Source organism: Pseudomonas sp. P7758 (assembly GCF_013386485.1).
GTDB lineage: Bacteria > Pseudomonadota > Gammaproteobacteria > Pseudomonadales > Pseudomonadaceae > Aquipseudomonas.
In genome coordinates, this window is sequence record NZ_JACARS010000027.1 from 1 (window position 1) to 103809 (window position 103809).

Genomic DNA, 103809 nt, shown 5'->3' on the forward strand with positions numbered 1-103809 from the left:
CAAGCCCCCTCGCCACAGGGTTAGTGTTTGGTTCACATAGCACTGTCATGATCCCTTGTTAGCCTGCCATTCAGTCGTCCCTGGCAGGCCAACCCGATGCTCGTGCGCTCACTGCTGTTGTGTGGACTGTTCGCCGTTGTCATGCCGGCGATGTCCATGACCCTCTACAAATCCATCGATGCTGACGGCGCTGTGGTCTTCAGCGACCGGTACACGCCCGGGGCGCAGGCGTTTGTGTATCAGGAGCGGGTGATTCCCAAGCCTGTATATCCGTCGCAACCCGCTTCCTATCGTTATCCCTTGCCCTGGCGTGGCGGCCCGTTCCGTCTCACCCAAGGCCCCAACGGTACCTTCAGCCACTCCGAGCTCAAAAGCCGTTATGCGATGGACATTGCCATGCCTGAAGGCACGCCAATCATCGCGGCACGTGGCGGTGTCGTACTGAAAACCGAGAACGAGCAGAGCGGGCGCGGCAGCGATCCATCGGGCAATTTCGTGCGGGTGCAGCACGATGACGGCACGCAAGGCGTGTACCTGCACCTCAAGCAAGGGTCGGTCAGCGTCAGGGAAGGGCAGCGCGTGGCGGTGGGCAGCCCGCTGGCGCTGTCGGGCAATACCGGTAACAGCAGCGGGCCGCATCTGCATTTTGTGGTGCAGCGCACGACGGCGTCGGGGCTGGTGTCGATTCCCTATGAATTCAACCAGCCGGTGCAGGCGTTGCCCAACTTTGCGCTGGGCACGCGGTAAGGCTTTTGTAGGAGCGAGCTTGCTCGCGAAAAACCTGAGGGCGCTGCCGGGTGTCAGGGTCCCAGCGTTATTGTTAACGTCCTTCGCGAGCAAGCTCGCTCCTACAGGGGGTGTGCCCTAGTCGAGCAATAGCACCTTGGCCAACACGATCTTCGGCCCTTTCATCTTCTTGATGATGATGCGCAGGCCTTCGACTTCCAGCACTTCTTCCTCTTCCGGCACCCGTTTCAGGGTGTCGTAGATCAGCCCGGCCAGGGTTTCGGCCTCGATGTGGTCCAGGTCGACGCCCAGCAGGCGCTCCACCTTGAACAGCGGCGTGTCGCCACGCACCAGCAATTTGCCCGGCTGGTAAGCGAGGATGCCGCGCTCGGCCTTGCGGTGTTCGTCCTGGATGTCGCCTACCAGTACTTCCAGCACGTCTTCCATGGTCAGGTAGCCGATGACCTTGCCGTCGGCCTCTTCCACCAGGGCGAAGTGCGCGCCGCCTTTACGGAACTGCTCGAGCAGTTGCGACAGCGGCATATGGCGCGATACGCGTTCCAGCGGGCGGGTCAGCTCGGCCAGGTTGAACGACTCGGGAATGTGGTCCAGGGCCGCCAGTTCCAGCAGCAGGTCCTTGATGTGCAGCAGGCCGACGAACTCGTTGCGCACGGCGTCGTACACCGGGTAGCGGCTGAACTTGTGGCGACGGAACAGCGCCAGGATTTCCTTGAGCGGTGCGTTGAAGTCCAGGGTCACCAGGTCTTCCCGGGAGTTGGCCCAGTCCACCACTTCCAGCTCGCCCATTTCCACGGCGGAGGCCAGCACGCGCATGCCTTGGTCGCTCGGGTCCTGGCCACGGCTGGAATGCAGGATCAGTTTCAGTTCTTCACGGCTGTAATGGTGCTCGTGGTGCGGGCCAGGCTCGCCTTGGCCGGCGATGCGCAGGATGGCGTTGGCACTGGCGTTGAGCAGGTAGATCGCCGGGTACATGGCCCAGTAGAACAGGTACAGCGGCACGGCGGTCCACAGCGACAGCAACTCGGGCTTGCGAATGGCCCAGGACTTGGGCGCCAGTTCACCGACCACGATGTGCAGGTAAGAGATCACGAAGAAGGCGGCAAAGAACGACACGCCCTTGATCACTTCCGGCGACTGCACACCGATCGCCCCCAGCAACGGCTCGAGGATGTGCGCGAAGGCCGGTTCACCGACCCAGCCCAGGCCCAGGGAGGCGAGGGTGATACCCAACTGGCAGGCCGACAGATAGGCGTCGAGCTGGCTGTGTACGGTGCGCAGGATCTGCCCGCGCCAGCCGTTCTTGTGGGCGATGGCCTCGACCCGGGTCGAGCGCAGTTTGACCATGGCAAATTCCGCCGCAACGAAAAAGCCGTTGAGCAGTACCAGGATCAGTGCAAAAAGAATCATGCCGAAGTCGGCGAAGAGTGTCGCGAGGGTGATGCCAGGGGAAGGGTCCATGATGGGGTTTTGCGGGTTCCGTCTAATCGAAAAGGGTGAGCAGGTGGGCCTGAAAGGCAGGCGCAAGTCCGCCAATGTAGCGGCTGACGGGGCGCTTGCCTAGTGGCGGCTGCCGGGCGGAGGGTCACTCGTCCTGATGAAGGACCCGGGAACGTGTCACTTGGGCCGGCGGGAAATGGCAGGTAAAGGTACTGCCGTGGCCGAGCACGCTACTGATTTCCAGCCGCGCGCGATGGCGCAGCAGCACATGTTTGACGATGGCCAGGCCGAGCCCGGTGCCGCCGGTGTTGGAGTTGCGGCTGGAGTCGACGCGGTAGAAACGCTCGGTAAGGCGCGGCAAATGCTTGGCGTCGATGCCCATCCCGGAGTCCTGCACGCTGAGGTGTGCGCCCTGGTCGTCGGCCCACCAGCGGATGCGGATGTTGCCTTTGTCCTGGGTGTATTTGACGGCGTTGAACACCAGGTTGGAAAACGCGCTGCGCAACTCGCCCTCGCTGCCCTTGAGCAGTATCGATGGGTCGGCTTCAAGGGTGATCTGCTGCTCACGCTGCCCGGACAATGCCTGGGCGTCGCTCTTGATCGTCTGCAACAGGCTTTGCACCGGCACCGGATGGTTGTCCGAGGGGTAATCGGTGGCTTCCAGCTTGGCCAGCAACAGCAGGTCGTTAAGCAGGGTTTGCATGCGCGAGCCTTGCTGCTGCATCTGTTGCAGGGCACGGGTCCAGCGCGGGTTCACGTCTTCGACGTTATCGAGCAGCGTCTCCAGATAACCGCAGATCACCGTCAGCGGTGTGCGCAGTTCGTGGGAGACGTTGGCGACGAAGTCCTTGCGCATCTGTTCCAGCTGATGGATGCGTGTGACATCGCGCACCAGCATCAAATGTTCGTTATTGCCGTAGCGCGTCAGGTACAGCTGGATACGCACGCGGTCGTTGGTCGGTGACGGGATTTCCAGGGCTTCTTCGTAGTTGTCCTGCTCGAAATACTCCTTGAAACGCGGGTGGCGCACCAGGTTGGTCACCGGCTGGCCGCTGTCCTGGGGCGTCTTGAGGCCCAGCAAGGTCTCTGCGGCGCGGTTCCACCATTCCAGGTTGCCGTCGCTGTCGAGCATGATCACCGCGTCTTTCAGTGCGGCGGTGGACTCCTGCACCCGGTCGATCACCGCTTGCAGGCGCCCGCGTACACGCTGGTCGCGGCGTTGCAAGTGGTAGATGCTGTCGAACACCTCGCCCCACAGGCCGTAGCCGTCGGGTGGTGCTTCGTCGGGTTTGTGCTGGCGCAGCCATTCGTGCAGGCGCAGCAGTTGCTTGAGGGTCCAGCCCAGGTAAAGGCCCAGGCCGACGGCCAGGCTCCAGCCGTAATAGCCGCTGACCAGGCCCACCAGCAGGCAGCCGGTGATCAACAGGAGCATGTGGCGGATCAGGGTGCCATGCCAGTTTTGGTTCACTTAAACACGCGTCCTTTCAGCTGTCTGGGCAGTTCGGGCTGGCTCAGCCTTTGGTGGAAAACCGGTAGCCGGTGCCGCGCACGGTTTGTACCAGATTCTCGTAAGCGTCGCCCAAGGCTTTGCGCAGGCGGCGGATATGCACGTCGACGGTGCGCTCCTCCACATACACGTTGCCGCCCCAGACCTGGTCCAGCAGTTGGCCGCGGGTGTAGGCGCGCTCCTGGTGGGTCATGAAGAATTGCAGCAGGCGGTATTCGGTGGGGCCCATCTCGGCGGGTTTGCCGTCGATGGTTACGCGGTGGCTGATCGGGTCAAGGATCAGGCCGTCGACTTCGATAGGCGCTTCACCATCGGTGGGGCCGGCACGGCGCAGAACGGCTTTCAGACGGGCGACCAGTTCCCGTGGGGAAAAGGGCTTGGTGATGTAGTCATCGGCGCCGACTTCCAGGCCCTGGATCTTGTTGTCCTCTTCGCCCTTGGCGGTGAGCATGATGATCGGGATATCCCCGGTCAGCTCGTCACGCTTGAGGCGGCGGGCCAGTTCGATGCCGGAGGTGCCGGGCAGCATCCAGTCCAGCAGGATCAGGTCCGGCTTGCGGTCGACGATAATGGCATGGGCCTGCTGGGAGTTCTCCGCCTCCAGGCAGTCATAGCCGGCCATTTCCAACGCAACGGCGATCATCTCGCGAATGGGCGCTTCGTCGTCAACGATCAGAATGCTCCTGCCAACCATGCTAAATCCTCTTGTCATTTAACTGTCTTGCGCCGCATTAGATAACGGAATTATTGCAGTCGTGTGACAGTAATTTAGTCGCCTGGGCAATCCTTGCCTCTCTGGACTACGCTTTGGGTCCGAATCCTGACAACCACAAAAGGAAGGTTCCCATGACTCACAGTACTTTTTCCTGGAAAGCCCTGCTGGTAACGGCCGCGTTAACGCTGCCGACACTGGCGTTTGCGGCAGACCCGGCGATGACCAAGGACGGGATGCTGGTGGACCACAACGGCATGACCCTCTACACCTTTGCCAAGGACGCTGATGGCAAATCCATGTGCAACGACAAGTGCGCCACCAACTGGCCGCCGTTGATGGCCGAATCCACCGACAAGCCCATGGGCAAGTGGACCGTGATCACCCGTGACGACCAGAAAAGCCAGTGGGCCTACAGCGGCAAGCCGCTCTACACCTTCATCATGGACAAGAAGGCCGGTGACATGACCGGCGAAGGCAAAATGGACGGGGCGTGGAAGGTCGCCAAGCCTTGATGTGAGCCGGATAAGGGTGAGGGGCCTGGCCTCTCACCGAAACCCGTAGTCCGCGACAATCCCGACAAAAATCGCCAACCCGGCCCAGTGGTTGTGCAAAAACGCCTTGAAGCATTTGAGCCGGTCCTTGTCCCGGGTGTACCAGAACTCCCAGGCAAAACACCCGGCCGCCGCCAGCAAGCCCAGGTGGAACCAGCCGCCCAGCTCAAAACGCATCCCCGCCAGCCACAGGCACACCAGTGCCAGGCCCTGCAGGGTCAGGATGATCACCCGGTCGGCATCGCCGAACAGAATCGCGGTGGATTTGACCCCGATTTTCAGGTCATCGTCGCGATCGGTCATCGCGTAGTACGTGTCGTATCCCACCGTCCACAACAGGTTGGCGATGTACAACAGCCATGCCGCGGCGGGCAGGCTGCCCGTCTCGGCGGTGAACGCCATCGGCATGCCCCACGAGAACGCGGCGCCCAATACCACCTGCGGGTAATAGGTGTAGCGCTTCATGAACGGGTAGCTGGCCGCCAGCGCGAGGCCGCCCAGAGACAGCCAGATCGTCATGGAGTTGGTCAGCAACACCAGCAGGAAACTGATGACCATCAGCACCGCGAAGAACACCAGGGCCTCTTTCGAGCTGATCCTGCCGCTGACCAGCGGGCGCTGCTCGGTGCGTTTCACATGGCCGTCGACCTTGCGATCGGCCCAGTCATTGATGACGCAACCGCCGGCCCGGGTGAGTACCACGCCGAGCACGAAGATCAGGATATTGAGCAGCGATGGCGAACCCTTGCCGGCTATCCACAGCGCCCACAGCGTGGGCCATAGCAGCAGGTAAATGCCGATGGGCTTGTCCATGCGCGTCAACTGGATGAAGTCCCAGGCCCTTGGGTTCAGGTGATTCAGGGATTTGAGCAGGCGCTGGTACATCAGAAACGCTCCGGATGGTCGTGCACGGCTTGCCACAGGGTGGGCAGGAAGATCTCGGCCACCAGCACGCTCAGCGGCCCGCGGTCGAAGCGCGAGCGGCGTGCCCACAGGTGATCGGCCTGGTCCGCCGGGGGCAGCCATTCCCGTGGGTAGCGGCGTACCTCGATGGCCTGGCGCGTGAAGGCGTGGTCACAAAACAGCAATTCCCCGAGAGACCGGCTGCCCAACTCATCCATGTGCAAGCCGTCGCCCTGCAAGGCGCTGCGGGCCGCCACGCTGCGGGCAAACACCCACGGCTGGCCATGGCCACGCAAATACACCTCGCGCACCCAGCCGATGCTGGCGGCGGGCAAGTCCAGGGTGGCGCATTCGTCGTCTCGCAGTGGCTGCCAGCCTTCGAACAACGGCGTCACGCTGAAGCCATCGTCGGATAGGCGCGTCAGGCGCCGGGTCAGCGAACCTTCATCGAACAGCCAGTTGAGTGTCAGCGGCGCGGGCAGTGGGCTCAGAAGGCTCTGGGTCAGCCATCGGCAAGCATCGGGAAGGGCGTTTGAATGCGGCACGGAGGGTCATTATTGGCAGTTAATGAGGCGGCGAGCTTACCATGGTGCCCTGGACTTTTGCCGGAGTGCGCCAGGCCCATGCGTCGATCATGCTTGCATCTGCGCCTGCTGATCAGTACAAAACGCCCTGAGCCGCACGGCAAGGTCGCATCTATCGACCGTCGGCCAACGCGCCTGGACCTGAGGAAACAAGTAATGAAGAAGTGGCAATGTGTCGTCTGTGGCCTGATCTACGACGAGAAAGACGGATGGCCGGATGACGGCATCGCGCCGGGCACCCTGTGGCAGGACGTCCCCGAAGACTGGCTGTGCCCGGACTGCGGCGTGGGCAAAATGGATTTCGAAATGATCGAAATCGGCTGATTGCTGATTTAAATCGCAATTCAAGAACCGTACTACAAGGAGAAAGGAATGAACGCACCTGTCGTGATCGTCGGCACGGGGTTGGCCGGTTACAACCTGGCTCGGGAGTTTCGCAAGCTCGATAGCGAAACCCCGCTGTTGCTGATCACCGCAGATGACGGGCGCTCCTACTCCAAGCCCATGCTCTCCACAGGCTTTGGCAAGAACAAGGAAGCCGATGGCCTGAGCATGGCTGAACCGGGCGCCATGGCCGAGCAACTGAAGGCCGAAGTGCGTACCCACACCCGCATCAGTGGCATCGACCCGGGCCACAAGCGCTTGTGGATCGGTGAGGAAGCGGTGGCCTATCGCGACCTGATCCTGGCCTGGGGCGCAGAAACCGTGCGGGTGCCGGTACAGGGCGACGCCGCCGAGCTGATTTTCCCGATCAACGACCTCGAAGACTACGCACGCTTTCGTGCCGCTGCGGCCGGAAAACGCCGGGTGCTGTTGCTGGGGGCCGGGCTGATCGGCTGCGAGTTCGCCAACGACCTGATCCTCGGCGGCTACGAGATCGACCTGGTGGCGCCGTGCGAGCAAGTCATGCCGACCCTGCTGCACCCGGCAGCCGCCGCAGCGGTGCAGGCCGGTCTGGAAGGCCTGGGGGCGCGTTTCCACCTGGGCCCGGTGCTCAATCGCCTGCAGCGCACCGCTGACGGCCTGGAAGCCCACTTGTCTGATGGCGAAGTGATCCAGTGTGACCTGGTGGTGTCTGCCATCGGCCTGCGCCCCCGTGTCGACCTGGCCGCCGCTGCCGGCTTGCAGACCAACCGCGGGATTATGGTGGACCGCCACCTCAAGACCTCCCACGCCAACATCTACGCCCTGGGCGACTGCGCCGAGGTCGATGGCCTGAACCTGCTGTACGTAATGCCCCTGATGAGCTGCGCCCGCGCCCTGGCCCAGACCCTGGCGGGTAACGCGACGGCCGTCAGCTACGGCCCTATGCCCGTCACGGTAAAAACCCCGGTCTGCCCGCTGGTCGTCTCGCCACCGCCACGGGGCACCGAAGGCGTGTGGAGCGTCGAAGGGCAGGGCGGCGACATCAAGGCCCTGTGCCGCGACGCCAGCGGCCGCCTGCTGGGTTATGCCCTGACCGGCACGGCCGTGATGGAAAAACTGGCCCTCAACAAAGAACTTCCGCCGCTGCTGGCGTAAATGCTGGTCGTTCTGTCGGAATAAGCATCATTTTGACCGTAGAAAGGTCGCCGTGAGACTGGCGCAGGCCCCGATGGCATGCCATCCTCACTCCCGTCTGCCGCAGAGTAGAGCCTGCGGCGCCTTGGGCGCTGCTCCGATAGAGAGCAGCACGGACATAACAACAAAAAACCGTCAAAGAGGCTTCACTTATGCGTAAACCAGAACTCGCAGCCGCTATTGCAGAAAAAGCAGACCTGACCAAAGAACAGGCCAACCGCGTACTCAACGCCGTACTTGAAGAAATCACCGGCGCGCTGCATCGCAAGGACAGCGTCACCCTGGTGGGCTTCGGCACCTTCCTGCAGCGCCACCGCGGCGCCCGCACAGGCAAAAACCCGCAAACGGGCGAGCCGGTGAAAATCAAGGCGAGCAACACCGTTGCGTTCAAGCCAGGCAAGTCGCTTAAAGACAGCGTCAATCCGTAAGTCATGTAGAACGCGCTACGCACATGCGAGTGTGAGCGCGGGATAAAAAATGGGCACGCCGACTGGGTCGGGTGCCCATTTTTTGTGGGTGGGCAATCCTTGCTCAATCGTTGAGCTTCAAGCTGTCCACTCGTTCTCAATACACCATTGCTGTACATCCGCAATTAGTTGCGCCGATACCGGTTGCAGATTGGGGAGTTTTTTCTCGTATTTCTTAATACTTTCAACAAAAAATGTAATGAATGCCGCACCTATTAATTTGCGCTGAGCAGCTATGTCTTTTTTCAGTGGAACAAAATCTTCCTCGTCCATGGCGATATCCAGACCGAACATTTTGTCTTTTGCGTAATAACGGCAAAATGTTTTTCGTTCCAGGTTCTTCGGCAGGCATCGCATGCAGACCGCCAGTTCCCAGTCGAGGGTGGGATACTTTTTTTCAAGAATCTCACTCAGGCCATTTAGCTCGTCGGTGATTTCAAAGACCTTTGTCCAACTCGGTGAGTCCGATGTCGTATCGACTCGCATAAAGTATTCCTTATGTCAGTGCCTGCATTTGTTGCCCGGGGGTAGTTTTCCTCGGCGTTTAAAATATTTTCCGATTTTTAATCTTTCCCATACCTGCATATTGCCCTTCGTCGGTGCTGCCATAACCCTTTTGTAGGCAAGATTTTTGGATTTCAGCCACTTTTGGGTATATCGCCGATTCGGATTGACGGTTTCACCGACTTTCCAAACTTCACCTTTTTTCAAATAGACTTGGCCTATTGGCTTTTTATGGCCCCATGCCATCTCGTCATAAAAGCCGTCCTTTTTCGCAATCAGGTAATAAAGCTCGGGGGCCAGTCCCCATGGATCAATCCAGGATATTGGATTGGGGGCGTACTGATAAAAATTGAGCCCGCCGTCAAACTCAATCGGATCCGGTGTCGTAAACCGTCCCACGTCCGGATCATAAAACCTGAAAGTATTGAAATGCAGCCCCGTCTCCCGGTCCAGATACTGCCCCTGAAAGCGCAGGTTCTGTTCTTCGATGTAGTACGGCTCGCGCACTTCCTCAACCGTATTGCCCCACACACGATATGTCGCGCGCCAGACATTATGCCCGTCAGCTTCAGTCAGTTGCTCCGGCAGTCCGTTGAGGTCGTTGTGGTAGTAGCGGATTTTCTGCAGCGGCCCGGTGCCGTCAACGCGAGCCAAGGGTTCGCTGCCTTCATCTTCATAGATGTAAAGACTGGTCTGGCTGTGTTTATGCTCCTGCAATAACCGCAGCCCATCCCAGGTAAACCGGGTTTCCCCCAGGGGATAGCCGTCGTTGCCATGTTCGGTTTTCTCAATGCGTCGGCCCAACGGGTCGTAGATCATCCTGACTACGCTGCCGTTTTCATTGCGCACTTCAATCAGCCGGCTTTCTGCATCGTAGGCGAAGCGTTGCAAGCCACGCGCTGCGCTGCGTTTTTCGATCATCCGACCGAACGCGTCATAGCGATAACGCTTGTCCTGATAGGTCAGCAGTTTGTTATGCACGACCAGCCCAGCGCCTGACTGCGGGCCATCCAGCAGGTTGGCGGCGGCATCGTAGGCAAACGTTTCGCGCTGGCCGTGCAGGCTGTCCTGGCTGGCGATGATGCGGCCAGTGGCATCGTAGTGCAGCAGTTGGCGATGTTGTATGGCAGATTGCTGGTCGAACTTGCCGACCAAGTTGTCGGCAGGGTCATACTCGAACTGCTTTTGCGCTGTCGCTGGCATCAACGATGGCAGGCCTGTAAGGCGGTGTTGGCGTGAGCGTAGACGGCCGCTGCGGTCATACTCACTGCGGGTGCTGAGTCGGCCTTGGGTGCGCAGTACTTCGCGGTGCAGGCGGTCGCGTTCAAAGTCGCTGATGACCTGGCCGTCGAGATTGACCTGATGCAAGTGACCGCTGCCGTAGTACAGGCGATTGAGCCAGCGTCCGTCGGGTATCTGGGTCTGGATAAGATTACCGAGTTCGTCGTAGTGGTGCTGCAGGGTGCCCATAGAACTCTGTTCGGCAAGCATTTGGCCGAGGGCGTCGTAAGCGAAACCAAGGGCTTGGGTATTGCCCAGCAGGTCGGTGAAGGTGACGGCGGTGAGCTGGTCCAGCGGGTCGTAGGCGTAGTCGGTGCGCCCATCGTCGGTGGTTTTGGCGATCAGCCGACCTACTGCGTCACGTTCCATTTGATGGACAATGGGCGCTGGCGGCGTCTCGGGAACCAGGCCTAGCCCGTTGCCGTAGGGGGCCGGAGTGGCGGTCACCGTGGTGATATGGTCCAGTGGATTGTAGGTGTAGCTTTTGGCACTGCCATCGAGGTCTTGCTGCTCAGTCAGCCGATCCCCGGCGTCCCAGGCAAAGAGATAACGTTCGCCGTTCTCGTTGGTCAGTGCTTGCAGGCGCCCATAGCTGTCATAGCCGAACTTCACCTGCCGGCCATGAGCGTCGGAGCGCAGGCTTATCTGGCCACGTCGATTGTGCTGGTAGAGCGTGGTATGTCCGGCAGGGTCGGTGTACCCCACGAGTTGGCCGCTGACATCGCGTTGAAACAGCTCGATGCGACCGTCCGGCAGTTGGTTGCTGAGTAAGCGCCCCTGGAGGTCGTAGCTGAATTGAGTGCGCTCGCCAAGCGCGTCGGTGATCACCTGCAGATAGCCGCGCTCGTCGTAGCTGAAACGCGTGGGATAACCCGAGCAATCAATGTGTTCGACCAATTGCCCGAACGGATTCCAACGCAGTTTTTTGCTTTTACCGGAGGCGTCGATGATTTCCACGACCTGGCCGTGGGCGTCATAGCGATAGCGGGTGATGTGGCCCAACGGGTCGGTTTCGGCAACGCAATTGCCGCGAGGATCATAGCGATACTGCCAACTGTTGCCGGCGGCGTCGGTCTCCACCAGGGGTAACGCCCAGTGTTCAAGCCACAACGTTGAATCGCTGCGGCCCAACGGGTCCGTTTCGCCGATCAGGTTGCCGGCGTCATCATGCTTGTATTCATAGCGTCCACCTTGCGGGTCGGTGGCGCTGAGAAGTTGGCGTTCGTCATTCCACTCGAACAGCCAGGTTTGCCCCAGCTTATCGCTGTATTGAATGATCTGGTGCTGAGTATTCCAATGTCGGGTGCTGACGCGCTGTAAGCCGTCGATGATACGGGTGAGGCCCGCCTTCAAGTCATAGTCGAACTGGTAGGAGTCACCTTCATCGGTCCAGTGTCGGACGACTCGCCACTCTGAGTTTTCAATCAGTGCCCATTCATAGAAGCACCGCAACCCGGTGGGTAACTGATGCTCCACCATCCGGTGCCCGGCATCGTACGTGAAGCGCCGCTGCACCTGGCCAGAGGCATCGCGCACCTCTGCCAGATTGGCCCTGGCGTCATAGCCGTAGCTGACGAGCACTTCGCGACGTTGATCTGGGAATAGGCGTTCGACGCGAGTGACGTGCTCATGTTCGCGTATCAACTCGACCTGCACCAAGTCGAAGGTATCGCGCAGGCGTACCAGGCGTCCGGCCTGGTCGTAGTCGAGATGAATGCGGTTGTCGTTGCGGTCGCCAAGTTGAATCAGGCGCAGCAGCGACGGGTTGGCTGTGGGCTCAAACAAACGATATAGGCCGTCGTCACTTTCAATCAGCAACTGCCCGTTGAGGTGCCGACGCACAGAGAGCCCTTCGCCGGGGCTGAACACCGCCCCCCCCAACGGGATCGAGCCCATGTCGATAGGGCGCCCCTGCTCGTCGGTGTAGACCAGCGCTTCACCGCCTTCTGGATGAGGTTGGATTTCGACGCATACTTCATAAGCCACACTCCAGCCTGTACCGAACAGTGTGCCTGGGCGTTCGTCGCGGCTGTTGTAGAAGCGTTGCCAGTCAATCGGCAGGATGGCGGGCAGTACAAAATCCAGTTCATCGGTGCCGCCCAGCACCTTCGCTCCCGTTGCAGCATGCACCGGATTCGACGAGCCCATGGCAGCGTTGGTCATCGCGTCCATCGCGCTGCTGACGGCCATCGAAGTAGCCCCGCCAATCAGCATGCACGGCAACTTGCTGAAGAACTTGCCCTTGCCGCCCTTGAGCATCAGTAACGCGGTGACCGCCAACCCCACGCCCGGCGTCTTGCCACTGCGTATTTCCCGCACCACCACTGACCCGCCGCCAATGGTCACGTTCGATGAAATCAACCCGGACGACACCACTGTTGCATCGCAGGTACTACGATCACCACTGCGCACCGCAGGCTGGCCATTGATCGTGACCTTATCCGAACCCTCGGCCAGGAACTGCGGAGGCATCGGTGGATGCTTCATGCAGGTGACCAAGTCCAGAGGCTTGGGCACGGCTCCTGGTGTGGGAGTAGCCACCGTGGGGCGCCACATTTGGGAGAAGAAGCTCTCGGCCATATCCAGATAACTGGCTTCTGGTTCGGGTGCGGGTTCTTCCAGTTCGGTTCCGGCTGGCGCGACATGCGAGCTGATCGCCCCCGCGGCACGTGCGGCGGGAAGGTTGTTGGTCAGGGTATCGGTGGCACCGGTGAGAATATTCGCCTGTACCGTGGGCGGAAACAGGGCGTTGCTGAAGCTGTCGCATAAATTGGTGAGGCCTTTGTCCGCCCCGCTCTTGCTCATGAGAAGGCCGACAACTGTGCCCACCACTGCGCCGAGCAGGACGCATCCGAGTCCGCCGGTAGCGACGGTGATACCGGTAGCAGCCACCACGGCAGCAGTCGCTACTGCAGTGATCGCGATATTGGCCGCCACCTCCAACACACCGCCGAGGATGTCGGCCATCATTGAGGTGTGGGAGAGCGCGTCGCCCATGCGAGCGGCCCATAGAGCATCAGACATGCATGGTGCCCATCAGGAAATCGCGTCGAACGACAATGAGTTTTTGATCGTCGCCCAGTGCGCCGCCTCGGCATCGCCCAGCTTGTCTGCCTTCACATAACTCAAGGCGAGCATCTTGCGTGTGCCCGGGATTACCAGAGCCAGTTGGTACTGGAACACCTTGTCACTGCCCTTGCTGAACTGGCTGCGGAGCTCTATGCCTTCTACTTCCTTTGTTGCACCTAGACGGACACCGACGCCCGGTTGATAGCGCAAATCCTGCACCTGTTTTTCCAGGCGTTTGAGCTGTTCGTCGAAGTTGCTGTGCAGGGTTTCGCCATCGGTGAGGAAGCTGCGGCTGATGATCAAGGAAGTGCCCAGCTCGGGGAACTTGAGGATATTGATCGTAGCGTCCTGCAGCTCGCCGGCCGGCAGTTGGAACTGAAATTCGTTAATTCGGTACGTCATGGAAAACAGGTCTCGTCAGGAGCTTTTAGGCGCGGGGAACGCGGCTTTGATATTGGCGTCGATGCTGGCTTTCATGCCCTGACCATCGGGTGTTGCGCCGGGGCCGCCGCCGTTGTTCAGGTGCAGGACGCCGCCGGTATTGAATTCGGCATCGCCGCTGGCGTGGAAGCTGATATTTACGCCACTCAGGTTGATCTGCCCGCTGGCGTTCAACTCCAGGATGCTTTTACCGCAGACCAATCGCAGGTTTTCGCCCACTTCAATCACGTAGCTCTGGCTGATGCTGTCGGTCTTTCTCTGGCCCACCGAGAGGATGTCTTGATGCTTGACGATGCGCACTCGATTGTTCCCAATCGTCACCGTCTCGTTATGCCCAATACTCTTGTTCCGGTCATGCCCCACCGAATGGCTTTCATCCACCTCCACTACGATGTCCTGATTACGCTCGGCATGGATGTACAGCTGCTCCAACCCCTTCTTGTCCTCCATGCGGATTTCATTGAAGTTGGCCGGCGTGCCGCCTTTGCTGGAGCGGCTTTTCATCCCGCTTTGGGTGGCGTTTTCCGGCAGATCGTAAGGCACGGTCTGCTCGGCGTTGTACACGCGGCCGGTGATGATCGGCCGGTCCGGATCGCCTTCCAGGAAGCTCACGATCACTTCCTGGCCGATCCGTGGGATCTGCATCGAGCCCCAGTTTTTTCCGGCCCAGGACTGCGATACGCGAATCCAGCATGAGCTGTTTTCGTTGGACTGGTCGTGGCGGTCCCAATAGAAATGCACCTTGACCCGGCCATATTGGTCGGTCCAGATTTCCTCGTCCTTGGGGCCCACCACCAGCGCGGTCTGCGGGCCTTTGACGATGGGCCGGTAGGTGTTGGCCAGTGGGCGGAAACTCTGTTGTGCGTCGATGCAGGTAAGGGTGCTTTCGAACTGCGCCGAAGGCGCGCCACCGCCGCTTTCGAGGCTTTCCTGGGAGATGTAGTAGCGGGCGCCGACGATCAGGTATTCGCGGTTCTGGTCGCGGCGACTGAAGCCGGTGAGGCTGAACAGGTGGCCGGAACCCAGGCCGCGCGCATTGCCGCTGAACTCCACTTGTTCGTGCAGGGTTTGCAGGGCTTCGATGCGGGTGCGGGCGTAGTGTTCGCCGTCTTCGCTTTTGACGTAGGTGCCGGGGTAGTCGTATAGCGGGTAGTCGCCGGCGGTGTGCGGGCGCGGCATGGCCGAGCGTACGTCGATGCTCGCGCTGGGACGCTGGAAGTCGTAGTCGTTGAGCTCAAGGGAGCCGGGTTGTACTTCCTGTGCCAGGTGCCAGTTGTGCATATGGTCGCGTTCGCGCTGCTGCTCGTCCTTGGGGTAGTAAGGCACCGAGGCGTAGCCGGGCACGTTGGCGTGGGCACCGTAGGCATCGGCCAGCACCAGCACGTGGCGGTCCTGCTCGTGGCGGAAGAAGTAGTAGATGCCTTCCTGTTCCATCAGGCGGCTGACGAAATCGAAGCTGGTCTCGCGGTACTGCACGCAGTATTCCCACTCGCGGTACGGGCGGCTCAAGGCGTCTTCGAAGTCGGAAAAACCCAGGTCGCGAAACACCTGCTTGATGATCTGCGGGATGCTCAGGTTCTGGAAAATCCGGCAGTCGGAGGTGCGGCTCAGCAGCCACAACCACGGGCGCAAAGTCACCTGATAGCTGGCGAACTGGCCCTGGTCGATGTTCTGGCTGCAGCGGGCGACGATGCCGTGGAAGTGCCGCTCGCCACCGTCCGCCAGTTGCAGGTTCAGGCTCATGGGCTTGCCCAGCAACTGGTTGAGGTCGATGTTGGCGTCCAGCGAGGTCAGCTGCAGTTCGAAATTGAACAGCCGACCCAGCTCTTCGCCGCCACCCATTTCATTGAGCAGCAGCACATCCGGCCCCAGGGGGCTGGTGATCTTGGCCAGGCGTGAGGCTTGGTTGAATAACATCGGTTAACCCGTAAATAGCGTAATAACTGTAGGAACCGGCTCCAACTATGGGAGCGGGCTTGCTCGCGAACGCGGTGAATCAGTCACCGGATGCATCAACTGATACGCCGTCTTCGCGAGCAAGCCCGCTCCCACAGTTTTGATCGCATTCCGTCAGGTCAATCGTTGAAGTCGTAGTGCAATTCGTTATCCCGCGTGCTGATCCGCACCCCCGCCAGCGCCTTGCCTTCGAGCATGCGGGTGAGGAATTCGCGGCTCATGTCCGGCAGCAGGCTGTTGGTGAGGATGGTGTCGATCATCCGCCCGCCGCTTTCGGTTTCGGTGCAGCGGGACACGATCAGGTCGACCACGTCGTCGTCGTAATCGAAGGCGACTTTGTGAGTGTTCTCCACGCGCTTCTTGATGCGGTTGAGTTGCAGGCGGGTGATCGCTTTCAGCATCTCGTCGCTCAGCGGGTAGTACGGAATGGTCACCAAGCGGCCGAGCAGCGCCGGCGGGAAAATCTCCAGCAGCGGCTGGCGCAGGGCCTTGGCGATTTCCTCGGGCTCGGGGATGTTCGCCGGGTCTTTGCAGACCTGGGAAATCAGCTCGGTACCGGCGTTGGTGGTCAGCAGGATCAAGGTGTTCTTGAAGTCGATCACCCGGCCTTCGCCGTCTTCCATTACGCCCTTGTCGAACACCTGGAAGAAGATTTCATGCACGTCCGGGTGGGCTTTTTCCACCTCGTCCAGCAGCACCACGCTGTAGGGTTTGCGCCGCACGGCTTCGGTCAGCACGCCACCTTCGCCATAGCCGATGTAGCCCGGTGGCGCACCCTTGAGGGTGGACACGGTGTGGGCTTCCTGGAACTCGCTCATGTTGATGGTGATCACGTTCTGCTCACCGCCGTACATGGCTTCGGCCAGGGCCAGGGCGGTTTCGGTCTTGCCCACGCCGGAGGTGCCGGCGAGCATGAACACGCCAATCGGCTTGCTCGGGTTGTCGAGGCCGGCGCGGGAGGTCTGGATGCGCTTGGCGATCATCTGCAAGGCGTGGTCCTGGCCGATGATGCGTTTCTTCAGGTGCTGGTCGAGGTTGAGCACCGTCTCCAGTTCGTTGCGAGCCATGCGGCCCACCGGGATGCCGGTCCAGTCGGCGACCACCGAGGCCACCGCTTGGTAGTCTACGGTCGGCAGGATCAGTGGGGTTTCGCCTTGCAGGGTGCTGAGGCGTTGTTGCAGGTCTACCAATTGGGCACGCAATTGATCATCGCCGCTGTCCACGACACCGGATTTTTCACGCAACGTCGCACGGGTGGCGAGCAACTCATCCACCAGGGTTTTCTCTTCGGCCCAACGGGCTTCCAGGGTGGCCAGGCGCTCGCGTTCGGCGTTCAGCAGCGCTTCGCTGTTGGTCTGGCGCGCACCGATGGCGATGCCGATCGCATGCTCGCGGGCGATGATTTGCAGCTCGGTTTCCAGCGCCTCGATTCGACGGCGGCTGTCGTCGACTTCCGCCGGCACCGCGTGCAGGCTGATGGCGACGCGGGCGCAGGCGGTGTCCAGCAGGCTCACGGACTTGTCCGGCAACTGGCGCGCCGGAATGTAGCGGTGGGACAGCTTCACCGAAGCTTCCAAGGCTTCATCGAGAATTTGCACCTGATGGTGTTTTTCCATGGTCGAGGCCACGCCGCGCATCATCAGCAACGCCTTGTCTTCCGACGGCTCGGCCACTTGCACCACCTGGAAGCGACGGGTCAGGGCCGGGTCTTTTTCGATGTGCTTCTTGTACTCGGCCCAGGTGGTGGCGGCCACGGTACGCAAGGTGCCGCGGGCGAGGGCGGGTTTAAGCAGGTTGGCCGCGTCACCGGTCCCGGCGGCGCCACCGGCACCTACCAGGGTGTGGGCTTCGTCGATAAACAGGATGATTGGTTTCGGCGAGGCCTGGACGTCTTCGATGACCTGGCGCAGGCGCTGTTCGAACTCGCCTTTCATGCTGGCGCCGGCTTGCAGCAGGCCCACATCCAGGCTGCGCAGTTCCACATCTTTCAGCGCGGGTGGTACGTCGCCGGCGACGATGCGCAGGGCGAAGCCTTCGACCACGGCGGTCTTGCCGACGCCGGCTTCACCGGTAAGGATCGGGTTGTTCTGGCGGCGACGCATGAGGATGTCCACCAGTTGGCGGATCTCTTCGTCACGCCCGACGATCGGGTCGAGCTTGCCGCTGCGGGCCTGTTCGGTCAGGTCGACGGTGAAGCGCTTGAGGGCTTCCTGCTTGCCCATCGCGCTCGGGGCCATGGCGCCGCTGGCTTCGCCCGGTACTGCACCGGCATTGAAACCGTCGCTGGCACTCAATGCATTTTCGGGCGAGTCGCCGACGTATTCATCAAAGCGTTCGCTCAGGGCTTCGGCCTTGATCTTGTCGAACTCACCGGACAAGCCCAGCAGCGCATGGCGCAGGCTCGGCGTCTTGAGAATCCCCAGCACCAGGTAACCGGTGCGCACCTGGCTTTCACCAAACATCAGGCTGCCGTAGACCCAGCCGCGCTCGACCGCTTCTTCCACATGGGACGACAAGTCAGTGATCGACGTCGAGCCACGGGGCAGGCGGTCCAGGGCTTCGGTCAGGTCGCGGGCCAGGCGTGCCGGCTCGACATTGAACTGTCGAATGATGCGGTGCAGGTCAGAGTCCTGCAGTTGCAGCAACTGGTGAAACCAGTGGGCCAGTTCCACGTACGGGTTGCCCCGCAGCTTGCAGAACACGGTGGCGGCTTCGATGGCCTTGTAGGCCACGCTGTTGAGTTTGCCGAACAGTGCGGCGCGACTGATTTCACCCATGCTCTGGATTCCTTGAGGTGTTGGCGTGTTCGGCGTAATGCCGGGCCAGGATTAGGTCGTTGGCGTCATGCTCGGGTTGGCCGAGCCAGGTGTTGAAGCCCAGGCGGAACTGGCCGTTGAGTTGCAGGGCCGGCACTTCCGGTTGTTGCAGAACCAGGTTCAGGTCCCAGTCCAGTTCGTGGCCCAGGTACTCGGCGACCCACGCCACCAGCTCGTTGAACGGCTGGCTGCCGGGCAGCATGCCCATGTAGTCATCGAGCTTCAGCGGGCCCAGGCGAATGCGGAATTTATGCTGGCGGTCCCACACGTGGCTGCCCAGGCAAAAGTCCACGCCCAGCTGGTTGGCGCTGACACTCACGCGGCTGCGTTCGGGCAGCTCGAGCCATTGGCCGACGTACTCTTCGATCTCCACCGGCAGGCCGAAGTACTCGCCGAGAATCGCCTTCAGGCCGTCCGGATAGCGGGTTTGTGCCGACAGGTGGCCGCTGTAATGCAGCTTCGCCGTGTCGGGGATCAGGCCCTGGTTGAGCAGGCTCGGGGTGCCGCGACCGCTCAATGCGGCGAGGCGCGCCGACCAGTAGTCATCGTCCGGGCGATCATGGCTGACGGTAGGCCGCGCCTCGGCCCAGGCGCGATAAAACAGGGTCAACAGGCGGTGGTGGAACACATCCAGGAAGCGCTTGCTGGTGCTGTCGGCGTTGTTGCGTTGGCGCTCCCGCACGTACTCGGTGATGTGCAGCGGCAGCGGGCCGTTGGGGCCGCCGAGGCCGAAGAAGAACTGCTCCAGCCGTGCCGGCTGGCCTTCAGCCCCAGGTTCGACCGAGGCCAGTGTGGCCGGCGCAAAGGTGCAATCGGCCTGTTGCCCGAGACGCAGCGGGTCATCCGCCAGGCGCAGGGAATGCCCCAGGCGTGGCAGGTTCGGCGATTCGCACTCGATGCGCCGCAGCGCCTGGAAGAAGTCATATTCCCAGGGCTCCTGATGCATCGCATCCAGGGTACTCACAGGGTCGGACGGCGTCCGGGCTTGGCTTTCCATCGCATGATCTCGCCGCGTTCGGTGGTACGGATCACCGTCTCGGTAAAACTGTTGATCGACACATAGCGTGCCAGGAACCGTTCAAACACCGCACCGAGCAGGAACACGCCGGTGCCGCGGAACGCGTTTTCATCAAATTCCAGAGTGATCTCAAGGCCGCGGCCAAACACGATCGGGCCGGGCATCGGCAGGCGCCGGGTCACCGCCTTGCTGCTGACTTCCCGCAGGCCTTCGATCTGCAATTGCAGGGCGGCGTCGTTGCTGTCGCCATACAGGCGCAGCAGTTCACGCAGCGCGGCGGCGCCCTGGCCTTGCTCGCTCAGCGACAGGTAGTTCAACGACAACTGGCTGATCAGGCGCCAGGCCTTGGCGTCATGGGCATGGCTGGCGCGCGGGCGGCTTGGCCCGGCGACGCAGCGCACGGCCAAGACCGGCGCACTGTCGGCCAGGGTGAAGTCGGTCTTGCCGTTGCCCACGCTCATGAACAGCGGCAAGTCGCGGTTGGTGCACAGTGCGGTCACGCCCAGTTGGCGCAGGTCATGGCGGTACGGCGCTTGTTGGGTGTCTACCAGGCTGACGAAGGTTTCGCTGCCCACATAGGTGGAGCGCGGCCCGTTGCGGCGCTGGTCGCTGGACAACACGCGGGGTTCGCGACGCACTGTGTAGTAAGCCTGGTCACGGCCATAGCGCGACGGATCGCGTACCGCGTAGAACGGCAGGAACGGCTGCTCCGGTCCGGTGCCGTGGCCCGTGATGCCGCTCAAGGAGTGAATCTCGAAATCCATCGGTCGCGTGCGGTCGGCGATCACATGGTGTTCGTTGACCCGCTCGGACAAGTGAATCCGGTCCACACGCTTGGGAAACAGGTTGATTGCCGGGGTGCAGAACGGCACGAACTGCGCCTTGCCGACGCTGCCTTCCAGGCTTGGATCGTGACGGTCGAACAGCACGATCAGTTCCAGTTCCTGGCCGTCACAGCGTTTGACTGCACGGCTCAGTTCAGCGAATTCGACGAACAGAAAACGGTGGGGCAGGGCGAAGTATTCCTGGAGCAAGCGATAGCCCTGGAACGCCCGCGGCACCACCGGCATCGCCGCATCGGCGTCATCGAAACCCCGGGAGCGCAAGGCATCCGGCGGCAGGCGCTCAACCCAGTCACCACCGGGCTTGCGCGCGAACACCGCGCAGGCATTGCCCAGCAGTTGTTCGTAGAGGCGGAACGGTTGCTCGTCGGCACCGCTGAGGTACAGCGGCAAGTTATCCAGGGCGAGGCTGTTGAACGGCAGCTCGGCGCCGGTACGCAAGGTCAGGCGCAGGCCGGCCTTGGCCTTGGGTTCGCTGGCAGCCAAACGCCCGAGCACGGCGGACGGGTTGCCGAAGTACTCGGCCTGGGCGACCTGCAACGGCCACAGCGTCACCGGGTGCGCGGTGCGGTATTCGCAGCAGGTCTGGGTTTCGCGGCCCAAGGCGGCGCGCAGGACGGTGTCGCGGGGCAGTGGAAAACCACTGGCCAGGGAGCCTTCATCGGGGTCGGCCTGCAACTGCACCACGGTCATCGACGGGGTCGGCGCCAGGTAGTGCGGGTAGGCGATCTCCAGCAGGTTGTTGGTAAAGGTCGGGTACTCGGCGTCGAGCTTGAGCTGGACCCGGGCCGTGAGATACGCAAAGCCTTCGAGCAAGCGTTCGACGTACGGGTCGGCGCAGTCCATGCCGGACAGGGTCAGCCGACTGGCGATCTTCGGGTATTCCTTGGCGAACTCGGCGGCGCTTTCGCGCACGTGGTGCAGTTCCTGGTTGTACAGCTCCAGCAGGCGCGGGTTCATGGGCGTCTCCGCTGGTCGGCATTGACCACACGCACATGGCCGGACTCCAGGTCCAGGTCGGTTTGCAGCAACAGGCGCAACGGCACCGGCTGCGCCCACAGGTCGCCTTCGATCTCGAAACTCAGCGCGTTGTGGTTCATCTCACCGTGGCCGACGCGTGCCTTGACCCGCAAGGTGTGGCGCAGGATGCGCGGCTCGAAGGTGGCGATGGCTTGTCGAATCAAGGCTTCCAGGGCGCTGATGTCGACACTGGAGACACTGTTGCCCGCCAGCGCCGGCAGCCCGTAATTGACCACCGACGTACCGGCAGGCGTGTGCAGCGTGGCATCGGCGTTGAGCAGTGAAGTGGTGTTGAGCAGCCACGTCAGGTCACGCAGCACCGAGGCTTTCAATTGGCTCAGGGACAGCACGCGTTTGTCGGCGCTTTCCTTGGGATTGGTCGGGTCATCGTCGGTCAACCGGTCCAGCAGGGACGGTTGCAGGCGATCGCGGGAAGCAATTTCAGTTACCACCAAAGCAGCTCCACGGACGGGTTGCGAGAGGAACAGGGGGCTTGCAGCCGCCACTTGGGGTGGCGGCTACAGGGGCAATCAGCGTTTGGTGTTGGAGCGAATGTTCCAGCCAAACTTGATCGCGCCGCCGTCTTTGGTGCCGTCGGCTTTCTGTGGCTGGTAGTCCACCATCACCTGGGCAAAGTTCAGGGTCACGTTTTCGGTCAAGCGATCATCGCTGCCCGAACCACCGGTGCTCAGGGAGGTGACCAGCACTTCTTCCAGATTGATGATCATGTACTCGACCTGGCTTTCACCGCCGGCCTTGCGCACGGTCAGCGTGACCTTGTCGATGTGCTTGCCGCTCGCGCAGTGCATCATCAGGTTGGGCGAGGCCTTGTCGACGTACTTGGTCAGCGACAGGTCCTGGATGTTCACCTTGCCCGCACCGCCGCCGCCGCCCACGTGCATGTTGCCGGACTGGGCCATGCCCCAGCTCCAGTTCAACACGTCGATTTCGTCCTTGTGGGCCTTGTCCATGGACTCGCCCTTGATGTCGCCGATCTTGATGAAAATATCAACAGCCATGTTTTCTCCCTGTGTGGTCTCAGCCACAGAATTTGTTAACGCTGATCGTTCCCACGCTCTGCGTGGTAACGCATCTTGTGACGCTCTGCGTCACTGGGACGCGGAGCGTCCCGGGCGGCATTCCCACGCGGAGCGTGGGAACGAGCGACGGTGTTACGCGCCTTTCGCCGAAGGCAGCTTCGATACCAGGCGCAGCGACACGGTCAGCCCTTCGAGCTGGTAGTGCGGGCGCAGGTAGAACCTGGAGTTGTAGTACCCCGGGTTGCCTTCGACGTCTTCCACGATCACTTCGGCGGCAGCCAATGGATGCTGGGCCTTGGTGGTTTCGGTGGAGTGCGCCGGGTCACCGTCGACGTAGTTGAGGATCCAGTCCTGCAACCAGCGTTGCATCTCGTCCTTCTCTTTGAAGGAACCGATCTTGTCGCGCACGATGCATTTCAAGTAGTGGGCGAAACGGCAGGTGGCGAACAGGTACGGCAGGCGCGCGGCCAGGTTGGCGTTGGCGGTGGCATCCGGGTCATCGTATTCGGCCGGTTTCTGCAGCGACTGGGCGCCGATGAAGGCAGCGAAGTCGGTGTTTTTCTTGTGCAGCAGCGGCATGAAACCGTTCTTCGCCAGTTCCGCTTCGCGGCGGTCGCTGATAGCGATTTCGGTCGGGCACTTCATGTCCACGCCACCGTCATCCGTCGGGAAGGTGTGGGCCGGCAGGTTCTCGACTTCACCGCCCGACTCCACGCCACGGATGCGCGAGCACCAGCCGAAGTGTTTGAACGAACGGTTGATGTTCACCGCCATCGCGTAAGCGGCGTTGGCCCAGGTGTACTTGGAGCTGTCGGCACCGTCGGTGTTTTCTTCGAAGGCGAAGGCTTCCACCGGATCGGTCTTGGCACCGTACGGCAGGCGCGCCAGGAAGCGCGGCATGGTCAGGCCGATGTAGCGCGAGTCTTCCGATTCACGCAGCGAGCGCCAGCCGGCGTATTCCGGGGTGGTGAAGATCTTGGTCAGGTCGCGCGGGTTCGACAGTTCCTGCCACGAGCCCATGCCCATCACGGTTGGCGAAGCGGCGGCAATGAACGGTGCGTGCATGGCGGCGCAGACTTTCGACAGCTCGCCCAGCAGCTCCACGTCGGGAGGCGACTGGTCGAAGTAGTAGTCGCCCACCAGGCAACCGTAGGGTTCGCCGCCGAACTGGCCGTATTCTTCTTCGTACATCTTCTTGAAGATCGGGCTCTGGTCCCACGCGGTGCCCTTGAATTTCTTCAGGGTCTTGTGCAGGTCCGGCTTGGAGATGTTGAGCACGCGAATCTTCAGCTGCTCATCGCTCTCGGTGTTGTTCACCAGGTAGTGCAGGCCACGCCAGGCGCTTTCCAGCTGCTGAAAATCCTGGTGATGGATGATCTGGTTGACCTGGGCGGTGAGCTTGGCGTCGATGGCGGCGATGATCGATTCGATCGACTTGATCGCGTCGTTGGACACCAGGTCGGTCTGGGCCAGAGCCTGCTCGGCCAGGGTGCGCACAGCGGTTTCCACGGCTTCGCGGGCACGCTCGGTCTTGGGTTTGAATTCTTGCAGCAGCAGGTTCGCGAACTCGCTGGCTTCTTCGGTGGTACCCAGGATCTGGGTGCCTTCGCGGGCGGTATTGTCAGTCATGATTACTGCTCCCCTGCAGGCTTGGGCGCGCTGGCAAGTGCCTGAAGCAGTGCCGGGTCCTTGATCGCCTTCATGATGATTTCTTCAGCGCCGGTCTTGCCGTCCATGTAGGTCAGCAGGTTGGCCAGTTGGGTGCGGGCTTCGAGCAGTTGCTTGAGCGAATCGACCTTGCGCGCCACAGCGGCGGGGCTGAAGTCGTCCATGCTTTCGAAGGTGATGTCCAGGCTCAGGTTGCCTTCGCCGGTCAGCTCGTTGGGCACGTGGAACGCGACGCGTGGCTGCATGGCCTTGAGGCGCGAGTCGAAGTTGTCGACGTCCACTTCAAGGAACTTGCGGTCGGCCACAGGCGCCAGAGGCTCGGCGGGCTTGCCGGCGAGATCGGCCATCACGCCCATGACGAAGGGCAGCTGGACCTTTTTCTCGGCGCCGTAGAGCTCGACGTCGTACTCGATCTGCACCCGAGGCGCACGGTTGCGCGCGATGAATTTCTGAGAACTTTGCTTCGCCACGTTGCTGCTCCTGGTCGCTTGAGCGACGGTGTTGTAACTGCGCGATCCGTACGCTTATTCGCTGTCCGGCCCGCGCAGATTTTCAAATTGGGACATGCCGTCGGGAATCAGGTTGCGCACGATGGCCGCAAAGTCGGCGTGCACCAGATTCTTCGCTCGGTTCAACAGCACCGGCAGCGGGCTCGAAGGCTCGTGCCGGGTGTAGTACGCAAGGATCTTGTCGAGGCTGCGCAGCACTTCATCGCGGCTTGCGATGTCGCCGGTCGGGCGTGCTGCAACGGGCGCGGCGGCGTATTCAACCGAGGGGGCATTGTCGTCACTGACAACCTCGGGCTCGCTGGCGGCGCCGCTGTGCGGGGCGTATTGGTTAAGTATCTGCACGGCCTGCTTGAGCAGTTGCTTCAAGGGGGCGAGGTCCACGCCCTGGGCGGAACCGACCTGGTCGCTGACGTATTGTTCAATGGCCTCACAGGCGTCGCGGGCGGCGTTCAGCGCGTCGCGGGTGGCTTGCAGTTGCTCGGCATCGCTGTCGAGGAATGCGCCGTTAAGCTGTTCGGCACCGAGGTTTTCGCCGGGGAAACTCTGCAGCCCGCTGGCATTCAGCGCGGCGCGCAGGCTGACGGGCCCGAAGGTGCGCGAACGGGTGAGAATAGCCTCACGCAGCAGACGGATGTTCGCGTCGCTGGCCACGCCGCTGAGGGCGTTGATGCGCACGGTGGGGTCGTTGTCGTCATCGGCATCCAGGCGCGGATGCAGGTCGGCCCAGTATTCGCGCAGCAGCGCGTTGATCAGCGCGAGTGCGTCGGCAAGCCCTGCAATGCCCTGGAGGGCGAGGGCGGCTTGCAACAGGAAATGGGTGATGCGCAGGTCTTTGCTGCGTTGCAGGAGGTCGAGACTTTGCTGCTGGATGCTGCGCCATTCCGGAGGTTCGGCAGGCAGGATCGAGTCGCCCATGCTGCGCTCGGGTTGACCCTGTGCGGCACGCTCAAGATGCAAGTAATCGGCGTCATATTCCAAGTCTTCGCCACAGGGCGAAGTCGCGGAAACGGCGGCGAGCAGCAGAGGCACATCCACTAAATTCGATCTCCCTATCAGCCCGTTAGATGACGGGCAACTCATGCATTAGTTGCGCGAGGAACTTTGCATGTTTTCTTGGTCTTATTTAGCGCTTTGACATCATTATGATTTCAAAGCGCCATCATTGGTGTTCAAGAAGTTGTGCATTTTTGGTGTAGTACTTATGCCTTGTCAAGGTAAGCTATTCGCCCTCTATGACAGATGTGCGGTGCTTAACATCTTGTGCGACTGATCAGTCGAAGCAGGTGCCGAGGCAGGATTTTTGTCATACAGGCCGGTTAAGATCAGCAATTACGCGGGTTGAAGCAGGCTTTCAAGGTTTTGGAAGGATCTGTCGTGGATCTCTCGGAGCATTTCTCCCAGGGAACGGCCGCGCGCGAAGTATCAGCAAGGAGGCAAGATGTCGCTGTGCTTGACTATCACTAGTTATCACAAGATTACCCCTGGCCAGTGTTCTGAAAAGTCCCTGGACCAGGGAGTGATGGCTATTGGCCGCGGTTCCGAAAATGACTGGGTACTGCCTGATCCAGAACGTCTTGTTTCCACGCAACATTGCGTTATTCAGTACAAAGATGGTCGTTACTACTTAACTGATAACAGCACTAATGGAGTTGAGTTAGTGCATGCCGGTATTCGTTTGCGGCGGGGAAGCAGCGAGCCATTGCAGGACGGCGAACTGATCCGCATCGGCGATTACGAGATCCAGGCGCGTATCGATTTCAACCTGAAAGTGACAGATACCCCGTCTTTCACCGGTGACGCTTCCAACAGTTTCGAAGCCCTGATGGGCGCCGCCGTGAAGGCCCCGACGCCACCTCCCGTGATCGCGCCGCAGTTCCAAGGCGCCTCGTCGATGGACACCCTGCCGGACCTGTTCGACTTCCTCGCGCCCACCAGCGTACCGCCGGCCACCGTGCACGATCACGTGCCGGCCGAGCAGCACGACTTCCGCCCGCCGACACCGCTGCCCGTGGCTGAGCCGCCTGCGCCGGTGGTCTCGGGCTCAGTAATCCCCGAAGACTGGGATCTGTTCGGCGATGCCCCGGCACCCAGGCCTGTTGCACAGCCGGCGCCAACACCGCCACAGCCGCCGGTCATCGACCCGCCCAAGGTCGAGCGCCCGCTCCCGGTGGCTGATGCCAGCCAGCCCGACCTGTTGCAAGCCTTCCTGCGTGGTGCGGGCCTCGATCAGTTGCGCCTGGACAAGGCCCAGGCCGAAGCCCAGATGGAAAGCATCGGCCGCAGTTACCGGCTGATGGTCGAAGGCCTGATCGACGTGTTGCGTGCCCGCAGCAGCCTCAAGGGCGAGTTCCGCATGCAGCAGACGGTAATTCAACCGGTGGAAAACAATCCGTTGAAATTCGCCCCGAATGCCGATGAAGCGCTTCTGCTGCTCCTACGCCACAGCAATCAGGCGTTTATGGCGCCGGACTTGGCCGTGCGCGACAGTTTCGACGATCTGCGCGCCCACCAACTGGCCGTCATGGCCGGGGTCGAAGCCGCCATCAAGCACCTGCTGACGCGCTTTGAACCGGCGCAGCTCGAAGAGCGCATGGGCAAGCCCGGCGGGCTGTCGAGCATTTTCAACGGCTCGCGCCAGGCCCAGTACTGGCAGCAGTTCACCGAGCTCTACAGCAATATTTCCCGCGAGGCCCAGGAAGATTTCCAGGACCTGTTCGGGCGTGAATTCAGCCGTGCCTACGAAGCGCACAGCAGCCGACAGCGTCACTAACAACGCAGTACATGGAACAACGGATAGCTAAGTACGTCATTGAGGACGCAGGATGATTCCCAGGTTTTTACTCGCAGTCGCCACCGCGCTTCTGCTGACGGCGTGTGCCAAGGATGCGGCCAAGCCCGAGGCCGCCGAAGCTGAGGCAGACACCGCCGCCGTCGAGCTGCATTTCCATGCCATCGCCGGGCTCAACCCCGGCGCCAATGGCCAGGCAGCCCCGGTACGGGTGCGGATTTTCGAACTGAAAAACGCCGCCACCTTCAGCCGTTCCGACTACTTCGCCCTGGCCGATCGCGCCCAGTCGACCCTCGGCCTCGACCTGCTCGACCAGGACGAAGTGGTGATCCTGCCCGGCCAGCAATTGAGCATCCAGCGCGACCTCGACCCGTCCACCCGCCAGATCGGCCTGCTGGTGGGCTATCGCGAACTGGACCGCGCCGAGTGGCGCACGGTGCTCAACGTGCCGGCACGCCAATACACCGAATACCAGATCAGCCTCGATGTGCACGCCGTGCGTGCCGACGTCGTGGTTCCCCCATCCAGCCCTGCCCAATAAGAATCGGAGCCCCCATGTCCTGGAACAATCGCGTGGTCTGGTCGGAAGGCATGTTCATCGGAACGCAGCACTTCCAGCAGCATGACCGTTACCTGGAAAACCTGATCGATGCGCGCAGCCGCCCGTTGTCGGCGGGGGCCTGGGGCTTTTCCGAACTGTTGATCGACCAGGGCCTGCTGGCCCAGGGCAAGCTGGCGATCGTCTCGGCACGTGGCCTGTTACCGGATGGCACGCCGTTCAATATCCCCCAGGACGACCTGGCGCCGAGCCCGCTGAATATCGACGACAACTTGCGCGATGGCCTGGTGTACCTGGCGTTGCCCCTCAAGCGTGCCGGCGCCCGCGACACCGTCGACGAAGGCGAGGCCCTGGAAGCCGCGCGCTATGTCAGCCAGGTGCGTGAAGTGCGCGACGACAACGCGCCCTTCGAAAACCGTGCGCCGGTGGCGGTCGGCTCCCGCGCCTTGCGCCTGTTGACCGCCCAGGATGGGATCAGCGATTACGCGGCCATCGGCCTGGTGCGCATCAAGGAAAAACGCGCCGACCGCGCCCTGGTGCTGGACGAGAGCTACATCCCGCCGGTCCTCGACGTGACGGCCAGCAAACCGTTGACCGCGTTTCGCAGCGAACTGCTGGGCCTGCTGCACCAGCGCGGCGAAGCGTTGGCCGGGCGCGTGGTGGCTTCGGGCGCCGGTGGTGCTTCGGAGATTGCCGACTTCATGCTGCTGCAACTGGTCAACCGCGCCCAGCCGCTGATCCAGCACCTGAGCCAGTTGAGCCCGCTGCACCCGGAGCGTTTCTTCAGTGAGCTGGTGAGCCTGGCCGGCGAGTTCTCGACCTTCTCCACCACGGGCCGCCGCCCCCACGAATACCCGCAATACCAGCATGACGACTTGGCCTTGAGCTTCACCCCGGTGATGCAGGCCCTGCGCGAGGCGCTGTCGATGCTGATCGACAGCAAGGCCACGCCGATCCCGATTGTCGAGAAGGCCTACGGCGTGCACGTGGCGATGCTGGCCGACAAAACCCTGATCGACAGCGCCAGTTTCATCCTGGTGGTGCGCGCCGATGTGCCGGGCGAAACCCTGCGCGCACGCTTCGGCCAGCAAAGCAAAGTCGGCTCGGTGGAACACATCCGCGACCTGGTCAACCTGCAACTGCCGGGCATCGGCCTGCTGCCGCTGCCGGTGGCGCCACGGCAGATTCCGTACCACGCAGGCTCCACCTACTACGAGCTGGACCGGGGCAGCGAGCACTGGCAGCAACTGGGTAATTCCGGTGGCTTTGCGTTCCACATCGCCGGCCAGTTCCCGGGGTTGAACCTGGCTTTCTGGGCCATCCGAGGGTAATCCGCGATGCATCCGAATGACGATGACCGCACCCAGTTCATGCCGCGTCCCGGTGGCCGCGCGCCGGAGCCTGTTCGCGCAGAGCCGGCACCGCTGTCGATGCCCGCTGCGCCGATCCTGACCGGCAAGGCCCAGGGCCTGAACCCGCTGGAAAGCGCCGCCGGCCCGTTGTTGTCGCTGCTGACGCGCCTGCGCAACACCATCTCGCACCCTGCGCCAGCGAGCCTGCGTGCGCAGTTGCTGGCTTACCTGCGCCAGTTCGAAGAACGTGCCGAGGCGGCCGGCGTGGCCCGCAACGATGTGCTGCTGGCGCGTTACGCGCTGTGCACCGCCCTCGATGAAGCCGTGCTGAGTACGCCGTGGGGCAGTGCCAGTGACTGGGGCAAGCAGAGCCTGCTGATCACCGTGCACAACGAAGCCTGGGGCGGCGAAAAGGTCTTCCAATTGCTGGATCACTGCCTGCAAAGCCCGCGGGAACGCCTGTACCTGCTGGAACTGCTGTACCTGTGCCTGTGCCTGGGTTTCGAAGGTCGTTACCGCGTGATGAACGATGGCCGCAGCCAGCTGGAAGCCTTGCGCGAGCGTACCGCTGCGGCGATTCGCAGTGCCCGTGGCGAGCATGAGCGCGAGCTGTCACCCCATTGGCGCGGCGTGACCGTGGCCCGTGATCGCCTGGCGCAGTTCATGCCGCCGTGGATCGCTGTGGCCATCGGCGTGGCGCTGTTGCTGGCGTTGCTGTTCGGGTTGCGGATGAAACTGGCGTCGGATGCCGAGCCGGTGTTCAAGAATATTCATGCCCTGGGCGAGATCCCGGTGCAGGCCATCGACCGTCCGGTGGCCCAGCCGAAAATCATCGAGCGACCGCGTCTGGCGGGCTTCCTGGTGGAAGACATCAAGGCCGGTCGTGTAGCCGTGGAAGATGCCGTCGACCGCTCCGTGGTGACCATCCGTGGTGATGAACTGTTCGCCTCGGCCAGCTCCAGCATCGTCGATGACTTCCAGCCGCTGATGCTGCGTATTGCCGACGCCATCCGCAAGGTCAAGGGCCAGGTGCGGGTCACCGGCCACAGCGATAACCGTCCGATTGCGACCCTGCGCTTTCCGTCCAACTGGGCGCTGTCCGAGGCGCGGGCCAAGTCGGTGCTGGAGATTCTCGCGGCCAAGACCGGCCAGCCGGAACGCTTCAGCGCCGAAGGCCGCAGCGACACCGAGCCGGTGGCGACCAACGCCACAGCCGAAGGCCGTGCGCGCAATCGCCGGGTAGAAATCACCGTATTGGCGGAGGGCGTCGAGTGAAGGCGTTTTTCAGTTTTGTGATTCGCTGGGTGATCCCGCTGCTGGGCCTGATCGCCTTGAGCCTGATCATCTGGTTTGTGGGCCCGTTGCTCGATGTGCTGGTGCCGGAAGGGCGCCGCTGGGCGCTGATCATCCTGGTGTTCGCGGTGTGGATTGCCTACCGCGTATTCCGGATTATCCAGGCCCGGCGCCAGGCCGCCGAAGTGATGCGCAGCCTCGCGGCGGAAACCCCGCCAGACCCTGCCAGCGTCGCCACCGCCGAAGAGCTGGCGACCCTGCGCCAGCGCATGGACGAAGCCCTGGCCCTGTTGAAAAAGGCCAAGCTGGGCGGTGACGAGCGCCGCAACCTGTATGAGCTGCCGTGGTATGTGATCATCGGCCCACCGGGCTCGGGCAAGACCACCGCGCTGGTCAATTCCGGGCTGCACTTTCCCTTGGCGGCGCAGTTGGGTGCCGGTGCGGTACGGGGCGTGGGCGGTACGCGCAATTGCGATTGGTGGTTTACCGACCAGGCCGTATTGCTCGACACCGCTGGCCGCTACACCACCCAGGACAGCAACTCCACGGTGGATAAAGCCGCCTGGCTGGGCTTTCTCGACCTGCTGAAAAAGCAGCGATCCCGGCGCCCGATTGACGGTGCGTTTATCGCCATCAGCCTCTCGGACCTGCTGCTGGGCAGCGACGCCGAGCGTGCCGCCCATGCCGCCGCGATCCGCCTGCGCATCCAGGAGCTGTACACCCAACTGGGCGTGCGCTTCCCGATCTACCTGATGCTCACCAAGCTCGACCTGGTGCCGGGCTTCATGGAGTTCTTCGACAACCTGAGCAAGGAAGAGCGCGCCCAAGTGTGGGGCATGACCTTCGCCCTGGACGACGGCAAGAACAGCGACAGCCCGCTGGCCCATCTGCAAAGCGAGTTCGCCGGCCTGGAACAGCGCCTCAACGAGCGCCTGGTGGAGCGCCTGCAACAGGAACGCGACCCGGCGCGGCGCGACCTGATCTACGGTTTCCCGCAGCAGTTCGGCGCGTTGAAGGATTGCCTGCAAGGCTTCCTCGAAGGCGTGTTCAAACCCAACGCCTTTGAAGAGCGCGTCTTGCTGCGCGGGGTGTACTTCACCAGTGGCACCCAGGAAGGCAGCCCGATTGACCGCTTGATCGGCGCCATGGCCCAGAGCATGAACCTGGACCGCCAGCACCTGGCGCGCCAGACCGGCACCGGGCGCAGTTACTTCATCGAAAAACTGTTCACCGCCGTGGCGTTTGCCGAGCGTGGCCTGGTGGGCGTCAACCCGAAGGTCGAGCGCCGTCGCAAGTGGATTGCCCGGGGTGTGCTGGCCGCAACCGTGGCGCTGGTACTGGTCGTCAGCACGTTGTGGTGGGTGAGTTATCGCGCCAACCAGGCCTACATCGCCCAGGTTGACCAGAAGGTCGCGCCGTTGGGCCAGACCGTGCAGAACCTGAGCCCGGCGCAGCGCGAAGTACTCGCGGTATTGCCGTTGCTCAATGCGGTGAAGAACCTGGCGGGCGACTCGCCGAGCTGGTCCGAAGGCTTGGGCCTGTATCAGGGCGACATGCTCGAAGCCGAATCCGCCAGCGTCTACCGCAAGCTGTTGATCGCCGTGTTCGCGCCCCGTTTGGTGACGCGCATCGAAGAGCAACTGCACGGCGGCGGCAATTCCGACTTCCTCTACGAAGGTTTGAAGGCCTACCTGATGCTCGCCGACAGCGAGCATTACGACCCGGACTTCATCAAGGCCTGGATCGCCCTCGATTGGGACCGCAACCTGCCGCGCGACCTGCCGGCGGACCAACGCCAGGCATTGATCGGGCACTTGCAGGCCTTGTTCGAGCGGCATCCGCCCAGCGCCCGTCTCGACCCGCGCTTGATCGACGACCTGCGTCGGCAACTGCAGCAACTGCCGGTGGCCCAGCGCGTCTACGACCGCATCAAGCGCCAGAAACTGCCGGAAGGCGTGCCGGACTTTCGCATCAACGAAGCGGCGGGCCGTGATGCCGCGCTGGTGTTCAGTCGCAAGAGCGGCAAGCCGTTGGGCGAACCGTTGAGCGGTTTCTTCACCGCCAAGGGTTATCGCCAGGGCTTCCTGCTGGCCAGCCTGAACCAGACCGGCACCCTTGCTGAAGAGCAGTGGGTACTGGGCCGCGAGCAGGCCGACCAACAAAACGTCGTCAGCCTCGCCGCCGATGTGCGCCGCCTGTACTTCCAGGACTATCAACGCCAGTGGGATGCGTTGCTGGCGGATATCGACTTTGTGCCGATCACCAGCGTGGCCCAGGCGGCCGACGTTTTGCGGGTGATTTCCGGGCCGACCTCGCCGCTGAAGAAGCTGCTGGTGGCGGTCTCCAAGGAGACCGACCTGCAGGCGGAAGAACGCCTGCTGGCTGCCAAGGGCGCGCCGGTGGAAGGTGGTGTGGACAAGCTCAAGGAACGCCTCGGCAGCCTGCTTGGCCAGGACCAACCAACAGCGGATGCACCGGCGGCCAGTGAAGACCCGGTGACGGCGCACTTCGCCGAACTCAACAGCATCGTCAGCAAGAACGAAGGCGAACCGGCGGCCATCGATGGCCTGCTGGCGGACATGAACGCGCTGTATGTGCAGGTCAGCGCCATGGTCGGCGCCAGCGGCGATGCGTTGCTCGGCGAAGCAAAAAACCAGGCGGCGGCTGCGGCCACGCGGGTCAGCCTGAATGCCGAACGCCAGCCGCCGCTGGTGCAGGGCATGGTCAAGTCAGTGGTCAACTCCACCACCAACAGCATGATGGGCGGGGTGCGTAACCAGCTGAATGCGGCGTGGGTCAGCGAAGTGGTGAACGTGTATCGCCAGTCCCTGGCCGGGCGTTATCCGATGTCGCCCGGCAGTGCGCGGGACGCGACCCTGGATGACTTCGGCCAGTTCTTCGGGGTGGGCGGGGTGATGGACAATTACTTCCGCAAGTACCTGCAACCTTACGTCGACACCTCCACGCAAACCTGGCGCTGGCAGCCGGGCGCGGCGCAGAAGCTCGGCATCGCGCCGGGCGTGCTGCAAACCTTCCAGCGTGCGGCGACCATTCGGGATGCGTTTTTCCGTGCCGGTGGCACCCAGCCGATCGTGCGCTTTGAACTCAAACCGGTGGCGATGGACGCGACCATCACCCAGTTCCTGCTGGACCTGGACGGCCAGCAACTGAGCTATGACCACGGCCCGAGCCGGCCGGTCGCGATGCAGTGGCCGAATCCCGGCAGCATTGGCGTGGTGCGCATTTCCATCATGCCGCCGTCAGCCAGCGGGCGCTCCGGCGTGACGCTGGACGGCCCGTGGGCCTGGTTTCGTCTGCTGGAGCAATCGGACCTGACCGCCGGCAATTCGCCGGACCGCTTCAACCTGCGTCTGCGGGTCGACGGCGCGAGCATCTCCTACGAGTTGCGGGCCAACAGTGCCTTCAACCCGTTCAAGAGCCGCGTGCTTAACGGCTTCAGCCTGCCGGAGCGGCTATGACCACGCTGGGTTTCTACGGCAAGTTGGCGTGCCGCGGCGACTTTGTCAGCCGCGCGCTGCCCCAGAGTTTTATCGGCCCTTGGGACAGTTGGCTGGCGTCCGGATTGCTCGCCAGCCAGACCCGCCTCGGGGCTGACTGGCTGAATGCTTACCTGGTCAGCCCATTGTGGCGCTTCGTGTTGGCGCCGGGTGTGTGCGGGCCGGACGCGGCGGTGGGCGTGGTGATGCCGAGCATCGACCGGGTGGGGCGCTATTTCCCGCTGACGGTGGCTGCGCTGTTGGATCACGACACCGACCCGGCCTCCGTCGTTGGCGGCCCGGACACCTGGTTTGAACAGGTGGAAGAGCTGCTGCTGAGCACGCTGGATGCCGGCGCCAGCTTCGAAGGTTTCAGCGGCGGGATCGAATCCCTCGGCGCTCCAGCCTGCCAATCTCGCACCTTGGGTAGTCGCTTTGCGGGCTTGCAGCGTGTCAACGCCACAGACCCGCAGGCGCGGATGAATGCGCTTGCCGAACAGGCCTGCGAAGGCGCGAGCCTGTGGTGGGGCCGTGGTTCGCAACAGATTTCTCCCGGTTTAATGCGGTGTCAGGGCTTGCCTGCTGCCGACGATTTTGCGCAATTTTTGCTCGGCCAAGAAGGTGTTGTGTAGATGCGGTCCACGTTCAAATCCGCCAGCAAAAGCCACGTCGGCATGGTTCGCCAAGTCAATGAAGACGCTTGCCTCGACCTGCCGGAAAACGGCCTGTGGGTGGTGGCCGACGGCATGGGCGGGCACGCGGCGGGGGATTACGTCAGCAGCCTGATTGTCGACAGCCTGCGCAGTATTCCCGTGGGCCGTTCCCTTGAGGAATACACGGCGGCGTTGCGCAGCGACCTGTTGCGAGTCAACGGCGCGGTGCGCGAAGAAACCGCCCACCGTGGCGTGACCATGATGGGCAGCACCGTGGTGTTGCTCGCCACCCGAGGCTTGCGCGGCGTGTGCCTGTGGGCCGGCGACAGCCGCCTGTATCGCCTGCGCGACGGCCTGCTGGAAAGCATTTCCCGCGACCACAGCTACGTGCAGGACTTGCAGGACAGCGGCCTGCTCAGCGAAGCCGATGCGCGGGTGCATCCACGGGCGAATATCGTCACCCGCGCGATTGGCGTGGAAGCACAGTTGGCGTTGTCGTCGGTCGACCTGTTGATCGCCCCCGGCGACAGTTACCTGCTGTGCAGCGACGGCCTGAACAAGACCGTCGAAGACCACGAGATCCGCGAAGTACTGAGCCATGCCGAGCCGGACGAAATCGTCCGCAGCCTGGTGCACCTGGGGCTCAATCGCGGCGCGCCGGACAACATCACCGCCATCGTTGTGAGGGTGTCGACATGAACATCATCATTCCCGGCTACGACATCGAAGGCGAAATCGGCGTTGGCGCCATGGCCAGCGTGTACCTGGCGACCCAGCGTTCCCTGGAGCGCAAGGTGGCGCTGAAGATCATGGCGGCTGCGCTGGCGGCCGACCCGAGCTTCTGCGAGCGCTTCCTGCGCGAAGGCAAGACCCTGGCGCGCCTCTCCCACCCGCACACCGTGACCATCCATGACATCGGCAATGTCGGTGAGCTGTACTACATGGCCATGGAATACCTGCCCAATGGCACGCTCAAGGAGCGCATCGCCGCGGGCCTGACGCCGGAGCAGGGGCTGACGTATATCCGCCAGATCGCCTCGGCGCTGGGTTATGCCCACGCCCAGGGCCTGGTACACCGCGATGTGAAGCCGGCGAACATTCTGTTCCGCGCGGATGGCACGGCGGTGTTGTCGGACTTTGGCATCGCCAAGTCCCTGGATGACCGCACGCAGTTCACCCAGGCCGGATTTGCCGTCGGCACGCCGAGCTACATGAGCCCGGAGCAGGCCCGGGGCCAGGAAATTGACGGGCGCGCCGACCTGTATGCGCTGGGCGTGGTGCTCTATGAAATCCTCGTGGGCAAGTTGCCTTACAACGGCACCGATGCGCTTTCCACAGCACTGGCACACCTGACTGAACCGCTGCCGGAATTGCCGGTGCACCACGGGCGCTATCAGGAGGTGCTGCGCAAGCTGCTGGCCAAGGACCCGGCGGAGCGCTTCCCGGATGCAGCGGCGTTGTTGCGGGCGCTGGATCAGTTGCCGAAGGAGGAGCAGGTAGAGGCGACGTTGATTCGGCCCCTGCCGATTCCGGTTGCGGTCTCCAATGACCTGGCCGGACTCACGCCGGTTTCCATCGAAATCCCGACCGAAAAGCCGCAGCCACAACCCGTGCGGCAACCGGTGGTGACGCCGACGCAACACTCGGCCGTGTCCGGACAAAACCGTGGGCCGGTGTTGGCGTTGGCGGCAGTTGCCGTGGCGGTCGCGCTGGCAATTGCGGGCGCAAGTTACTGGTGGTTGAAAGATGACGCGCCAGCCGCCGCGCAGCCGGTTGCCGAGGCGGCCAAGACCATCGCGCCGCCTGCCGCGCAACCGGTAGCGGCGCAGGTTGACGGCGGTCAACGCCCGTTGCTGATGGCCGGCAAGAAAACCCTGTTCCAGCGGGTACTGAGCAAGCCCGGCGCCAAGCTTTCCCACGAAGCGGGCGGGGCGCCTGGCGAAGGTTTGCCGGCGTTTTCCGTGCTCTATGTCTACCAACGCAAGGACGTCGACGGCAGCCCCTGGCTACGGGTTGGCGCCGCCACCGACGGGCGCAGCGACGGCTGGCTGCCGGCGGCGCAAGCCAGCGACTGGAAGCAGAGCCTGGTGCTCAAGTTCACCGAGCGTTCGGGCCGGGCGCCGGTGATGTTCCTGCGCCAATCTGCGGAAGTGGAAAAGCTGCTGGCCGATCCTGCCGCAGCGAAAAACCTGCTGCTCAAGGTGCAGAAAAACAGCGAGGACAACCAGCAAGTGCTGGCCTTGGAACCGGCCGCCAGTGCTGTGCCGCAGAACCAGTTTTACCTGCTGCCGATCTTCGACTCCAAAGAGAGCTTCGACGAAAACGGCCAGCCGGTGCAGTTGCTCAACGTCGCCTCCATCGACCCGGGCAACACGCCTAATGTCATCGCCAAGGCTGTCGGCCGAACGCCGGCGATCGATGCCAGCGCCGACGGCTTCCGCACCGCCGTGGTGCTGGTGGTCGACACCACGGTGTCGATGCAGCCCTACATCGACCAGGTTCGCGACGTGGTCCACGAGCTGCAAACCCGTATCGCCGAGCGTGGCGAGCTGGACAGCGTGAGCTTTGGGCTGGTGGGTTTTCGCAACAGCATCAAGAAAACCCCGGGCCTGGAGTATGTGGCCAAGACCCTGATCACCCTCGACCAAGGGCGCGACCCGCAGCGCTTCCTCGACATGGCGCGGCAGGTCAAAGCGTCGACGGTGTCCAGCCACTCGTTCAACGAAGACGCGTTCGCCGGTGTCATGCAGGCGGTGGAAGGCATGGACTGGTCCGGCTACGGCGGGCGCTTGATCCTGCTGGTGACCGACGCCGGTGCGTTGCGCAAGAACGACCCGTTCGCCACCACCCAGATGAACGAAGCCGAAGTACGCCAGGCTGCATTGGGCAAGCAGATCAAGATCTACGCCTTGCACCTGCGCACCGACGCCGGGAAGAAAACCCACAGCGGCGCCGAAACCCAGTACCGCACCCTGACCGCCGATGCCAACCCGCAGATCGGCGACCTGTACACGCCGGTGCCCGGTGGCGATGTACGCAAGTTTGGCGAGCGGGTCGACGAGATCGGCACGGTGTTCGCCAACCTGGTGCATCAGGTGCGCAGCAACACACCGCAGCCGGTGCCGCTGCTCAGTGCCGCGCCGACCCTGGCGGACAAATCCGCCGCCGTCGGTTACGCGATGCACATGGATTTCCTCGGCCGCAAAACCGCGAGCCAGGCGCCGCAACTGGTGAGTGCCTGGACCGCCGATCGCGACCTGACCAACACCGCGCTGCCGGCCTTCCAGGTGTGCGTGATGCTGACCAAATTGCAGCTCAACGATTTGCAGCAGTCCTTGAAACTGATCGTCGACGCCGCGCGCAAAACCCAGACCTCACCGAAGGATTTCTTCCAGGAAATCGCCAGCGCCTCGGCCTATATGAGCCGTGATCCACAGGCCTTGAAAAAAGGCGGCAACCTGGCGGACGGCGGCATCCTTGGCGAATACCTGGAAGGCCTGCCGTACCGCAGCAAGTCGCTGAACATGACCCAGGATTTGTGGCTGTCGTTGAGCGTGGCCGAGCAGGAAGACTTTATCGACGAGCTGGATTCGAAGATCCGCCTCTACGAAACCTTCCATAACGATGTGGCCAACTGGGTCCGTTTCGGCGATGCCGAGCCGGGTGATGCGTTGTACCGCGTGCCGCTGTCGACGCTGCCGTAATGCTGAACTTGAGCGCAGTGCACAAGAGCCGGGGCGTTGGTGCCCAGCGCTACAACCTGGTGATACCGGGCTTGCAACTGCGTGCGGGTGAACAGTTGGCGGTGGTCGGGCCGAGTGGCTGTGGCAAGAGCACCTTGCTGGATTTGCTCGCGCTGGTGTTGGCGCCGGATCAGGTCGGGCAGTTCGATTTCAACCGCGTCGACATTGCCGGGCTTTGGCGTGGTAACCAGCAAAGCGCGCTGGCGGAGCTACGCAGTCGGCACCTGGGTTACGTGCTGCAAACCGGCGGCCTGCTGGGCTTTCTCGATGTGCGCGGCAACATTGCGTTGTCGCGGCAACTCCTGGGTTTGAAAGACGACGGCAGCGTGGCGCGGTTGGCCGAGCAGTTGGAAATCACTGATCAGTTGGACAAGAAGCCGGCGGCGTTGTCCGTCGGCCAGCGTCAGCGGGTCAGTTGCGCAAGAGCCCTGGCCCACGGTCCGCAGCTGTTGCTGGCGGATGAGCCCACCGCTGCGCTCGACCCGTTGAACGCCGAGCGGGTGATGCAGGCGCTGTTGGCCCAGGCCCGGAATAACGGCGCGTGCTGCGTGATTGCTACCCATGATGAACCCCTGGCCCGGGCCAGCGGCTTGCAGGTGCGGCGCATCAGTTGCCGTCGCGACGCCGACGGCGGCGTCACCGCCACCCTTGGGGAGGCGTGCTGATGCGTATCGCCCTGGTGGCTTCCCTGGCCTGGCAGGATTACCGCAACGATGCGTGGCTGTCGGTGTGTTCGGTGCTGGCGCTGGTGGCGGTGATCGCGCCGTTGCTGGTGTTATTCGGCCTGAAATTTGGACTGGTTAGCAGTTTGACCGAACGTTTGGAGAACGACCCGGCCACCCGGGAAATTATTCCGTTGGGCGGTGGTCGATTCAGCAGTGAATTTGTCGAGCAGCTCCGCCAGCGCAGCGACGTGGCGTTCGCCTTGCCGCGCACCCGGCAGATTGCGGCGACGGCGCAGTTGGGGGCGGTGACGGTGGAGATGCTGCCGACCGCCGCCAACGACCCATTGCTGGCCGGCCTGCCGATGCCCAAGGGCCTGGATCAGATCGTGCTGAGCCACACCGCTGCCGAAAAGCTCGGGGCAAAGGCCGGGGATTGGCTGGAGGCGAGTTTTGGGCGCCAGGTGGCGGGGCGCGTCGAGTCGCAACGCCTGCGGGTTCAAGTGCTGCAGGTAGCGCCGCTGGAAGCCTTCGCCCGGGATGGATTGTTTGCACCCTTGGGCTTGCTGGAAGCAGCGGAAGATTATCGCGATGGCCGCGCGGTGCCGGCGTTTGGCTGGGACGGCGATGCGGTGGGCGTCAGCGAGCAACGGGTATACCCGGCGTTCCGTTTGTATGCGCGGCGCCTGGTGGATGTGGAGCCGCTGCGGGTGTATTTCGCCGGGCAGAATCTGTTGGTGTCGACCCAGGCCCAGACCATCGCTCAGGTGCAGTCGTTGAGCCGCAACCTGTCGATCGTGTTCTGGATCATCGCCGGGCTGGCGTTGGCGGGCGCGTTTGCCGCGATCTTTGCCGCGGCGCTGGCGTCGGTTGCACGCAAGCGCCGGGAGCTGTCGGTATTGCGGTTGTTGGGGTTTTCCACCGCCGGGTTGTTGCTGTTTGTGGTGTTGCAGGCGCTCTACAGCGCGGGGTTTGCCGCTGCATTGAGTGGGCTTTTATATGGCTTGGCAGAGTCCGGCCTGAACCAATTATTCGTGCAGGTGCCGGGCGAATACGCCAGTCACCTGCTGGCGCGTCACTACGGCCTGGCCCTGGCAGCTGTCCTCGGCGTCAGCGCCGTGGCGGCGGCGTGTGGTGGTTGGCGTGTGGCGCGTATCCAGGCTTCTGAAGGAATCAGAGATGTATAAGTTACTGGGCGCCGCCATGGCGCTGACCCTGTCCTGTGTGGCCTGGGCCGATGAGGCGAGCGACAAGCTGGACAACCCCAAGCCGTTGCCGGACGACGTCAGCCTGCCGCTGCCCTGCGAAGGCAACATGGTGTTCCGCTATGCCTACGTGCTGGCCCAGGGCACCCTGGATGACCGCGAGATCAGCCTCGGCTACCCGTTCAGCGAAGGTGAAGCGGGCTATCAGCAGTCGTTTATTTCCGGTTATCGCCGCGACTTCATCAACGGCCAGTTCACCCTCAAGGACCTGCCCAAGGACTGGAACAAGGTCATCGCGCCGCTGATGCCGAAGACCGACGCCAAGACCCCTCTCAAGCCGATGCTGTACTTCATCGGCAAGTACGAAGTCACTGCGCGGCAATATGCGCAGGTCATGTCCCAGGCGCAATCCCTGGCCAGCGGCGAACCCGCCCCGGCGTGCGATGTACCTACCGGGATGGCGGCGCGCTTGCCGAAGGTCAAGCTGTCGCGCTTTGAAGCCGAACGTTTCTCGGCGGTGTACAGCGCCTGGTTGATGAAATATCACCGCGAGCTGCTGCCGGTGAGTGGTCGCGGTGCTTCGGCGGACGACGGCGGCCTGGGCTTTGTGCGCCTGCCTACCGAAGTGGAGTGGGAGTTTGCCGCGCGCGGTGGCCAGGCGGTCAGCCGTCAGGACCTGGAAGGCCGGCTGTTTCCACGGCGTACCGAGGGCAGCGAAAGCGATGGTCCCCTTGCCGATTACGCGGTGTTCAATCAGGTCGCCGGTGGCACCGGCCAGGCCGCACGGCTGATGCCCATTGGCACCAAGCTGCCCAACCCGATCGGCATGTTCGATGTGATCGGCAACGCAGCGGAAATGGTCCAGGAGTCCTTTCAACTGGTGCACGCCGGGCGTCGCCAGGGCACCTATGGTGGGTTCGTGGTCAAGGGCGGCAACTACCTGGAAGGCGAGGGCACGCTGTTCACCGGCATGCGCCGCGAGTACCCGTTGTTCGCCGCCGACGGTACCGAACAAAGCAACGAGACCACCGGCTTTCGCGTGGCGATTGGCGCCTTGTCGGCACCGCGTTCGCGCTACAAGGAACTGTTCGCCCAGTGGCAGAAGGAAGGTCGCCTTGCCTCGTTGACCGATGCCATCGACGACGCCCAGGACCCGACCAAGCGCCTGGACAGCATCATCGCCGCCAGCGTCGACCCGCGCCTGCAAGCCGAACTTGGGCTGGTCAACGAAGAGCTCAAGCGCAACGTCTCGCTGATCGCCCAGCAGCGCGAAGAAGCGGCCGGCAACCTGATTCAGTCCGCGGCCCTGGTGGCCGAGACCATCAACAACTACAACATCCGCCTGATCAATTTGCAGAAGAGCCGCCAGCAGGCCATCGACGCCAAGGACGAGGCCAGCGCGCAGCTGTTCGCCACGGCGATCACCAATGGGCGCAGTGCGCTGGACGGCGCGGTGGCGATCTACATCGACAACCTGGCCACCGGCACGCGCTACACCGATGCGGTGATCCAGGCGCAGTTTCAACGGATCAAGGAAGAGTTGGATCGCAAGCCGGTACTGGGCAAGAGCCTGGTGACGCGTGCGACGTTATTCGTTCGCCATGTGGGCAACTACCGCAAGCAACAGCGGGCCGACCCGGCGACGATTTTGAAGGAATTGCTCGCAGCGAGCGGTCAGCGGTCTTGACCGCTGGTTGTACAGCGAGCTTGGAAGGGACTCAGGCGGCGGTGGGCCGCGCTGGGCAAGTCAAACTTAAAAGAGAACACAACGATGATTTTTTCCCGTAAGGCGGTTTCCAAGCGTCATCTGCTGCTGATTGCCGCAGGCTTCAGCACGGTGCTGACCGGTTGCGCAACGTCGCCGACCAACAAGGTCGCCTCGACCACCAAGGTCGAGTACTACCCGAACTGCTACGAGCCGGTGCAGCACCTGCGTGCTACCGATTCGGACATGACCAAGTCGGTGGTCACCGGTGCCGCTCTGGGTGCGGCCGGTGGTGCATTGCTGGGCGCCCTGACCGGCGACTCCGACAAGCGCGGCCGCAACGCTGCCATCGGTGCAGCGGGCGGCGCCCTGGCCGGTGGTGCAGCGGGTTACTACACCGAGCGCCAGAAGCAGATCACCGATGACAACCAGCGCATCGCGTCCTACGCCACCGACGTCAACAAGCGCGCTTCGGACATCGACCGCAGCACCGCGTACGCCAAGGCGTCCCAGCAGTGCTACCAGAGCGCGTTCACCAAGCTGGTGGCCGACCGCAAGGCCAAGACCGTCAACGACGTTGAAGGCCGCAAGCGCCTGGCAGAAATCGTCTCGGGCCTGAAAGAGTCCAACGACCTGATCGTCGCGGTGAACGGCAAGGCCAGCGAAGACCTGAACAACTACACCCAGGCGTACGAGCAGGATCTGCAACAAGTGGGCGTACAACGTGCTGACGTGGTCACTGTTGCGACTGCCGATACCACGCCGGTGGTGACGCCAGCCAAAGGCAAGAAGCCGGTAAAAGTCGCGAAAAAGCCGGTACTGCCAACCGTGCCGAAAGAAGCCGTAGCCACCGAGAAAACCATCCAGACCGCCCAGACCAAACAAGCTGAAAGCAAGCAGGTTGCCAGCGCCGGTAAAGCGCAGATCGAAGGCACTTGCCGTGATCCGAACCTGGCGGATTGGGCACCGGTTCCTTGCCCTAACGTCTGAGGAAAGTTGTTGCTATAAGCGTTAAACGCCAGCCGATCTCCTGCTAAAACGGGAGATCGGTAGCGTTATTTGCACAAATCGTTAAACTGCTGCGGCCACCCAATAATTACACTGAGGCCGTGTGCATGAAATTTCGTTTTCTTCTCTGGATGCTTGGCCTGTTGATGGGCAAAGCCAGCCGCACCAACCCTGCGTTCCAGCAGCAGTTGGGTGACAAGGACCTGGCGTTCCAGTTGCAGACCCTCGACGGCAAGGTTGCCCGTCACTTCATCGTCAAAGACCAGCGCATTACCAGCCGCTCGGGTGTTCATCCCGCGCCTGCGTTTGCCATCGCCTTCAAAGACGCCGCCTACGGCTTCGCCACGATGCAGGCGAAGAACAAGCAACTGGCGTTCATGACGGGGATTCAGGACAAGTCGATCCAGATCAAGGGCAACCCGGCGCTGGTGATCTGGTTCCAGGGGTTGACCAAGTATTTGAAGCCGAAGAAAAAGCCCAAAGGCTAGGGGCTTCTTCAGCAATACTGCGTCGCCTGCATTCGCGAGCAAGCCCGCTCCCACATTCAATCCCATTCCAAAGTTGGAACTCGGTCGAATGTGGGAGCGGGCTTGCTCGCGAATACGGTGTAACAGGCGCCCGATTTATCCCTGGCTGAACTGCGACGCCAACTCGCGCAACAACGTCTCCGCATCCAGCACCTTGCCCACCACGTCCTCTGCCTTGTCCCTGGTCAGCCCCAGGCGCTCAAGCAGTTCGTCCGGGATGGATTCATCCGGCCCCGAGCCGATGCCGCGGCTGCGCAACAAGCGCACGGCCAGGCACACCAGGTTCGGGTATTCCGCATATTGGCCGTCGTAGGTCGGGTCGTGCTGGAAGCGCAGGGCGGTGGACAGTTCGTCCGGCATGTCCCAATAGCGCATCAACCACGCACCAATCTGCTCGCGGCTGATGCCCAGCAGATGCTGCTCGATGTAGCTGTGGCACAGGTGCGGGTTGACCTCCAGGTGCCGGCAGATCAGTGAGAAGTGCGGCGGAAAGACGTGGGCCAGCAACAGGTAGCCGAAATTGTGCAGCAGGCCGGCGAGGTACGTCAGCCCGGCTTCCGGGCGCTGGGCGCGGGGCATGGCGCGGGTCAGGCCTTCGATGACGGCAGCGGTGTAGATCGACTGGTGCCAGTACGGCGTGGCCTGTTGCGGGTGGTCCTTGGGCAGGCTCAAGGTCTTGCCCAGGGCCAGGCCGAGTGCGAGGTTGATCACCAGGTCAAAGCCCAGCACGCGCACGATGGCGTCTTCCACCGAGCGGATCTTGCCCGGCGAGGCGTAGTAGGGCGACGCGGCCCAACTCACCACCTGGGCGGCCAGGGCCGGGTCGGTTTCGACCACGCCGGTGATGTCGTCGATGGTGGCGTTGGGGTCGACCCGCAGCTTGATGATCTTTTGCGCGGTATCGGCCAGCGGCGGAATTTCGATGGTGGCTTCCAGGCGCTGCTGGATACGGCGGGCGGTGAACGCCTGCATCGCCTGGGTGATTTCCTCGCGGTCGTCGTTGGGGCGATCCAGGTTTGGCCGGATGTTGCTCAGCGGCTCGCCGAAATGCGCGGCGCTGGCCTTGGTCAGCATGCTCTTGAACGCGTCGCTGGAAATCTCCAGCAGCAGCCCGGATTCGCCCGAGTGCACCAGCACGGTCGGCTCACGCAACAGGCTTTCTTCGTACAGGCAGGGAGAACTGGTCAGCGGCGGCAGGCCGGGCAGCAGGCTCAGGCTGTGCTTGCCGAGCATGCGCTCCAGGCGCTCCGGCGACACGGCCGTGAGGCGCCGACCGGTGAGCTCGGCGAGGCGATTAAGGTCCAGCAACTGGTTCTGTGGAAACAGCACCATGAGTGCACCCACGGCATCATCGAGCAGTACGGCTTGAACCTTCTGCGCCGGGTTCAGGCCGGGGCGTTCGGTAACTTCCGTGTAGCTGATGGCGAGCTTTGCAAGCAGCGTCCGAATCACCGAGGGTGCAGTCGGTGGGGCTGTGGCGAGGGCAACTTCTGACATGGCCTGAATCCAATTTCCTACAGTCATTGGAGTATAACCAGCTTGATACAAGTGAGGGTTGTCTAAGTGAGTCAGCCGTCACACTTGGCCGTATTGCTGCCCATGTCTCAGCCAGCGATCCAGCAGCGGGCTGACGTGTTCCGGCCAACGCTCCAGTAACGCCTGGGCCGCGTCGCGCACGGCGGGCAGCAAGTCGGCATCGCGCATCAAGTCGGCGACCTTGAATTGCAGCAGGCCGGTCTGGCGGGTGCCGAGCATCTCGCCGGGGCCGCGCAGTTCGAGGTCTTTTTCGGCGATCACGAAGCCGTCGTTGGTTTCGCGCATGATCCCCAGGCGCTGGCGACCGATCTGCGACAGCGGCGGGTGGTACAGCAGCACACAGTGGCTGGCGGCGCTGCCCCGGCCGACGCGGCCGCGCAATTGGTGCAGTTGGGCCAGGCCCAGGCGCTCGGGGTTCTCGATGATCATCAGGCTGGCGTTGGGGACGTCGACGCCGACTTCAATCACCGTGGTCGCCACCAGCAATTGCAGGTTGCCGGCCTTGAACTCGGCCATTACCGCGGCCTTTTCCACCGGCTTCATGCGACCGTGAATCAGCCCGACCTTAAGTTCACCCAAGGCACTGGTGAGGTCTTCATAGGTGGTTTCGGCGGCCTGGCAGGTCAGCTCTTCGGATTCTTCGATCAGCGTGCACACCCAATACGCCTGACGGCCTTCGGCGCAGGCGCCGCGCACCCGTTCGATGACTTCGACGCGGCGGGTGTCGGTGACCAGCACGGTGTTGACCGGCGTTCGGCCCGGCGGCAGTTCGTCGAGGATCGAAGTGTCGAGGTCGGCGTAGGCGCTCATGGCCAGGGTGCGCGGGATCGGTGTGGCGGTCATGATCAACTGGTGCGGGCTCATGCGGCCGCCCACGCCTTTCTGGCGCAGGGCCAGGCGCTGCTGCACACCGAAGCGGTGCTGTTCGTCGATGATCACCAGCGCCAGATTCTTGAACTTCACTTCGTCTTGGAACAACGCGTGGGTGCCCACCACCATCGGGGCGCCGGCGGCGATCTGCTCCAGGGCGGCTACGCGGTTCTTGCCCTTGAGCTTGCCGGCCAGCCACGCGACTTCCAGGCCCAGCGGTTCGAGCCAGCGCTTGAAGGTGATGAAGTGCTGCTCGGCGAGAATCTCGGTGGGCGCCATCAGCGCCACCTGATAGCCGGCTTCGAGGGCCTGCAACGCGGCGAGGGCGGCGACCACGGTTTTACCCGCGCCCACGTCACCCTGGATCAGCCGCAGCATCGGTTCTTTCTGGCTCAGGTCGTAGGCAATTTCGTTGCCGACCCGTTGCTGGGCGCCCGTCGGTGCAAACCCCAGGTTGGCCAGGTATTGCGCAGGCAGGCGCTTGGCCTTGGGCATGGCCGGCGCGCGCAGCGAACGCATGCTCTCGCGCAGGCGCTGCTGGGACAGTTGATGGGTCAGCAGTTCTTCGAACGCCAGGCGATGCTGGGCCCAGTGATGACCGAGAGCCAACTCGTCGACGTCGGCATCGGCGGGTGGGTGATGCAGGTAGCGGATCGCATCATCCAGCGGCGCCAGTTGATAGTCGCGCGCCAGTTCCTGGGGCAGCCAGTCGGGCAGGCTTTTTGGCCCGAGCATCGTCAGAGTCTGCATGCACAGTTGGCGCAAGCGCTGCTGGGTCAGGCCTTCGGTGAGCGGGTAAATTGGCGTGAGGGTGGTGTCTACCGGCGGCGGTTCGTCGCCGGTAATCGCGCGGTATTCCGGGTGATAGATTTCCAGCCCCGAAGCACCGGGCCGGGCTTCGCCGTAGCAGCGCACGCGGGTACCACGCTTGAGGCCTTCCTTCTGGGCGTTGCTGAAGTGGTAGAAGCGCAGGCTCAGGCCGCCGGTGCCGTCTTGCAGGCGCACCACCAAGCTGCGGCGCTTGCCCATGACCACGTCGGCGCCGCTGACGGTGCCTTCAACCACGGCGTCCTGCCCAGGGCGCAAGTGGCCGATGGGCACCACGCGGGTGCGGTCCTGGTAACGCAGGGGCAGGTGGAACAGCACGTCCTGGAGATTTTCCAGCCCGACCTTGGCCAACTTCTCGGCCATGGCCTCCCCGACACCCTTGAGTGCCGTCACCGATACCTGCGACAGCTCAGTCATACCGTTACTTAGCTCGCAGCAGGCGGCTTGGCCACCGAACACAGGCGGATCGAGTCGGCGAGGATTTCAATCGCTTTCGGACGCGGGAAGCTCGCACGCCAGGCAATCGCCACGGTGCGGAACGGTACCGGCGGCGTCAGTGGGCGCACGGCGATCACGCCGGGGGCGTAGTGATGGCTGTCGACCGCCGACAGCGGCAGGATCGAGATACCCAGGCCGGAGGCGACCATATGGCGAATGGTTTCCAGGGAGCTGGATTCCACGGTGGTGTGCTTGGCGCCGTCGTTGCCCTTGGTCAGGGTCGGGCAGGCTTCCAGCACCTGGTCGCGGAAGCAATGGCCTTCGCCCAGCAACAGCAGGCTCTTGTCGTTGAGCAGGCCCGCGTCGATGGTGTCTTTCTGCGTCCATGGGTGGGACGCCGGCATCAGTACGTAGAACGGCTCATCGTAGAGCGGCAGCGTCAGCACATCCGCCTCGTTGAACGGCAGGGCGATGATGATCGCGTCCAGCTCGCCGTTGCGCAGTTTGTCGCGCAGCACGTGGGTGAAGTTTTCTTCGATATACAGCGGCATCTGCGGCGCGACGCGGTGCAGTTGCGGAATCAAGTGCGGGAACAGGTACGGGCCGACGGTGTAGATGGCGCCGACTTTCAGCGGGGCGGTCAGCTGGTTCTTGCCGGCCTGGGCCAGCTCGCGAATGCTTTGGGCCTGTTCCAGAACCTTCTGGGCCTGGGCGACGATGCCTTCGCCGACGGGCGTCAGGCGCACGGCGCTTTTGCTGCGCTCGAAAATCAGCACACCGAGTTCGTCTTCAAGCTTCTTCACACCCACCGACAGCGTCGGCTGGCTGACGTGGCAACGCTCGGCCGCGTGGCCGAAGTGCTGCTCTTGGGCGAGGGTAACGATGTAGCGTAATTCTGTAAGAGTCATAGCGGGCGTCCATGAGGTTGCGGGCCAAGCATACCGGCTGCAATCGATAGACGCACGTTATCAGACAGCGTAGGGGCCGCGACACCGGTTAATCGGGTATCGCCGCCCCGTATTTCACTTTTGCGGGTACTTGAAGGTGAAGGTTTCGGTGAAGGGAGCCCACCATTCAGGCACGCCGGTTTCCTTGTCTACATGGTGGAAGAAACCCTTGATCTGTGGGCTTTCATAGCGCAGCACCACGGTGTAGGTGCCGGGGCCGTCCATTTTCACGTTGTTGGCGTAGTGGGCGCCGTCTTTGGCCACCATCGGCAACAGCGTGCCGATTTCCTTGTAGTCGGGCGAGCCCTCCTTGACCAGTGAGTAGCTGATGGTCAGGTAGGGCACCCACTCACCGTTGGACAGGCCGTATTTGTTGTCGGCGGTGGCGTGCACATCGGTCTCAAGGTGTACCGAGTCCTTGCTCATCACCATGCCTGGCGGCATGGGCGCCATTTCGATGCCCACCAGGTACGAGGAGGCGATCTCCATGTCATTGATCTGCACCGGTCCGCCAATCGGGTATTCGCGGGCTTGGGCGAGGGAGGAAGCGGCCACGGCGCTGACGAGCAGCAGTGCGGCGGCGAAGGGGTTGCGCAGGTGTTTCATGGTGGGGCTCCTGGGGCGGTTAATGTGATTGTGTCGGGCGTGAATGCAGTAAACGGTTACCCAGCACCAGGAGCGAGAGGGTGACGAGCCACGCCACCAATTGAACGCCCAGAGGTCGGTCGGTGTAGCCCACCAGCGCGGTCAATGCGCGGCCGGTGAGGCTGCCATCGGAGACCAGCCAGGAGGTGTCCCAGAGCTGGTAGCCCCAGGCGGGAATCAGGTCGATACCGGCGAGGATCGCGGCGGCCCGGCCAGCCATGCCGGCGGCAAGCAAGGCGATCATCCAGCCGGTAATCGAGAACAGGCGCTTGAGGCTGATGGCGACCAGGCCGCGGTACATCAGCCAGGACAGCGCGGCGCCGGCGACGATACCGAGCACGCCGCCGGCCAGCATCGACAGTGGGTCTGTCTGGCTGGAGGCGGCGATGCCATAGAGGAACAGCACGATTTCCGAGCCTTCGCGCAGCACGGCCACGGTGATGACCACGGCCAGGGCCCAGAGTGATTTTTCACCCTTGAGTACTGAATTGCCGGCGCTGCGCAGTTGGGTCGCCAGCTCGCGACCATGACTGGCCATCCACAGGTTGTGCCAGCCCAGCATGACCACGGCGACCACCAGGATGGCTGCGTTGAAAATCTCCTGGCCAAAGCCCTGCAGCGCCTGGGTAATTGCGCCGGTAAATAGTGCGAGGATGCCGGCACCGAGCACGCCGGCTGCGATTCCGCCGCCAATGAACAGCCCACGTCTTGCCAGGCCCTGGGTGGCGGCCATCACGATGCCCACCACAATCCCGGCTTCCAGCACTTCTCGAAACACGATCAACAGACAGGCCAGCATGGCTTACTCCTTGGCCGCGACGGCGGTGACCGTGCCTTTGGCCTGGTCGGGGTGGTAGTCATCGAAGAAGGTGTAGGTGCCGGGATGCAGCGGGCCGGCAAACACCGTGATGGTGTTGCCGGGGACGATGATTTTTTCGAATTTCATGTCGTAGCTTTCGAACTCGTCGACGCTTTCATCGTGGCTGGTGAGTTGAATGCGAAAGCGCTCACCGGCCGGCACCTCGAACGTCGAGGGGCTGAAGGTGTGGTTCTGAATGACCAGGGTGACCAGCTGGTCCGCCTGTGCAGCGACGGGTAAAGCCAGTAGGAGGAGAGCCAGCCGGGCAAGGTTGGGCATGCCGAATGTCCGCTAATGAGAACTATTCGCGGATAATTAGCGTTGTCTTTAAGTGTTACAAGTGAAGATCGAGTTAGGTGTTGACTCGTTCAAGCCTGGTTCAGGTTGCGGTGATGCGGAGGGAGGGAGCAACAGCCGTAGGCACCCGAGAGTGCCCACGGTAGGGTTTAGCGGCGACGTTTTTCGATGTTGTAAACGAATGGTGCAACGATCTCGATGCTCCCGCCTTTCAACATGTCGGCCGGCGGCTTGGGCAGCGGCTGGGCACGACGGATCATGTCGAGGGTGGCGCGGTCCAGGTCGGCGTTGCCGGAGCGGCCCACCAGTTCGTAGGACAGCACGTTGCCATCGGCATCCACCACGAAACGCAGGCGGTTCAGGCCTTCCTTGCCACGCGCCTGGGCGCCCGGCGGGTACTTCTTGTACTTCTGCAGGTGGCCCAGCAGGGTACTTTCCCAGGTGGCCTTGGCCGCGATCTGCTGCGGTGAAGGGCCCGGTTGTGGCTGGGCGGATTTTTCCGTAGGCGCGTTGTTCTGCGGAGTTTCGCTCGGCGGCTCTTCGGAAGGTTTTTCCTTGGGCGGATCGGGCTTCTTCTCCACAGGCTTGGGCGGCTGTGGTTTTGGCTTGGGCTTGACCGGCTTTGGCACCTGGATCGTCGGCTTAGGTGCCTCGGCCAGTTTCGGCAATGGCAGCTCTTCGACTGGCGCAGGCGGCTGTGGCGGCGTGATCACCTTCGGCGGGGCCGGAGGTGGTGGCGCCGGCATCGGTGCCAGGTCGATGACCATGGCGGCCGGAGGCAGCTGGACCATATGTGGCGCCGACCACTGGAGCGCGATGATGATCGCGACGGCGTGGACGCCCAGCACGACGGCAAGGCTGGTGCCATAACGCGTCAGTTTGTGGCGCGTCGTGATCATTTCTTGGCTGCCGTCTCAAGTCCGACCAGGCCTACCTTGAGGTAGCCGGCTGCCCGCAGGGCATCCATCACGCTCATCAGGTCGCCGTAGTCCACGCCCTTGTCGGCCTGGAAGAAGATGGTCGTGTCTTTCTTGCCCTGGGTCTTGGCGTCAAGCACCGCGCCCAGGGTGTCGGATTTGACTTCTTCTTCGCCCAGGAACAGACGCTGGTCCGCCTTCACGCTGAGGAATATCGGTTTCTCCGGCCGCGGCGCAGGTTTCGCGCTGGAAGCGGGCAGGTCGACCTTGATATCCACGGTGGCCAACGGTGCTGCCACCATGAAGATGATCAGCAGCACCAGCATCACGTCGATAAACGGCGTGACGTTGATTTCGTGGTTCTCGACGAGCTCGTCGTCGCCTTGATTCAAATGCAGGCCCATGGCCGATTACCCCACTTTCACCATGTGCGGTTGCGAGCTGCGCTCGGAAGGCAGGTGATCGAGGTCACGGCTGACCAGCAACAGGACTTCTGCCGAAGCGTCCGACACCTGCGCCTTGTAGCCGGCGATCGAACGGGCGAAGACGTTGTAGATCACCACCGCAGGAATCGCGGCAACCAGGCCCAGTGCGGTTGCCAGCAGGGCTTCGGCGATGCCGGGCGCCACGACGGCGAGGTTGGTGGTCTGGGTTTTGGCGATGCCGATGAAGCTGTTCATGATGCCCCATACGGTACCGAACAGGCCGACGAAGGGCGCGGTGGAACCGATGGTGGCCAGCACGCCGGTGCCGTTGCTCATGTTGCGACCGCAGGCGGCAACCAGGCGCTCAAGACGGAAACTGACGCGTTCCTTGATGCCTTCCTTTTCACGGGTGTTGGCAGACAGGCGCATCTCTTCGAGTGCGTCGTGAACCAGCAGGTGCGCCAGGGTGCCCTTCTTCGCCGCGCTTTCGCTGGCTTCTTTCAGGGTGGTGGCTTTTTTCAGGTGGACGATTTCAGTGCGCAGGCGACGCTTGGCGCCCAGCAGTTCGAAGCCCTTGGCGATCCAGATGGTCCAGGTGATGATCGAAGCGATGGCCAGGCCGATCATCACGATCTTCACGATGATGTCAGCGTTCTGGTACATGCCCCACGGCGACAGGTCGTGGGCCATGCCCAGGCTGTTGTCTTCTTCCAGCACGACGCCGGAATCGTCAGCCGGTGCGCCTTCGGCGGCCAGGGCCGGGTCGGTCGCGGCCGGTGCAGCGGCTGGCGCAGGAGCGTTTTGCTCTGTAGCTGGCGCGCTCGCTGCAGGCGGGGCGGCCGGCGCGGTGTTGTCGGCGAACGCGGCGGTCGGTGCCAGCAGGACGCTGAACAGCACTGCCGCAATCGCACGCCAGGCGCGGGATGGGCTGTGAGGCTTGGTTGGCGAAGCGGGGGATGTATTGCGTGTCATGCTGGCCGGACCTGAGAGAAAAAATGAGTGAGCGTCCTTCCAGACCGTAACGGGTCGAGGACAAATGGGCGGTTATTATTGCAAGTAATTCTTGTTAACAGAAGTAATACAGTTACTTTATTTGTCGTTTTGCTGGCCGCTGGTCATCTGCGGGGGCTAACCTTGACCTTTAAGAACGGAGTTTTGTGATGTCTGCGCCTTCTGTGGTGATTGCCGGTTGCGGCGATGTCGGTAGCCGTCTGGCCACCCAATTGCTGGCCCAGGGCTGGGAGGTTCATGGCCTGCGGCGGGATATTTCGCGCCTTCCCAAGGGCGTTATCGGGATTGCCGGCGACCTGTTCAATGAAGACTGCCCCGATACCTGGCCGGTGGGCGGGGTGGATTACCTGGTGTATTGCGCGGCCGCCACCGATCACGACGAGGCGGGTTATCGTGCGGCATACGTGCAAGGGTTGCGGCATGTGCTGGAGTGGCTGAACGACTACGGCCAGGAGCCCAGGCACCTGCTGTTTGTGTCCAGCAGCAGTGTGTATGGGCAGCAGAACGGTGAGTGGGTCGACGAAAGCTCCGAGACCAAGGCAGGCGGTTATTCCGGCCAAGTCATGCTGGAAGCCGAGCAAGTGGCGTTGGATAGCGGCATTCCCGCCAGTGTCGTGCGCCTTACCGGGATTTATGGTCCAGGTCGGGAGTGGTTGTTGAGCCAAGTGCGCCAGGGCTATCGCGTGGCGATTGAACCGCCTTTATATGGCAACCGGATTCACGCGGATGACGCGGCGGGTTTGCTGGCGTTTTTGCTGCAGCACGTGGAGCAGGGGGGTGTGCTGGATAAGTGCTACATCGGCGTTGACGATGCTCCGGCCCCGCTGGCCGAGGTGGTTGCCTGGTTGCGCGAGTACCTTGGCGTGACCGAATGGGCCGAGAACGCCAGCGTGCGACGCGCCGGTAGCAAGCAGTGCAGCAACGCCCGGGCCAAGGCGTTGGGCTGGGTGCCGCGTTATCCGAGTTATCGCGAAGGGTATGCGGCGATCCTGGAGGGTTGATCGCGGCGTGAAGAAAAAGGAGCCTGAGGGCTCCTTTTTTGCGTCACTGTTTTTCCAGCAACCACTGTCGTGGCCCGGGGGTAAACGAGGGTACCTCGTCGGCCTGGGCGGTGTTGATCGCCTGGAAGATCTCCAGTTGCTTGCCCTTGCGCGCAAAGATCCACGGGTTGCCCTGGCCGTTCAACTGTAGCCAGATACTGTCGTAGCCGCCGCTCATGGAGGCGCAATCGCCCGCCAGGCACAGCGAGTACTGATCGGCGCCGGGCAAGCCGGTCACCTGGCCATTGGCCTGGAACTGTACGGTGGCGCCTTCGCCAGTGCCGCTGCTGATTTTCCAGGTGCCGCCCATGTAGGCGGCGTACAGGGTGCGTTCGAAGTCGGCACCCAGTGGCGCGCCTTCGGGGGCTGGATCCTTGGCACGGGCGAACAGTTGCTCGGGCTCGTTATCATTGGCCCCTTGCAGCAGCAGCTTGCCTTTACGCTTGAGTTCAGTGGCGGAGCTGCCGTAGAAATCGACACTCCAGGCGCCGGATTTTTCACCCAGCAATTTGCCTTCAGCTACTTCAAAACCGTTGTAGTAGCGGGCCTGGGACGCTTTGGTGTTCACCTCCCATTCGAGGTTCGGACCATAGCTCTGCAGGGCTTCACGCAAAGGGCCGCCCTTGGCTGACGCGTCGATGGCGGCCTGGTTGATCCAGGTGCCGCTCACATCCAGGTCGGCGGGATTGCTGGCGCAGCCGCCGAGCAACAGGGCGAGCAACGAAGAGGCAACGAGCGCTTTGCGCATTACGAAATCCTTCCAAGAACCAATTCGGCGCAGCCTTCCCGTGGAAACGCTGCGCCGGATGTTTTACTCGATGACCAGAATGGCGTCCATCTCAACCTGCGCGCCCTTTGGCAGGGCGGCAACGCCGATGGCGGCGCGGGCAGGGTACGGCTGTTCGAAGTATTTGCCCATGATCTCGTTGACCTTGGCGAAGTGGCTCAGGTCGGTGAGGAAGATGTTCAGTTTGACGATGTCCTTGAACGAACCGCCCGCAGCTTCGGCAACCGACTTCAGGTTTTCGAAGACCTGGATGGTCTGGGCTTCAAAGCCTTCAACCAGCTCCATGGTTTTTGGGTCCAGTGGAATCTGGCCGGACATGTAGACGGTATTGCCCGCCTTGATCGCCTGGGAATAAGTACCGATTGCTGCTGGTGCCTTGTCGCTGGTGATAACAGTCTTGGTCATGAATGACTCCTTGTAATGGATGGGCTAGGCGCGCATGCGGGTGATGCGGATGACCCCGGTCAGGGCGCGCAGTTTCTTGATCACGCGGGCCAGGTGCACGCGGTCGTGCACGCTGACCACCAGTTGGACCACGCTGATGCGGCCATCGCGTTCGTCCATGCTGATTTTCTCGATATTGCCGTCGGCCGCGTTCACGCTGCTGGCCAGCAGGGCAATCAGGCCGCGCTGGTGTTCCAACTCGACCCGCAGCTCGACGTTGAATTCGCCAGTGACATCCTTTGCCCACGAAAGCTGGATGCATTTCTCGGGGTTGTGGCGGATTTCACTGATGTTGCGGCAGTTGTCCAGGTGCACCACCATGCCTTTGCCCGCAGACAGGTGGCCGACAATCGGGTCGCCCGGGATCGGCGTGCAGCACTTGGCGTAGCTGAGCACCAGGCCTTCGGTGCCGCGAATCGCCAGCGGGCCTTCGGGGCTTGGCAACTGTTCGCCTTCGCCCAGCAGGCGGCGCGCGACCACATAGGCCATGCGGTTGCCCAGGCCGATGTCTTCCAGCAAGTCTTCGATCAGTTCCTGGCGGTACTCGTGCAACATCGCCTGCACGCGTTCGGCCGGGATCTTGTCCAGTGAGCTGTCGAAGCCGTTGAGCACCTTGTTCAGCAGGCGTTCGCCCAGGCTGATGGACTCGGAACGGCGTTGCAGTTTCAGGGCATGACGGATGTGGGTGCGAGCCTTGCCGGTGACCACAAAGTTGAGCCAGGCCGGGTTCGGGCGCGCGCCCGGTGCGCTGACGATCTCCACCGTGGAACCGCTTTGCAGCGGTTCCGACAGCGGGGCCAGTCGACGATTGATCCGACAGGCTATGCAGCTGTTACCCACATCGGTGTGCACCGCGTAGGCAAAGTCGACCGCCGTGGAGCCTTTGGGCAGCTCCATGATCCGGCCTTTGGGCGTGAACACGTAGACCTCGTCCGGGAACAGGTCGATCTTCACGCTTTCGATAAATTCCAGGGAGTTGCCGGCACGTTGCTGCATTTCCAGCACGCCCTTGACCCACTGGCGGGCGCGGGCATGGGTGCCTTTTGGCTGCTCGTCGCCGGTGGATTTGTACAGCCAATGGGCGGCGATGCCGTTGTTGGCCATCTCTTCCATTTCGCGGGTGCGGATCTGGATCTCGATCGGCACCCCGTGCATACCGAACAGCGTGGTATGCAGCGACTGATAGCCGTTGGCCTTGGGAATCGCGATGTAATCCTTGAAGCGTCCCGGCAGGGGCTTGTACAAATTATGTACAGCACCCAGTACGCGGTAGCAGGTATCGACCTTGTCGACGATGATCCGGAACGCGTACACGTCCATGATCTCGTTGAAGGCCCGGCGCTTGCCGCGCATCTTCTTGTAGATGCCGTAGATGTGTTTCTGCCGGCCGCTGACTTCGCCCTCGATCTCATCGATCGCCAGGCAATGGCTCAGGGATTCTTCGATCTTGTTGACGATTTCCTTGCGATTGCCCCGGGCGCGTTTCACTGCCTGGTAGATGCGCGCGGAACGCATCGGGTGCATGGCCTTGAAGCCGAGGTCTTCGAACTCGATACGAATGGCGTGCATGCCCAGCCGGTTGGCGATGGGCGCGTAGATTTCCAGGGTTTCCTTGGCGATGCGCCGGCGTTTTTCACCGGACAGCACTTCCAGCGTGCGCATGTTGTGCAGCCGGTCGGCCAGCTTGACCAGGATCACCCGGATGTCCCGGGCCATGGCCATGGCCATCTTCTGGAAGTTTTCCGCCTGGGCTTCGGCCTTGGTCTCGAAGTTCATCTGGGTCAGTTTGCTGACCCCGTCGACCAGTTCGGCCACGGTTTCGCCAAATTGCGCACTGAGCGCTTCCTTGGCAATGCCGGTGTCTTCGATCACGTCATGCAGCATCGCGGCCATCAGGCTCTGATGGTCCATGTGCATGTCGGCAAGAATATTGGCCACGGCAAGAGGATGCGTGACATACGCCTCGCCACTGCGGCGGCGTTGGCCGTCGTGGGCTTGTTCGGCGTAGAAATACGCTCGGCGGACCAGGTTGACCTGGTCTGGGCCGAGGTAGGTCGATAAGCGATCGGCGAGGGCGTCTATGCTCGGCAAAGTATTAACTCCTGCCGTTGGCTGTGACCCCGCGCCGTGCTACGTCGACCAGGCATAGGCTTAGACGGCCTCGTTGGACTCGTCCTCGAACGCTGCAAACAGCGGTTCGTCTTCAACGATTTCGGCGTTGGCGATGAACTCGTAGCTCATCAGGCCTTCAGCGATTTCACGCAGGGCTACAACGGTAGGCTTGTCGTTTTCCCACTGGACCAGGGGCTCTTTGCCGCCAGTGGCCAGTTGACGGGCACGCTTGGTAGAGAGCATGACCAGCTCAAAGCGGTTATCCACGTGTTCTAGGCAGTCTTCAACGGTTACGCGGGCCATGGTATTCCTCGGAGCGAATGCAATATGCGCGCTGCCCGGTTGGGCGAGCGGACTGAACAGTTTAAAAAATCACCAGCGTTTAGGGAAGCGCTGATTTTTCGCAGGCCATCGCAAACGCGCTACAAGTGCCAATGTAAAGCCCCTGCAGCGGTTTTGGGAAGAGCCAATCAGCCGAGCAGTTCGGCCAATAATTTGCCGAAACGCTGCTGCTGACGCTTTTGCTGGAGCTGATTGGCGCGGAAAATCGCTTTCAGATCGTCCAGCGCGTGGGCGAAATCGTCGTTGATGATCAGGTAGTCGTAGTCGACGTAGTGGCTCATTTCACTGACGGCTTCACGCATGCGACCTTCGATGATCTCGTCGCTGTCCTGGCCACGATTGGTCAGGCGCTGGTGCAATGCTTCCAGCGAAGGCGGCAGGATGAAGATCGAGCGGGCTTTGGGCATCAACTGGCGCACTTGCTCGGCGCCCTGCCAGTCGATTTCCAGGATCAGGTCGTGGCCTTCGTCCAGGGTCTGCTGCAGGTGGCTTTGCGAGGTGCCGTAGAGGTTGCCGAAGACCTCGGCGCGCTCGAGGAAATCACCGTGCTCGATCATCTTGACGAACTCGGTGCGCTCGACGAAGTGGTAGTGCACGCCGTTCACTTCACCCGGGCGCATGGCGCGGGTGGTGTGGGACACCGAGATGCGGATCTGCTCGTCAGCGTCGGTCAGGGCCTTGACCAGGCTGCTTTTGCCCGCGCCCGATGGGGCAGAAATGATGTAAAGGGTGCCGGTGCTGTGGGTCATGTCAGGGTGCCTTACTCGATATTCTGTACTTGTTCGCGCATTTGCTCGATCAACACTTTGAGGTTGACCGCCGCCTGGGTACTGCGCGGATCAAAGGCTTTGGAGCCCAGTGTATTGGCTTCGCGGTTGAGTTCCTGCATCAGGAAGTCCAGGCGCCGACCGGCGGCACCGGCAGACTTGAGCACGCGGCGCACTTCCAGGATGTGGGTGCTCAGGCGGTCGAGTTCTTCGGCCACGTCGCTTTTTTGCGCCAGCAGGACCATCTCTTGCTCCAGGCGCACCGGATCCAGTTCGGCCTGCATGTCGGCGAAGCGGTCCAGGACCTTCTGGCGCTGGGTGGCAAGCATCTGCGGCACCAGTTCGCGCAGGGTCACCACGTCTTCTTCAATGGAGGTCAGGCGGTCGCTGATCAGGCGGGCCAGTTCGGCCCCTTCACGCTCGCGGCCGGCCTTGAGTTCTTTCAAGCCTTGGTTGAACAGGGTCAGCGCCTCGGCGTTCAACGCCTGTGGGTCAGTGGCATCGGCCACCAGCACGCCGGGCCAGGCCAGGACTTCCAGCGGGTTGATGGCGGCAGGCTGCTTGATCAGGCCGGCGATGGTTTCGGCGGCGGCGACCAATTGGGCGGCGCGCTCGCGATCCACCTGCAACGGCTTGCCGGTGGTTTCCTCGGTAAAGCGCAGGGTGCATTCCAGCTTGCCGCGGGAGATGCCCTGGCGCAGTGCCTCACGAACCGCGCCTTCGAGGTCGCGAAACGATTCCGGCAGGCGCAGGTGCGGCTCCAGGTAGCGGCTGTTGACCGAGCGCAATTCCCAGCTCAGGGTGCCTTGGACGCCGGCTTTTTCGACGCGGGCGAAGGCGGTCATGCTGTGCACCATGGAGGTACCTCGCGATGCAGTCCCGCAAACAGGCGGGCTGATGGGTAGATTGAAGCCGACAGGCTGCGAAGGCGCAGGATTGTAGCTCAAGGGGACGGGTGGCCCCAAACAGTGGCTTCGGTGCCCGGGTTTGTAACAGGATTTTTTAGCCGTGCCGATCAGGGCTGGCGGCTCTATAATGCTCGGCAGTTTTTCGTCCTCCGTACAGGTATCCCCTATGAAACGTCCAAGTGGTCGCGCTGCCGATCAGCTCCGCTCGATCCGCATCACCCGCAACTACACCAAACACGCCGAGGGATCTGTACTGGTCGAGTTTGGCGATACCAAGGTTATCTGCACCGTCAGCGTCGAAAACGGCGTGCCGCGTTTCCTCAAGGGCCAGGGCCAGGGTTGGTTGACCGCCGAATACGGCATGCTGCCGCGCGCCACCGGCGAGCGTAACCAGCGTGAAGCCAGCCGTGGCAAGCAAGGCGGCCGCACCCTGGAAATCCAGCGCCTGATCGGTCGCTCCCTGCGTGCAGCCCTGGACATGTCCAAGCTGGGCGACGTGACCCTGTACGTCGACTGCGACGTGATCCAGGCCGACGGTGGCACCCGTACTGCCTCCATCACCGGCGCCATGGTTGCCCTGGTCGACGCGCTCAAGGTCATCAAGAAACGTGGCGGCCTGAAAGGCGGCGATCCGCTCAAGCAGATGATCGCGGCTGTATCGGTCGGCATGTATCAGGGCGAGCCGGTGCTGGATCTGGACTATCTTGAAGATTCGGCTGCCGAGACCGACCTGAACGTGGTGATGACCAGCACCGGTGGTTTCATCGAAGTGCAGGGCACCGCCGAAGGCGCGCCATTCCAGCCGGCGGACCTGAATGCCATGCTGGCCCTGGCCCAGAAGGGCATGACCGAAATCTTCGAACTGCAGAACGCCGCATTGGCCGACTGATTCAATCCCAAGGAGCGACGCCATGAGTGACAGCCAACTTCCACTGCCGACACCGTCCAAGGAAGTTCGCCAGTGGGCGATGCTCTGTCATTTTGCGGCGTTCTTCGGGCTGATGTTCCCGTTCGGCAGCCTGCTGGGGCCCTTGATTCTTTGGCAGGTGAAGAAGGATGCAGACCCGTTCATTGATGACCAGGGCAAGGAAGCGCTGAATTTCCAGATCACCGTGGGCATTGCCTGGGCGGTCTGCTTCCTGCTGGGTTTTATCGTGATCGGCTTCGTGTTGATGACTGTGCTGGTGATCGGCGCGGTGGTGATGACGATCATTGCGGGCATCAAGGCCAACAAGGGCGTGGCTTATCGTTATCCGTGGACGTTGCGGTTGATCAAATAACCACCGCCCACAAAAAAACCGACAGTGATGTCGGTTTTTTTGTGCCTGGAAAAAGACCTTAGATGGTCAAGGTCCAGTCGTAGTCCACGATCAGCGGCGCGTGCTGCGAGAAGCGCGGCTGGCGTGGCAGACGTGCGCTGCGCACGAAGCGACGCAAGCCTGGCGTCAGCAGCTGGTAGTCAAAACGCCAGCCGAGGTTGAGCATCTCGGCCTGTTCGTTATCCGGCCACCAGCTGTACTGGTCGCCTTCGCGGCTGACTTCCCGCAGGGCATCGACATAGCCCATGTTGCCGACAATCTCGTCCATCCAGGCCCGTTCCGGCGCCAGGAAGCCCGGGGATTGCTGGCTGTCGCGCCAGTTCTTGATATCCAGCTTCTGTTGCGCCACGTACAGCGAGCCACAGTAAATGTACTCGCGACGTTTGCGTCGCTGTTTATCCAGATAACGGGCGAAGTCGTCCATTAGCTTGAACTTCTGGTTCAAGTCTTCATCGCCATTCTGCCCTGATGGAAGCAGCAAGGTCGCAATGCTGACCTTATCGAAATCGGCTTGCAGGTAGCGCCCGTAGCGGTCGGCTGTCTCGAAGCCGAGGCCGCTGATGACCGCCTTGGGTTGCAACCGCGAATACAAAGCCACGCCGCCTTGGGCGGGAACTTCGGCATCACAGGCATAAAGGAAGTAGCCATCCAGTTGGAAGGCTGGGTCGTCCAGTTCAAAGGCGGAGGCGCGGGTGTCCTGCAGGCAGATGACGTCGGCATTCTGGGCTTGCAGCCAACTGAGCAAACCACGCTCGACTGCAGCCTGAATACCATTGACGTTCACACTGATGATCCGCATAAATGGCCCCAAAAATCGCGTGCGTGTATGATACACGCCGTCTACCTAATTAGCTAAATCCGTGGTATCTGAGGCTTTTTTCATGCAGGCGTATCAACGCGATTTTATTCGTTTTGCCATCGATCGCGGCGTATTGCGCTTCGGTGAGTTCACTTTGAAGTCCGGGCGCACCAGCCCTTACTTCTTCAATGCCGGCCTTTTCAACTCGGGTTCTGCCCTGGCGCAGCTGGGTCGTTTCTATGCGGCCGCCATCGTTGAAAGCGGTATTTCCTTCGACGTGCTGTTCGGTCCTGCCTACAAGGGCATTCCCCTGGCCGCCGCGACGGCCGTGGCTCTGGCTGAACATCACGAGCTGGATCTCCCTTGGTGCTTCAACCGCAAGGAAGCCAAGGCCCACGGTGAAGGCGGCAGCCTGGTGGGTGCGCCGCTCAAGGGCGACGTGCTGATCATCGACGACGTGATCACTGCCGGTACGGCGATTCGCGAAGTGATGCAGATCATCGCTTCACAGGACGGCGCCAAGGCGGCCGGCGTGTTGATCGCGCTGAACCGCCAGGAGCGCGGCAACGGTGAATTGTCGGCGATCCAGGAAGTGGAACGTGATTTCGCGATTCCAGTGGTGAGCATCGTGTCCCTGAACCAGGTGTTGCAGTTCCTGGAAGATGACCCGCAGCTCAAGCAGCATTTGCCGGCGGTCAAGGCTTATCGCGAGCAGTTCGGCGTTTAGAAGATCCATGTGGGAGCGGGCTTGCTCGCGAATACGGCTTGTCAGTTGATATATGTGTCGACTGACCCGCCGCTTTCGCGAGCAAGCCCGCTCCCACATTTTTAGACCGAGTACATAGAAAAGGCCCCGTTCAATCGAATTGAACGGGGCCTTTTTGTTTACCAGCGCTTAGGGGCGCTTGCGGTTGCTGATCAGGGTACCCACACCGGTATCGGTGAAGATTTCCAGCAGGATCGCATTCGGCACCCGGCCATCCAGGATCAACGAGCTGCCAACGCCGCCTTGCACCGCTTCCAGCGCGCAGCGGATCTTCGGCAGCATGCCGCCGTAGATGGTGCCGTCGGCGATCAGGTCGTCCACTTGCTGGGTCGTCAGGCCGGTCAAGACCTTGCCTTCCTTGTCCATCAAGCCGGCGATGTTGGTGAGCAGCATCAGCTTCTCGGCCTTCAGCGCCTCGGCCACCTTGCCGGCCACGAGGTCGGCGTTGATGTTGTAGGACTCACCGTTGGCACCGACACCGATCGGCGCGATCACCGGAATGAAATCGCCTTTCACCAGCAGGTTCAGCAGGTCGGTGTTGATGCCGATCACTTCGCCCACCTGGCCGATGTCGATGATTTCCGGCTGGGTCATCTCCGGGGTCTTGCGGGTCACGGTGAGCTTCTTCGCCCGGATCAGTTCGGCGTCCTTGCCGGTCAGGCCGATGGCGCTGCCGCCGTGGCGGTTGATCAGGTTGACGATGTCTTTGTTCACCTGGCCGCCCAGGACCATCTCTACCACGTCCATGGTCTGGGCGTCGGTCACACGCATGCCGTCGATGAAGTGACTCTCGATGGACAGGCGCTTGAGCAGGTCACCGATTTGCGGGCCGCCACCGTGCACCACCACCGGGTTGATCCCGACGGCTTTCATCAACACGATGTCGCGGGCAAAGCCGGTTTTCAGCTCGTCGCTTTCCATGGCATTGCCGCCGTACTTGATCACCAGCGTCTTGCCGACGTAGCGTCGAATGTAAGGCAACGCTTCGGAAAGGACCTTGGCGGTATTGGCGGCGGCTTCGCGTTCGAGGGTCATTCAGGGCTCCGGTAAAAAATCAGAACGGTAATTGGAGATCAGGGGCAACACGTTTCAACTGGGCGTGGAACACGTCCTTGATGCGCTGCAACTCAGCCTCGGTATCCGCCTCGAAACGCAGCACCAGCACCGGTGTGGTGTTGGATGCGCGAACCAGGCCCCAGCCTTTGGCGTAATCGACTCGCACACCATCAATGCTGGTCAGGTCGGCGCCTTCGCCCCATTGCGCATCGTGCAGTGCGTCAATGATGCTGAATTTGCTCTCCTCGGTCACATGGATATTGATCTCTGGCGTAGAAATATCATTCGGGAAGGTCTGGAACAGCTCCTGCGCGGTCGATTTTTCCTTGCTGAGGATCTCCAGCAGACGAGCGGCGCTGTAAATGCCGTCGTCAAAGCCGAACCAGCGCTCCTTGAAGAACACATGGCCGCTCATTTCGCCGGCCAACAGCGCGCCGGTTTCTTTCATTTTCTTTTTGATCAACGAGTGGCCAGTCTTCCACATTAGCGGGCGACCGCCGTATTCCTTGATCAGCGGTGTGAGGCGGCGGGTGCACTTCACGTCGAAGATAATTTCGGCACCTGGGTTGCGCGCAACCACGTCGCGGGCAAACAGCATCAGCAGGCGGTCCGCAAACACGTTTTCGCCGGTGTCCGTCACCACGCCAACGCGGTCGCCGTCACCGTCGAAGGCCAGGCCGACGTCAGCCCCGGTCTCCTTGACCTTGGCGATCAGGTCTACCAGGTTCTCGGGCTTGCCTGGATCCGGGTGATGGTTCGGGAAGTTGCCGTCGACGTCACAGAACAGCGGGATCACTTCGCAGTTCAGGGCTTCGAGCAGTTGCGGGGCGATCACGCCGGCCGCGCCATTGCCGCAGTCCACCACCACTTTGAGGCGGCGCGCGAGTTTGACGTCGCCGGTGATTTGGTCAGAGTAGCGCTGCAGGATGTCGACTTTGGTGACGCTGCCTTCGCCGCTTGTCAGGTCGTTGGTCTTCAGGCGGGTGTGCAGGGCCTGGATCTGTTCGTTGGCGAGGGTATCGCCAGCGATGACGATCTTGAAGCCGTTGTAGTCCGACGGGTTATGGCTGCCGGTGAGCATCACGCCCGACTTGCCGGCCAGTACGTTGGCTGCGTAGTACAGCGCAGGCGTCGGCACCAGGCCCACGTCGCTGACGTGGCAACCGCTGTCGGCCAGGCCCTGGATCAGTTGCTCGACCAGCTCGGGGCCGGACAGGCGGCCATCACGGCCTACGGAAACGTTGGGCTCGCCCTGTGCCAGGCTCTGGGAGCCAATGGCGCGGCCGATCCAGTAGGCGGTCTCGGCGGTCAGGGTCTTGGGGACCACGCCACGAATGTCATAGGCGCGGAAAATGCTGTCGGGAAATGTCGGGGCGACTCGGGCTGGGTTGCTCATTGCGGGGGGGAACTCCATCGATAAGGGGCTGGGCTGGCCTCAAGGGTGCTGACCGGCAGGCTCAAACTGAAGGGTAAGACGGCGTTTTTGGCATAGAGTTCGTGGTGCAAAAGTGCCATCGGCGCCGAAGCTCCGCCCTTTTGCCCCCTTAATGCCCTGATTTCACTGGGGAAACCTTGCTGGTAAGTTCCGCGCATTCTTCATCCTGAAAGGCCATGCGTTGGCATCAGGCCGGGTGAGGCACCCGGCTTGTTCGGCTAAGTCAATTCAGCTTAGTCAGTGGCTGCCGGAATGCCCGAAGCCACCTGCGCCTCGTTGTGTTTCGTCGAACTCTTCGACCAGCTCGAAGTGCGCCTGCACCACCGGTACCAGCACGAGTTGGGCAATGCGCTCGCCGACGGCGATATTGAACGCGGTCTGGCCACGGTTCCAGCAGGACACCATCAACTCGCCCTGGTAGTCCGAGTCGATCAGCCCCACCAGGTTGCCGAGGACGATGCCGTGTTTGTGGCCCAGGCCGGAGCGCGGCAGGATCAGCGCCGCCAGGCCCGGGTCGCCCACGTAGATCGACAGGCCGGTCGGAATCAGAATGGTCTGGCCTGGTTCAAGCACGGTGTCCTGCTTGAGCATGGCACGCAGGTCGAGGCCGGCGGAGCCTGGTGTGGCGTAGGCCGGCAGCGGGAATTCGTTGCCGATGCGGGGGTCGAGGATCTTGGCTTGCAAAGCGTGCATGGAAATTAAACCTGGTTCAGCCGTTGGGCGATAAAAGAGATCAGTTGGCGGGCAATCTTGCCTTTGCTGGTCTGGGCGAAAACGGTAGCGTGCAACTCGCGGTCGATCACGCTGATGGCATTTTCCTCGCTGTTGAAGCCGATGCTCGGGTTGGCGACATCGTTGGCGACAATCAGGTCGAGGTTTTTGTCTTTCAATTTGCGTGCGGCATAGTCCAGCAAATGCTCGGTTTCGGCGGCAAAACCGACGCTGAACGGGCGGTCCTCACGGGTGGCGATGGTCGCCAGGATGTCCGGGTTACGGACCATTTGCAGGAGCAGGCCGTCGCCGCTTGTAGGGTCTTTCTTGAGTTTCTGCGGTGCAACCACCTCGGGGCGGTAGTCCGCTACCGCAGCCGAAGCGATGAACAGGTCGCAGGGAATCGCCGCTTCACAGGCCGCCAGCATGTCGCGGGCGCTGACTACGTCGATTCGGGTGACGCGATCCGGGGTCGGCAGATGCACCGGGCCGGTGATCAACGTCACACGGGCGCCTGCCTCGACCGCCGCTTCCGCCAGGGCAAAGCCCATTTTTCCTGAGCTATGGTTGGTGATGTAGCGCACCGGGTCGATGTTTTCCTGGGTCGGGCCGGCGGTGATCAGCACGTGCTTGCCGGTCAGGGCCAGGTGCTGGAAGCAGTCGGCGGCGCAGTGGGCCAGGTCGGTGGCTTCGAGCATGCGGCCCATGCCCACGTCGCCGCAGGCCTGGCTGCCGGAGGCCGGGCCGAAAACCTTGAGGCCGCGGCTTTGCAGGAGTTGGGTGTTGGCCTGGGTGGCCGGGTCGCGCCACATGGCCTGGTTCATGGCCGGGGCGATCGCGACGGTGGCGTCGGTGGCCAGTACCAGGGTGGTCAGCAGGTCGTCGGCAATGCCTTGGGCCAGGCGGGCGATCAGGTCGGCGGTGGCCGGGGCAATCAGCACCAGGTCGGCCCACTTGGCCAGCTCGATGTGGCCCATGGCGGCTTCGGCCGCAGGGTCCAGCAGGTCGAGGTGCACCGGGTGGCCGGACAAGGCCTGCATGGTCAACGGGGTGATGAATTCACTGCCGCCACGGGTCATGACCACGCGCACTTCGGCGCCTTGGTCGAGAAGCCTGCGAACCAGCTCTGCGCTCTTGTAGGCGGCAATGCCGCCGCCGACGCCGAGAACGATGCGTTTCCGATACAGACGCTGCATTGGCTTGCCTTTCCAGTTCAGTGATGGCGTTGCGATGCCCCCTCCCCAGGTGAAATCGCACGCAAAAAGATGGCCTAAGATACCACAGCGTCCGCCATGCAACAGCGGCGCACATGCACACGGAGGTGCCATGAGTATTCGCGATTGGCCTGCGGCAGAGCGTCCGCGGGAGAAGCTGTTGGAGCTGGGAGCGGAGAACCTTTCCGACGCGGAATTGCTGGCGATTTTCCTGCGCACCGGGGTGTCCGGCAGAAGTGCCGTGGACCTGGCGCGCCATCTGCTGGCGCAATTTGGCAGCCTTCGGGCGCTGATGGAGGCGAGGCAGCCGGTTTTCAGCCAGCATTTGGGGTTGGGGCCGGCGAAGTTCGCCCAGCTTCAAGCCGTACTGGAGATGGCGCGCCGTCATTTGGCTGAACGCCTGCGCAACGATTCGGTGCTGGAAAGCCCGGAGGCCGTGCGCGACTACCTCAAGGCACTGCTGCGCCACGAGCCTCACGAGATATTCGGCTGCCTGTTTCTCGACGCCAAGCATCGAGTGCTGGGTTTCGAAAAGCTGTTTCAAGGCACCATCGACAACGCCATCGTCTACCCGCGACAAGTGGTGAAGCGCGCGCTGGACTACAACGCCGCGGCGCTGATCCTGTGCCACAACCATCCTTCCGGCAGCCCCGAGCCCAGCATCGCTGATCGAAAATTGACCAAGGTGCTGCAAAAGGCGCTGGAGATGGTGGACGTGCGTGTGCTGGACCACATCATTGTGGGGGAGGGTGACCCGCTGTCGATGGCGGAATTTGGGTGGATGTAGGGGCTGGCATGCCAGCCCCTGGCAGGGGTCAGGGCTTGACGCTGACCTTGGAGTAATCCTGGCGCCCGAACGGGCTCACCTGATACCCCTCGACATTCTTGCGGGTCAGCGCAAACGCGGTCGGGTGCGCCAGTGGCAGCCAGAGCGCCTGTTGCTGGATCTGCGCCTGGGCCTGCTGGTACAGCTTGCTGCGCACGCCTTGTTCGCTGGTGGTCTTGCCGGCGCTGATCAGCTTGTCCAGCGCCGGGTCGCAGTAGCGGGCAAAGTTGGTGCCGGACTTCACGGCTGCGCAGGAGAACTGCGGCGTCAGGAAGTTATCCGGGTCGCCGTTGTCACCGGCCCAGCCCATGAACAGCAAGTCGTGCTCGCCGGCCTTGGCGCGGCGGATCAGTTCGCCCCACTCGATCACGCGGATTTCAGCCTGGATGCCGACCTTCGCCAGGTCCGCCTGCAGCAGTTGTGCGCCCAGGCTGGGGTTGGGGTTCAGCAGGCTGCCCGACGGCCGGGTCCAGATCGTGGTCTTGAAGCCATCCTTGAGCCCGGCGCGATCCAGCAGTTGCTTGGCCTTGGCAATGTCCTGCGGATAGCCCGGCAGGTCCTTGGCATAGCTCCAGGTATTGGGTGGGTAAGGGCCGTTGGCGGCTTCGGCGGTGCCTTCGAATACGGCCTTCAGATAGCTGGCCTTGTCGAAGGCCAGGTTGATCGCCTGGCGAACTTCCGGCTTGTCCAGTGGCGGATGCTGGCTGTTGATGGCGACAAACGCGGTCATGAAGGCCGCGGTTTTCTCGATCTTCAGGTCGGCGTCTTTTTGGGCGGCATCAATATCCAGGGGCTTGGGCGACAAGGCGATCTGGCACTCGTCGCGACGCAGTCTCTGCAGGCGCACGTTGGCGTCCGGGGTGATCGCAAAGATCAGGTTATCTACCGCAGGCTTGCCGGCGAAGTAATCCGGGTTGGCCTTGTAGCGAATCGTCGCGTCCTTCTGGAAACGCCCGAAAATGAACGGCCCGGTGCCGATAGGCTGGCTGTTGAGCTTCTCCGGGGTGCCGGCCTTGAGCAGTTTGTCGGCATATTCCGCCGGGTAGATCGAGGCAAAGCCCATGCTCAAGGCGGCGAGGAAGGTCGAATCGGCGTGGTCCAGGGTGAAGCGCACGGTCAGCGGGTCGAGGGCGTCGATCTTCTTGATCAGCGTGGGCAACTGCAGCGACTGGGCGTGGGGGAAGCCGCTCTGGGCGATCTTGTGCCAGGGGTTGGCCGGGTCGAGCATGCGCTCGAAGCTGAAGCGCACGTCTTCGGCGGTCAGGCTGCGGCTTGGCGTGAAGTAGTCAGTGCGGTGGAATTTAACGTCCGGGTGCAGCTTGAAGGTGTAGGTGAGGCCGTCCGGCGACACTTCCCAGCTGTCCGCGAGGCTCGGGACCAGCTTGCCGCTGGTGGCGTCGAAGTCCACCAGGCGGTTCATCAATACGTCTGCCGAGGCGTTGGTGGTGGTCAGCGAGTTGTATTGCACCACGTCGAAGCCTTCGGGGCTGGCTTCGGTGCAGACGCTCAGGGTAGTGGCCGCCTGGGCGTGTGCAGCAATAAAAAGAGGGGCTAGCAATAGCGGTAGGGCAGCGAGGCGCATATTCGGTTTCCTTTGCAGATCGAAGGCCCATCTGCGAGTGCAGTCTGGAAAAGTCCTACCGTAGTGGGCTGATTGACAAATGACTAGCCCATTTTTGCCTGTGCTTTTGCCGCAAATACTGTTTTGATGGCGCCTCAGGTCGTTTTGCCGAGCACTTTGCAGTGCGCGCGGGCGCTGAAAATCATTCTGTGCGACGAGCGGTTAGCTTCTATAGCGGCCCACCCTGGCAACGGTTCAGGCGTCCATGGCCTGGATTTACGCGTATAAAAGTACACGGCCTGTTGTTGCACTGGGGTCTTTCTGGTATAAAGCAGCGCTCTTTTCTAGGGGCCCGGTTCCTTCGCTAGTAGGTGTAGCCGGTAAGACCCTAAAGAAACGCGGCGCCTGGCGCCAAATGACTGAGAGATTAAGCGGCCAACCCATGCCGGGTTGGGCATGTGGTTTTAGAGGGCTGAGGCATGTCGAGAGTCTGTCAAGTTACCGGTAAGGGTCCGGTGACTGGGAATAACATTTCCCACGCAAACAACAAAACCCGTCGTCGTTTCCTGCCAAACCTGCAGCATCACCGCTTTTGGGTTGAAGAAGAGAAACGTTTTGTTCGTCTGCGCGTATCTGCCAAAGGCATGCGTGTTATCGACAAGCGCGGCATCACTGTCGTGCTGGCCGAACTGCGCCGCGACGGCAAAATCTAAGGAGCTAAATCATGCGTGAATTGATTCGAATGATCTCTAGCGCCGGTACTGGTCACTTCTACACTACCGACAAGAACAAGCGTACTACCCCGGACAAGCTCGAAAAGAAAATGTTCGACCCGCGCGTTCGCAAGCACGTGATCTACAAAGAAGGCAAAATCAAGTAATTGGTTTTCTTTCTTGTGAAAAAAAGCCCGTATCTCACGATGCGGGCTTTTTTTTGTGCCTGATAAATGATCAGGCCTTTTCTTCGAACACCACGTAGATCTTGCGGCAGGGTTCCAGCACTTCCCAGGTGCCGCTGAAGCCGGCCGGAATGACGAAGCGATCACCGGCCCGCAAGGTCTTGGCGTTGCCGTCGGCATCGCGCAACACCGAAACACCCTGCACGATCTCGCAATACTCATGCTCGGTGTAGTTGACCTTCCACTGTCCGACTTCACCTTCCCAGACCCCGGCGCTCATCTGGCCGCACGGACTGTTGTAGTGGTTGTAGACGGTTTGCTCCGGGTCGCCCTTGAGGATTTTCTCCGCAGCCGGACGGTAGCGATCAGGCTCGGTCCTGGCCTGGCTGAAGTCGACGATATTCTGGATGTTCATGGGCGTGTCCCGTCTGGCCTGCGGTTGGAGAGCTCAAAGTCTATGTTTATTAAAATGAACATCGCAAGGGCGTTTGCTGCCGTTATGTCAAATATATTGAAACATCCATCGCCGCTGGTTTAGGGTGGCAGCTGCCTTGAGCCGAACAGCTGGCTGGCCGGGCAAGAATTCTTCGAAGGTGCCTGGGTACATCGCCCGGCCCTTGTATTCAATAAGAGGAGGACACTCGCATGACCACCCTGACCCGTGCCGACTGGGAACAACGCGCCAAGGATCTGAAGATCGAAGGCCGCGCCTACATCAATGGCGAATACACCGCCGCCGTTTCCGGCGACACGTTCGAATGCCTGAGCCCAGTCGATGGCCGCCTGCTGGCAACCGTTGCCAGCTGTGACGTCGCCGACGCCCAGCGTGCCGTAGAAAACGCCCGTGCCACGTTCAATTCCGGTGCCTGGTCGCGCCTGGCGCCAGCCAAGCGCAAAGCCACCATGATCCGTTTCGCCGGCCTGCTCAAGGCCAACGCCGAAGAGCTGGCACTGCTTGAAACCCTGGACATGGGCAAGCCGATCAGCGACTCCCTGAACATCGACGTCCCAGGCGCGGCGCAAGCGCTGAGCTGGAGCGGCGAGGCCATCGACAAGATCTACGATGAAGTCGCAGCCACCCCTCACGACCAGCTGGGCCTGGTGACCCGTGAGCCCGTCGGCGTTGTTGCGGCCATCGTGCCGTGGAACTTCCCGCTGATGATGGCCTGCTGGAAACTCGGGCCGGCGTTGTCCACCGGTAACTCGGTGATCCTCAAGCCGTCTGAAAAATCACCGCTGACCGCCATCCGCATCGCTGCCCTCGCGGTTGAGGCCGGCATCCCGAAAGGCGTGTTCAACGTGCTGCCGGGTTATGGCCATACCGTGGGCAACGCCCTGGCGCTGCACATGGACGTCGACACCCTGGTGTTCACCGGTTCCACCAAGATCGCCAAGCAACTGCTGATTCGCTCCGGCGAGTCGAACATGAAGCGCGTCTGGCTGGAAGCTGGCGGCAAGAGCCCGAACATCGTGTTTGCCGATGCCCCGGACCTGCAAGCCGCCGCCGAGTCCGCGGCCGGCGCCATCGCCTTCAACCAGGGCGAAGTGTGCACCGCCGGTTCGCGCCTGCTGGTGGAGCGTTCGATCAAGGATAAATTCCTGCCGCTGGTGATCGAGGCCCTCAAGGCCTGGAAGCCGGGCAACCCGCTGGACCCGGCCACCACGGTCGGTGCGCTGGTGGACACCCAGCAGATGAACACCGTGCTGTCGTACATCGAAGCCGGGCATGCCGATGGCGCCAAGCTGGTGGCCGGCGGCAAGCGCACGCTGCAGGAAAGCGGTGGCACCTATGTCGAGCCGACGATTTTCGACGGCGTGACCAACGCCATGAAGATCGCCCAGGAAGAAATCTTCGGCCCGGTGCTGTCGGTGATTGCCTTCGACAGCGTGGAAGAAGCCATTGCGATCGCCAACGACACCCAATACGGCCTGGCCGCTGCGGTGTGGACGTCGAACATCTCCAAGGCGCACCTGACTGCCAAGGCCCTGCGTGCCGGCAGCGTATGGGTCAACCAGTACGATGGCGGCGACATGACCGCACCGTTCGGTGGTTTCAAGCAGTCGGGTAACGGCCGCGACAAGTCGCTGCACGCGTTCGACAAGTACACCGAGCTGAAGGCGACCTGGATCAAGTTGTAAGCCTCCAGGAACACCGCTGTAAAAAATGTGGGAGCGGGCTTGCTCGCGAATGAGGTATCACAGTCGCTGATGTATTGACTGGTACACCGCATTCGCGAGCAAGCCCGCTCCCACACTGTTTTGTATGATCTCCAAATCATCCACAGGAGCGTGGAAATGCGTTGGGCGACCTATTTCGCCGTGTTGGCGTCGGTCTTGAGCGTGGGCCTGGCCTTGGGCGTGAGCATGCCGCTGGTGTCCCTGCGCCTGGAAAGCTGGGGCTATGGCAGCTTCGCCATCGGAGTCATGGCGGCGATGCCGGCCTTCGGTGTGCTACTGGGTGCCAAGGTCTCCAGCGGCCTGGCCTCGCGCCTGGGCACGGCGAACCTGATGCGCCTGTGCCTGTGGGCGGGGGCGATTTCCATCGGCTTGCTGGCGGTATTGCCCAGCTACCCGGTATGGCTGGTGTTGCGGCTGATGATCGGGGTGATCCTGACCATCGTGTTTATCCTCGGCGAAAGCTGGATCAACCAACTGGTGATCGAACGCTGGCGCGGCCGTCTGGTGGCGCTGTATGGCTGCAGCTATGCCTTGAGCCAGCTGTCGGGCCCGTTGCTGCTGGGCGCGCTGGGTACGGACAACGATATTGGCTTCTGGGTGGGTGTCGGTCTGCTGACGTGCTCGCCGATCCTGCTGCTGGGCCGTTCCGGTGCGCCGACTGCCGAGTCTTTCAGCGTGACCTTTGGCGACCTGCTGCGCTTCTGCCAGGGCTTGCCGGCGATTGCCTGGGCGGTGGCGTTGTTCGCCGCATTCGAGGCGATGATTCTTACGTTGTTGCCGGTGTATTGCCTGCAACAGGGTTTCACCGCCGAGATTGCTCTGGCGATGGTCAGCACGGTGGTGGTCGGTGATGCGTTGCTGCAACTGCCGATTGGCGCGCTGGCGGACTACCTGCCTCGGCGCACGCTGTTTCTCGGCTGCGCGCTGATGCTGCTGGTGACGAGCCTGGCGATTCCGCTGTTGCTCGATACGCTGATGATCTGGCCGGTGTGGGTGCTGTTCGGGGCCAGCGCCGGCGGGTTATTCACCCTGTCGCTGATCCTGATTGGCGAGCGCTACCGCGACGACGCACTGGTGCGCGCCAATGCGCATATCGCGCAGCTGTGGGGCATTGGCTGCCTGATCGGCCCGCTGGTGGCCGGTGCCGGCAGCCAGTGGATCAGCGGGCATGCGTTGCCGTTGTTGATGGCGGCGGGGGCGTTGGGGTTGGTGATCCTGTTGCTGCGCCAAGGTGCGTTCGGCGCCGCACAACCCGCCTGAACTTGAAATGCGATCAGCTGTGGGAGCCGGGCTTGCCCGCGATGGCGGAGTGTCAGCACCGGATACGTAAACTGACACTCCGCCATCGCAGGCAAGCCAGCTCCCACAGGTCCCGTCGCTGTTCTTAAAGCATGCGTTCCAGCCCGACGGATGTAGCAAACCAGGCATTGAACCGGCGCCACCAACTGCCGGGTTCGCGGGTCAGGGTGTGCAGTTGGCCGTTGTCTTCGGTCACCCATACCACCTGGCCATCCTGCAGCTTCGCCTGATAGCTCAACGGGGGCGCCATGCCCTCCAGTGCCAGGTTGCGCACGTGTTCCGCCAGTTCGGGACTGTCCACCAGCACCCCGACTTCGGTGTTCCACAGCACCGAGCGCGGGTCGAAGTTGAATGAGCCGATGAAGGATTTCTCCCGATCAAAGATGATCGCCTTGCTGTGCAGGCTGGAATCCGAACCGTGGAATGTACCTTTGCGGAACAGATGAGGTCCGCTGCCGCCACCGTCTCCCGGCTGGCGACGCAACTCGTATAGCTTCACCCCGTGTTCCAGCAGCGCCTTGCGATAGGGCGCATAACCGCCGTGCACGGCCGGTACGTCGGTGGCTTCCAGGGAATTGGTCAGCAGGCTTACCGATACACCGGCGTCCGCGCGACCGGTCAGGTATACCAGGCCAGGCTGGCCTGGAACGAAGTAAGCCGAAATCATCATCAGCTCATGGCTGACACCTTCCAGCTCGGGCGCCAGTTGGGTGGTCAGCAGCAGCCGTGGATCCGGATCGGCCTTGGCCAGCACCTTGCTCGGCGCATCCCACAGCGCCTGGTTCCAGGCCCAGATCAGCTCGCGACGCCAGATGTCCATGCGCGGCTGGGTCTTGTAGGTGCGCAGGCGGTTGTACAGGGCATGGTTTTGTTGGCGAGACTCGGCAAGGGAATCTTCCAGGCGTACGCGGGCACTGGCCAGGTCGCCTTTGGAAGCGCTGCTGACGAAGTCACCAATGGGTTTGCTCAGGGCACTGTTCCAGTACTGATCGAAACTGTGGCCGAGTTGCTCGGCCACCGGGCCCACGCTGAGCATGTCGATATCGGTGAAGTTGAGGTTGGGCTCGGCGTCGAAATACTCATCCCCCAGGTTGCGCCCGCCGACGATGGCCACGCTGTTGTCTGCCAGCCACAGCTTGTTGTGCATGCGCCGGTGTTGCAGCGACAGGTCGAACAGCCGCGCCATGGCCCGCGTCACGCCGGTGCTGCGGCCCAGGTGCAGCGGGTTGAACAGGCGAATCTGGATCTGCGGGTGGGCGGCGAGGGTGGCGATGATCTGGTCCAGGCCGTCGCTGGTGGTGTCGTCCAGCAGGATGCGCACGCGCACGCCACGGTCGGCGGCCTTGAGCAGTTCATCCACGAGCATGCGGGTGCTGATGCCGTCGTGGACGATGTAGTACTGCAAGTCGAGGCTGGTCTGGGCGTTGCGGATCAGTTCGGCGCGGGCCATGAAGGCTTCGCTGCTGTTGGGCAGCAGGCGGAACCCGGAGCGGCCTTTGTAGGGAGCGGCCTGGGCCTGGATCGAGCGGCCGAAGGAAGATTCGCTGGCCGGCAGCGCCTCGCTTGGTGTGCGTGGCGCGTCGATGGTGGCGCAGCCGCCCAGGGCCAGGATGCCCAGCAGGAAAAACGGTAATAGCCGGTGGGTCATCAATGACATAGGTTCCGAATCAGGGCGATTGTCGGCATATGACGGCTATTTCCCGTAAAAGGTCAGTCCATCGCTTCGGCCAGCAACCGGATGGCGGTCGCGCCGACCTTGCGTACAGCCTCTTCAATCTGCGGCGTTGGTTTGGCAGCGTAGTTCATGCGCAGGCAGTTCCTGTACTTGCCGGAGGCGGAAAAGATACTTCCCACTGCAATCTGTACACCTTCATCCACCAGCAGCCGGTTGAGTTTCAGGGTATCGAAGCCTTCCGGCAGTTCCACCCACAGCATGAAACTGCCCTGGGGGCGGCTGGCGCGGGTGCCCGCCGGGAAATAGCGGCTGACCCAATCGAGCATCAGGTCGCGATTGCGCTGGTATTGCGTGCGCATCCGCCGCAAATGTGGCTCGAAATGTCCACCTTTCAGAAACTCGGCAATTGCGATCTGCGGCTGGGTCGCGGTGGAGCCGGTGCTGATGTATTTCATGTGCAGCACACGCTCCAGATAGCGACCGGGTGCGACCCAGCCAATCCGCAGGCCGGGTGCGAGGGTCTTCGAGAAAGAGCTGCACAGTACGACGCGGCCATCTTCGTCGAAGGACTTGATGGTGCGTGGCCGCGGGTAGCTGTAGGCCAGTTCGCCATACACGTCGTCTTCGATGATCGCCACGTCAAAGCGCTGGGCCAGGGTCAGCAGTGCGCGTTTGCGCGACTCCGGCATGATGTAGCCCAGTGGGTTGTTGCAGTTGGGGGTCAACTGTATGACTTTGATCGGCCATTGTTCCAGTGCCAGTTCCAGCGCTTCCAGGCTGATACCGGTGAGTGGGTCGGTGGGGATTTCCAGGGCTTTCATGCCCAGGCCCTTCAGGGTTTGCATGGCGCCGTGGAAGCTTGGCGAGTCGACGGCAACGATGTCGCCGGGCTCGCAAATGGCGTGGATGCTGGCGGACAGGGCCTCGTGGCAGCCGGTGGTGATCACCAGCTCCTGGGGCGTCAGTTGGCAGCCTGAATCGAGCATCAGGCGGGCAATCTGTTCACGCAGGTCCAGGTTGCCGTGGATAGTGTCGTAATACAGCCCCGGCATGTCCTGGCGCCGACTGATCCGAGCGAGGCTGCGTAGCAGGGGTTTCATGGTCGGCGACAATACATCCGGCATGCCCCGGCCCAACTGTATGGCGTCTTTGCGTGGCACCGCGCGGATCAGCTCCAGCACTTGGTCCCACTGGGAAATTTCCACCGGGCGCTGGGCCGGGCGGCCTACGGCGGGCAATGCCGGCAAGTCGCGGCCCACCGGTACGAAGTAGCCGGATTTGGGTTTGGGCATCGCCAGGCCGTTGTCTTCCAGTACGCGGTAGGCCTGCTGCACGGTGCTCAGGCTGACCCCATGCTCCACACTCAAGGCCCGAACTGACGGCAATCTGTCGCCCGGGCGATAGAAGCCCTGCTCGATGCGCGTGCCCAACAGTTCGGCGAGGTTGACGTATAGGGTCATGGCGGTGCTTCCCGGTTACCAGTACAGATAGGCCGAAAATACAGGATTCAGCGGCCGATAGGCAGTATCTGTATGGATTTAATACAGGGTGGTTGAATCTGTCATGGTTTTACGCGCCGGCTCATCCTACGTACTCATGGCAACACGTTAATGAGGGGCAGGAAAATGAGCGGTATGAGCGATGTGCGGTTGGCGTTACACAGTCAGGAACTGGAAGCCGGGCAGGAGCGGCGCATGGCGGCGCGTACCAAGGCCCCCACACTCAGTTCATGGGCGTTGTTCTGGCACCGCATGCATACGCGCAAAACCTTGCTGGAGCTGACCCCCGAGCAACTGCGAGACGTAGGCTTGAGTGCCGAGCAGGCGCGCCGGGAAGGCTTGAAGCCCTTCTGGCGCGGCTGATTCAGACCAGTTCTTTCAATCGGTGCCAGAGCATTCCCAGCGCCAGCAGCGGCGAGCGCAAATGCTTGCCGCCCGGGAAAGTGATGTGCGGCACCTTGGCAAACAGATCAAAGCGCCCGCTTTGCTGGCCGCTGATGGCTTCGCCCAACAGTTTGCCTGCCAGGTGGGTGGCGTTGAGGCCATGGCCGGCATAGGCCTGGGCGAAATACACATTGGGCTGGTCGGCCAGCCGGCCAATCTGCGGCAGGCGGTTGGCGCCAATGCCGATCATCCCACCCCACTGGTAGTCGATTTTCACGTTGGCCAGTTGTGGGAACACCTGCAGCATTTTCGGACGCATATAGGCACCGATGTCCTTCGGATCCCGTCCGGAGTAATGGCAGGCACCGCCGAACAGCAAGCGTCGGTCGGCTGACAGCCGGAAGTAATCCACCGTCACCCGCTGGTCACACACCGCCATGTTTTGCGGCAGCAACTCGGCTGCCTGGGCTTCGCTCAAGGGCTCGGTGGCGATGATGTAGCTGCCGGCGGGCAGCACCTTGCCGCTCAGATGCGGGTTCAGGCCGTTCAAATAAGCATTGCAGCCCAGCACCAGGGTCTTGGCGCGCACATTGCCCTGGGCGGTGTGTACGTTGACCTCCGGGCCGTAATCGATCCGCACCGCCTCGGAATGCTCGAACAACCGGACGCCCAACTGCTGTGCAGCGGCTGCCTCGCCGAGGGCCAGGTTCAGCGGGTGCAGGTGGCCAGAGCCCATGTCGATCATGCCGCCAACATAGCGGTTGGAACCGATCACACTGCGCATCTCGCTGGCTTGCAGCAGGCGCACTTCATGGCGATAGCCAAGGCCTTGCAGCTCTTCGGCGTCGGCGGCCAGGTGTTCCAGGTCGCGGGGTTTGTTGGCCAGGTCGCAGTAGCCCCAGGTCAGGTCGCAGGCGATCTGCGAACGTTCGACCCGCTGGCGCACGATTTCCACGGCTTCCAGGCCCATCAATTTCATCTGGCGCACGCCCTCGGTGCCGATGACGTTGGTGAACTGATCCAGGCCATGACCGACGCCACGAATCAGTTGCCCGCCATTGCGCCCGCTGGCGCCCCAGGCAATCTTGCGGGCTTCCAGCAGGACCACGCTGAAACCCCGTTCAGCCAGTTCCAGAGCGGTGTTGAGCCCCGAAAAGCCGCCGCCGACCACGCACACATCGGCCACGATTTCACCTGTCAGCACCGGATAATCAGGCTGCGGGAAACTGCTGGCGGCGTAGTAGGAATTGGCGTGCCGGGCGCTGGCGGTCATGGGGAGCATCCCTGTTTGGAAAATTTGACGCAGGATACAGCGGTCGGGCGAAGCTGTCTCACCGGGGGCTTTTAGGGCAGAATCCACGCCTATTCGCCGTTCGGTCCCTATGTCGATGAGTTGCAACAGTCAGAAAGTCAACGCGCTGCGCCGGCAGATTCCCTCGTTCGAGTGCGTCCCGGGTTGCCACGACTGCTGTGGGCCGGTAACCACGTCCCCCGAGGAAATGTCGCGCCTGCCGCGCAAGACCGCTGCCGAGCAGGAAGCGGCGATGGACGAACTCAACTGCGTGCACCTTGGCCCCAATGGCTGCACCGTGTACGACGAGCGCCCGCTGATTTGCCGCTTGTTCGGCACCACGCCGACCTTGCCATGCCCCAACGACCGCCGCCCGGTGGAGTTGATCCACCCACGGGTGGAAAAGCAGATTCATGCGTACATGGCGTCGACGCGTCAGGTATTGGTCTAGCGGATGTCCCCGATCAACTAGTGTGGGAGCGGGCTTGCTCGCGAATGCGGTGGATCAGTCAATACATCAGGTGACTGACACTCCGCATTCGCGAGCAAGCCCGCTCCCACATTGGCCTGTGGTGCTGTCTTAATCCGGGATCGGCAGGTTCAGGCTCTCTTTCACCTCTTCCATCACGATATAGCTCTTGGACTCCCGAACGTGGGGCAGCTTGAGCAGGATATCGCCGAGCAATTTGCGGTACGACGCCATCTCCGAAATGCGCGCCTTCACCAGGTAGTCGAAATCCCCCGACACCAGGTGGCACTCCAGCACGTGGGGCAGTTTCAGCACGGCGCGTCGGAATTCTTCAAAGGTGTCGCCGGACTTGTAGTCGAGGCTGATCTCGACAAACACCAGCAGGCTACCCTTCAAATGCTGCGGGTTGAGCCGGGCGTTGTAGCCCATGATGATCCCTTCGCGCTCCAGGCGCCGGACCCGCTCGGTGCACGGCGTGGTCGACAGCCCGACCTTTTCCCCCAGTTCAGTAAACGAAATTCGCCCGTCGGCCTGCAGGATGCGCAGGATGTTGCGGTCGATCTTGTCCAGCTCCCGCTTGGTCTGAGTGTTGGTCCGCATAGGGGATGCTCCTCCGTGAAAAGGGTTTTTGCCGAGAATTGTCGCCAAATATAGGCAGTTATATAGTGAAATGCACTGGTGATTGCTTTTTATACTGCCCACATCTTTGTGCTGAACAACAAACGTCAGCGGTCAAGCCGTGATGAGGGAATAAAAATGCGCGTTCTGGTCTTGGGTAGCGGTGTCATTGGCGTGGCCAGTGCCTACTATTTGGCACGAGCTGGTTTTGAAGTGGTCGTGGTCGACCGTCAGCCGGCTGTGGCCATGGAGACCAGTTTCGCCAACGCCGGGCAGATCTCGCCAGGCTACGCCTCGCCATGGGCTGCGCCGGGTGTGCCGCTCAAGGCCATCAAATGGCTGCTGGAGCGCCATGCGCCCCTGGCGATCAAGGCCACCGCCGATATCGACCAGTACCTGTGGATGGCGCAGATGCTGCGTAACTGCACCGCCAGCCGTTATGCGGTGAACAAGGAGCGCATGGTGCGCCTGTCCGAATACAGCCGCGATTGCATCGACGAGCTGCGTGCCGAGACCGGCATTGCCTACGAAGGCCGCACCCTGGGGACTACTCAGCTGTTCCGCACCCAGGCCCAACTGGACGGTGCCGCCAAGGACATCGCCGTGTTGAAAGAGTCCGGTGTGCCTTACGAGCTGCTGGACCGCGCCGGCATTGCCCGGGTTGAACCAGCCCTGGCCAGCGTCACCGATATCCTCGCCGGTGCCCTGCGCCTGCCGAACGACCAAACCGGCGACTGTCAGATGTTTACCACCCGTCTTGCCGACATGTGCAAGCAATTGGGTGTCGAATTCCGCTTCGAGCAAGATATCCAGCGCCTGGACTACGCCGGTGACCGGATCAACGGCGTGTGGATCGACGGCAAGCTGGAAACTGCCGACCGCTACGTGCTGGCCCTCGGCAGCTACTCGCCGAAATTGCTCAAGCCGCTGGGAATCAAGGCGCCGGTGTACCCGCTCAAGGGTTACTCGATGACCGTGCCGATCACCAACCCGGCGATGGCCCCGAACTCGACCATTCTCGATGAGACCTACAAGGTCGCGATCACCCGTTTCGACAACCGTATTCGCGTCGGTGGCATGGCCGAGATAGCCGGTTTTGACCTGTCGCTGAACCCGCGTCGGCGGGAAACCCTGGAGATGATCGTCAACGACCTTTATCCTCAGGGCGGTGATTTGAGCCAGGCCAGTTTCTGGACCGGCCTGCGCCCGACCACCCCAGACGGCACGCCGATTGTCGGTGCTACCCCGTTCAAAAACCTGTTCCTGAACACCGGCCACGGCACCCTCGGTTGGACCATGGCCTGTGGCTCTGGTCGTTTGCTGGCCGATTTGATGGCGAAGAAAACCCCGCAGATCAGTGCCGAAGGCCTCGATATTTCCCGTTATGGCAACCACCAGGAGTCCGCAAAACATGTCAATCCAGCGCCAGCTCACCAATGAGCGCATGAGCCAGATCGTTGTTCACAGCGGTACCGTGTATCTGGCAGGGCAGGTCGGCGACGACATGAGTGCCGGGATTGAACAGCAGACCCGCGAAACCCTCGTCAATATCGAGCGTTTGCTGGACCTGGCCGGTACCGACAAGACCAAGCTGCTGTCGGTGACCATCTACCTGAAAGACATTGACGCCGATTTCGCGGGGATGAACGCGGTATGGGACAAGTGGCTGCCAAAAGGCGTCGCGCCGGCCCGTGCCACGGTTGAAGCGAAACTCTGCGAACCGGAAATCCTGGTGGAGCTGTCGGTTGTGGCCGCTCTGCCGTAAGCAAAAATCCTCTCCCGGTGCCTGCGTTGTCAGCGGGTACCGGTTTTTTCTTCCCACCGCCGCCTAGAAGCCTGCCGCCATGCGTCCTGCCCGTGCCCTGATCGACCTCCAAGCCCTGCGCCACAATTATCAACTGGCCCGTGAAGTCACGGGCGGGGCCAAGGCCCTCGCCGTGATCAAGGCCGATGCCTACGGCCACGGTGCCGTGCGTGTTGCCCAGGCGCTGGAAGCCGAGGCGGACGGGTTTGCCGTGGCCTGCATCGAGGAAGCGCTGGAGCTGCGGGCCGCCGGGATTCGCGGGCCGGTGCTGTTGCTCGAGGGTTTTTTCGAAGCCGACGAGCTGCCGCTGATCATCGAGCATGATTTCTGGTGCGTGGTGCATTCGCTGTGGCAGCTGGACGCGATTGAACAGGCGCAACTCAGCAAGCCGCTGACCGTCTGGCTCAAGCTTGATTCGGGCATGCACCGCGTTGGCTTGCACCCCAAGGATTATCACGACGCTTACCAGCGCCTGCTGGCCAGCGGCAAAGTCGCGAAGATCGTGCTGATGAGCCACTTCGCCCGCGCCGATGAGCTGGACAGCACCAGCAGCGAAGAGCAAGTAGCGGTGTTTGAAGCGGCGCGCCAGGGCTTGTCGGCCCAGGTCAGCCTGCGCAACTCGCCGTCGGTGCTGGGCTGGCCGAACGTTTCCAGTGACTGGGTACGCCCGGGCATCATGCTCTACGGCGCCACGCCGTTTGGCGAAGACCAGGCCATCGCCGCGCGTTTGCAGCCGGTGATGACCCTCGAATCGAAAGTCATCTGCGTACGTGAACTGCCGGCCGGCGAACCTGTGGGCTATGGTGCCAGGTTCATTACCCCGAAACCGATGCGCATCGGGGTAGTTGCCATGGGCTACGCCGACGGCTACCCGCGCCACGCACCCACCGGCACCCCGGTGCTGGTGGCCGGCCAGCGCAGCCAGTTGCTGGGCCGTGTGTCGATGGACATGCTGTGTGTCGACCTGACCGACGTGCCCCAGGCCGGGCTCGGTTCCACCGTCGAATTGTGGGGCAAAAACATCCTCGCCAGTGACGTTGCCACCGCCGCCGACACCATTCCGTACCAGATCTTCTGCAACCTGCGCCGAGTGCCACGGCTCTATTCCGGCGCTTGAGCGGCACCCACGAATGGCAGATCCCGGGATTTAGGCCAAAGTGTTGTAAATACTGAACGCTGTCGCCATGATAACGCTCAATTACAACAACGCCTGAATCCTAGGAGGCTCCTGCATTGGACGTCGGCGAACGACTGCAATCCATCCGTAAACTGAAAGGTCTTTCCCAGCGTGAGCTAGCCAAGCGCGCGGGCGTCACCAACAGCACCATTTCGATGATCGAAAAAAACAGTGTCAGCCCCTCCATCAGCTCCTTGCGCAAGGTGCTGGGCGGCATTCCCATGTCGATGGTGGAGTTCTTTTCCGAGGAGATCCTCCAGGAAAAACCGACCCAGATCGTCTATAAAGCCAATGAGCTGATCGATATCTCCGACGGCGCCGTCACCATGAAACTGGTGGGCCGCGCGCACCCGAGCCGGGCGATTGCGTTCCTCAACGAGATCTACCCGCCAGGTGCTGATACCGGCGAAGAGATGCTCACCCACGAGGGCGAGGAAACCGGGATCCTGGTGGAAGGTCGCCTGGAGCTGGTGGTTGGCCTTGAAACTTTTGTGCTCGAAGCCGGCGATAGCTACTACTTTGAAAGCACCAAGCCGCACCGTTTTCGCAATCCGTTCGAAGTGCCGGCGCGACTAATCAGCGCAGCCACACCCGCGAACTTTTAAGAAAAGAGGCGTCCTGCCTATGTCGCAGAGACGCCCGTAGCAGCATTCTGCCTTGCTGAATCTCCCCTTGGTTAATAGGGTTGTTTCGGCGGGGCGGGCTAACCGTTATACTTTCGCCGCCTGCGAAACCGTGGCCGCAGGCGTGAATAGCCACCATTGAGGGTGAACGCGTGAACCTAATTATGAAAATGCTGGCTGCACCAGCAACCGTACTGGCCCTATGGGCTGTCAGCGCTCAAGCTGCGACCAATGATGAAATTGCCAAGCGCCTGGAGCCTGTAGGCCAGGTGTGCGTCCAGGGGCAAGAGTGCAAGGGGATGGAAGTGGCAGTGGCTGCGGGCGGCGGCGGCGGTGCGAAATCGCCGGATGACGTAATCGCCAAGCACTGCAACGCTTGCCACGGTACCGGCCTGTTGGGCGCACCGAAAATCGGTGACACCGCCGCCTGGAAAGACCGCGCGGACCATCAGGGTGGCCTCGATGGCCTGCTGGCCAAGGCCATTACCGGCTTGAACGCCATGCCGCCAAAAGGCACCTGCGCCGATTGCTCGGATGCCGAGCTTAAAGGCGCGATCGAGAAGATGTCGGGTCTGAAATAAACCGATCTTCGCCAAAAGAGCCGCTGACCAGCGGCTTTTTTGTGCCCGCGATTTGCCTTTTGAGGCTGTTCTTTGCAGCAAAGACCCGGCAAGCTCGGTCCAACCCCAATTCATGGAATGTTCGGGAGAAGTCGGATGGTGCAGTTGTGTTCAATCGAGCAAGCAGTCGACGACGTACTGGCACGGCTGCCGGCGCATATTCACATGGGCATGCCCCTGGGCCTGGGCAAACCCAACCTGTTCGTCAACGCGCTGTACCGGCGTATCGCCAAGCTGCCGGACCGGGCGCTGACCATCTACACAGCCCTGGCCCTGGGTCGCCCTACCTTGGGCGATGGTTTGCAGAAGCGCTTTCTCGAGCCCTTTATCGAACGTGTCTTCGGTGACTATCCCGAGCTGGACTTCCTCGCCGCACTGCGCAAGGACAGCCTGCCGTCGAACATTCACGTGCAGCAGTTCTTCATGCAGCCCGGCAGTTTGCTCCACAGCCTCTCGGCGCAGCAGGATTACGTCAGCAGCAACTACAGCCACGCTGCCCGTGATATCAATGCCGCCGGCCTGAACCTCGTCGCGCAATTGGTGGCCAGCAGCGCTGAACATCCGGATCGCCTGAGCCTGAGCTGCAACCCCGACATCACCCTCGACCTGTTGCCGATGATCGCTAAGCGCCGCGAGGCCGGTGAAACCATCCTGGTGGTGGGCCAGGTTCACAGTGATTTGCCCTACATGCCCGGCGACGCTGAGCTGGGCATGGATGAGTTCGACTTCCTGATCGACGAGAAGGACAGCACCACGCTGTTCTCCACCCCGAACATGCCGGTGGGTTTCCAGGATCACTTTATCGGTTTGCACGCCAGCACCCTGGTGCGCGACGGCGGTACCTTGCAGATCGGCATCGGCTCCATGGGCGATGCACTGACTGCGGCCTTGCTGGCGCGCCAGGCCGATAACGAGGCGTATCGCCTGTTGCTCACCGACCTGGATGTGTACCAATGGGCACCGCTGATCAGCCACGAAGGCGGAGTCGCGCCGTTTGCCCGTGGGCTGTACGGTTGCAGCGAAATGTTCGTCAATGGCCTGCTGGTGCTGGCCGATGCCGGGATTGTGCGGCGCAAGGTATACCCGGACGTCGCGACCCAGGAGCGGGCCAACGCCGGCACCCTGGACGAAGCGGCACAGACCGACGGCATCTCTGTGCATGGCGGCTTCTTCCTCGGGCCTCGTAGCTTTTACGAGCGTTTGCGGGACTTGCCACAGAGCAAGCGCCTGGAATTCAACATGACCCGCATCAGCTACATCAACGAGCTGTACGGCCAGGAAGAACTCAAGCGTTTGCAGCGCCTGGATGCGCGCTTCATCAACAGCGCGTTTACCGTGACCCTGTTGGGCGCGGGCGTGGCCGACCAGTTGGAAGATGGCCGCGTGCTCAGCGGTGTTGGCGGGCAATACAACTTTGTCGCCCAGGGCCATGCGCTGGAAGGCGCGCGCTCGATCCTGATCCTGCGCAGCTGGCGCGAATCGGGCGGCGAGGTCAGTTCCAATATCGTCTGGGAATACGGGCACTGCACGATTCCGCGGCACCTGCGAGACATCGTCATCACCGAATACGGCATCGCGGATTTACGCGGACAGACTGATGCCAGGGTGATCGAGGCGCTGCTGAATATCACCGACTCACGGTTCCAGGAAGACTTGATCGAGCAGGCGCAAAAGGCCGGGAAGTTGCCGAAGGATTTCCAGCTGGATCCGCGGTTTGCCGACAACACGCCGGAGCGTTTGCAGGGGATTCAGGCGCGGCATCCACGGCTGTTCCCGGAGTATCCGCTGGGCAGTGACTTCACGGATGAAGAGCGGGATTTGTTGCGGGCGTTGAACTGGCTCAAGAGCAAATTCAAGCTGACGGAGATTCTGGAGCTGGGCAAGGCAGCGCTGGATGCACCGGAGCCGGAAGCGTTTCCCGAGCATTTGGTACGGATGCGACTGGATAAGCCGGAGGGGTTGAAGGAGGACTTGTATCAGCGCCTGTTGCTAGCGGGCCTACAAGCTACCGCGCACTAACAAACACAGGAGATCAAATGTGGAGCGGGCTTGCTCGCGAAAGCGGTGGATCAGTCGACCTATCCGGTGACTGACACACCGCTTTCGCGAGCAAGCCCGCTCCCACATGTTTAACCGTGCCCGCACCGATTACTCGATAAAGGTCACAACCCCACCCGCCAACGACTGCACCCGTGCCAGCGACTCAACCCGGTAACCCTGGGCATCCAGCTCCGCACGGCCACCCTGGAACGACTTCTCGATCACAATCCCCAAGCCAGCCACGGTCGCGCCGGCCTGTTTGATGATCGAGATCAGCGCCTGGGACGCCTTACCGTTGGCCAGGAAGTCATCGATGATCAGCACGCGGTCGCTGCTGGTCAGGTGGCGCGGGGAGATCGCCACGGTGCTTTCGGTTTTCTTGGTGAAGGAATACACCGTCGCCGACAGCAGGTTTTCGGTCAGGGTCAGGGACTGTTGCTTGCGCGCGAAAATCACCGGCACGCCGAGGTTCAGGCCGGTCATGATCGCCGGTGCAATGCCCGAGGCTTCGATGGTGACGATCTTGGTGATCCCCGAATCCTTGAACAACGCAGCGAACTCGTCACCGATCAGTTTCATCAGCGCCGGGTCGATCTGGTGGTTCAGAAAGGCGTCGACCTTGAGTACCTGATCGGAAAGCACGATGCCTTCTTCGCGAATTTTCTTGTGCAGTGCTTCCACGAAAGCTTCCTCTGTTGGCGCAACACGCGCCGAAAGTAGATTAAAAAGTAGTCGATTCTAGCGCTTTAACATCGCGCGTATATCCGCCAGGGCGGTGTTGCCGCGAACGGCTTTGACTTCGGTCGGTGTGTCGTCGTTGCCTTCCCAGGCCAGGTCGTCCGGCGGCAGTTCGTCGAGGAACCGGCTGGGGGCACAATCGATGATCTCGCCGTACTGCTTGCGCTTGGCGGCAAAGGTGAAGGCCAATGTCTGACGCGCGCGGGTAATGCCCACGTAGGCCAGGCGCCGTTCTTCCTCGATGGTGTCGGCTTCGATGCTGGAGCGGTGCGGGAGGATTTCCTCTTCCATGCCCATGATGAACACGTAAGGGAATTCCAGGCCCTTGGACGCATGCAAGGTCATCATCTGCACGCCTTCGGCGCCGTCTTCCTCTTCCTGCTGGCGTTCAAGCATGTCCCGCAGCACCAGCTTGCCGATGGCGTCCTCGACGGTCATCTCGCCTTCTTCGTCCTTCTCCAGGGTATTTTTCAACGCCTCGATCAGGAACCACACGTTGCCCATGCGGTAATCGGCAGCCTTGTCGCTGGAGCTGTTGGTGCGCAGCCAGTTCTCGTAGTCGATGTCCATGACCATGCTGCGCAGGGCGCTGATCGGGTCTTCGCCGGCGCACTGCTCGCGCACCTTGTCCATGAAGCGCTTGAAGCGCGCCAGGCGGTCGGTGAAACGAGTGTCGAGGTGCTCGCCCAGGCCGATTTCGTCGGTGGCGGCGTACATCGAGATCTTGCGTTCGGTGGCGTAGTTGCCGAGCTTTTCCAGGGTAGTCGAACCGATTTCCCGGCGTGGGACGTTGATCACTCGCAGGAAGGCGTTGTCGTCGTCCGGGTTCACGATCAGCCGGAAGTAGGCCATCAGGTCTTTCACTTCCTGGCGTCCGAAAAAGCTGTTGCCGCCCGACAGGCGATACGGAATCTGGTGGTGCTGCAGCTTCAGCTCGATCAGCTTGGCCTGGTAGTTGCCGCGGTACAGGATCGCGAAATCGCTGTAGGGCCGGTCGGTACGCAGGTGCAGGGTGAGCAGTTCGACGGCCACGCGCTCGGCTTCGGCGTCTTCGTTGCGGCAGCGGATCACGCGGATCTCGTCGCCGTGGCCCATCTCGCTCCACAGTTGCTTTTCAAACTCGTGGGGGTTGTTGGAGATCAGCACGTTGGCGCAACGCAGGATGCGGCTGGTGGAGCGGTAGTTCTGCTCCAGCATCACCACTTTCAGGGACGGGTAGTCGTCCTTGAGCAGCATCAGGTTTTCCGGGCGGGCGCCGCGCCAGGCGTAGATCGACTGGTCGTCATCGCCCACCACGGTGAACTGGTTGCGCTTGCCGATCAGCAGCTTCACCAGCAGGTATTGGCTGGCGTTGGTGTCCTGGTATTCGTCCACCAGCAGGTAGCGGACTTTGTTCTGCCACTTTTCGAGGATGTCGGCATGTTCCTGGAACAGCTTCACCGGCAGCAGGATCAGGTCGTCGAAGTCCACCGCGTTGAACGCCTTGAGCGTGCGCTGGTAGTGGGTGTAGACAATGGCGGCAGTCTGCTCCTTGGGGTTGCGCGCAGCTTCCAGGGCTTCGGCGGGCAGGATCAGGTCGTTTTTCCACGAGCCGATCATGTTCTTGATCTCGTCGACGCCGTCGTCGCCCGCGTATTCCTTCTGCATGATGTCGGTCATCAGCGCCTTGACGTCTGTCTCGTCAAAGATCGAGAAGCCCGGCTTGTAGCCCAACCGCACGTGCTCTTTGCGGATGATGTTCAGCCCCAGGTTGTGGAAGGTACACACGGTGAGGCCACGGCCTTCGCCACCCTTGAGCAGGGTGCCGACGCGCTCTTTCATTTCCCGCGCCGCCTTGTTGGTAAAGGTCATGGCGACGATGTACTGGGCACGGATGCCACAGCTCTGGATCAGGTGCGCGATCTTGCGGGTGATCACGCTGGTCTTGCCGGAACCGGCACCGGCGAGCACCAATAGAGGGCCGCCGACGTAGTTCACGGCTTCTTGCTGCCGGGGATTGAGTCGGGACATACGAAATTCAGGAGGTCATTGATCAAAAGGGCGGGCATTTTAACAGGCTGGCAAGATTCTGCTGCCTCTGAACGACAGTGTGACGTACCACTCGATCTAAATTTGCCGGTTTTGTTACTTTGCCGCAGGATGTGCAGGGTATTTAGGACTATTGTTCGGTCTAGAGCTGCACAGTGCGCATTTGATAACCCATATCATTGGTCATTATCGGGGCGCACGTCATAATGCCCGCCGCCAACGAAATTTTGCAGAGTCTAGGGAGCTAGCTTGTCTACGCCTGTCGAACCCTTGCGTTTGCTGCTGCTGGCCGATGAGCCAGCGTGGGCAGCGTTATTGCGCGAGTGCCTGGCGCCGATGGGCGACGGAGCTGTGCTGATCAGCGCGCCAAACTGGGAGTCTGTGAGCAACCTGTTCGACGACGATCACAGCGCGGTGCTGTTGACCACGGCCAACCTTCAGCCCGGCCCCGGTCGCTGCAGCTTGCCAACGGTATTGCTGTTGGAAGAGGAACCCCTGGTTTCGCCCCTCGGCGTCAGCGACTGGCTGATCCTGAATGCATTGGATGTCGATACATTGCGCCGTTGCCTGCGGCATGTGCGCGAGCGCGGTGTACTGGAAAACACCCTGCAACGCCTGGCCGAACAGGACCCGCTGACCGGTATCGCCAACCGCCAGGGCTTCCAGACCCTGCTGACCGCCCGCCTGGCGGAAAACGAAGGCCGTGGCGTTGCCCTCGGCCACCTCGACCTGGACAACTTCCGTCACGCCAACGACGCCCTCGGCCACCAGGCCGGCGACCGGCTGATCCTGCAAGTGGTCTCGCGGCTCAAGAGCCAGCTGGAGGCCGGCGATCAACTGGCGCGCCTGGGCAGCGACGAATTTGCCCTGCTGATCGACACCCGCCGTGCGCCCCAGCGCGCCGAATGGATGGCCGAGCGCATCGTCGAAGCCATGGCCGAACCCTATTGGGTCGATGGCGAAAGCCTGCTGATCGGTTGTAGCCTCGGCGTGGCCCATGCCCGCGCCAAGGCCGGCGCCGACCCGTTGATGTGGCACGCCCACATCGCCATGCAGCAAGCCAAAAGCACCCAGGGCTGCACCTTTCATATCTTCAACGAACGCATCAACCGCAATGCCCGCAGCCTCGCCGACCTTGAAAGCGAGCTGCGCCGGGCGTTGCGTCGTGACGAACTGGAGCTGCATTACCAGCCCCGCCTGGACCTCGACGATGGGCATATCGTCGGCCTGGAAGCACTGGTGCGCTGGCGCCACGGTGAGCGCGGCCTGTTGCCGCCGAGCGAGTTCGTGCCGCTGGCCGAGCAGAGCGGCTTGATCGTGCCGCTGGGCTACTGGGTGATTTCCCGGGCCCTGCGCGACATGCAGGACCTGCGCGAACGCGGGATTGCGCCGTTGCACATGGCGGTCAACCTGTCGTTCCGCCAGTTTCAGGACAGCCAACTGCTCAGCACCCTCAGCCGGCTGATTGCCGAGCGCGGCGTGGAAGCCCAGTGGCTGGAATTTGAGCTGACGGAAACCGCCGTGATGCGCCGCAGCGACCTGGTCAAGCAGACCATGGATGCGCTGGGCCGCCTGGGTGTGCGCTTTTCCCTGGATGACTTTGGCACCGGCTTTTCGTCGTTCGTGCACCTCAACAGCCTGCCGATTGCCTTGCTGAAGATCGACAAGAGCTTTGTCGGCGGCATGGAAGAGCGCGAAGAGAATCGCAAGCTGGTGCACGCCATGATCAACCTGGCTCATAACCTGAACCTGGAAGTGGTCGCCGAGGGCGTGGAAACCGCCGAGCAACTGGCGTTGCTGCGGTTGTTCGGCTGCGATCAGGCCCAGGGTTACCTGATCAGCAAGCCGTTGCCGTTGGCGGAACTGGTGGACTACCTGACGTTTGGTGACAGCCAGGAACTGGTGGGCGGCGTGATCTGATGTTGTGAACCCGATCAAAAATGTGGGAGCGGGCTTGCTCGCGAATGCGGTATTTCAGCCAACCAATTCATGGCTGACCCACCGCATTCGCGAGCAAGCCCGCTCCCACATTTGACCGAGTACAGCCGTTACTCCGGCTGCGCGGCTTGAAATCCTTGGTGGGTTTCAGGCTCCTGGCGAATCATCCGCTTCATCTTCCGTTCAAACGCCCAGGTCAGGCTGACTGCCGCGCACGCCAGGCCCAGGGCCAGGCCCCACCAAACGCCCGTCGGCCCCCAGCCGAGATTGAACGCCATCAACCATGCGGCCGGTGCGCCGATCAGCCAGTAGCAGCCCAGCCCGACCAGGAAGGTGGTCTTGGCATCCTTGAGTCCGCGAATGCAGCCCATGGCGATGGTCTGCACGCCGTCGAACAGCTCAAACCATGCGGCCACCGCCAGCAGGCTGACGGCGAGGTTGATCACGTCGCGAAACGCCGGGTCATGCTGGTCGAGGAACAGGCTGATCAGTTGGTGCGAGAACAACCACAGCACCGCTGCAAAGCCCAGCATCACCACTGCGCCAAAGCCTATGCCAACTCGCCCGGCCAGCCGCGCTTCCAGCAACTGCCCGGCACCGTAATGCTGGCCGATACGCATGGTGATCGCGTACGACATGCCCGCCGGCACCATGAACGCCACCGACACGATCTGCAGGGCGATCTGGTGCGCAGCCAGCTGCGTACTGCCCATGGTGCCCATGCACAGCGCGGCGAACGCAAACAGCCCGACTTCCACCGCATAGGTGCCACCAATCGGCAGGCCCAGGCGCCACAGTTCCCGCAGGTAATGCAGGTTGGGCCGCAGCAGACCCTTGCGCAGCGGATACGCGTCGTAGGCACGGTTGTATTTGATGTACCAGATCAGCGCCAGGGCCATGCAGTTGGCAACGATGGCGGTGACCAGGCCAATGCCCACCAGCCCGAGTTTCGGCAGGCCGAACATGCCTTCGATCAACGCGTGGTTGAGCAGGTAGTTGATCACCGTGCCGCCCAGGCTGATCACCATCACCGGCGTGGCCTTGCCGATAGCGCTGGTGAAGCCGCGCAGGGCCATGAACGTCAGGTAGCCGGGCAGGGCGAACGGCAGGATGGTCAGGAACTGGCCGGCGGACGCGACGTTGGTTTCGGTCTGGCCGAACATCAGCAGCACTGGCTTGAGGTTCCATAGCAGCAAACCAGCCACCAGCGCCATCAACCAGGCCAGCCACAGCCCGGCCTGGGTCAGGCGGGTGGCGCCTTCGATGTCGCCGGCGCCCTGGCGGATCGCGACCAGCGTGCCCACGGCAGCGATCACGCCGATGCAGAAAATCGACACGAACGAATAGCTCGCCGCCCCCAGGCCGCCGCCGGCCAGGGCCTCGGGGCTCAGGCGGGCCATCATCAGGGTGTCGGTCAACACCATCAGCATGTGGGCCAACTGTGAGGCAATCAGCGGCCCTGACAGCCGCAGAATGGCCCAGAGTTCGGTACGTGCCGGATGCTGCATGATCATCACGCTCAAAAAGTCAGGGAAGGGTGGAAGGGTTGATTCTCGGCGCCCACAGCGCATTGCACAAAGGGATAAATCCGATGGTTCGCATGATTAAAACTCATGCCTTAATGATTCTGGTAGGGTTTCGATATTGCGCCGTCGGAGTTTTCGCCATGTCTCGTCGTCTTCCTCCTCTTTACGCCTTGCGCGCGTTTGAAGCTGCGTCCCGCTACAACTCGTTCACCCGGGCGGCGGAAGAGTTGTCGATCACCCAAAGTGCGGTGAGCCGGCACATTCGTACCCTGGAAGAGCATTTCGCCTGCCGCCTGTTCCAGCGCAGCGGCCGCACCTTGCAACTCACAGAGGCGGCGCGCCTGTTGCTGCCGGGCGTGCGTGAAGGCTTTGCGGCCCTGGAGCGCGCCTGCCATACCTTGAATGCCGAGGACGACATCTTGCGCATGAAGGCGCCGTCCACCCTGACCATGCGCTGGCTGCTGGCGCGGCTCAGTCGCTTCCGGCACCTGCAGCCGGGCAATGAAGTGCAACTGACCAGCGCCTGGATGAGCGTCGATGAGGTGGATTTCAACCAGGAACCATTCGATTGCGCGGTGTTGCTGAGCAACGGGCATTTCCCGCCGGACTGGGAAGCCAGCTACCTGTTTCCGGAGTTGCTGATTCCGGTGGGCGCGCCGAACCTGTTGAGCGACGGACCCTGGGACGTTGCGCGCCTGGCCTCTGCCGAACTGCTGCACCCGACGCCGGACCGGCGTGACTGGCGCAACTGGCTGGAGCGCATGGGGCTGTCATCCCAGGTTTCGCTCAAGGGCGGGCAGGTGTTCGACACCTTGGAGTTGGGCATGATCGCCGCCGCCCGAGGGTACGGCGTGTCCATGGGCGACTTGCTGATGGTGGCCGAAGACGTGGCCCAGGGCCGCCTGAGTCTGCCATGGCCCACCGCTGTGGCCAGTGGGGAAAATTACTATCTGGTGTGGCCGAAGACCCGGCCGGGTGGCGAGCGTTTGCGACGGCTGGGTGACTTTCTCCAGGGCGAAGTGCAGGCCATGGAATTGCCCCAGGTCGAGCGCCTCGACTGAGTGGATTGCGCACCGGCCAGCAATCGTTTGCGCGATACCCCTGTGATTCGCTCAAGTATTGAGCCTGCCCGCCGAAGTAGGGTTGTTGGAACTACCGTTCTGCAACGTTTCCCCTATTAGAATTTTGCCGAGCAGCGCTATGAGATCAGGATGATCCTGGCCTCGGCCAGGAGCCTTCATGTCTCAACCTCGCGCCCGGATTGCCTCTCAACTGGGGCTTGCCCTCGCCGTGATACTGGCTGTCGTCATCAGCGGCAGCACGGTATTCGCGTTGCGTTCGCTGGATTCCGCCAACCTCGACACCCGCGAGGAGCACCTGGCCAGCGAGGCCCGCTTGCTGGCCGACCAACTCAATACCTTCCACAGCACCTTGCGCGAAAGTACCCAGCGTTTGAGCGGGCTGTTTGAAAAGCGCTTCAGCGCCGGCTTGAGTACGCGCCCTGAGCAACCGGTGACGGTGGCGGGCGTGCAGACGCCGGGCCTGTACCTGGGCGAGGAAGTGCTCAACAACAACTTCGCTGAAGTCGATGAGTTCAAGCAGATGTCCGGCGGCGTGGCGACCTTGTTCGTACGCAGCGGCGAGGACTTTATCCGCGTCAGCACCTCCCTGACCAAGCAGGATGGCAGCCGCGCCATCGGTACGGCGCTGGATCACCAGCATCCGGCCTATCAACGCTTGCTGGGCGGACAGGGCTACGTTGGCCGCGCGGTGTTGTTCGATCGCTCCTACATGACCCAGTACAGCCCGGTGCGGGACGCCAGCGGCAAAGTGATTGCGGTGCTGTTTGTCGGCTTCGACTACACCGATGCGCAGAACGCCCAGTTCGACAACCTCAAGCGTTTCCGCATCGGCCAGACCGGTTCCCTGGCGCTGCTGGACGAACAGAAGCACTGGCTGGTACCGCCCGCTGGCGTGCAGGCGCTGGATCAGTCGATTCCGGTGATGCTCGACCTGGCCGCCAAACCTGGAAAAGGCCGTTTCTGGAGCGACAAAAACGAAGACTTCTACAGCGTTGCCGTGCCGTTTGAAGGCGGCCCGTGGTCGGTGGTGGCGAGCATGCCGAAAGCCGAAATTCGCGCGGTGACCTGGTCGGTGGGGATTCGCCTGGCGATCGGCAGCTTGCTCGCGATGCTGCTGGCGGTGGGCGCGGCGGTCTGGTTGCTGCGCAGCAAGTTGCAGCCATTGGGCGACCTGGTGCGTCAGGCCGAAGCCCTGGGCGCCGGTGATTTGAGCGCACGGCTGAACGTTTCCAGCCATGACGAAATCGGCCAACTAGCCCGCAGTTTCAACCAGATGGGCGAAGCGCTGTCGACCATGGTGGCGCATATCCGCAAGGCGGCTGAAGACGTGAACAGCCGCGCCCAGGCACTGTCGGGGTTGTCCGGCGGTGCGTACGAAGGCATGGAGCAACAGTCCGGCGAGATCACCAGCATGGCCGGCGCGGTGGAAGAGTTCAGCGCCACCTCGCTGAATATTGCCGACAACATGGGCAACACCGAGCGCCTGGCCCAGGACAACGCCCAGCAAACCAGGATCGGCCGCACCTCGATGCAGGAAGCGTCGTCGTCCCTGGAACACATCGCCACCGCGCTGAACAGCACGGCCACGGTGATCAACACCCTGGGTCAGCGCTCCCAGGAAATCGGCGGGATCGTCGGAGTGATCACCGCGATTGCCGAACAGACCAACCTGCTGGCGCTCAACGCCGCCATCGAAGCGGCGCGGGCCGGTGAGCAGGGGCGCGGGTTTGCGGTGGTGGCCGATGAAGTGCGCAACCTCGCATCGCGCACTCGTCAGGCCACGGATGAGATTTCCGGGATGATCCAGAGTATCCAGCAGGAAACCGGCAACGCCATCAGCACCATGGAACAAGGCAACGTGCTGATGCAGGAAGGCCTGGCTCGCAACGCTGACGTCGCCTCTGCGCTGGCGCGGATCGACGAGCAAAGCCGCTCGGCGGGCCAGCAGTTTGCGGCCATTACCACGGCGACCCAGGAGCAGAGCAGCACGGCGACCCTGCTGAGCAGCAACTTGCAGAGCATCGCCCTGGCCAACAGCGAGCAGCGTGAAGTGGTGTCCAACCTTGCGATCACCGCCAAGGAACTGGAGACCCTGGCGGCGGGCTTGCGGCATGAGGTTGACCGGTTTCGTTGATTGACTGTTCGGGCCTCATCGCGGGCAAGCCCGCTCCCACAGTTGACCGTGTTGTTCTGGAGTACGCGGTCCACTGTGGGAGCCGGGCTTGCCCGCGATGACGGCCTACCCGACGCGTCAAACGTCGGATCGGTCGCCCAGCCCCGGGTCCACACGCTTGCCAATGTCCTTGAGTCGCGCCAGTTGATCAACCATCCCTGGCGCTTCATCCAGGCTGCTGACAAAGGTCCACAGGTAAGTCATCACCGCATACACATGGCCGGCCTTGACCGCCGGCGACAGCGCCAACTGGCTGATGGCAACCACAAACAACAGCGCCGCCAGCGTGCCGATAAACAGGAACGCTGCGGCCTCGCGGTCCGACAGCCAGATGCGCAGGCGTGACAGCACCTGGTAGTGGCGCTGCAAGGTCTGTGCGCCGACCTTTTCCACCAGGCCGATTTCCTTTTCCAGGCGGTCATTCAAGCGCTCATGCAGTTCCTGATTGCGCCGGGCAAAGCGTGGCAGCAGGGTTGTGCACAGCACCAGCGCCGTCAGGCACGCCAGGCCTATCCACGGCTCGATCACCAACAGCATCACTGCCGCACCGACGATGGAAACCAGCGCCGTCGCGATGATCGGCACGTGTTTTTCGAAGAAGTCGACAAAGTCCCGCGCCAGCACCACCCGCGCCGCCGCTCGTGAAGTGCTGTGGTTTTGCAGGCGCTGGTTGAGAATCACCGGCACCGCAAGGTCCGCGTAGATGCGGGTGAAGGTGCGTGTATCCAGCGCCCGTCGCGCCGCCCCGACCACCCAGAACGCCAGCACCACGGCGGCGTAGAACAGCGCGCTGCCGGCGTCGCCGCGGATGATCGAGTCCACCGCGAACCCCGCAAACAGTGGGTAGGCCAGCAGCAATGCGTTCTCCAGGGCCACCAGCGACAAGGTGCAGAACAACTTGCCGGGATAGGCCTTGGCGATCGCCTTGAGGGTTTGGCTGGCGGATTGTTGCCCGATCTTTTTGCTTTCTTCGATCAGAATTTGCGGTGTTACGGATGACATGGGGTGCACCAAGGGGGAGATAAACGCTAGTATTGAGCGACTGCTCAAGTATCCTTGAGCGACCGCTCAAAAAGCAAGCGCCGTCGATCTGCCGGTGCCTGAAGGAAAAGCCTCATGTCGCGTATCGACCGTAAAGACCAGATCATCGCCGCCGCCCTGGAGCTGTTTCGCAGCAAAGGGTTTGCCGATGTTTCCACCCGCGACCTGGCGGAGCATGCCGGGCTGTCCCGCAGCCACGTCTATCACTACTTCAGCGACTGGAAAGAGCTGCGCCGCGAAGCGTTCGTGCGGTTCGCCAACGAGCAACTGGACGAGGTGAGGGCGCCGCTGGTGGATCTGCCGCCATTGGAAGCCCTCGAAGGGTTCCTGCGTGACTGCCTGCCCTCCACGGCAGACGCCGGTTGGGCGCTGTGGCTGGATGCCTGGGACGAAGCCATGCATGACGAGCCATTGGCCCAGGCCTACCTGGTGATCAACGCCCAATGGCAAGCCATGCTCGCCGAGATCATCGAGCAAGGTGTGGCGGCCAAAGTGTTCCGCTGTGAGTCGCCCAAGCGCGCTGCGCGACAACTCTTTGCCGTAGCGATGGGCTATGCCGATGACTTGTTGCTCAAACCCTCCGTTAAGTCAGCTGAAGCGGTGATGGATGAGGTGATGGAAGTGGCGGGGCTGCTTCTGGCGTTGCCTAGGACGCGCTAGCAGGGCGGTACTGCAAGGCCTCCGCCAGATGATGGCGTGCGATGGCTTCCACTTGTTCCAGGTCGGCCAGGGTGCGGGCGACCTTGAGCAGGCGATGGGCCGCCCGCAACGACAGCGTCAGCCGTTCGCAGGCGCTTTCCAGCCAGCCTTCATCAGCCTTTTCCAGTTTGCAGTGCTGGCGTAGCCCCGGCAGGTCGAGAAACGCATTGGCGCAGCCCTGGCGCCGTTGTTGGCGGTCCCGGGCATCGGCGACGAGGACGGAGGCGCTGGCGGTATCATCACCGGACTGTATGCCCGGGTTCAGCGCGGTGCTTTCCCGGGCGACGGTCACGTGCAGGTCAATCCGGTCCAGCAGCGGCCCCGAGAGTTTGTTGCGATAGCGCTGAATCTGCTCCGGCGTGCAGCGACAGCGCCCACTGGGCTCGCCCACATAGCCGCAAGGGCAGGGGTTCATTGCCGCCACCAACTGAAAGCGCGCCGGGAAACGCACCCGGTCGCGAGCGCGGGAAATCACGATATGCCCGGACTCCAGCGGCTCACGCAGCACCTCCAGGACCTTGCGATCAAACTCCGGCAACTCGTCGAGAAACAACACACCGTGATGGGCCAGGGTTATTTCCCCCGGCTGCGGTTTCGAGCCGCCGCCCACCAGCGCCGGGCCGGATGCCGAATGATGCGGCTGGCGAAATGGCCGGTGTGGCCAATGGCTCAGCGGCGCCAGGCTGACCACCGATTGAATCGCCGCCACCTCCAGCGCTTCCTGTTCACTCAAGGGCGGCAACAACCCCGGCAGACGGCTGGCGAGCAAGGTCTTGCCGGTGCCCGGTGGCCCGCTGAGCAACAGGTTGTGGGCGCCCGCCGCAGCGATCAACAGCGCACGCTTGGCTGCCAGTTGGCCCTGCACTTCACTCAGGTCCGGGTAGGGTTTGTTCAAGTACATCAGGCCACTGGAAACGAAGGGCTCGATCGGCACGTGACCGTTCAGGTGCGCCACCACTTGCAGCAGGTGATCCACGGCAATCACCTTCAACCCCGAAGCCAGGCAGGCTTCCTCGGCATTGGCCCGCGGCACGATCAAGGTGCGCCCGACCTTGCGCGCCGCCAGGGCTGCGGGCAACACACCTTTCACCGGCCGCACCTCACCGGACAGCGCCAGCTCGCCCAGGCATTCCACGTTATCGAGGGTCACCGCCGGTACCTGCACGCTGGCGGCGAGAATCCCCAGGGCAATCGCCAAATCAAAACGCCCGCCGTCCTTGGGGAGGTCGGCGGGTGCGAGATTGAGGGTGATGCGGCGGGACGGGTATTGCAGCGCAGAATTGAGAATGGCGCTGCGCACGCGGTCTTTGCTTTCCTTGACGGCGGTTTCCGGCAGGCCCACCAGCGTCAGCGACGGCAAGCCGTTGGCCATGTGCACCTCGACAGTGACGGCGGGCGCTTCGACGCCTATCTGGGCGCGGCTGTGGACGATGGCGAGGGACATGCTGGTTCCTTGAAATGAGTGGCCGCTTCCTGCGGTTTTTCAAGGGTAGTCGAGTGATGGCGGCGCGCGGCGGCGAGGTTTTACAGAACGTATCGCGCTAACGGTTCGACGGCGGCACACACAGAAACTCCTTCGCCAACGTCAACCACGCCTGCGCCGCAAACGACAACTTGCACTGCCGACGCCACGCCAGCATCAGTCGCCAGTTCAGGGCCGGCGACTGTATTTCCGCGATGCTGAACTGGCTCGCATCAAGGGTTTCGCAGAATGCCCGGGGCAGCAGGGTGATGCCCACGCCCAGTCGTACCAGGGAGGCAATAAAGTCCCATTGGCTGCTGCGGCCACTGATCCGCGGCTCAAAACCGGCTTGTGCACAGGCATCAAGTACGAATTGGTTCAGGGTGAAGGTGTCATCGTAAAAGATGAATTCGCAGGCTTGCAGTTCGCTCAGCTCCACCGAGCTGCGGCCTTGCCAGGGCGAGTCATGGGGCGCGAGCAGGCACAGTGGCGATTCGAACAAGGGCATGGATTCGAATTCGGACCAGATGTCCGCCACGCGCGGCGAGTCCAGGATGGTGCCGAACTCCAGCGTGCCCTGGCGCAGATCCTGGATGGTGATATTGCCGCCGCTTTCAAACAGTTTCAGTTCGATCTTCGGGTAACGGGCGTGATACTCCGCAAAGATCGGCGCCAGTGCGAGGTGGGTAGAGGGCGAAAGCCCCATGCGCAGGGCGCCGCGCCCGACATGCTGCAAGTCTTGCAGCTCTACCGTCATTTCATCGTGCAGCGCGATCATTTCCTTGGCGCGCTTGAGCACAATTTCCCCGGCGTCCGTCAGGGTGAAGCGTTTTCCCATGCGGTCGAGCAGCTTCAGGCCAAGGCTCGACTCCAATTGCTGCACCATCTTGCTGACTGTTGGCTGGGTCAGGTGCAGCTTCACAGCGGCTTTGGTAAAGCTCTGCTGGTCGACGACTTCTACGAAATAACGGAGCGCCCGAATGTCCATCTTGCATTCCAATTTTGCATGGTTTTCATAATATTAATTCATTATATCTTTAAAAAATGGCTGGATAAGATTTGTTACATCTGTTCCCAGCCAGCGCTTCCATGACGCCTTAAGGGCCTTGCCAGACGCTTCCATGGCCAGATTTCTCGCAGTGTATGAATCAAAGGCAACGCTATTTCTGGAGAGCAACTGTGCTTAACAAAACGCGTCATTCTTTTTCCGGTTCTGATGAGATGTCTCAGGGAGCGCGCTTCGTTAAGGAGTTGCTGGCGCAGGCGCAGATCGAGGTCAACGGGCCATCGGCTGCCGATATGCAACTGCACCACAGTGCCACATTTGATCTCGCCCTGGCCAAGGGCAATCTGGGCCTTGGCGAGGACTACATGGATGGCGGCTGGGACGCCGAGGCACTGGATGAGTTTTTTTACCGCCTCATGCGCTCCGGCGTGATCGACCAGGCCAACCCGGCCACCTTGTTGTTTCACGCGTTCAGCTCCCGCTGGCTGAACCTGCAAAACAAGAAACGCGCCTGGCAAGTCGGCGAAGCACATTACGACCTCGGCAATGACTTCTACGCACGCATGCTCGACTCGCGCATGACCTACACCTGTGGCTACTGGAAAGATGCCACCACCCTGGAGCAGGCGCAGTTCGCCAAGCTGGACCTGATCTGTAAAAAACTGGGGCTCAAGCCGGGCATGCGCGTGCTGGATATCGGCTGTGGCTGGGGCAGTTTCATGAGCCATGCGGCCGAGCACTATGGGGTCGAGTGTGTCGGCGTGACCATCTCCAAGGAGCAGGCGGAGTGGGGGCGGGCCAAGTATTCACATCTGCCGATCGAGTTTCGTCTGCAGGACTATCGGGATATCGACGAGCAGTTCGACCATATCGCCAGTGTCGGCATGTTCGAGCATGTGGGGCGCAAGAACCATCGTGCGTATATGGAGGTCGCCAACCGCTGCCTGAAAGACGATGGGTTGTTCCTGCTACACACTATCGGCAAGAACCAACGCAACAGCACGCCGGATCCGTGGATCGACAAATACATCTTTCCCAACGGTGATTTGCCCTCGATCGGGCAGATCGGCGACGCCATGGACGGGTTATTTGTTGCCGAGGATTTGCACAACTTTGGCGCCGACTACGACAAGACGCTGATGGCCTGGTGCGAAAACTTCGAACTGGCGTGGCCGGATTTCGCAGACACCTTTGGCCAGCGCTTCTACCGGATGTGGCGCTATTACCTGCTGTCGTGTGCAGGGGCGTTTCGCGCGCGGGATATCCAGCTGTGGCAGTGGGTATTGTCGAAGAAGGGGGTTGTCGGCGGGTATCAGCGGGTGAGCTGAGGGTTGCAACGGTTTAACGGGGACAGGTGAAACCTGCCCCGGTTGGGCCGGCTTATTCGGCGGCAGGCGTCAATCGCGCTTCCAGCTCCGCCACCTTGGCCTCAAGGCTTTCCAACCGCGCCCGAGTGCGCGCCAGCACCACCATCTGGCTATCAAACTCTTCCCGGCTTACCAGGTCCAGCTTGCTGAAACCGCTTTGCAGCAGCGCCTTGAACTGGCTTTCAATTTCATTGCGTGGCAGCGGCGTGTCGCTGCTGAACAGGCGGGAGGCGTGGCCGCTCAGGGCGTCGAGGAGGTCTTTGGGCGCGAGCATGGGAAATAGTCCGGAAAATCTGTTGGCCGGCAGTGTATCACGCAGCGTCTATAGTCTTTTCCAGCCCCTGCGGCGCACGCTTTTCGCGCATGAGGACGGGCGGTCGCGCACCGTTTTCGTGCGTATCTTCGCTGTCGTGGCGCCCGGTAGGTGGGCACAGGCGAACAAAGGACTGATTTCAGTGATTTTTACGGAGCTGGCAAGCTTTCTGCTTAGACGATCATGACCCATGCACTGATGCAGTCGCTGTGACGATGCAGTGCGCCGACGGACCAGCGGTACATGTTTCGTCACCAGTGGTTAGCGAGCGTCGCAATGGCAAATGCCAGGGCGACGAAGCGTTACAAAGCCAGGCACTGCGCTTAGACTTGAGACGGGTTTGTTTTCCTGGGGCAAGTCCACCAATTCGGGAGAGAGTTTTCATGAAGCTAGTCACTGCCATCATCAAGCCGTTCAAGTTGGACGATGTACGCGAGTCACTGTCCGAGATCGGCGTGCAGGGCATTACCGTTACTGAGGTCAAAGGCTTCGGTCGGCAGAAGGGTCACACCGAGCTGTATCGCGGCGCGGAATACGTGGTCGATTTCCTGCCAAAGGTGAAGATTGATGTCGCCATTGACGACAAGGATCTTGACCGGGTTATCGAGGCGATAACCAAGGCCGCCAACACCGGCAAGATCGGTGACGGCAAGATCTTCGTGGTCAATCTGGAACAGGCTATTCGCATCCGTACCGGCGAAACCGATACCGACGCAATCTAAGCCGCCAAACCCCAACGCCCCAGGAGAAAACAATATGACTCTGCGTAAATTCGCAGGGCTAGGAGCCCTGTTGTCCCTCGTAATGCCGGCCCTGGCCATGGCGGCGGACCCAGTACCTGCTCCAGTCCTCAATTCCGGCGACACCGCGTGGATGCTCACGTCCACCGCGCTGGTGCTGTTCATGACCATTCCAGGCCTCGCGCTGTTCTACGGCGGCATGGTTCGCTCCAAAAACATTCTTTCCGTGATGATGCAGTGCTTCGCCATCACCGGCCTGATCACCATCCTGTGGTTCGTGTACGGCTACAGCATGGCGTTCGACACCACCGGTATGGAAGCAGGCGTCGTCAACCTCAACTCGTTTGTGGGTGGCTTGTCCAAACTGTTCCTCTCGGGTGTGACCCCGGCCAGCATCACCGGCCCGGCGGCGTTGTTCCCTGAGGCCGTGTTCGTGACCTTCCAGATGACCTTCGCGATTATCACCCCGGCGCTGATCGTCGGTGCATTCGCCGAGCGGATGAAGTTCTCCGCGATGCTGATCTTCATGGGCGTCTGGTTCACCCTGGTCTACGCACCGATTGCCCACATGGTGTGGGGCGGTCCGGGTTCGTTGCTGGGCGACTGGGGCGTGCTCGACTTCGCAGGCGGCACCGTGGTGCACATCAACGCCGGTGTGGCCGGCCTGGTAGCGTGCCTGGTACTCGGCAAGCGTAAAGGCTTCCCAACCACCCCAATGGCCCCGCACAACCTCGGTTACACCCTGGTGGGCGCGGCCATGCTGTGGGTCGGCTGGTTCGGCTTCAACGCCGGCTCCGCTGCTGCGGCCAACGGCACTGCCGGCATGGCGATGCTGGTGACCCAGATCGCTACCGCTGCTGCGGCCCTGGGCTGGATGTTCGCCGAGTGGGTCACCCACGGCAAGCCGAGCGCACTGGGCATCGCCTCGGGTGTGGTTGCGGGCCTGGTGGCAATCACCCCAGCCGCTGGCACCGTGGGCCCGATGGGCGCCCTGGTAATCGGCCTGGCTGCCGGTGTGGTGTGCTTCTTCTGCGCCACTACCCTGAAACGCAAACTGGGCTACGACGACTCCCTGGACGCCTTCGGCGTGCACGGTATCGGCGGTATCCTCGGCGCGATCCTGACCGGCGTGTTCGCCGCACCGTCGATGGGTGGCTTCAACGCCGCTACTACCGACATTGCCGCACAGGTCTGGGTTCAGGCCAAAGGCGTCGGCTTCACCGTCATCTACACCGCTATCGTGACGTACATCATCCTCAAGGTGCTGGACGTGGTGATGGGCCTGCGGGTGACCGAAGAAGAAGAGGCGGTTGGCCTCGATCTGGCGCAACACAACGAGCGCGGCTACAACTTGTAAGTACGCGAAAAAAAGATGCCCGGCTTGCCGGGCATTTTTTTGCCTTGGGTTTGTCTGTGGCTAAAGGTGTATGGGTTTTTTTGCGACTTTGTGATGGGATCCGCACTGCACTTTTCAGTGTGCGAATGTCTTACAGGCATGTAGGCGTATTCGGCACTTTGTTTTTTCCCTGAGCGCGCTAGAATGCGCGCCGATAGGCGGAGAACTGTATGTGGCAACAGACCCTGATAACCCTGCGGGCCAAGCCCCGGGGCTTTCATCTGGTGACGGACGAGTTGCTCGCCGGCCTGCCTGAGTTGAAGGCCTGTCGGGTGGGACTGTTGCATTTGTGGCTGCAGCACACCTCGGCCTCGTTGACGGTCAACGAGAATGCCGACCCGGCGGTTCGCCGTGACTTCGAGCGTTTTTTCAATGCGCTGGTGCCGCAAGGCACGGCGGGATATGAACACAACGACGAGGGGCCGGATGATCTGCCGGCGCACTTCAAGGCCAGTCTGCTGGGCTGTCAGCTGAGTTTGCCGGTAAGGGCCGGCCGCTTGGCGATGGGGACCTGGCAAGGTGTTTATCTGGGCGAGCACCGTGATCATGGCGGTGCTCGTAAAGTCCTCGCCACCTTGCACGGTGATGGGGCATAAGCCACTGGTTAACCGGTGGATGTTGATTTTTTTCCGGCGGCCGTCGACAGGCGGCGAAGCTGGGCTATAACTAATCTGCTTTTCGCAAGTCATGAGGTAGAACATGAGCGACGATGATCTGGAAAACGACGACCTCGAAGTAGGCGACGACGACGAAACCGAAGAAGGTCTTGAGGCGGCTGCCGAAGACGTGGCTGACGACGACGGTGGCGACGATGCACCGGTCCCGGCAGCCAAGGGCAAGGCCAAGGCTGCAGTGTCGGTTGACGAGTTGCCGAGCGTAGAAGCCAAGAACAAAGAGCGCGATGCGCTGGCCCGGGCGATGGAAGAATTCCTCGCCAAAGGCGGCAAAGTGCAGGAAGTCGAGGCTAACGTGGTGGCAGATCCACCGAAGAAGCCGGATAACAAGTACGGCAGCCGGCCTATCTAAGGCCTGCTGTTTGCTTGCTGAAAAAGCCCGCCGTCGCTGCGGGCTTTTTCATGGGCGCTACAAAATGGTCAGGGCCAACACCCATCCAAGGATGAAGAGCGTGTGTGGCGAGGGAGCAAGCTCCCGTTGGGGCGCGAAGCGGCCCCTGGTTGGGTCGCGCGGTCTTTCAGAAAGGCCGTCGTGGCTGGTTCAGGGGCCGCTTCGCAGCCCAG

93 protein-coding genes and 1 pseudogene are annotated in these 103809 nt (G+C 62.0%); 44 read left to right on the top strand and 50 right to left on the bottom strand.

Annotated features, from left to right (window positions below):
* The first annotated feature begins 96 nt into the window (after nt 1-96).
* Nucleotides 97-747, top strand: a complete 651-nt coding sequence (locus HX873_RS07055) for a M23 family metallopeptidase (RefSeq protein ID WP_008439474.1) — start codon at nt 97-99, stop codon at nt 745-747.
* A gap of 117 nt (nt 748-864) precedes the next feature.
* On the opposite strand, the gene HX873_RS07060 is transcribed toward HX873_RS07055, so the two are convergent.
* The 3 genes from HX873_RS07060 to phoB all read right to left on the bottom strand — a co-directional run bounded on the left by HX873_RS07060 (nt 865) and on the right by phoB (nt 4385).
* Nucleotides 865-2205 carry a hemolysin family protein gene (locus HX873_RS07060; protein ID WP_003213385.1) on the bottom strand — a complete coding sequence of 447 codons (1341 nt, stop codon included), beginning with the start codon at nt 2203-2205 and terminating at the stop codon, nt 865-867.
* A 124-nt stretch (nt 2206-2329) separates the two neighbouring features.
* Nucleotides 2330-3652 (bottom strand): phosphate regulon sensor histidine kinase PhoR, encoded by a 1323-nt coding sequence (phoR, locus tag HX873_RS07065; protein WP_008439473.1) that lies wholly within the window; start codon nt 3650-3652, stop codon nt 2330-2332.
* A 43-nt stretch (nt 3653-3695) separates the two neighbouring features.
* On the bottom strand, nt 3696-4385 hold the full coding sequence (gene phoB, locus HX873_RS07070; RefSeq protein ID WP_003195617.1) for a phosphate regulon transcriptional regulator PhoB: 690 nt from the start codon (nt 4383-4385) through the stop codon (nt 3696-3698).
* A gap of 152 nt (nt 4386-4537) precedes the next feature.
* Here phoB and HX873_RS07075 point away from each other — a divergent pair, with 152 nt between their 5' ends.
* Nucleotides 4538-4918, top strand: a complete 381-nt coding sequence (locus tag HX873_RS07075) for a hypothetical protein (RefSeq protein ID WP_003213380.1) — start codon at nt 4538-4540, stop codon at nt 4916-4918.
* 33 nt (nt 4919-4951) lie between these two features.
* Here HX873_RS07075 and ubiA read toward each other — a convergent pair whose 3' ends face one another.
* Nucleotides 4952-5842, bottom strand: a complete 891-nt coding sequence (gene ubiA / locus HX873_RS07080) for a 4-hydroxybenzoate octaprenyltransferase (protein ID WP_003213378.1) — start codon at nt 5840-5842, stop codon at nt 4952-4954.
* Entirely contained in the window at nt 5842-6405 is a 564-nt protein-coding gene (locus tag HX873_RS07085) for a chorismate lyase (protein WP_008439472.1), read from the bottom strand. The genes ubiA and HX873_RS07085 overlap by 1 nt, the downstream gene beginning before the upstream one ends.
* Nucleotides 6406-6600: 195 nt before the next feature.
* On the opposite strand from HX873_RS07085, the gene HX873_RS07090 reads away from it, so the two are divergent.
* The 3 genes from HX873_RS07090 to HX873_RS07100 all read left to right on the top strand — a co-directional run bounded on the left by HX873_RS07090 (nt 6601) and on the right by HX873_RS07100 (nt 8432).
* Nucleotides 6601-6768 carry a rubredoxin gene (locus tag HX873_RS07090; RefSeq protein WP_003213373.1) on the top strand — a complete coding sequence of 56 codons (168 nt, stop codon included), beginning with the start codon at nt 6601-6603 and terminating at the stop codon, nt 6766-6768.
* 48 nt (nt 6769-6816) lie between these two features.
* Nucleotides 6817-7965 carry an NAD(P)/FAD-dependent oxidoreductase gene (locus tag HX873_RS07095; RefSeq protein WP_177122515.1) on the top strand — a complete coding sequence of 383 codons (1149 nt, stop codon included), beginning with the start codon at nt 6817-6819 and terminating at the stop codon, nt 7963-7965.
* 191 nt (nt 7966-8156) lie between these two features.
* Entirely contained in the window at nt 8157-8432 is a 276-nt protein-coding gene (locus HX873_RS07100; RefSeq protein WP_003213368.1) for an HU family DNA-binding protein, read from the top strand.
* Nucleotides 8433-8549: 117 nt separating this feature from the next.
* On the opposite strand, the gene HX873_RS07105 is transcribed toward HX873_RS07100, so the two are convergent.
* The 12 genes from HX873_RS07105 to tssA all read right to left on the bottom strand — a co-directional run bounded on the left by HX873_RS07105 (nt 8550) and on the right by tssA (nt 25670).
* Nucleotides 8550-8957: a hypothetical protein gene (locus tag HX873_RS07105; protein WP_003213360.1), complete on the bottom strand. Its 408-nt coding sequence runs from the start codon at nt 8955-8957 to the stop codon at nt 8550-8552.
* A gap of 15 nt (nt 8958-8972) precedes the next feature.
* Nucleotides 8973-13280 carry an RHS repeat-associated core domain-containing protein gene (locus tag HX873_RS07110; protein ID WP_177122516.1) on the bottom strand — a complete coding sequence of 1436 codons (4308 nt, stop codon included), beginning with the start codon at nt 13278-13280 and terminating at the stop codon, nt 8973-8975.
* Nucleotides 13281-13292: 12 nt separating this feature from the next.
* Nucleotides 13293-13727, bottom strand: coding sequence for a DcrB-related protein (locus tag HX873_RS07115; protein WP_003213356.1), 435 nt, complete (start codon nt 13725-13727; stop codon nt 13293-13295).
* 15 nt (nt 13728-13742) lie between these two features.
* The gene (locus HX873_RS07120) at nt 13743-15683 is read right to left on the bottom strand and encodes a type VI secretion system Vgr family protein (RefSeq protein WP_177122517.1); all 1941 of its coding nucleotides are present in this window, start codon (nt 15681-15683) and stop codon (nt 13743-13745) included.
* Between the two features lie 158 nt (nt 15684-15841).
* Nucleotides 15842-18499, bottom strand: coding sequence for a type VI secretion system ATPase TssH (tssH, locus tag HX873_RS07125; protein WP_102604054.1), 2658 nt, complete (start codon nt 18497-18499; stop codon nt 15842-15844).
* Nucleotides 18492-19535, bottom strand: a complete 1044-nt coding sequence (gene tssG / locus HX873_RS07130) for a type VI secretion system baseplate subunit TssG (RefSeq protein WP_177066888.1) — start codon at nt 19533-19535, stop codon at nt 18492-18494. Before tssG ends, tssH begins: the two co-directional genes overlap by 8 nt.
* A complete protein-coding gene (gene tssF / locus HX873_RS07135; RefSeq protein ID WP_063033828.1) occupies nt 19499-21358 on the bottom strand; it encodes a type VI secretion system baseplate subunit TssF in 1860 nt (619 codons plus the stop codon). Before tssF ends, tssG begins: the two co-directional genes overlap by 37 nt.
* Entirely contained in the window at nt 21355-21870 is a 516-nt protein-coding gene (gene tssE / locus HX873_RS07140) for a type VI secretion system baseplate subunit TssE (RefSeq protein ID WP_003213348.1), read from the bottom strand. Before tssE ends, tssF begins: the two co-directional genes overlap by 4 nt.
* 78 nt (nt 21871-21948) lie before the next feature.
* Nucleotides 21949-22437 carry a type VI secretion system tube protein Hcp gene (locus HX873_RS07145; RefSeq protein WP_003213345.1) on the bottom strand — a complete coding sequence of 163 codons (489 nt, stop codon included), beginning with the start codon at nt 22435-22437 and terminating at the stop codon, nt 21949-21951.
* A 153-nt stretch (nt 22438-22590) separates the two neighbouring features.
* Entirely contained in the window at nt 22591-24087 is a 1497-nt protein-coding gene (gene tssC / locus HX873_RS07150; RefSeq protein WP_003213343.1) for a type VI secretion system contractile sheath large subunit, read from the bottom strand.
* Nucleotides 24088-24089: 2 nt separating this feature from the next.
* The gene (gene tssB, locus HX873_RS07155; RefSeq protein WP_003213340.1) at nt 24090-24596 is read right to left on the bottom strand and encodes a type VI secretion system contractile sheath small subunit; all 507 of its coding nucleotides are present in this window, start codon (nt 24594-24596) and stop codon (nt 24090-24092) included.
* A gap of 54 nt (nt 24597-24650) precedes the next feature.
* Nucleotides 24651-25670 (bottom strand): type VI secretion system protein TssA, encoded by a 1020-nt coding sequence (gene tssA / locus HX873_RS07160; protein ID WP_003213337.1) that lies wholly within the window; start codon nt 25668-25670, stop codon nt 24651-24653.
* Nucleotides 25671-26073: 403 nt separating this feature from the next.
* On the opposite strand from tssA, the gene tagH reads away from it, so the two are divergent.
* The 13 genes from tagH to HX873_RS07225 all read left to right on the top strand — a co-directional run bounded on the left by tagH (nt 26074) and on the right by HX873_RS07225 (nt 43588).
* Nucleotides 26074-27405 carry a type VI secretion system-associated FHA domain protein TagH gene (gene tagH / locus HX873_RS07165; RefSeq protein WP_177122518.1) on the top strand — a complete coding sequence of 444 codons (1332 nt, stop codon included), beginning with the start codon at nt 26074-26076 and terminating at the stop codon, nt 27403-27405.
* A 52-nt stretch (nt 27406-27457) separates the two neighbouring features.
* On the top strand, nt 27458-27964 hold the full coding sequence (tssJ, locus tag HX873_RS07170) for a type VI secretion system lipoprotein TssJ (RefSeq protein WP_003213332.1): 507 nt from the start codon (nt 27458-27460) through the stop codon (nt 27962-27964).
* A gap of 14 nt (nt 27965-27978) precedes the next feature.
* Complete coding sequence (gene tssK / locus HX873_RS07175) at nt 27979-29313, top strand: type VI secretion system baseplate subunit TssK (protein ID WP_003213330.1); 1335 nt, start codon at nt 27979-27981, stop codon at nt 29311-29313.
* Nucleotides 29314-29319: 6 nt separating this feature from the next.
* A complete protein-coding gene (locus HX873_RS07180; protein ID WP_177041039.1) occupies nt 29320-30609 on the top strand; it encodes a DotU family type VI secretion system protein in 1290 nt (429 codons plus the stop codon).
* Nucleotides 30606-34106, top strand: coding sequence for a type VI secretion system membrane subunit TssM (gene tssM, locus HX873_RS07185; RefSeq protein ID WP_177009048.1), 3501 nt, complete (start codon nt 30606-30608; stop codon nt 34104-34106). Before HX873_RS07180 ends, tssM begins: the two co-directional genes overlap by 4 nt.
* Nucleotides 34103-34756, top strand: coding sequence for a type VI secretion system-associated protein TagF (tagF, locus tag HX873_RS07190; RefSeq protein WP_177122519.1), 654 nt, complete (start codon nt 34103-34105; stop codon nt 34754-34756). The genes tssM and tagF overlap by 4 nt, the downstream gene beginning before the upstream one ends.
* Nucleotides 34757-35476, top strand: a complete 720-nt coding sequence (locus HX873_RS07195; protein ID WP_177122520.1) for a PP2C family serine/threonine-protein phosphatase — start codon at nt 34757-34759, stop codon at nt 35474-35476.
* Nucleotides 35473-38481, top strand: coding sequence for a serine/threonine-protein kinase (locus tag HX873_RS07200; RefSeq protein ID WP_177122521.1), 3009 nt, complete (start codon nt 35473-35475; stop codon nt 38479-38481). The genes HX873_RS07195 and HX873_RS07200 overlap by 4 nt, the downstream gene beginning before the upstream one ends.
* Entirely contained in the window at nt 38481-39185 is a 705-nt protein-coding gene (locus HX873_RS07205; protein ID WP_177122522.1) for an ABC transporter ATP-binding protein, read from the top strand. The genes HX873_RS07200 and HX873_RS07205 overlap by 1 nt, the downstream gene beginning before the upstream one ends.
* Nucleotides 39185-40369, top strand: a complete 1185-nt coding sequence (locus HX873_RS07210) for an ABC transporter permease (protein WP_177122523.1) — start codon at nt 39185-39187, stop codon at nt 40367-40369. The genes HX873_RS07205 and HX873_RS07210 overlap by 1 nt, the downstream gene beginning before the upstream one ends.
* A complete protein-coding gene (locus HX873_RS07215) occupies nt 40362-42074 on the top strand; it encodes an SUMF1/EgtB/PvdO family nonheme iron enzyme (RefSeq protein ID WP_003213313.1) in 1713 nt (570 codons plus the stop codon). The genes HX873_RS07210 and HX873_RS07215 overlap by 8 nt, the downstream gene beginning before the upstream one ends.
* Before the next feature lie 84 nt (nt 42075-42158).
* On the top strand, nt 42159-43082 hold the full coding sequence (gene tagQ / locus HX873_RS07220; RefSeq protein WP_177122524.1) for a type VI secretion system-associated lipoprotein TagQ: 924 nt from the start codon (nt 42159-42161) through the stop codon (nt 43080-43082).
* A 125-nt stretch (nt 43083-43207) separates the two neighbouring features.
* Nucleotides 43208-43588: a hypothetical protein gene (locus HX873_RS07225; protein ID WP_008439448.1), complete on the top strand. Its 381-nt coding sequence runs from the start codon at nt 43208-43210 to the stop codon at nt 43586-43588.
* A 135-nt stretch (nt 43589-43723) separates the two neighbouring features.
* Here HX873_RS07225 and HX873_RS07230 read toward each other — a convergent pair whose 3' ends face one another.
* From HX873_RS07230 to exbB, 9 genes are all read right to left on the bottom strand, one after another.
* Nucleotides 43724-45124: an aminoacyl-tRNA deacylase and HDOD domain-containing protein gene (locus tag HX873_RS07230; protein WP_177122525.1), complete on the bottom strand. Its 1401-nt coding sequence runs from the start codon at nt 45122-45124 to the stop codon at nt 43724-43726.
* 78 nt (nt 45125-45202) lie between these two features.
* Nucleotides 45203-47278, bottom strand: coding sequence for an ATP-dependent DNA helicase RecG (gene recG, locus HX873_RS07235; protein WP_003213306.1), 2076 nt, complete (start codon nt 47276-47278; stop codon nt 45203-45205).
* An 8-nt stretch (nt 47279-47286) separates the two neighbouring features.
* Nucleotides 47287-48207: a hydrogen peroxide-inducible genes activator gene (locus HX873_RS07240; protein ID WP_003213305.1), complete on the bottom strand. Its 921-nt coding sequence runs from the start codon at nt 48205-48207 to the stop codon at nt 47287-47289.
* Nucleotides 48208-48321: 114 nt separating this feature from the next.
* Nucleotides 48322-48852 carry an iron transporter gene (locus tag HX873_RS07245; RefSeq protein ID WP_087693714.1) on the bottom strand — a complete coding sequence of 177 codons (531 nt, stop codon included), beginning with the start codon at nt 48850-48852 and terminating at the stop codon, nt 48322-48324.
* Between the two features lie 19 nt (nt 48853-48871).
* Entirely contained in the window at nt 48872-49690 is an 819-nt protein-coding gene (locus tag HX873_RS07250; RefSeq protein ID WP_008439439.1) for an FTR1 family protein, read from the bottom strand.
* A gap of 3 nt (nt 49691-49693) precedes the next feature.
* Nucleotides 49694-50029 (bottom strand): cupredoxin domain-containing protein, encoded by a 336-nt coding sequence (locus tag HX873_RS07255; protein ID WP_003213299.1) that lies wholly within the window; start codon nt 50027-50029, stop codon nt 49694-49696.
* 167 nt (nt 50030-50196) lie between these two features.
* A complete protein-coding gene (locus HX873_RS07260) occupies nt 50197-50946 on the bottom strand; it encodes an energy transducer TonB (RefSeq protein WP_003213297.1) in 750 nt (249 codons plus the stop codon).
* Complete coding sequence (gene exbD / locus HX873_RS07265) at nt 50943-51368, bottom strand: TonB system transport protein ExbD (RefSeq protein ID WP_003213296.1); 426 nt, start codon at nt 51366-51368, stop codon at nt 50943-50945. The genes HX873_RS07260 and exbD overlap by 4 nt, the downstream gene beginning before the upstream one ends.
* Nucleotides 51369-51374: 6 nt before the next feature.
* Nucleotides 51375-52361: a tonB-system energizer ExbB gene (gene exbB, locus HX873_RS07270; RefSeq protein WP_177009055.1), complete on the bottom strand. Its 987-nt coding sequence runs from the start codon at nt 52359-52361 to the stop codon at nt 51375-51377.
* 188 nt (nt 52362-52549) lie between these two features.
* On the opposite strand from exbB, the gene HX873_RS07275 reads away from it, so the two are divergent.
* Nucleotides 52550-53401 (top strand): SDR family oxidoreductase, encoded by an 852-nt coding sequence (locus HX873_RS07275; RefSeq protein ID WP_177122526.1) that lies wholly within the window; start codon nt 52550-52552, stop codon nt 53399-53401.
* 43 nt (nt 53402-53444) lie between these two features.
* Here HX873_RS07275 and HX873_RS07280 read toward each other — a convergent pair whose 3' ends face one another.
* The 6 genes from HX873_RS07280 to HX873_RS07305 form a co-directional block, all read right to left on the bottom strand.
* On the bottom strand, nt 53445-54188 hold the full coding sequence (locus HX873_RS07280; protein ID WP_177122527.1) for a hypothetical protein: 744 nt from the start codon (nt 54186-54188) through the stop codon (nt 53445-53447).
* Between the two features lie 63 nt (nt 54189-54251).
* Nucleotides 54252-54632, bottom strand: coding sequence for a RidA family protein (locus HX873_RS07285; protein ID WP_003213288.1), 381 nt, complete (start codon nt 54630-54632; stop codon nt 54252-54254).
* 24 nt (nt 54633-54656) lie between these two features.
* The gene (spoT, locus tag HX873_RS07290) at nt 54657-56762 is read right to left on the bottom strand and encodes a bifunctional GTP diphosphokinase/guanosine-3',5'-bis pyrophosphate 3'-pyrophosphohydrolase (RefSeq protein ID WP_008439435.1); all 2106 of its coding nucleotides are present in this window, start codon (nt 56760-56762) and stop codon (nt 54657-54659) included.
* 60 nt (nt 56763-56822) lie between these two features.
* Entirely contained in the window at nt 56823-57086 is a 264-nt protein-coding gene (rpoZ, locus tag HX873_RS07295; RefSeq protein WP_003176920.1) for a DNA-directed RNA polymerase subunit omega, read from the bottom strand.
* A gap of 167 nt (nt 57087-57253) precedes the next feature.
* On the bottom strand, nt 57254-57874 hold the full coding sequence (gmk, locus tag HX873_RS07300) for a guanylate kinase (protein WP_003213284.1): 621 nt from the start codon (nt 57872-57874) through the stop codon (nt 57254-57256).
* Nucleotides 57875-57885: 11 nt separating this feature from the next.
* The gene (locus HX873_RS07305; protein WP_102604063.1) at nt 57886-58749 is read right to left on the bottom strand and encodes a YicC/YloC family endoribonuclease; all 864 of its coding nucleotides are present in this window, start codon (nt 58747-58749) and stop codon (nt 57886-57888) included.
* A 217-nt stretch (nt 58750-58966) separates the two neighbouring features.
* Here HX873_RS07305 and rph point away from each other — a divergent pair, with 217 nt between their 5' ends.
* Both rph and HX873_RS07315 read left to right on the top strand, forming a co-directional pair.
* A complete protein-coding gene (gene rph / locus HX873_RS07310) occupies nt 58967-59689 on the top strand; it encodes a ribonuclease PH (protein ID WP_003213280.1) in 723 nt (240 codons plus the stop codon).
* 22 nt (nt 59690-59711) lie between these two features.
* The gene (locus tag HX873_RS07315; RefSeq protein ID WP_003213278.1) at nt 59712-60080 is read left to right on the top strand and encodes a DUF4870 domain-containing protein; all 369 of its coding nucleotides are present in this window, start codon (nt 59712-59714) and stop codon (nt 60078-60080) included.
* Between the two features lie 58 nt (nt 60081-60138).
* Here the strand turns inward: HX873_RS07315 and HX873_RS07320 are convergent, their stop codons facing one another.
* Nucleotides 60139-60918 (bottom strand): exodeoxyribonuclease III, encoded by a 780-nt coding sequence (locus tag HX873_RS07320; RefSeq protein WP_003176915.1) that lies wholly within the window; start codon nt 60916-60918, stop codon nt 60139-60141.
* An 82-nt stretch (nt 60919-61000) separates the two neighbouring features.
* On the opposite strand from HX873_RS07320, the gene pyrE reads away from it, so the two are divergent.
* The gene (pyrE, locus tag HX873_RS07325; protein ID WP_003213276.1) at nt 61001-61645 is read left to right on the top strand and encodes an orotate phosphoribosyltransferase; all 645 of its coding nucleotides are present in this window, start codon (nt 61001-61003) and stop codon (nt 61643-61645) included.
* Nucleotides 61646-61813: 168 nt separating this feature from the next.
* On the opposite strand, the gene argB is transcribed toward pyrE, so the two are convergent.
* From argB to coaBC, 4 genes and pseudogenes are all read right to left on the bottom strand, one after another.
* Nucleotides 61814-62719 carry an acetylglutamate kinase gene (argB, locus tag HX873_RS07330; protein ID WP_003213275.1) on the bottom strand — a complete coding sequence of 302 codons (906 nt, stop codon included), beginning with the start codon at nt 62717-62719 and terminating at the stop codon, nt 61814-61816.
* A gap of 19 nt (nt 62720-62738) precedes the next feature.
* A pseudogene (locus tag HX873_RS07335) lies at nt 62739-64160 on the bottom strand (phosphomannomutase/phosphoglucomutase); the annotation flags it as partial.
* A 252-nt stretch (nt 64161-64412) separates the two neighbouring features.
* A complete protein-coding gene (gene dut / locus HX873_RS07340) occupies nt 64413-64868 on the bottom strand; it encodes a dUTP diphosphatase (RefSeq protein ID WP_003213270.1) in 456 nt (151 codons plus the stop codon).
* 5 nt (nt 64869-64873) lie between these two features.
* Nucleotides 64874-66082, bottom strand: coding sequence for a bifunctional phosphopantothenoylcysteine decarboxylase/phosphopantothenate--cysteine ligase CoaBC (coaBC, locus tag HX873_RS07345; RefSeq protein ID WP_008439425.1), 1209 nt, complete (start codon nt 66080-66082; stop codon nt 64874-64876).
* 130 nt (nt 66083-66212) lie between these two features.
* Here coaBC and radC point away from each other — a divergent pair, with 130 nt between their 5' ends.
* Entirely contained in the window at nt 66213-66887 is a 675-nt protein-coding gene (gene radC, locus HX873_RS07350; RefSeq protein ID WP_003213267.1) for a DNA repair protein RadC, read from the top strand.
* Between the two features lie 28 nt (nt 66888-66915).
* On the opposite strand, the gene HX873_RS07355 is transcribed toward radC, so the two are convergent.
* Nucleotides 66916-68508, bottom strand: coding sequence for an ABC transporter substrate-binding protein (locus HX873_RS07355; RefSeq protein WP_008439424.1), 1593 nt, complete (start codon nt 68506-68508; stop codon nt 66916-66918).
* Nucleotides 68509-68966: 458 nt separating this feature from the next.
* On the opposite strand from HX873_RS07355, the gene rpmB reads away from it, so the two are divergent.
* Nucleotides 68967-69200 carry a 50S ribosomal protein L28 gene (rpmB, locus tag HX873_RS07360; protein ID WP_003213263.1) on the top strand — a complete coding sequence of 78 codons (234 nt, stop codon included), beginning with the start codon at nt 68967-68969 and terminating at the stop codon, nt 69198-69200.
* Nucleotides 69201-69211: 11 nt separating this feature from the next.
* Nucleotides 69212-69367: a 50S ribosomal protein L33 gene (rpmG, locus tag HX873_RS07365; RefSeq protein WP_003176906.1), complete on the top strand. Its 156-nt coding sequence runs from the start codon at nt 69212-69214 to the stop codon at nt 69365-69367.
* Between the two features lie 70 nt (nt 69368-69437).
* Here rpmG and HX873_RS07370 read toward each other — a convergent pair whose 3' ends face one another.
* Nucleotides 69438-69800, bottom strand: a complete 363-nt coding sequence (locus HX873_RS07370) for a cupin domain-containing protein (RefSeq protein ID WP_003213261.1) — start codon at nt 69798-69800, stop codon at nt 69438-69440.
* 230 nt (nt 69801-70030) lie between these two features.
* Here HX873_RS07370 and HX873_RS07375 point away from each other — a divergent pair, with 230 nt between their 5' ends.
* Both HX873_RS07375 and HX873_RS07380 read left to right on the top strand, forming a co-directional pair.
* Nucleotides 70031-71524 (top strand): aldehyde dehydrogenase, encoded by a 1494-nt coding sequence (locus tag HX873_RS07375; protein WP_003213259.1) that lies wholly within the window; start codon nt 70031-70033, stop codon nt 71522-71524.
* 156 nt (nt 71525-71680) lie between these two features.
* Nucleotides 71681-72823, top strand: a complete 1143-nt coding sequence (locus tag HX873_RS07380; RefSeq protein WP_102370161.1) for an MFS transporter — start codon at nt 71681-71683, stop codon at nt 72821-72823.
* A gap of 124 nt (nt 72824-72947) precedes the next feature.
* Here HX873_RS07380 and HX873_RS07385 read toward each other — a convergent pair whose 3' ends face one another.
* Together HX873_RS07385 and HX873_RS07390 are read right to left on the bottom strand one after the other, a co-directional pair.
* Nucleotides 72948-74510: a phospholipase D family protein gene (locus HX873_RS07385; protein ID WP_003208738.1), complete on the bottom strand. Its 1563-nt coding sequence runs from the start codon at nt 74508-74510 to the stop codon at nt 72948-72950.
* Between the two features lie 62 nt (nt 74511-74572).
* Complete coding sequence (locus HX873_RS07390) at nt 74573-75997, bottom strand: PLP-dependent aminotransferase family protein (protein ID WP_177122528.1); 1425 nt, start codon at nt 75995-75997, stop codon at nt 74573-74575.
* Nucleotides 75998-76162: 165 nt separating this feature from the next.
* On the opposite strand from HX873_RS07390, the gene HX873_RS07395 reads away from it, so the two are divergent.
* A complete protein-coding gene (locus HX873_RS07395; RefSeq protein ID WP_023659297.1) occupies nt 76163-76399 on the top strand; it encodes a DUF1127 domain-containing protein in 237 nt (78 codons plus the stop codon).
* Between the two features lies 1 nt (nt 76400).
* Here the strand turns inward: HX873_RS07395 and HX873_RS07400 are convergent, their stop codons facing one another.
* Nucleotides 76401-77693 carry an FAD-binding oxidoreductase gene (locus HX873_RS07400; RefSeq protein ID WP_177122529.1) on the bottom strand — a complete coding sequence of 431 codons (1293 nt, stop codon included), beginning with the start codon at nt 77691-77693 and terminating at the stop codon, nt 76401-76403.
* Nucleotides 77694-77808: 115 nt separating this feature from the next.
* Between HX873_RS07400 and HX873_RS07405 the strand changes: the two genes are divergently transcribed.
* The gene (locus HX873_RS07405) at nt 77809-78162 is read left to right on the top strand and encodes a YkgJ family cysteine cluster protein (protein ID WP_003208747.1); all 354 of its coding nucleotides are present in this window, start codon (nt 77809-77811) and stop codon (nt 78160-78162) included.
* Between the two features lie 129 nt (nt 78163-78291).
* On the opposite strand, the gene HX873_RS07410 is transcribed toward HX873_RS07405, so the two are convergent.
* Nucleotides 78292-78780, bottom strand: coding sequence for an Lrp/AsnC ligand binding domain-containing protein (locus HX873_RS07410; RefSeq protein ID WP_003206849.1), 489 nt, complete (start codon nt 78778-78780; stop codon nt 78292-78294).
* Between the two features lie 156 nt (nt 78781-78936).
* On the opposite strand from HX873_RS07410, the gene dadA reads away from it, so the two are divergent.
* The 6 genes from dadA to HX873_RS07440 all read left to right on the top strand — a co-directional run bounded on the left by dadA (nt 78937) and on the right by HX873_RS07440 (nt 85041).
* Nucleotides 78937-80238, top strand: a complete 1302-nt coding sequence (gene dadA / locus HX873_RS07415) for a D-amino acid dehydrogenase (RefSeq protein WP_177122530.1) — start codon at nt 78937-78939, stop codon at nt 80236-80238.
* Complete coding sequence (locus tag HX873_RS07420; RefSeq protein WP_003208752.1) at nt 80210-80563, top strand: RidA family protein; 354 nt, start codon at nt 80210-80212, stop codon at nt 80561-80563. Before dadA ends, HX873_RS07420 begins: the two co-directional genes overlap by 29 nt.
* A gap of 79 nt (nt 80564-80642) precedes the next feature.
* Entirely contained in the window at nt 80643-81719 is a 1077-nt protein-coding gene (gene alr, locus HX873_RS07425) for an alanine racemase (RefSeq protein ID WP_102370158.1), read from the top strand.
* 116 nt (nt 81720-81835) lie between these two features.
* Nucleotides 81836-82384, top strand: coding sequence for a cupin domain-containing protein (locus HX873_RS07430; protein ID WP_003208755.1), 549 nt, complete (start codon nt 81836-81838; stop codon nt 82382-82384).
* 182 nt (nt 82385-82566) lie between these two features.
* Nucleotides 82567-82983 carry a cytochrome c5 family protein gene (locus HX873_RS07435; RefSeq protein WP_003208757.1) on the top strand — a complete coding sequence of 139 codons (417 nt, stop codon included), beginning with the start codon at nt 82567-82569 and terminating at the stop codon, nt 82981-82983.
* 135 nt (nt 82984-83118) lie between these two features.
* Nucleotides 83119-85041 carry an acetyl-CoA hydrolase/transferase C-terminal domain-containing protein gene (locus HX873_RS07440; protein ID WP_003208758.1) on the top strand — a complete coding sequence of 641 codons (1923 nt, stop codon included), beginning with the start codon at nt 83119-83121 and terminating at the stop codon, nt 85039-85041.
* 129 nt (nt 85042-85170) lie between these two features.
* Here HX873_RS07440 and HX873_RS07445 read toward each other — a convergent pair whose 3' ends face one another.
* Both HX873_RS07445 and rep read right to left on the bottom strand, forming a co-directional pair.
* Nucleotides 85171-85743 (bottom strand): xanthine phosphoribosyltransferase, encoded by a 573-nt coding sequence (locus tag HX873_RS07445; protein ID WP_008439415.1) that lies wholly within the window; start codon nt 85741-85743, stop codon nt 85171-85173.
* Nucleotides 85744-85800: 57 nt separating this feature from the next.
* On the bottom strand, nt 85801-87810 hold the full coding sequence (gene rep, locus HX873_RS07450) for a DNA helicase Rep (protein WP_008439414.1): 2010 nt from the start codon (nt 87808-87810) through the stop codon (nt 85801-85803).
* A 267-nt stretch (nt 87811-88077) separates the two neighbouring features.
* Here rep and HX873_RS07455 point away from each other — a divergent pair, with 267 nt between their 5' ends.
* Nucleotides 88078-89748, top strand: coding sequence for a bifunctional diguanylate cyclase/phosphodiesterase (locus HX873_RS07455; RefSeq protein WP_008439412.1), 1671 nt, complete (start codon nt 88078-88080; stop codon nt 89746-89748).
* 128 nt (nt 89749-89876) lie between these two features.
* Here the strand turns inward: HX873_RS07455 and HX873_RS07460 are convergent, their stop codons facing one another.
* Complete coding sequence (locus HX873_RS07460; RefSeq protein WP_008439410.1) at nt 89877-91280, bottom strand: NorM family multidrug efflux MATE transporter; 1404 nt, start codon at nt 91278-91280, stop codon at nt 89877-89879.
* Between the two features lie 152 nt (nt 91281-91432).
* Between HX873_RS07460 and HX873_RS07465 the strand changes: the two genes are divergently transcribed.
* Both HX873_RS07465 and HX873_RS07470 read left to right on the top strand, forming a co-directional pair.
* On the top strand, nt 91433-92353 hold the full coding sequence (locus HX873_RS07465; protein WP_003208769.1) for a LysR substrate-binding domain-containing protein: 921 nt from the start codon (nt 91433-91435) through the stop codon (nt 92351-92353).
* A 178-nt stretch (nt 92354-92531) separates the two neighbouring features.
* Nucleotides 92532-94508 (top strand): methyl-accepting chemotaxis protein, encoded by a 1977-nt coding sequence (locus HX873_RS07470; RefSeq protein WP_177122531.1) that lies wholly within the window; start codon nt 92532-92534, stop codon nt 94506-94508.
* A gap of 117 nt (nt 94509-94625) precedes the next feature.
* Here HX873_RS07470 and HX873_RS07475 read toward each other — a convergent pair whose 3' ends face one another.
* On the bottom strand, nt 94626-95549 hold the full coding sequence (locus HX873_RS07475; RefSeq protein WP_008439408.1) for an ABC transporter six-transmembrane domain-containing protein: 924 nt from the start codon (nt 95547-95549) through the stop codon (nt 94626-94628).
* A 114-nt stretch (nt 95550-95663) separates the two neighbouring features.
* Here HX873_RS07475 and HX873_RS07480 point away from each other — a divergent pair, with 114 nt between their 5' ends.
* Nucleotides 95664-96248 (top strand): TetR/AcrR family transcriptional regulator, encoded by a 585-nt coding sequence (locus HX873_RS07480; protein ID WP_177122532.1) that lies wholly within the window; start codon nt 95664-95666, stop codon nt 96246-96248.
* On the opposite strand, the gene HX873_RS07485 is transcribed toward HX873_RS07480, so the two are convergent.
* The gene (locus tag HX873_RS07485) at nt 96235-97731 is read right to left on the bottom strand and encodes a YifB family Mg chelatase-like AAA ATPase (RefSeq protein ID WP_177122533.1); all 1497 of its coding nucleotides are present in this window, start codon (nt 97729-97731) and stop codon (nt 96235-96237) included. The genes HX873_RS07480 and HX873_RS07485 overlap by 14 nt on opposite strands.
* 97 nt (nt 97732-97828) lie before the next feature.
* Nucleotides 97829-98737, bottom strand: a complete 909-nt coding sequence (locus HX873_RS07490) for a LysR family transcriptional regulator (RefSeq protein WP_177122534.1) — start codon at nt 98735-98737, stop codon at nt 97829-97831.
* A 263-nt stretch (nt 98738-99000) separates the two neighbouring features.
* On the opposite strand from HX873_RS07490, the gene cfa reads away from it, so the two are divergent.
* Nucleotides 99001-100083, top strand: coding sequence for a cyclopropane fatty acyl phospholipid synthase (gene cfa / locus HX873_RS07495; protein WP_008439353.1), 1083 nt, complete (start codon nt 99001-99003; stop codon nt 100081-100083).
* A 52-nt stretch (nt 100084-100135) separates the two neighbouring features.
* On the opposite strand, the gene HX873_RS07500 is transcribed toward cfa, so the two are convergent.
* Nucleotides 100136-100345: an accessory factor UbiK family protein gene (locus tag HX873_RS07500; RefSeq protein ID WP_371103568.1), complete on the bottom strand. Its 210-nt coding sequence runs from the start codon at nt 100343-100345 to the stop codon at nt 100136-100138.
* Nucleotides 100346-100818: 473 nt separating this feature from the next.
* Here HX873_RS07500 and glnK point away from each other — a divergent pair, with 473 nt between their 5' ends.
* The 4 genes from glnK to sutA all read left to right on the top strand — a co-directional run bounded on the left by glnK (nt 100819) and on the right by sutA (nt 103597).
* A complete protein-coding gene (gene glnK, locus HX873_RS07505; protein WP_002555808.1) occupies nt 100819-101157 on the top strand; it encodes a P-II family nitrogen regulator in 339 nt (112 codons plus the stop codon).
* A 34-nt stretch (nt 101158-101191) separates the two neighbouring features.
* A complete protein-coding gene (locus HX873_RS07510) occupies nt 101192-102532 on the top strand; it encodes an ammonium transporter (protein WP_008439352.1) in 1341 nt (446 codons plus the stop codon).
* Nucleotides 102533-102741: 209 nt separating this feature from the next.
* Nucleotides 102742-103167: a secondary thiamine-phosphate synthase enzyme YjbQ gene (locus HX873_RS07515; protein WP_003208787.1), complete on the top strand. Its 426-nt coding sequence runs from the start codon at nt 102742-102744 to the stop codon at nt 103165-103167.
* 103 nt (nt 103168-103270) lie between these two features.
* A complete protein-coding gene (gene sutA / locus HX873_RS07520; RefSeq protein WP_003208791.1) occupies nt 103271-103597 on the top strand; it encodes a transcriptional regulator SutA in 327 nt (108 codons plus the stop codon).
* Nucleotides 103598-103809 lie beyond the last annotated feature (212 nt).

Coding starts and splice junctions, on each gene's coding strand:
- rpoZ (WP_003176920.1), bottom strand. CDS start 57,086: ATGGCCCGCGTAACCGTTGAAGACTGCCTAGAACACGTGGATAACCGC.
- HX873_RS07095 (WP_177122515.1), top strand. CDS start 6,817: ATGAACGCACCTGTCGTGATCGTCGGCACGGGGTTGGCCGGTTACAAC.
- HX873_RS07320 (WP_003176915.1), bottom strand. CDS start 60,918: ATGCGGATCATCAGTGTGAACGTCAATGGTATTCAGGCTGCAGTCGAG.
- phoB (WP_003195617.1), bottom strand. CDS start 4,385: ATGGTTGGCAGGAGCATTCTGATCGTTGACGACGAAGCGCCCATTCGC.
- HX873_RS07090 (WP_003213373.1), top strand. CDS start 6,601: ATGAAGAAGTGGCAATGTGTCGTCTGTGGCCTGATCTACGACGAGAAA.
- HX873_RS07420 (WP_003208752.1), top strand. CDS start 80,210: ATGTCAATCCAGCGCCAGCTCACCAATGAGCGCATGAGCCAGATCGTT.
- HX873_RS07515 (WP_003208787.1), top strand. CDS start 102,742: ATGTGGCAACAGACCCTGATAACCCTGCGGGCCAAGCCCCGGGGCTTT.
- HX873_RS07385 (WP_003208738.1), bottom strand. CDS start 74,510: ATGACCCACCGGCTATTACCGTTTTTCCTGCTGGGCATCCTGGCCCTG.
- HX873_RS07510 (WP_008439352.1), top strand. CDS start 101,192: ATGACTCTGCGTAAATTCGCAGGGCTAGGAGCCCTGTTGTCCCTCGTA.
- dut (WP_003213270.1), bottom strand. CDS start 64,868: ATGCACGCTTTGCAAGCCAAGATCCTCGACCCCCGCATCGGCAACGAA.
- HX873_RS07400 (WP_177122529.1), bottom strand. CDS start 77,693: ATGACCGCCAGCGCCCGGCACGCCAATTCCTACTACGCCGCCAGCAGT.
- HX873_RS07215 (WP_003213313.1), top strand. CDS start 40,362: ATGTATAAGTTACTGGGCGCCGCCATGGCGCTGACCCTGTCCTGTGTG.
- HX873_RS07435 (WP_003208757.1), top strand. CDS start 82,567: ATGAAAATGCTGGCTGCACCAGCAACCGTACTGGCCCTATGGGCTGTC.
- rpmG (WP_003176906.1), top strand. CDS start 69,212: ATGCGTGAATTGATTCGAATGATCTCTAGCGCCGGTACTGGTCACTTC.
- tagF (WP_177122519.1), top strand. CDS start 34,103: ATGACCACGCTGGGTTTCTACGGCAAGTTGGCGTGCCGCGGCGACTTT.
- HX873_RS07250 (WP_008439439.1), bottom strand. CDS start 49,690: ATGCTGGCCTGTCTGTTGATCGTGTTTCGAGAAGTGCTGGAAGCCGGG.
- HX873_RS07465 (WP_003208769.1), top strand. CDS start 91,433: ATGTCTCGTCGTCTTCCTCCTCTTTACGCCTTGCGCGCGTTTGAAGCT.
- HX873_RS07315 (WP_003213278.1), top strand. CDS start 59,712: ATGAGTGACAGCCAACTTCCACTGCCGACACCGTCCAAGGAAGTTCGC.
- HX873_RS07145 (WP_003213345.1), bottom strand. CDS start 22,437: ATGGCTGTTGATATTTTCATCAAGATCGGCGACATCAAGGGCGAGTCC.
- HX873_RS07390 (WP_177122528.1), bottom strand. CDS start 75,997: ATGACCCTATACGTCAACCTCGCCGAACTGTTGGGCACGCGCATCGAG.
- rph (WP_003213280.1), top strand. CDS start 58,967: ATGAAACGTCCAAGTGGTCGCGCTGCCGATCAGCTCCGCTCGATCCGC.
- HX873_RS07475 (WP_008439408.1), bottom strand. CDS start 95,549: ATGTCATCCGTAACACCGCAAATTCTGATCGAAGAAAGCAAAAAGATC.
- HX873_RS07105 (WP_003213360.1), bottom strand. CDS start 8,957: ATGCGAGTCGATACGACATCGGACTCACCGAGTTGGACAAAGGTCTTT.
- dadA (WP_177122530.1), top strand. CDS start 78,937: ATGCGCGTTCTGGTCTTGGGTAGCGGTGTCATTGGCGTGGCCAGTGCC.
- HX873_RS07060 (WP_003213385.1), bottom strand. CDS start 2,205: ATGGACCCTTCCCCTGGCATCACCCTCGCGACACTCTTCGCCGACTTC.
- HX873_RS07480 (WP_177122532.1), top strand. CDS start 95,664: ATGTCGCGTATCGACCGTAAAGACCAGATCATCGCCGCCGCCCTGGAG.
- exbD (WP_003213296.1), bottom strand. CDS start 51,368: ATGGGCCTGCATTTGAATCAAGGCGACGACGAGCTCGTCGAGAACCAC.
- HX873_RS07405 (WP_003208747.1), top strand. CDS start 77,809: ATGAGTTGCAACAGTCAGAAAGTCAACGCGCTGCGCCGGCAGATTCCC.
- HX873_RS07260 (WP_003213297.1), bottom strand. CDS start 50,946: ATGATCACGACGCGCCACAAACTGACGCGTTATGGCACCAGCCTTGCC.
- HX873_RS07255 (WP_003213299.1), bottom strand. CDS start 50,029: ATGCCCAACCTTGCCCGGCTGGCTCTCCTCCTACTGGCTTTACCCGTC.
- HX873_RS07245 (WP_087693714.1), bottom strand. CDS start 48,852: ATGAAACACCTGCGCAACCCCTTCGCCGCCGCACTGCTGCTCGTCAGC.
- HX873_RS07485 (WP_177122533.1), bottom strand. CDS start 97,731: ATGTCCCTCGCCATCGTCCACAGCCGCGCCCAGATAGGCGTCGAAGCG.
- radC (WP_003213267.1), top strand. CDS start 66,213: ATGAGTATTCGCGATTGGCCTGCGGCAGAGCGTCCGCGGGAGAAGCTG.
- HX873_RS07380 (WP_102370161.1), top strand. CDS start 71,681: ATGCGTTGGGCGACCTATTTCGCCGTGTTGGCGTCGGTCTTGAGCGTG.
- glnK (WP_002555808.1), top strand. CDS start 100,819: ATGAAGCTAGTCACTGCCATCATCAAGCCGTTCAAGTTGGACGATGTA.
- HX873_RS07395 (WP_023659297.1), top strand. CDS start 76,163: ATGAGCGGTATGAGCGATGTGCGGTTGGCGTTACACAGTCAGGAACTG.
- HX873_RS07200 (WP_177122521.1), top strand. CDS start 35,473: ATGAACATCATCATTCCCGGCTACGACATCGAAGGCGAAATCGGCGTT.
- coaBC (WP_008439425.1), bottom strand. CDS start 66,082: ATGCAGCGTCTGTATCGGAAACGCATCGTTCTCGGCGTCGGCGGCGGC.
- HX873_RS07110 (WP_177122516.1), bottom strand. CDS start 13,280: ATGTCTGATGCTCTATGGGCCGCTCGCATGGGCGACGCGCTCTCCCAC.
- HX873_RS07355 (WP_008439424.1), bottom strand. CDS start 68,508: ATGCGCCTCGCTGCCCTACCGCTATTGCTAGCCCCTCTTTTTATTGCT.
- tssH (WP_102604054.1), bottom strand. CDS start 18,499: ATGGGTGAAATCAGTCGCGCCGCACTGTTCGGCAAACTCAACAGCGTG.
- HX873_RS07440 (WP_003208758.1), top strand. CDS start 83,119: ATGGTGCAGTTGTGTTCAATCGAGCAAGCAGTCGACGACGTACTGGCA.
- exbB (WP_177009055.1), bottom strand. CDS start 52,361: ATGACACGCAATACATCCCCCGCTTCGCCAACCAAGCCTCACAGCCCA.
- gmk (WP_003213284.1), bottom strand. CDS start 57,874: ATGACCCACAGCACCGGCACCCTTTACATCATTTCTGCCCCATCGGGC.
- tssK (WP_003213330.1), top strand. CDS start 27,979: ATGTCCTGGAACAATCGCGTGGTCTGGTCGGAAGGCATGTTCATCGGA.
- tssJ (WP_003213332.1), top strand. CDS start 27,458: ATGATTCCCAGGTTTTTACTCGCAGTCGCCACCGCGCTTCTGCTGACG.
- HX873_RS07375 (WP_003213259.1), top strand. CDS start 70,031: ATGACCACCCTGACCCGTGCCGACTGGGAACAACGCGCCAAGGATCTG.
- HX873_RS07075 (WP_003213380.1), top strand. CDS start 4,538: ATGACTCACAGTACTTTTTCCTGGAAAGCCCTGCTGGTAACGGCCGCG.
- HX873_RS07230 (WP_177122525.1), bottom strand. CDS start 45,124: ATGTCAGAAGTTGCCCTCGCCACAGCCCCACCGACTGCACCCTCGGTG.
- HX873_RS07490 (WP_177122534.1), bottom strand. CDS start 98,737: ATGGACATTCGGGCGCTCCGTTATTTCGTAGAAGTCGTCGACCAGCAG.
- pyrE (WP_003213276.1), top strand. CDS start 61,001: ATGCAGGCGTATCAACGCGATTTTATTCGTTTTGCCATCGATCGCGGC.
- sutA (WP_003208791.1), top strand. CDS start 103,271: ATGAGCGACGATGATCTGGAAAACGACGACCTCGAAGTAGGCGACGAC.
- HX873_RS07460 (WP_008439410.1), bottom strand. CDS start 91,280: ATGATCATGCAGCATCCGGCACGTACCGAACTCTGGGCCATTCTGCGG.
- HX873_RS07410 (WP_003206849.1), bottom strand. CDS start 78,780: ATGCGGACCAACACTCAGACCAAGCGGGAGCTGGACAAGATCGACCGC.
- rep (WP_008439414.1), bottom strand. CDS start 87,810: ATGTCCCGACTCAATCCCCGGCAGCAAGAAGCCGTGAACTACGTCGGC.
- HX873_RS07285 (WP_003213288.1), bottom strand. CDS start 54,632: ATGACCAAGACTGTTATCACCAGCGACAAGGCACCAGCAGCAATCGGT.
- HX873_RS07210 (WP_177122523.1), top strand. CDS start 39,185: ATGCGTATCGCCCTGGTGGCTTCCCTGGCCTGGCAGGATTACCGCAAC.
- HX873_RS07280 (WP_177122527.1), bottom strand. CDS start 54,188: ATGCGCAAAGCGCTCGTTGCCTCTTCGTTGCTCGCCCTGTTGCTCGGC.
- tssF (WP_063033828.1), bottom strand. CDS start 21,358: ATGAACCCGCGCCTGCTGGAGCTGTACAACCAGGAACTGCACCACGTG.
- HX873_RS07115 (WP_003213356.1), bottom strand. CDS start 13,727: ATGACGTACCGAATTAACGAATTTCAGTTCCAACTGCCGGCCGGCGAG.
- HX873_RS07205 (WP_177122522.1), top strand. CDS start 38,481: ATGCTGAACTTGAGCGCAGTGCACAAGAGCCGGGGCGTTGGTGCCCAG.
- rpmB (WP_003213263.1), top strand. CDS start 68,967: ATGTCGAGAGTCTGTCAAGTTACCGGTAAGGGTCCGGTGACTGGGAAT.
- HX873_RS07240 (WP_003213305.1), bottom strand. CDS start 48,207: ATGACTCTTACAGAATTACGCTACATCGTTACCCTCGCCCAAGAGCAG.
- HX873_RS07305 (WP_102604063.1), bottom strand. CDS start 58,749: ATGGTGCACAGCATGACCGCCTTCGCCCGCGTCGAAAAAGCCGGCGTC.
- tagQ (WP_177122524.1), top strand. CDS start 42,159: ATGATTTTTTCCCGTAAGGCGGTTTCCAAGCGTCATCTGCTGCTGATT.
- tagH (WP_177122518.1), top strand. CDS start 26,074: ATGTCGCTGTGCTTGACTATCACTAGTTATCACAAGATTACCCCTGGC.
- ubiA (WP_003213378.1), bottom strand. CDS start 5,842: ATGTACCAGCGCCTGCTCAAATCCCTGAATCACCTGAACCCAAGGGCC.
- argB (WP_003213275.1), bottom strand. CDS start 62,719: ATGACCCTCGAACGCGAAGCCGCCGCCAATACCGCCAAGGTCCTTTCC.
- HX873_RS07055 (WP_008439474.1), top strand. CDS start 97: ATGCTCGTGCGCTCACTGCTGTTGTGTGGACTGTTCGCCGTTGTCATG.
- recG (WP_003213306.1), bottom strand. CDS start 47,278: ATGACTGAGCTGTCGCAGGTATCGGTGACGGCACTCAAGGGTGTCGGG.
- tssC (WP_003213343.1), bottom strand. CDS start 24,087: ATGACTGACAATACCGCCCGCGAAGGCACCCAGATCCTGGGTACCACC.
- HX873_RS07195 (WP_177122520.1), top strand. CDS start 34,757: ATGCGGTCCACGTTCAAATCCGCCAGCAAAAGCCACGTCGGCATGGTT.
- HX873_RS07100 (WP_003213368.1), top strand. CDS start 8,157: ATGCGTAAACCAGAACTCGCAGCCGCTATTGCAGAAAAAGCAGACCTG.
- HX873_RS07180 (WP_177041039.1), top strand. CDS start 29,320: ATGCATCCGAATGACGATGACCGCACCCAGTTCATGCCGCGTCCCGGT.
- HX873_RS07275 (WP_177122526.1), top strand. CDS start 52,550: ATGTCTGCGCCTTCTGTGGTGATTGCCGGTTGCGGCGATGTCGGTAGC.
- alr (WP_102370158.1), top strand. CDS start 80,643: ATGCGTCCTGCCCGTGCCCTGATCGACCTCCAAGCCCTGCGCCACAAT.
- tssG (WP_177066888.1), bottom strand. CDS start 19,535: ATGGAAAGCCAAGCCCGGACGCCGTCCGACCCTGTGAGTACCCTGGAT.
- HX873_RS07225 (WP_008439448.1), top strand. CDS start 43,208: ATGAAATTTCGTTTTCTTCTCTGGATGCTTGGCCTGTTGATGGGCAAA.
- HX873_RS07120 (WP_177122517.1), bottom strand. CDS start 15,683: ATGTTATTCAACCAAGCCTCACGCCTGGCCAAGATCACCAGCCCCCTG.
- HX873_RS07370 (WP_003213261.1), bottom strand. CDS start 69,800: ATGAACATCCAGAATATCGTCGACTTCAGCCAGGCCAGGACCGAGCCT.
- HX873_RS07470 (WP_177122531.1), top strand. CDS start 92,532: ATGTCTCAACCTCGCGCCCGGATTGCCTCTCAACTGGGGCTTGCCCTC.